Below are 115,343 nucleotides of genomic sequence, written 5' to 3'. Positions count from 1 at the left end.
ATTGAACCTCACCAGTTTCAATGCCGATCCGTACCATCAATGTACGGAGGATGCCTGAGTTGGTTCGTTCATCATAGATCGGCATATCGTATTTGGTTAATAAGTTCGTGACAGTGTTGATTACTTTTTGAGTCGTTGGTTCTTGGACTAAGCACTCTTTAATAGGAACAAGCTGATGCGATTCTGCTTGATAAAGGCCAGCCTCAACTTGATTTGTTTTTCTGTTTTTACGCAATTGGAATTGTGCCTTGTTGCGGTAATGCCAAGGATCATCCATACCGATCGTTTCTCTCAAGTCAAAGTGCTGATAGCCCTCAGGCTTGTATTTTTCTAGTGATTGCCGCAATAAATCTTTTTTAAAGTCTAATTGTTTACTATAGACGAGGTGTTGCAGCTGGCAGCCGCCGCATTCTTCGTACACTGGGCAAGGAGGGGTCGTACGGTCAGGACTTTTTTTCGTAATTTTTACTAATCGTGCCTCAGCAAAACGAGGAGTAGCCTTCGTGATTTGCGCGACAACAGTTTCGCCAGGTAGCGCACCTGTAACGAAAATAATCAAGCGTTTATAATAAGCAATTCCTTCGCCATTAATGCCAAGGCGCTTAATTTTTAACGTTAAAGTTTGTTTGGGTGTAAGTTGAACAGCCATAATGAGCCTCTTTCTTAAATTAGTATTTTCGGCGCAATTCATTTTAGCATATTTTTATCGGTAGGTTGATTATCTATGATAGAATTAATTTTTGTGAAGGCAGTTTGAGCGTTGAGAATACTATACATACATGAATCGTAGCGAGATAAGGGGGAGTTCGTATGCTGACGGTAGTGAAGATCAGTCAGGGCCGCGGCCCATTTTATAAAGTAGAGTTTTCAAACGGGGAAAAATTACGCTTATCTGAAGATACAGTCGTTCGTCACCGGCTGCTGAAGGGGCAGGAGCTAGAAGAGAAAACGTTAAACGAGATCAAACAAGAAGGCAAAGAAGATCTTGGGTTTCAGATGGCGTTAAATTATTTGAGTTATCAATTGCGCACGGAAAAGGAAATCCGTACTTATTTAAAGGACAATGAGATTGAAAGCGAGGACCGGCATAAAATCGTCGCGCGACTGAAGGAACTGAATTTGGTGGATGATCTTGTTTACAGTGAAAGTTACATTCGCACACAGATGCGTCTAGGAGACAAAGGCCCGCGTATTTTACAGCAAAAGTTGAAGCAAAAAGGTGTGAAAGAGCCCGAGATTGAACAAGCATTGTATCTCTATGAATCCAATGATCAGTTTCAGGTAGCCCTGCATACAGCTCAAAAGGCTTTAAGAAAATACCATCACAGCAGTCAGCGGGAAGTTCGGCAGAAAATCCAGCAATTACTAATGACTAAAGGCTTCAACAGTGACATTAGCAAAGGGGTATTGGCTGAACTGGATTTTTCGGACATCCAAGAGCAAGAAACAGATGCGTTAACGATGCAAGGAAATAAATTATGGCGAAAGAATCAGCGGTTTGAACCAGCAAAGCGTCGGCAAAAGGTCAAACAAAGCCTCTATCAGAAAGGGTTTCAATTAGATCAGATAGATGCCTTTATCCAAGGGAAAGAGGATGAACATGAGTAAGCGTTGGGAACAATGGTCCGATTCAGAGGTCAATCAATTCCAAGAAGATTTTCTTACTTGGTATCAACAGGAAAAACGAAATCTTCCTTGGCGGTATAATCAAGATCCTTACCGTATTTGGATTTCGGAAATCATGCTGCAGCAAACGCGAGTGGATACAGTGATTGATTATTTTTATCGGTTTATGGATCAGTTTCCGACGATCCAAGATTTAGCGAATGCACCAGAGGATAAGCTTCTGAAAGTATGGGAAGGGTTAGGCTACTATTCCCGTGCGCGGAATCTGCAAGCTGCCGCAAAACAAATCATGGAAGAATTTAACGGAAACTTTCCGACAACGGTGGAAGACATCCGTACATTGAAGGGCGTGGGACCTTATACCGCTGGGGCCATCAGCAGTATCGCTTTTGAGATTCCTGAACCAGCGATTGATGGGAATGTGATGCGGGTAGTCAGTCGTTTGTTTTGTATTGAAGCGGATATCGCCAAAGCCAGCAGTCGCAATACGTTTGATGAGGCAATGCGAAAAATCATCAGTCACGATCATCCTGGAGATTTCAATCAAGCAATGATGGATCTTGGCTCCAGTATCTGTACGCCAACCAGTCCACAATGTGAAATTTGCCCGATTCAACAATACTGTCAGGCATATAGTGAGAATCGACAGACAGATTTTCCAGTGAAATCAAAGAAGCAAAAACCTAAAGATGTGTATTACGTGGCAGGGATCATTGAAAATAACCAGCAAGAGATCTTTCTTCAGCAACGCCTAAAAACAGGCTTGTTAGCTAGTATGTGGTTATTTCCATTAGAAGAAATCAGTGCTGCGAGATTCAAAGAGCTTCAGGAGCAATACGATGCGAGCCATTGGGATCTATTTTCAAGTTCACTGGTCGCTGAAGACAGTCCTGATTTTTTCTCGGGACAAGAGGTTGTGTGGCAGAAAAAAGTAGTTGGGCAAGTGAAACATGTATTCAGCCATTTGCGTTGGCATATTCTAGTCTTTTATGGAAGAAACACGTCTCAGCTGACATTAGAGGGACAGTGGGTAAATCCGAAAGAATTTCCAAACTATGTTTTTCCAAAACCACAGCAAAAAATGTTGGAAGTTTTTGAAAATAATGTATCTGACGACAAAGATTAGTAGGCAATCTTTCATTTTATTGCTATAATAATTCTGATGTCGGTGTGATAACACCCAAACAAATGCGAAATTAGTTTCGCTGAGGGAAGGGTAGCTATGGGAGTTCCAAAAGAAGGAGAGTTTGTGACGATCAAAAGTTACAAACACGACGGCAGTTTGCATCGAACGTGGCGCGATACCATGGTATTAAAAACAAGCGAGTGTTCACTGATCGGCTTGAATGACCACACATTGGTCACAGAATCAGATGGCAGAAGATGGGTCACTCGTGAACCAGCGATCGTTTATTTCCATCAGAAATACTGGTTCAACATAATAGCAATGATTCGAGAGAAGGGAGTTTCTTATTATTGTAATCTAGCATCACCTTATGTATTAGATGACGAGGCACTAAAGTACATTGATTATGATTTAGATGTCAAAGTTTTTCCGGACGGCGAGAAACGTCTATTGGACGTGGATGAATATGAAGCCCATAGTCAGCAAATGCATTACTCAAAAGAAATTGATTATATTCTTAAGGAAAATGTCAAAATCTTAGTGGACTGGATCAACAATGAAAAGGGGCCTTTTTCTCAAGGCTATATTGATATTTGGTATGATCGTTACAAGCAATTGTCGCGGAAGTAGAAAGAAAAGGCTATACCAAACGCTTGGTATAGCCTTTTTTGCATGAATAGCAGTCGTCAGCTTTGATGCACAGGTATGTCTCAAAGAACCTTTTTCATATGTACATGATCGATGCCTGCGTCTTGGAAAATTTCTCCGTAGGCCTGATAGCCTAACTTTTGATAAAAAGCCTCAGCGGTTAATTGCGCACCTAGCTCGATTGTTGTAAATCCTTGCTGTTTCGCAAATACTTCAGCTTCAGCAACGATTGCAGCTCCAAGATTCTTCCCTCGATAGTCTTTCAAAACAGCCATGCGTTGTAATTTAAAAGTGTGACGATCTAATGGCAGCAAACGTACCGTGGCGGCAGCTTTTTCTTCTTCCGTATAAAGGACAAAGTGAACGGCGTAGGCTTCGTTTTCATCTATTTCTAGATTTGCGGGAACGCCTTGCTCTTGGACAAATACTTTTTGGCGGATGCGGACCGCATCGAGATAAATGTCGCTCATAGTATCCTTAGTAATTAAAATTTTCATAATGGCACCTTCCTCAAGGGGATTTTTCTCCACATGATGTATACTATAAACTAAATCTAGAAAAAGGAGTAGATGAATGTTTGAGAAAATTAAAAATTCAAAATTAATGTTCTGGTCAGTGGAACTGTTGGTCATAGCGACCTTGATCCTGGTGTCCTCACAGATTGATTTTGTTTTTCAACCGATCGGTACGTTTTTTACAACACTTTTTGCACCGATTCTCATTGCCGGCTTTTTGTATTATTTATTAAATCCATTAGTAAACTTGCTAGTGAAGATGGGTGTAAAACGATTGATCGCGATCGCGTTGATCTTTCTATTATTGATCGGCATTATCGTGTTGATCTTCATGAGCGTCATTCCGAATTTGGTGGAACAGTTGATCTCGCTGGCAAAAAATATCCCCAGCTTTGTCGACAACATGCAGCACTGGCTGCAAGATGCAGCGAATAATGCGACACGATTCCCGCTGTTCAGAGAATTAGATGTAGATAAATACATCAGCAATCTGGATGTTTCAGCCGGGACCATTATTCAGCAAACCTTGACGGGTGTGACGAACAGCTTAGCATCAATCATTGGAAAAATTACCACGGTCGTTTTATTACTGATCACCGTACCATTTATTTTGTTTTACATGTTGAAGGATGGAGAAAAACTTGTTCCGAATATCGAACGGGTCTTCCCAGAAAAACAGCGGGATAATATCAAGGGGTTGCTTGAACAACTAAATAAGACCTTGTCTGATTACATCAGTGGACAAGCAATCGAATGTTTGTTTGTCGGCACATTCACTTTCTTAGGGTATTTGCTGATTGGCGTGGATTATGCGTTCTTGTTTGGCGTGATTGCCGGCTTGACGAATTTGATTCCTTATTTAGGTCCCTATCTAGGGCTTGCGCCTGCATTGATTTACACCTTCTTTAATTCACCAACCCAAGCGTTGCTTTGTATCGTTGTTGTACTGATCGTTCAACAAGTCGACGGAAATGTCATTTACCCAAATGTTATCGGGAAATCTTTGAACATCCATCCATTGACGATCATCTTGATTTTATTAGTAGCAGGGAATTTGGCCGGTATTTTAGGTGTATTCCTGGGCGTGCCTGTCTATGCGATTTTACGAACACTGGTTGTGTTTGTAGTGAAAATAGTAAAACAAGGCAAGCAAGAAGAACGAGAAAAAGAGTTTCTAAATTAACTTACCGTGTTGTTTGTTTGATAAATATTGCATTAAAACAAGCGATGTGATACGATTTTAACGTGGCCTTTGTGCCACTTTTTTTACACTTTAAATTAAGGAGCGAATGCAATTATGAATGCTGACCCCGATAGTCAGTCGTTAATTTTACAGTTAGGTTTATTAGTAATTTTAACGTTAATCAACGGATTTTTAGCTGCGGCTGAAATTGCGGTGGTGTCGGTCAATAAAAACCGAGTAGAACAAAAGGCAGAAGAAGGAAACCTAAAATCAAAAAAATTATTAGAGGTCATCCATAGCCCAAATAATTTTTTATCAACGATTCAGGTGGGAATTACATTAGTAAACATCTTGTCAGGGGCCTCTTTAGCTGATAGTTTATCTGCTCGATTAGCACCTTTTATAGGCGGCGGTGCGGCTGCACGTACAATTGCTGCGGTAATCGTTATGCTGTTATTGACCTATGTTTCAATTGTATTTGGTGAATTATATCCGAAACGAATTGCTATGACGAAGACGGAAGAGGTTGCACAATTCACCTCTGGCGTTGTTCGAAAATTAGGCGTCATTACAAAACCCTTCGTTTGGTTATTAACGGCTTCGACCAATTTATTGGCCAAAATAACGCCGATGACATTTGATGACGAAGATACGAAAATGACCCGCGATGAAATGCGCTATATGTTGGAAAACGAAGGCGTACTGGACAATGATGAAATCGAGATGCTTCAAGGTGTCTTCTCACTGGATACAAAAGTTGCTCGTGAAGTAATGGTTCCCAGAACGGATTCCTTTATGATCGATATCAATGATCCGGTACTTGAGAACATTGATGAGATTTTAAATGAGAGCTATTCTAGAATTCCGGTTTATGATGAAGACAAAGACAAAGTAGTCGGAATCCTGCATACCAAAACATTATTAAAAGCGGCACGTCAATTTGGCTTTGAAAATGTCAATCTTCAAAAAATCCTCCAAGAACCATTATTCGTTCCTGAGACGATTTTTATTGATGACCTTCTTTATGAATTGAAGAAAACGCAAAATCAAATGTCTATCCTTCTTGACGAATATGGCGGAATGGTCGGCTTAGTGACTTTAGAAGACCTATTAGAGGAAATCGTCGGAGAAATCGATGATGAGTCTGACGAGGTTGAAAAACTCTATGAAAAAGTCGGCGACAATGAATATTTGATCAATGGGAAGATGTTGATCGATGAGTTCAATGAAGAGTTTGATTTGAACTTGCATATGAGTGATGTCGATACAATGGCGGGCTATTTGATCACAGCATTAGGAACGATTCCTGACGAAGGAGAGAAGCTTTCTTTCGATGTAGACGATCTGACGCTGATTTCTGAAGAAATGGAAGGATCAAGAGTCTTGACACTGCGTGCGATTTTCCATCCTGATGAACATGAAAATGTCGAACCAGAAGAGGAACGTCGTCTGTTTACTAAAGACTTCGAAGACGATGAGCCTCGACGTTAATAAGCAAAGCTTTTAGAAAACATTCTGCCGCGCAGAGTGTTTTCTTTTTGCAGTTTAAGTGAAGCTGCTAGTCAAAAATGGACAGCATAGGTTTGCCTCTTTAAAAGCAGTCAGTCCGCCAGCTAGAAAAGTAAATCAACTTTCCATCAGAGTAAATTCCATGCTATACTGATTGGGTTGAAATTTGAATGATAATTCGAAAAATGAATGGAGCAATAGAATGAATAACCCTAATTTAAAACAACAAGTAGATAGTCGTCGAACCTTTGCGATCATTTCCCATCCGGATGCTGGGAAAACGACGATCACTGAACAACTACTTTTATTTGGCGGTGCGATTCGTCAAGCAGGAACGGTAAAAGGAAAGAAAACCGGGAACTTCGCAAAATCAGACTGGATGGACATTGAAAAGCAGCGTGGAATCTCTGTAACTAGTTCAGTTATGCAATTTGATTTTGATGGAAAACGCGTAAATATATTGGACACACCCGGTCACGAAGACTTTTCAGAAGACACGTATCGTACACTGATGGCGGTAGACAGTGCCGTAATGGTCATTGATAGTGCCAAAGGGATCGAGGCTCAGACAAAGAAACTCTTCCAAGTTGTCAAACGTCGGGGAATTCCGATTTTTACCTTTATTAACAAATTGGATCGTGACGGACGCGAGCCGCTAGAATTGTTAGAGGAATTGGAAGAATTGTTGGAGATCGAATCGTATCCAATGAATTGGCCGATTGGTATGGGAAAAGGCTTGGAAGGAATCTACGACATACACAATGAGCGCATCGAGTTCTACCGTCCAGAACAATACGAAGGGGAACGCTACGTTAAATTAACCAATGGTGAGATTGCGGGAGATCATCCGTTAAAAGAAAAATCTATTTATGAAGATGTATTAGGCGAAGTCGAGCTTGTTCGCGAAGCCGGGGACCAATTTAATCTTGAGAAAATTCAGCAAGGGAATCAAACACCTGTCTTCTTTGGTTCAGCTTTGACGAACTTCGGAGTCGAAACATTCCTTGAAACCTTTGTTGATCTGGCACCAAAACCTCACGCCCACAAAACTGAAGAAGGCGAACCTATCTCTCCGTATGAAGAAGAGTTCTCTGGTTTTGTCTTTAAGATCCAAGCAAATATGAATCCGAATCATCGAGATCGAATCGCGTTTGTACGGGTATGTTCAGGAACTTTTGAGCGCGGAATGGATGTCACTCTTGGACGTACAAGCAAGAAAATGAAACTAAGCAACGTGACACAATTTATGGCTGACGCTCGCGAAAATGTGGAAGAAGCTGTCGCTGGGGACATCATCGGGGTCTATGATACTGGAAACTACCAAATCGGAGACACGATCTATGAAGGAAAATTGAAAGTAGCCTATGAAGAACTGCCTTCCTTCACGCCGGAACTATTCATGAAGGTGACTGCAAAAAATGTCATGAAGCAAAAATCCTTCCATAAAGGGATCTACCAACTGGTACAAGAAGGTGCGATTCAATTATATAAAACGTATTTGACAGACGAATACATCATCGGTGCGGTTGGACAACTGCAATTTGAAGTCTTCCAACACCGTATGCTGAATGAATATAATGCGGAAGTTGTTATGACGCCAATGGGAAATAAAATTGCTCGTTGGATCGATCCAGAACAATTAGACGAACGCATGAGCTCAAGCCGTAATATTTTGGCGAAAGACCGTTTTGACCAACCGCTTTTCTTGTTTGAAAATCAATTTGCGATGCGCTGGTTCGCGGATAAATACCCAGAAGTAGAATTGAAGAGCTTGATGTAAAATGCGAGAAGAAAGGGACCTTGATGCAGAAGTTTAAAAGCGACACAGCGATTTATTTAAAGCGGCTCAAACAACCAAGCACTATGATCTTGCTGGTCGTCTTGATCGGGATGACCGTGTTTCGTTTCGTTTTGAGTGCCAAGGCCCCTTACTTTATTAATCTGTATGCCGGCTATGACGATCAGTTATTTATTCGGTACGGTCAAGAGCTGCTAAAGGGAAATTGGCTAGGAGGGTATTCGACGAAGACGTTATCCAAAGGGATTTCCTACTCTCTTTTTATCGTCTTGGGCAACAAGTTACATGTATCTTACGGTGCTTTCCTTGGTCTTTTCAATGTACTGGCAAGTAGTGTAGCTGCTTTAGCCTTACGCCCTTTGATACGCAATCGCTGGATTTTGACAGGTATTTATACCTTCTTTTTATATTCTCCAGTTTCACTTACGAGTGAATACAGTACGCGGATCTATCGGAATACACTTGTTGTTCCGGCAGTTTTGTTAGTCATTGGCTGTTTGGTGGGATTGTATTTTAGAAGAAATGGACAAGTGCGTTCCTTCGCCAGTTGGGGAGTAGGATTGGCCCTGATTTTTCCTTTTTACTGGTATATTCGTGAAGACTCCTTATGGTTGTTGCCAATCGTAACTGTAGGGATGATCGTTATTGCAGGTTCTGTTATTTTTGAAAATGATCCGAATTTCAAGCTAAAAACTCTTCGCAGCTCCATTAAGAAGTTTTATTTTACGAAAAAGCAATTAGTAAAATTAATCCTTTGTTTACTGCCTTTTGTCACTCTTTTTTCAGTGACAAGCGGGCTAAAATATATGAATAAAGAAAATTACGGGATTGCTGCGGTCAATGATCGGACAGGGGGTGCTTTCGGTCTTGTATCAAAGCAGCTCATTCGAATGGATGACGGAACTGACCTGAATCAAACGAATAGCAAAGTTTGGGTGTCGAGAAAGGCGCTTGAGAAGGCAGAATCCGTTTCACCTGCACTTCAGTCCATTAAGAAAAATATTGATTGGATTTATAACGGGAGCCCGTGGAGTGGTGGAGAAGATATCTCAGGAGACATTATCTTTTGGGCGCTGCGTGACGCGGCGAATCAAGCCGGCTACTATAAAGATGGAAAGAAAACAGAAGCGTTTTGGGAAAAAGTAGCTTCTGAATTATCGACTGCCTATGAAAAGGGCACGCTAAAAGAAAAAAGGGAGATCTATCTAACCGGTACGGGAGATGGAAAACTACTAAAGGATTTGCCGCTTGTCGGTGAATTTATGAAGAGTGGATTTGAGTACAATGTCTTTTATAAGGATTATGGACAGGGATCAGATGGAACGCTCGGACCTAAAGAAGATGTCTCAGAGGCAGAAAAGCTATTGAGACTTTCATTCTCAGAGAACTGGCAGGACATAAATGTGCCGCGAACTGAACCAATAACGCTTACCGCAACTGCCAAATTCTCAAACCGAATCATTCAAGTTTATAGAGACCTTACACCGTTGTGGTTATTGTTCTGCTTCGCGGGATTTTTAATTATTTGTGTGGGCAGTCTTTTTTCTAAAGCACAGTTAAAAACATTCAGAGGAATGCTGCTGATTCTTTTGGGACTGGCACTTTCTTATTTGATTTTTCTGATCGGTGTATCCTGGTTTTGTTCATGGGCGCCAGAGCGGAAAGAGATGTTTATGATGATCTATACAGGGGCAGGGGGTCCAGTCATCCAATGGATCGAGGTTTTGGCTTTTGTAGGGATTTTTCAATTGCCAATCATCGCTAATAAAGTAAATAAAAAATAGTTGAAGCATTTTCGCTTCAACTATTTTTTTGTTATTGACATTTCGATTAGGCCGGGAGATTCAAGATAGGAAATATTTGCAAAATCATAGGTTCCTTCATCCAATTTTCGCTTAAAATAATTATGTACGAAGTCTACTTCCGATGGCAAGATATTGCGATTGTCGTTTTTTAAAACAATCTCAGCATGCTTATAAGCATCGGTATAAATGACGGTAGTATTTCCTATAGTATAAATTTTTATCATATTCGCATCAGTGTTCTCCAGCTGATTATACACGAGTTGTGAATGACTATTCGTCACATTGATAAGTTTCATCCCGAAACACCTTCTTCCTAAAACCTTACTTCATAGTGTAATTATATAAGAAAGATTAAGAAAAAAGAAGGATGTTGCTCATTTTAATTAGAAGATTTAGAAAATTTGCATAAAAGAATAGGACCCTCGTATCTGACGAGGGTCCTAAAGTGTTATTTTTTATCTTCTTTTGCTAAACGTTCAGGTTTAGAAGTGATGACGATATGATCTTCCTTATCAAGTTTCGCTTTTAGCTCTGTAATGGTTGGATGATCTAAATAGAATTCGGCGATCCCATCTTCGATATTTTCTTGGATCGTACGACGAAGTGGGCGAGCACCCATTGCAGGATCGTAGCCAAGATCAACCAATTTCTCTTTCACATTATTTGGTACTTCAATGTGCAATTTTTGTGAAGCTAAAAGTTCATTTACATCATCTAACATCAATGAAACGATCTTCATAAGATTTTCTTTTGACAGCGAACTGAATTCGATGATCCCATCAAAACGGTTCAAGAATTCTGGCGCAAAGAAATCTTTCAATTGTCCCAATACAGAACGAGTAACACCGTCTCGAGCGGCACCAAAACCGACATTTGCTTCGATTTTACCAGTACCAGCATTACTTGTCATAATAATGATCGTATCCTTGAAGCTGACAGTCCGACCTTGTGAGTCCGTTAAACGGCCGTCATCAAGAATTTGTAAGAACATATGAAGAACATCTGGATGTGCCTTTTCAACTTCATCCAATAAAATCAAACTGTATGGATGACGTCGAACTTGTTCCGTTAATTGACCAGCTTCTTCATACCCAACATAGCCTGGAGGTGAACCAATCAATTTAGACACACTGTGTTTTTCCATATACTCACTCATATCAAAACGAATCATAGAGTCGAATGATCCAAAAAGCTCTTCTGCTAACTGACGAGCCAATTCTGTTTTACCGACACCTGTTGGTCCAACGAATAAGAAGGAACCAATCGGACGATTTTTTTTGTTTAAACCTACACGATTACGGCGAATGGCTTTCGCAACTTTTTCTACCGCTTCATCTTGTCCAATGACGTGTTGTTTCAAATCACTTGCAAGATTTTTCAATTGTGTTTGTTCTTTTTCTTTTAATTCACCGACAGGGATGCCTGTACGTTTCTCAACGATTTTCTCCATGTCCTTTTCAGTGATAACCGGTGTTTCTTCATCTGTTATCTGACGGTCTTTCATTTTTTGCAATTTGTTGATTTGGTCGCGGTAGTAAGCAGCTTTTTCAAAGTCTTCTTCTTGAGAAGCTTGTGATTTTTGTTGCTCGGCTTCGGCCAATTTTTTATCGATCATTTTTGGATCAACAATTTGAATCGTTAAGTTTTTCTTCGACCCTGTTTCATCCAGCAAATCAATTGCTTTGTCAGGTAAAAAGCGGTCTTGGATGTAACGATTTGATAACTCAGCCGCAGCTTTGATGGCATCATCCGTATATTTTACATGATGATAATCTTCGTAACGTGGTTGCAGACCTTTGAGGATCTCAATGGTTTCTTGAACAGAAGGCTCTTCCACGCGAACGGGTTGCATCCGACGTTCCAATGCAGCATCTTTTTCAATGATGCGGTATTCATTTAATGTGGTTGCACCGACCATTTGTAATTCTCCGCGAGCTAAAGCAGGCTTCAAAATATTCCCAGCATCCATATTGCCGTCTCCAGCAGCGCCGGCACCGACGATCTCATGAACTTCATCAATAAATAGGATGATGTTTTCAGCTTGACGAATCTCTTCGATCAATTTTTGCATCCGTTCTTCGAATTGTCCCCGAATACCTGTACCTTGCACAAGAGAAGCGACATCTAAACGAATGACTTCTTTGTCCATTAATTTTTGCGGAACATCGCCATCGACGATTTTTTGTGCCAATCCTTCAACGACCGCTGTTTTACCAACACCGGGTTCGCCAATTAATACGGGATTGTTTTTTGTCCGACGATTCAAGATTTCAATGACTCGTTGGATCTCGTCATCACGACCGACTACGGGATCAATGTTTCCTTCACGTGCTTGTCCAGTAATATTGATACCATATTCATCCAATAGACCGCCGCCGCCATTTCCGCGAGGGGGTTGATTATTCATTCCATTTCCACCGCCAAATTGGGTTGGTGGTGTTTGATCTGCAGCTCCTTGTCGTTGTTGCATTTGTTGGGACATGGAACGGAACAAATCGTCTAAACTTCCAAAACCAAAAGGATCATTTCCTGCCATCTGTGGCGCACCTCCAGCTTGATTCTTTAATTTTTGATAACAACTCTGGCAATAATCTAGTTGCTTTCGTTGACCATTGACATTTGCATATAAATGAATCGTTGCTTCATTTTCATGACAATTTTGGCAAAGCATCTTTTTCACCCTTTCAATAGTTGATGTTTCTTCCATTGTACATCGAGTAAGCGAATCTCGTAAAAAGATACGCTGGTCAATTGTTTGACTATCACTGACCTTAGACACAATTATAACGAGATTTTTGATAAAAGCAAACAGTTTGTTTTCATTTTTAGCATTCGAACGCATCGAGTGCTAAAAAAATCGTTGCTGGTCTTTTTTAGGACGCTCCTTTGTTATGTAAAAAAAATGAAAACGGAAGAAATGGGGAAGTTGGACGGGTATAGCACATATTTTAAGAAAGGGCATACATTTTGCTTGAATAAATCGACTAAAATTGTTGTATCCACTGCAAAAAAATGGTAATCTAAGAAAATGAAGGGCCCAAAATGATGGACGTTATCATTAAAGCCCTAACATAAAAAAACATTTTTTTTTATAAAGGAGAACGGTCAATATGGAAAAAAAAGATTTTCACGTAGTAGCAGAAACAGGGATTCATGCACGTCCCGCAACTTTATTAGTGCAAGCTGCAAGCAAATTTAACTCTGATATTAACTTAGAGTATAAAGGAAAATCAGTTAACCTTAAATCAATCATGGGCGTTATGTCTCTAGGTGTTGGCCAAGGTTCTGACGTGACTATCTCTGCTGAAGGTGCTGACGAAAAAGAAGCAATGGAAGCAATCGTAGAAACAATGAAGAAAGAAGGATTATCTGAATAATGGTTGAATTACTAAAAGGTATTGCCGCTAGTGACGGAGTAGCCGTTGCAAAAGCTTATCTGCTAGTACAACCGGATTTATCTTTCAAACAAAATAATGTAGAAGACACTGCTGCCGAAGAAAAGCGTTTAGACGACGCTTTGGCGGCTTCTTCTGCTGAATTAGAAAAAATTCGGGATAAAGCAGCAAAAAGCTTAGGTGAAGAAGAAGCACAAGTTTTTGATGCTCATTTGATGGTTCTTTCAGACCCAGAAATGATTGGTCAAATCAAACAACATATACAAGATAATAAAGTGAACGCTGAAAGTTCACTTAAAGAAGTAACCGATATGTATATCGGCATGTTCGAGGCGATGGATGATAACGCTTATATGCAAGAACGTGCGGCAGATATCCGTGACGTTACGAAACGTGTAATGGCACATCTTTTGGGTGTGACTTTACCAGATCCATCAATGATCGATGAAGAAGTTGTCGTTGTTGCGCATGACTTGACTCCAAGTGATACTGCACAATTGGATAAAAACTTTGTAAAAGCCTTTGTTACTGATATCGGTGGACGTACGTCTCACTCAGCAATCATGGCTCGTTCATTAGAAATTCCAGCAATTGTTGGAACAAAAGAAATCACTGCCAAAGCAAAAGAGGGTGTTTTACTTGCGGTCAATGGGATCACAGGTGAAACAATCGTTAATCCAACTGAAGAAGAAGCGGCTGAATACAAAAAAGCTGGCGAAGCTTATGCAACGCAAAAAGCTGAATGGGAAAAATTAAAAGACGCTGAAACAGTGACTGCTGATGGTAAGCATTTTGAATTAGCTGCGAATATCGGAACACCTAAAGACCTAGAAGGTGTTCACAATAATGGCGCTGAAGCGATTGGGCTGTACCGTACAGAATTCTTATACATGGACTCATCTGATTTCCCAACAGAAGACGATCAATTTGAAGCTTATAAAGCCGTTTTAGAAGGCATGGGCGACAAACCAGTCGTTGTTCGTACAATGGATATCGGTGGGGACAAAGAACTTCCTTACTTGACGTTGCCTCATGAAATGAACCCATTCTTGGGCTACCGTGCATTGCGCATCAGTTTATCTGAATTGGGCGATGACATGTTCCGTACACAGTTACGTGCATTGTTGCGTGCGTCTGTTCATGGCAACTTGCGTATTATGTTCCCAATGGTTGCAACATTGAAAGAGTTCCGTGCAGCGAAGAAAATGTTCAACGAAGAAAAAGAAAAACTTGTTAATGAAGGCGTGAAGGTTTCTGACACGATCCAAGTCGGAATCATGATCGAAATCCCTGCAGCGGCTGTTTTAGCTGACAAGTTTGCCAAAGAAGTTGATTTCTTCAGTATTGGTACGAACGACTTGATTCAATACACAATGGCGGCTGACCGTATGAACGAACGCGTTTCTTACTTATATCAACCATATAACCCATCAATCTTACGTTTGATCAAAAACGTGATCGATGCAGCGCATGCTGAAGGTAAATGGGCTGGTATGTGTGGCGAAATGGCTGGCGATCAAACAGCAGTTCCGTTATTAATGGGTATGGGATTAGATGAGTTCTCTATGAGTGCGACATCTATTCTTAGAACACGCAGCTTAATGAAACGTTTAACAACGGATAAAATGGCTGAACTATCTGAAAAAGCATTAAAAGAATGCGATACAATGGAAGAAGTTCAAGCATTAGTTGAAGAATACGTAAAATAAAGCAAAATTCAAAACCGTCGTCCACTTGGACGGCGGTTTTTTTATGCGTAACAGCTAAAAATAATTCATACTTTCTGTGTGGACTTTCTGCATATTCCTTAAAATCAGACCATAGGTTGAGAAAAAGGTCAGACGCTTATGATATAATTGATTTGTTTTTGAGGAGGCGGGTTATGAAAGTATTACTTTATTTTGAAGGACAAAATGTTATTGGAAAATCCGGAATCGGCAGAGCCTTAAGTCATCAAAGAAGAGCACTGGATGCGGTGGGGATCGAGTACACATTAGATCCAAATTCGACCGATTATGATTTATTACATGTAAATACATATGGACCTAAAAGTCTCTATTTAGTTAAAAAAGCGAAAAAAATGGGCAAGAAAGTGATTTATCATGCGCATTCTACGGAAGAGGATTTCCGAAATTCGTTTATCGGCTCAAATCAGTTGGCACCTTTCGTAAAAAAATGGTTAGTGGCTTTGTATGAGCAGTCCGATCACCTGATTACACCGACACCTTATTCAAAAAAGCTGTTGCAACAATATGGTTTGACCCAGCCGATCGCTGCCATTTCAAATGGAATCGATCTAAAACGGTATTATCCAGATGAATACAAAGAAGCGGCTTTTCGCCGACATTTTCATTTATCGGAAACACAAAAAGTAGTGATTTGTGTGGGATTGTTTTTCGAGCGTAAGGGAATCATTGATTTTGTGGAGATTGCTAAAAAAATGCCCGAATACACATTTATCTGGTTTGGCAGTGTTCCGATGCTTTCTATACCAAGAGAAATTCGCAAAATCGTCAAAAAAGATCATCCTGAAAATGTTCTTTTTCCTGGTTATATCAATGGCGATCTGATTGAGGGAGCTTACTCAGGGGCGGATTTGTTTTTCTTTCCTTCTTACGAAGAAACAGAAGGGATCGTTGTTTTAGAGGCGTTAGCCAGTCAACAGCAGATCTTATTAAGGGATATCCCTGTCTATGAAGGCTGGATGGAGAATCGTGTAAACTGTTATATGGGAACTACGAATCAGGAATTTGAGGGATTGATCCGACAATTGGTCAATCATCAATTGCCAAATCTTGCACTGACAGGATTTAAAACTGCGCAGGAAAAAAGTATTACGCAGATCGGGAAAGAACTAAAAGCGGTGTATCAAAAAGTTTTAGGTGTTCCCTATGATCATCAAGTCTATGGAAGAATCGCAAAGTAGTTTGGAGGAATTGACGTGCGAATTGGTTTTTTTACAGACACCTATTTTCCCCAAGTAAGCGGGGTTGCAACATCTATTAGAACGTTGAAAGATCAGCTTGAGGAACAGGGCCATGAAGTATTTATATTTACGACAACTGATCCTGACGCCGATGAGTTTGAAAAAGATATCGTCCGAATGCCGAGTGTGCCCTTTGTATCCTTTACGGATCGACGGATCGTTGTACGGGGCATTTGGTTTGCGTATCAAATCGCGAAAGAATTGAACTTGGATATCATCCATACCCATACAGAATTTGGTGCGGGCTTCTTAGGCAAATTGGTGGCGAACCGGTTGCGAATCCCAGTGGTTCATACGTACCACACGATGTATGAGGACTATCTTCATTATATTGCCAATGGAAAAGTGGTTCGGCCGACACATGTGAAGCACTTTATAAAAATGTTTGTTAATCATTCTACAGGAGTCGTTTGCCCAAGTAAGCGGGTGGTGGATACTCTGCAGCGTTATGAGGTGGAGATCCCTATGCGGATTATTCCGACGGGGATCGACGTGAAGCATTTTGTTCGGCCGGATATTACCAAAGAGCAAACGGATCAATTGCGGCAGAACTTAGGAATTCAAGAGAACGAGCTGATGATTTTATCTCTCAGCCGTATTTCCTATGAAAAAAATATCCATGTCATCGTGCAGCAATTTACTGAGATTCTTATGAGTTTTCCGAAGGCGCGTCTTGTTATTGTTGGTAAGGGCCCTTATCGTGAAGATCTAGAAGAATTGGCGAGTGAACTCGGTATTGAGGAGTATGTTCAGTTTACCGGAGAAGTTCCTCATGAGGAAGTAGCGTATTATTACCACGCAGCGGATTACTTTGTCAGCGCGTCAACCTCAGAAACACAAGGGCTGACCTACGCTGAGGCGATTGCTTCCGGTACGCAATGTATCGTGGAAGGAAACGATTATTTAGAGCAATTATTGGACCATGAATCTTTAGGGATCACGTTTGAACGAGACAACGACTTTAGTGATTGCTTTGTTCGTTACGCGCAGCAACAGATCCCGGTAGATCCGGAAGTACAAAAAAATAAACTGATTGAGATCTCTGCCGAACGCTTTGGAAGTGAGATTCTTAAATTCTATCAAGAAATGATTCTTTATTATGAACAAAATCATGTGGAAGTAAGGTCTCCCGCGCATACAGTTCAAAAAATGCGTGTCCGGATCAACTCCCTCAGAAATAGCGAAGATAAATAAAGCTGAAATCCATCTCTTCATGTATACTGGAGATGGATTATTTTTTATTTTGGAGGTAAAGCAGATGAAAATAGGATTTATCGGTACTGGCGTGATGGGAAAATCGATTGTAAAGCATTTTTTAGCAGCAGGACACGAGGTCGCTGTATACAATCGTACAAAAAGCAAAACGGATGAATTAGTTGCACACGGTGCAATTTGGCAAGATACGCCAGCAGAGGTGACGAATGCCAGCGAGATTATTTTTTCTATGGTAGGCTATCCTAGCGATGTTGAAGAAATCTATTATGGAGCGAAGGGTATTTTTTCAGCAGAGGTCGCTGAAAAGATCTTAATTGATTTGACGACGTCGACACCGACCTTGGCAGAAAAAATTTATCAAACAGCTAAAGAAAAAGACGCAGCTTCATTAGATGCTCCTGTTTCGGGCGGTGATTTAGGTGCCCAGAACGGAACGTTGACAATCATGGTCGGCGGCGATCGCGGGGTGTATGACCGGGTGATACCGTTATTTGAAATAATGGGAAAAAGTTATTCCCTTCAAGGTGAAGCTGGTGCGGGACAACATACGAAAATGGCGAACCAAATCATGATTGCCGGAACAATGACCGGCATGACAGAAATGCTTGTCTATGCGAAAGCAGCCAATTTAGACGTTTCGAAAGTGTTAGAAACCTTAGGCGGCGGTGCTGCTCAAAACTGGTCCATGTCGAATTACGCGCCGCGTATTTTGAAGTCGGACTATTCGCCAGGCTTCTTTGTAAAACACTTTATCAAAGACTTGAAAATCGCCTTAGACGAAGCTGAAAAAATGGACCTTGATTTACCAGCAACTAAATTAGCCACAGAGCTATATGAACGCTTGGCAGACCAAGGATTCGAAAATGATGGGACGCAAGCGTTGATTAAATTGTGGTGGTCTGAATCTTAAGTTAGATTTAGTAAAAAAATCATAAATTTATTGATGAAAATCAATGCAAGATACGGTTGGATTTGATACAATAAGACAGAATTGAGAAGAAGGGGGGCATCTAGATGAAACATTCACAATTAGTTGCCATTATTAAACGCTTGGAAGCAATGACTGAATCAACGGATAATGAAGTACAATTGCGTCGTTTTGAAAAAGAAGGCGTAGAAAAATGTACTGTAACTTATGATAATACAACAGAAACATTTGAGCTGACTGAAAGCGACAGCAAACAATCTTATCAATTTGATAACATCGACATTGTTGCGATGGAAATTTATGATTTGATTCAATAAAACGGGGAATCCCGTTTTTTTTTGCGCTTTTTTTAGGAGCTGCACCGAACATTCAATGACAATTTTATGAGAAAATCCTATTTTTTGTCCAAACTCAGATCATATCTTTTGAACTAATGAACGTTTAGGAAGAATATATTGTGAGGGAGGCATGATTATGTTAGACAAAGAAGTATACAATCAATTATTTAAACCATCTTTTTCTAAAAAAACAGAAGTTACTTTTTGGGATGGTTCAGTGAAGGAATATGGAAATCCCGAAGAGGATACCGTCTTCAAGATTCTTTTTAACGAAAAAATTCCAGTGAAGGAATTAATGAACAATGCATCTCTCGCGTTAGGCGAAGCATACATGGAAAAGAAAATCGAAATTGAAGGCGATCTTCAGGCCTTGATCTACGATGTTTACAATCAATCAAATGGCTTTTTCCATAACACTAATTTCAAAAAGTGGATGCCAAAGGAAAAGCATACAAAAAAACAATCGGCACATGATATTCATAGCCATTATGATTTAGGAAATGATTTTTATGAATTGTGGTTGGATCGCACCTTGACCTATTCGTGCGCTTTTTTTGAAACGCCGGAAGATTCTTTGGAGCAAGCACAAATCAATAAAGTGCATCATATTTTAGATAAATTATTTATTCAGCCGGGTGAAACATTGTTAGATATTGGTTGCGGTTGGGGAACGTTGATCTTAACCGCGGCTAAAGAGTACAAAGTGAAGGCTAAGGGGATCACGCTTAGTGAAGAACAGTATCAACACATTCAAGAAATCATTAAAGAGGAACATTTGGAAGAGAGCGTTTCTGTTGAATTGATGGACTATCGTGACTTGAAAGGGACCTTTGATCACATCACGAGTGTAGGAATGTTCGAGCACGTGGGTGCGGAAAATCTGCAAGAGTATTTTAAAGTCGTTGAAGGTCACCTAGCACCGAATGGGACAGCATTGATTCATGGAATCAGCCGTCAACAAGGCGGGGCAAAAAATGCGTGGATCAATCAATACATCTTCCCAGGCGGATATATTCCAGGCGTTACTGAATTGGTAGGACACATTACTGAAAATGACTTGCAGCTAATTGACCTTGAAAGCTTGCGTCGGGATTATCAATTAACATTAGAGCACTGGACTAAAAACTTCCATGAAGTAGCAGATAAAGTGATCGAGCAAAAAGATGAAGCTTTTTATCGAATGTGGGATCTTTATTTGCAAGCCTGTGCAGCGTCATTTCAAGCGAGCAATATTGATGTCATTCAATATTTGCTGGTTCATCCAAATAATAATGCAATTCCTATGCATAGAAATGTTTAATAAGCGGGCTTCCCGCTTATTTTTTTTATTTCGACCAACAAAAGCATTTTACGAGTGGATGAAGTCTGTAAATTTCGAAGAAGGGGACAATCGACAAGCGTCGTGTCATTATTTTCGAGCAAAAGAAAATTTTTGAGCAGCCACAGTTAAATGATTGGGCTGATAGCAGCGCTTCTTGGAAAAGAGAAATTGATTAAGGACCTCTTTTTTTTGAAAATATGATTTGATTATCAAAGTATTTCTGTTATTATTCAAGAATCGAAGCCCCCTAGTGATAATCATTAATTTTTGATTAACTGAAAAAATGTAGTTGCATTCAGAAAAAAAATAAGATATAGTTTGAACATCAAATGATTTGATAATCAAACTAATTAGGTGAGGACATGGAAAAAAACTGGGAAGAATTAAATACCTATTTAGTTTCTATTTTCAACGACGTTTTGTCGATTGAAGAAAACGAACTAAAAAAATCAAAATTCAGCGATTTGACGATTACAGAGATGCACACCATCGATGCGATCGGGATGTACAAAAAAAAGACGACGACGGAAGTTGCTAGAGAACTGTTAGTTACCGTTGGAACATTGACGACATCCATCAATCGTTTAGTGAAAAAGGGCTATGTAGAACGGATTCGGAGCGAGGATGATCGTCGAGTCGTTAAACTGGGTTTGACGAAAACGGGACGCTTAGTCTTTCGAGTTCATCAACACTTTCACTTGGAGATGGTGAAAAGTGCCATCAAAGACTTGAATACAGAAGAGCAAGAAGTTTTTCGAAAAGCTCTAGCGAATCTATATAGTTATTTAGAGGAGATCAAATGAGTATGAGCTTCGGAAAGATCATTGCAACAGCACGCTACTTACCTGAAAGAGTCGTTACCAATGATGACTTAGCTGAATGGATGGAAACGTCTGATGAATGGATTCAATCGAGAACGGGAATCAAACAGCGGCATATAGCGGAAGTAGAAAATACTTCTGATATGTGCGCGCAGGTTGCGAAGAAACTGATTAGCAAGGCAACGATCGATCCAATGAGTTTGGATTTCATTATTGTTGCGACGATGTCTCCTGACTATACTTCGCCCTCGGTCGCTTGTCAGGTTCAAGGACAGATCGGGGCAAAGCAGGCGATGGCGTTTGATGTAACTGCTGCCTGTGCAGGTTTTGTGTACGCGGTAGCAACTGCCGAAAATTTTATTCGCGGTGGGATGAAGCGGGGAATCGTGATTGGCGGAGAAAAGATTTCTAAGCTGTTAGATTGGCAAGATCGTTCATCCGCTGTTCTTTTCGGTGATGGCGCTGCCGGTATTTTACTTGAGGCAAATGAAGAACCTTCTATTATAAAGCAGATGCTGCGGTCAGATGGTGAACGTGCCAGTTCTTTGACTTCAGGTTTCCGTAAAAACAGTAACATTTTCCATGAAGAACCAGAAACGAATACGGCCTTGGCAATGGACGGCCGCGGTATCTGGAATTTCGCACTAAACGACGTCACCAAAAGTTTGAAAGAATTTATCGGTGACGAGTCAGTTGATTATTATTTGCTGCATCAAGCAAACAAACGAATCATTGAGAAAATCGCTCGTAAAATGAACGAGCCGATTGAAAAGTTCCCTATGAATTTAATGAATTATGGGAATACTTCAGCGGCGAGCATCCCAATTTTATTGGATGAACTCGTTGAAGCAAATGTTTTATCTTTAAACAGCAATCAAAAAGTGGTATTGACAGGCTACGGCGGCGGATTATCGTGGGGCAACCTGCTTATCCAGCTATAAGCTTGTTAAAAATATAAAAATCAAAACATAAAATTATCGGAGGAAACAACTTATGACATTCGAAAAAATTCAAGACATCATCGTAGAAGAGCTAGGAGTAGAAAAAGAAGCAGTTAAAATGGAAACAAACATCCAAGAAGATCTTGAAGCGGACAGCTTGGACCTATTCCAAATTATCAATGAAATCGAAGACGAATTTGATGTGAAGATCGAAACAGAAGATGGCATCACAACTGTTAAAGATTTAGTTGAATACGTTGAAAAACAACAAAACGCTTAATAAATAAAATTCTGGGAAAAGGCTAGGCGTGAGGCCTGGCCTTTCCTGTTATTAGGAGACGATCATGAAAACAGCATTCTTGTTCAGCGGGCAGGGCGCTCAATATGTCGGAATGGGCAAAGAGTTGTACCAGCAAGAAAAAGTCGTAAAAGAAACATTTGAAGAAGCCAGTGATTTACTTGGTTTTTCGATGGAGGAGCTATGCTTCGAAGAAAACGACCAGATCAATGAAACAAAATTTACTCAGCCAGCTATACTGACTGTCAGTACAGCTTTTTTACGAGTGTTGACTGAGAAAGGGTTTCAAGCAGATGCAGTCGCAGGGTTGAGTTTAGGTGAATATACAGCGTTGGTCGCCTCGGGTGCTTTGACATTTGAAGATGCGGTACAACTGGTTCACAAACGCGGACAATTCATGAGTGAGGCTGCGCCAACAGGCAGCGGGAAAATGGTAGCAGTAATGAATACTGCGTCAGAAGTAATTGAAGAGTGCTGTAGAGAAGCTTCTTCCATCGGAATTGTTTCACCAGCAAACTATAATACTCCGCAACAAATCGTAATTGGCGGTGAAGTCGCCGCAGTTGAAAAAGCGGAAGAATTATTGCAAGCGGCTGGAACAAAACGCATGATCCCACTAAACGTTAGCGGCCCGTTTCACACAGCCTTGTTAGAGCCAGCGAGTAAACGACTAAACGAGGTATTGCAAACGATCGTCTTCGGGGAAATGCACCTGCCAGTGATCTCGAATACCACTGCAAAAATAATGCCGCAAGAAGACATTGTCTCTTTGTTGACGAGACAAGTGATGTCTCCTGTCCGTTTTAGCGACAGCGTTGTAACGATGAAGGAGCTAGGTATCTCACGAGCGGTCGAGATTGGGCCAGGAAAAACATTGTCTGGATTCATTAAAAAAATCGATCGTTCATTGGCGACTAGTCGGGTAGAAGATGAGAAAACCTTACAGGCTACGATCGACTTCTTAGGACAATAGCGTCACTTCATTCTTTGGCGAAGGCAATAGAAGCGACAGAAATTTAAACATCCAGATACGAATAAATTTCTAACTACGACATGGGAGGTTCGAATGGAACTTACGAATAAAACAGTGTTTATCACCGGCAGCAGCCGGGGGATCGGCTGGGGAATTGCGAAAGCATTTGCTCAAGCAGGTGCAAATATCGTATTGAATGGACGAAAAGAGATCCCTGCGGAAAAAGTCGCGGAGATCGAAGCGTTCAACGTGAAATGCATCAGCATTTGCGGAGATATCAGCTCCTTTGAGGATGCTGGGCACATGATCAAGGAATGCGAAGACACGCTAGGTACGATCGATATTTTGATCAATAATGCGGGCATCACAAAGGACCAATTGCTTTTACGTATGAAGCCGGAGGATTTTGATGCCGTTATGGATATTAATCTGAAGGGGACCTTCAACATGACGCAGCAAGTATTGAAAAAAATGATGAAGAAACGTGCAGGCGCGATCATCAATCTTTCAAGTGTCGTTGGCTTGATCGGGAATGTTGGACAATGCAATTACGCGGCGAGTAAAGCAGGTGTTCTCGGCTTCACGAAAGCTGTAGCCAGAGAAGTCGCGCCTCGCGGCATTACCTGTAATGCTATTGCTCCTGGATTTATCAAAACAGATATGACAAATGAATTGAACGATAAAGTAAAAGAACAAATGGAAGGACAAATTCCGCTAAAAAGCTTCGGGACGGTAGAAGATGTTGCTAATGCAGCCCTATTTCTAGCTCAAAGCGAATACATCACGGGACAGGTATTGAACGTTGATGGCGGAATGGTCATGTAAAGAAAGGACGGATGAAAATGAATCGTGTCGTAATTACAGGCTTTGGTGTTGCTTCACCAATCGGGAACGATGAAGAAACATTTTTAACTAATCTAAAAGAAGGAAATCATGGGTTTGGCCCAATCACCCGTTTTGATGCAAGTGAAACAGGGATTACAGTCGCCGCAGAAGTAAAAGAGTTTCCTTTAGAAAAATATTTTGTCAAAAAAGATACAAAGAGAATGGAAACTTATTCCTTATATGCTATTTATTCTGCGCTGGAAGCATTGAAGATGAGCGGTATCAACACGGATGAAGAGGATATGGAGCGCTTTGGCGTAATGATCGGATCAGGTGTTGGCGGTCTCGGATCAATCCAGGATCAAGTACTCAAAATGGATGCTAAAGGTCCCGGACGTGTATCGCCAATGTTCGTACCGTTAGCGATTGTAAATATGGCAGCCGGAAATGTTGCTTTACGGATCGGGGCAAAAGGTATTTGTACCAGTACTGTGACAGCCTGCGCAAGCGGCACGCATTCGATCGGGGAAGCCTTCCGAAATATCAAACACGGATATTCTGATGTGATCATTGCTGGTGGTGCAGAATCTTGTATCAATAAAATTGGTATTTCTGGGTTTGCTTCATTAACTGCCTTGAGTACCTCTGAAGATCCAGCACGAGCATCGATCCCATTTGATAAAGACCGCAATGGGTTTGTTATGGGTGAGGGAGCCGGTGTCCTAGTTTTAGAATCCTTGGAGCACGCTCAAAATCGCGGTGCTGAAATTCTTGGAGAAGTCGTTGGATACGGCGCAACCTGTGACGCGTACCATATGACTGCACCTTCTCCAGATGGCGAAGGCGCGGCACGAGCAATCAAAGAGGCAATCAAAGAAGCAGGAATTACTCCTGATGAAGTCAACTATGTAAATGCACATGGCACTAGTACACAAGCAAATGACAAAGCGGAAAGCAAAGCAATCGAATCGGCATTGACTGAGAATGCATTTGTCAGCAGTACGAAGTCATTGACCGGGCACTTGCTTGGCGGAGCCGGCGGTGTAGAAGCTGTCGCGTCATTAATGGCTATTCAGCACCAATTTATTCCGCCAACCGCGAATATCCAAGAAGTAGATCCAGAAATCAAAGCAAATGTTGTTGTGAATGAAGCAAAAGAGACAGCAGTCAATTACGCTGTAAGTAACTCTCTCGGTTTCGGCGGTCACAATGCTGTGATTTGCTTGAAGCGCTGGGAGGATTAAGAATGGAAATCAAAGAAGTCAAAGAACTAATGAGTCAATTCAACGATTCGAGCCTCACTGAATTCGATTTACGTGAAGGCAGTTTTGAATTGTATATGAATAAAAATCAAACAAGTCGCCAAGTTTCAGCGCCTGTACAAAAAGAAGAGCAGCCAGCAGAGACCGTCGCTGCCCCTTCTAACCAGACAACTGCTGAACCTACAGCATCAGAAAGTGGCGCAACTGCTGAAAGCAAAAGCGGCGGACAAGTTATCACTTCCCCCATTGTAGGGATCGTTTACTTGCAGCCTTCGCCAGAACAAGAAGCATTTAAATCTGTTGGAGAAGCGGTAAGTCAAGGGGACACTGTCTGCATCATTGAAGCGATGAAGCTGTTGAATGAGATCACCAGTGAATTCGATGGGACGATCACCGAGATCTTGGTGGAAAATGAAGACGTTGTTGAATATGGACAGCCTTTGTTCCGCATCGGATAAAAAAGGTAAAACGACAAGTATGAAGAAACGAGGAGGAACGACATGTTAACAGTTGAAGAAATCAAAGAGATTATTCCGCATCGTTACCCGATGCTATTGATCGATCGTGTAGAGGAATTAGAAGCAGGGAAAAGCATCAAAGCGAAGAAAAACGTTTCTGTGAACGAACCCTTTTTCCAAGGACACTTTCCTCATGAACCTGTGATGCCCGGTGTTCTAATCGTGGAAGCGATGGCTCAAGCAGGTGCAGTTGCTTTATTGTCAATGGATGAATTTAAAGGGAAAACGGCTTATTTTGGCGGAATTGATAAAGCAAAATTCCGTAAGAAAGTGGTTCCAGGAGATACCTTAGTTTTAGAAGTAGAATTAACAAAAGTACGTTCGGCAGCAGGCTGCGGAAAAGGCATCGCATATGTCGATGGCAAAAAAGTAGCCGAGGCAGAGCTAACGTTTATGATTGGATAGAGGCCTATGTTTTCAAAAATTTTAATCGCTAATCGAGGCGAAATCGCTGTACGGATCATTCGTGCCTGTCGTGAATTAGGAATCCAGACAGTCGCTGTATACTCCGAGGCGGATAAAGAAGCGTTACACACAGAAATGGCCGATGAAGCGATTTGTATCGGACCTGCTCGTTCAAGTGAATCCTACTTAAATATGCAAGGCATCCTAAGTGCTGCGATCGTGACAAATGCAGAGGCGATCCATCCGGGTTTCGGCTTTTTATCTGAAAATAGTTTGTTTGCGACAATGTGTGAAGAATGCAACATCAAATTTATTGGTCCTAGTGAAAAAACAATTGATGCGATGGGAAACAAGATCCACGCACGTCAATTGATGCAAAAAGCAGGTGTTCCTGTTATTCCAGGCAGCGACGGCTCGATCGATAGTTTGGAAGAAGCCGAAAAACTAGCTGAAGAAATTGGCTACCCGGTGATGCTGAAGGCAGCGGCTGGCGGCGGCGGAAAAGGGATTCGTAAAGTTCCGACAAAGAGTGAATTAGAAAAGCACTTTTTATCAGCCAAGTCAGAAGCAAAAGCGGCTTTTGGTGATGATTCGATGTACATGGAAAAAATCATTTATCCAGCACGTCATATTGAAGTACAGATTTTAGGGGATCAGCAAGGCAATGTGATTCATTTAGGAGAACGAGACTGTTCCTTGCAGCGGAACAATCAAAAGGTTTTGGAAGAGGCTCCTTCAGTCGTTATCGGTGAGGAAAATCGGAAGATGCTGGGAGATATCGCTGTCAAAGCCGGAAAAGCGGTTAACTATGAAAGTGCAGGGACGATTGAATTTCTTCGAGACGAAGAGGGTCATTTCTACTTTATGGAGATGAACACACGGATTCAAGTTGAGCATCCGATCACTGAAATGGTGACGGGCATTGATATTGTAAAAAAACAAATCAAAATTGCAGCAGGGGAACCGTTAGGACTAGAACAATCGGATGTTACCTTCCATGGACATTCAATCGAATGCCGAATCAACGCGGAAAATCCGGCGTTCAATTTTGCTCCTTCGCCCGGTAAAATCAAAACGCTGCTATTGCCTAGTGGTGGTTTAGGGTTGAGAGTAGATAGCGCGATGTATAGCGGTGTATCCATTCCGCCATACTATGATTCCATGATCGCGAAAATCATCGTGCACGGTGACGATCGCTTTGATGCCTTGATGAAGATGCAACGTGCATTAGGAGAATTCGTGTCAGATGGCGTTATCACGAATGTGGAGTTCCAAATGGATCTGATCAGCCATCCAAGTGTACTTTTTGGCGATTATGATACCAGCTTTTTACAAAAAACATTTTTACCTGAGTGGCAACAAAGCGAGTAGGAGGAATTTAAGTGGGACTTTTTAATAAGAAAAAAAACTACATTCGGATCAATCCTAACCGCGACACTATGCCAGCAACGAAACCTGCTGTACCAGACGATATGTGGGCGAAATGTCCAAATTGTAAACGTACATTGTATAAAAAAGAAATCGGTGCTGAAAAAGTTTGTCCTCATTGCGGTTACAGCTTTCGCATAAGCGCTTGGGAACGATTAGCATTGACGATCGATGAAAAGAGCTTTGTTGATTGGGACAATCAATTGGAACAAAAAAATCCGATTGATTTTCCTGATTATTTGACCAAAATCGACAATATGAAAGAAAAGACCGGCCTTGATGAAGCGGTCTTAACTGGAAAAGCGACGATCAATGGTCAAGAAGTGGCGATCGGTGTCATGGATGCAAATTTCATCATGGGCAGTATGGGAACAGTGGTTGGCGAAAAAATCACTCGCCTTTTTGAAAAGGCGGTTGCTGAAAAATTGCCCGTCGTCCTTTTTACTGCTTCGGGAGGCGCTCGAATGCAAGAGGGGATCTTCTCACTGATGCAAATGGCAAAAATCTCGGCGGCAGTGAAGCGTCACAGTAATGCCGGATTACTCTACATTACGGTATTGACAGATCCGACGACTGGCGGTGTTACTGCCAGCTTTGCGATGGAAGGCGACATTATTTTAGCTGAACCGCAAACTTTGGTAGGATTCGCTGGTAGACGAGTAATCGAACAGACGATTCGTCAACAATTGCCTGAGGATTTTCAAAAAGCAGAATTTCTTTTGCAACATGGATTTATAGATCAAATCATCCCAAGAATGATGCTGAAAGATCGTTTGTCGGAATTCGTCGCATTTCATCAAGAGAAAGGCTGGTGTGACTAATGGGTCTTACTGCTGGAGAGATTGTTAAACTGGCGAGGCACCAAGATCGGTTGACCAGTCTGGATTATTTTGAGAAAATTTTTACCGACTTTCAAGAACTGCACGGCGATCGTCTCTTTGGTGATGATCCTGCCATCATTGGAGGAATTGCCAAACTTGCAGGGAAGCCGGTAACCGTCATTGGTATTCAAAAGGGAAATGATTTGAAAGAAAATATGGCGCGTAATTTTGGTCAACCCAATCCTGAGGGCTATCGCAAGGCACTGCGGTTAATGAAGCAAGCGGAGAAATTCAAACGTCCCGTGATTTGTTTCGTAAATACACCGGGGGCATTCTGCGGCGTGGAAGCTGAAGAACGTGGAGAAGGCGAGGCCATCGCCCGAAACCTGATGGAAATGTCCGATTTAAAGGTTCCGATCATTTCGATCGTCACTGGAGAAGGTGGCAGCGGCGGCGCATTAGCGTTGGCGTTAGCGGATGAGGTTTGGATGATGGAATATAGTATCTACGCGATTCTTTCGCCAGAGGGCTTTGCTTCGATTCTTTGGAAAGACGGCAAGCGCGCAGATGAAGCGGCTGAACTAATGAAGATAACCGCCGCTGAATTATTGGATCTGGCTGTCATTGACCGCGTGATTCCTGAAACGTTGAAAGGAAACAAACTCAGCGAAGAAAAAATCATCCGTATGATGAAGAAGTCATTGATTGAAAAAATCACAGAGCTTTCGAGCTATACGACAGAAGAATTAATTGAAAAACGATACCAGCGTTTCCGTAAATTTTAAGGTGTGCGCAGAAATAAAAAGTCAGAAGTTTGATCCCCGTGATCAGATTTTCTGGCTTTTTATTGTTTAAAGTCAGTGATAGAGAAGTGTCTGCTAGAAATATTTATTCATAATATCTTTAATATTTATACAATAAAATGCTTGTTTTATGAAAATTTCATGCTATAATAAATTCATTGAAAAAACCATTCAAAAAATAGGAGGAATTAGGATGAAAAAGATTACCGGCTTAGTAATGGCATTATCAGCACTATTTATTTTTGCAGCATGCGGCGGAGGTGGCAATAACACTTCAGACTCGTCTAATGCGAAATCAGAGGATCAGTTAGCAGCAATCAAAAAAGCAGGCGTGCTAAAAGTTGCGACGTCAGCAGATTACGCGCCTTTTGAATTCCATACAATGGTAGATGGAAAAGATAAGATCGTCGGTGCAGATATCGATTTGGTCAATGAAGTAGCTAAAGAATTAGGCGTTAAAGCGGAAGTTTCAGATATGAGCTTTAATACAGTTTTAGCATCCTTGAAAGAAGGCAAATCAGACATCGCGATTTCCGCTATTTCTGCGACAGAAGAACGGAAAAAACAATTCGACTTCACAGATAACTATTACAATCCACCACAAGTTGTGATTATCAATAAAAAGAATCAAGATAAATTGACAAGCTTGGATGCATTGAAAGGCAAAAATGTCGGTGCACAAAAAGGGTCGATTCAAGAAGACGTTGTAAAAACACAAATCAAAGACGCAAAATTGGTCTCAATCGAAAAAGTTCCAAACATGGTTATTGAAGTAAACAGCGGATCATTGGATGCGATGGTCGTTGAAAAAACGATTGCTGAATCGTATGTACAGCAAAATCCTGATTTAATGATTGCGAATATTGATTTGAAGGCCAATGAAGATGAAGCCTTCGCGATCGCTTTGCCAAAAGGCAGTGACGAATTGCAAACCGAAATCAATAAGATCATTAAAAAATTAAATGATGAAGGCAAAATTGATGAGTATGTGAAACAAAATCATGAATTAGCCGAAAAATCAGCAGAAGAATAGAGGAAACATGTTTTGGACTTTTCTTTCTTGAGTAAATATTTATCGTACTTTGTTTCAGGAGCGAGCATCACGGTCATTATCTCATTGGCGACTGTCTGTCTGGGTACACTGATCGGACTAGCAATGGCTTTGCTGAAGCTTTCTAAACACAAACCATTGAATTGGTTTGCGAACATTTACATTGAAGTGCTTCGCGGCACACCTATGTTGTTGCAGATTACGATCGGATTTTTGATTTTACAAGGCTTTTTCCCATCGAATGATTTAAATGTTGGGGTCTTGTCTGTCAGCATCAATCGTTTGTTCCCGGGTATGATCGTACTTTCCTTGAACTCTGGGGCTTACGTTGCAGAGATTATCCGTGGGGGGATCACAGCAGTGAATTTTGGGCAAACAGAAGCTGCTCATTCACTAGGGTTACGCCCTGCGCAAACCATGCGGTACGTGATTTTACCGCAAGCCTTGAGAAACATTTTGCCGCCTTTAGGTAACGAATTCATCACGTTGATCAAGGATTCTTCTTTGCTTGCCACGATCGGGATCAACGAATTGATGGGTTCTGCGCAAATCGTGGTATCAAATTCCTATATTCCTTTAGAACCGCTGATCGTCGCAGCCGCATTGTATTTCGTGATGACCTTCATCACGTCTCGACTGCTTAATCTGTGGGAAAGAAAACTTGGAAAAGGTTACCAACGATAAGGAGCAGAGGTGAAAATAATGGCAGAAGCATTGATTCAAATTGAACATTTAAATAAGAAATTTGGCGATAACGAGGTATTGAAAGACATTTCCGCAGAGATTACGCCTGGAGAAGTCGTTGTCATCATTGGACCATCTGGTTCAGGGAAAAGTACGTTTTTACGTTGCGTCAATTTATTAGAAGTTCCTACATCGGGTACGATTCGGTTTGAAGGAACGGATATTACAGATAAGAAAAATGATATTTTCAAAACACGTGAAAAAATGGGAATGGTGTTCCAGCAATTTAACCTCTTTCCCAATATGACGGTCCTGGACAATATCACATTGTCGCCGATCAAGGTAAAGGGCTTGGCAAAAGCGGAAGCGGAAAAAATCGCAAAGGAATTGCTTGAAAAGGTCGGTTTGTCTGAAAAGGCGGATGCATACCCTCATTCTTTATCAGGGGGGCAGCAGCAGCGGATCGCTATCGCAAGAGCTTTGGCGATGCAACCGGACGTGATGCTGTTTGATGAACCAACATCTGCACTTGATCCTGAAATGGTCGGGGATGTTTTAGAAGTGATGCAGCAATTGGCAAAAGAAGGCATGACCATGATGATCGTGACACACGAGATGGGGTTCGCTAAAGAAGTTGGCGACCGCGTGATCTTTATGGATGGCGGAGTGATCGTTGAGGAAGGCACGCCAGAAGAAGTGTTTGACCATACTCAAAATTCTCGCACCATCGACTTTTTATCAAAAGTATTATAAAATTCTTGAGACTAGGCGGATAAAGCCTAGTCTTTTTTTAAACCTTTGTACCCAAATGTAGAGTTTTCAACGTATTTGCGTTATAATCAGGTTTTGTAGATGTATAAAACAAAGATATGCAAAATAAGGATATAGGAGTTGCCATGTTAGACAAATACAAACCTACGTGGATGGTCGAAGCCATTTATCAAATAACCCCAGAACAATTAAAGGCACATGGATTCAAAGCCGTACTGACAGATCTAGATAACACGTTGATCGCTTGGAACAACCCTAATGGAACGAAAGAGTTGATTGATTGGTTAAAGATGATGGACGAGGCGGGCATCCCTGTCGTTGTTGTTTCAAATAACAAGGCTAGTCGTGTAGCAAAAGCTCTTGAAAGCTTTAAATTGGACTTTGTCTCTCGAGCAATGAAGCCTTTTTCGTTAGGAATTATCAATGCGCAGAAACAATTAGGCGTTTCAAAAGAGGAGATCGTCATGATCGGTGATCAAGTGATGACCGATATTCGCGGAGCAAGTGCAGCGGGTATTCGGAGTATTCTTGTGCGTCCGATCCTCGATACGGATGGTTGGAATACCCGGATCAATCGCTTTTTTGAACGTCGTGTGATGCACATTTTATTACGCAAAGATCCTGAGATGAAATGGAAGAGTGAACTATAAATGGAAGAAGAATTATTTTGTATCGGCTGCGGCGCGAAGATCCAGACAGAACACCCAAATGAATTGGGCTATACACCGCAATCGGCTTTAGAAAAAGGATTGGAAAACGGCGAAGTATACTGCCAACGTTGTTTCCGTCTTCGTCATTACAATGAGATCCAAGATGTTTCGTTAACAGACGATGATTTCTTGCGCTTGCTGAATGAACTTGGCAAAGCAGATGCTTTGATTGTTAATGTAGTGGATATTTTTGATTTCAATGGTTCATTGATACCTGGTCTACATCGATTTGTCGGAGACAATCCTGTCTTATTAGTAGGAAACAAGGTCGATTTGCTGCCTAAATCATTGAAACGCGGAAAATTAACCCAATGGATGCGTGAACGTGCACATGAAGAAGGACTACGCCCTGTCGATATCTTATTGACCAGTGCACGGAAACCAAATGAAATGACGGAACTGCTAGAGAAAATCGAAGAATACCGCGACGGACGCGATGTGTATGTTGTTGGTGTCACCAATGTTGGAAAGTCTACATTGATCAACCAAATCATCAAGCAAACGGCGGGTGTTCAAGACTTGATCACCACCTCGCAATTTCCGGGTACAACGTTGGATAAGATCGAGATTCCATTGGATGATGGTCAATTTATGTTTGATACACCAGGGATCATCCACCGCCATCAAATGGCCCATTATCTTGGAAAGAAAGACTTGAAGATCATTGCACCCCACAAAGAAATCAAGCCAAAGGTCTATCAGTTGAATGCTGGTCAGACACTGTTTTTAGGCGGTTTGGCTCGTTTTGATTTCATTCAGGGTGATCGTGCGTCTTTCATTACGTATGTTTCCAATGACATTGAACCGCATCGGACAAAGCTGGAGAAGGCGGATGCTTTTTATGAGAAGCATGTAGGCGGCTTGCTGCAACCACCACGTCCTGATGAAGTAGAGGATTTCCCAGCGCTTGTTCGTTTTGAGTTCTCGATCAAAGAAAAAACAGACATTGTTTTTGCTGGGCTAGGCTGGGTCACTGTATCAAAACCAGCAGTAGTTGCCGGCTGGGCGCCAAAAGGGGTTGATGTGCTGACCCGAAAAGCGCTGATTTAAAAAAATTATTATCCAATTAAGGGGAGTATCAATGGAATTAAGAGGAAAACAAAAACGGTTTTTACGTAGTCAGGCCCATCACCTACAACCGATTTTCCAAATCGGTAAAAATGGGATCAATGAGGCAGTGATCGTTCAAATCAATGAAGCTTTGGAAAAAAGAGAATTGATCAAAATCAATTTATTGCAAAATACCGATGAGATCGCAGAAGATGTGGCACATGTATTGGAAGAAAAAATCCATTGTGACATCGTTCAGATTATTGGTCGTGTATTGGTTTTATACAAAGCGTCAAGCAAAGAAAAATATCAAAAAATATCAAAAGAGGTTAAAAGTATTTAAGCTTCTTTTTCAGAAAACAAGGGGGAATAACGGGTGTACCAAGATGTCTTAACAATTCCAAAAGTTGAACCAATGACGGATACTACTATGCCGAAAAAGCAGGTAGGACTGTTGGGTGGGAATTTTAATCCGATTCATCACGCGCACTTAATGATCGCGGAGCAGGTCGGGCAAAAGTTGGGATTCGATGAAGTGCATCTGCTACCAAGTTACCTGCCTCCACACGTGGATGAAAAGAAAACGATCGATAGCAAACATCGGTTGGCCATGGTCCAACGTGCGATCGAAGACAATGCTTTTTTGTCGGTTGATACAAGGGAATTGGCACGAAAGGGTAAAAGCTATACGATCGATACAATGCTGGAATTGACAACAGAAAATCCTGACACAGAGTATTATTTTATTATCGGCGGCGATGAGGTAGCGTATTTACCAAAATGGCATCGAATCGAGGAATTGGTGCGGCTTGTGAACTTTGTTGGCGTGAAGCGTGCAGGGTTTGCGTTAGAAAGTCCCTATCCGATTATTTGGGTGGACGTTCCTGAGATTCAGTTGTCGTCGTCGTATATCCGAAAACAAGTAAAACAGGGATGTTCGATTCGTTATCTTGTGCCTGACCGGGTTCGGGAATATATATCGGAAGAAGGATTGTATCTGGATGAAATATAGTAGAACCTATACAGCCATGGAACGGGAAGCATTGATGCAGGCCGTTCAGATGCGAATGAGTGAGCGTCGTTTCCAACATGTATTAGGTGTGGAGGAGACCGCGATTGCTTTAGCAGAGCGTTTCGGAGCTTCACTAGAAAAAGCGAGCATTGCTGCGTTGACCCATGACTATGCAAAAGAACGCTCGGATGAAGAATTTGAATTGGCAATTGATCAAGGAGACTATGAAGAGAAGGCGGAGCTGTTAAAGTACGGCAACGCGATCTGGCATGGGCTTGTTGGAGCGGATTTTGTTCGTCAGGAGTTAAAGATCTCCGATGACGAAATTCTGACTGCGATTCGTCTTCATACGACGGGAGCGGCAGAAATGTCTTTGCTGGATAAGATCATCTATGTGGCAGATTATATTGAACCGGGCAGAAATTTTCCCGGGGTCGAAGATGCACGCGTGATCGCATTTAGTGACTTGGATCAAGCTGTTGCATTTGAGACAAAGCACACGTTGGCTCATCTAATTGAGTCAGAAACACCAGTTTATCCCAAAACGATTGAAACCTACAATCGCTGGGTCGCTGGTATACACTAAGTAATTAATGGTTTCGTTTGAATTATAAGGAGGAGAATTATCATAGATAGTAAGAATATGTTAGAAATCGCCGTGAAGGCAGCCGATGCAAAACGTGCGGTTGATATCGTGGCATTGGATGTTTCTCAAGTTTCATTGTTGGCGGATTATTTCTTGATTTGTTCCGCAAATTCTGATCGTCAAATCAATGCGATCGTTGATGAAGTTGTAGACAAGGAAGAAGAAGCACACGTTGAAGTGAAGCGTGTAGAAGGAAAAGATGGCGGAAAATGGGTCTTGATCGACTTAGGCGATGTGATCGTCCATGTGTTTAGTACATCAGAGCGTGAATTTTATAATTTAGAAAAATTATGGTCGGATGCACCACTTGAAAACATCGAGGCGTGGTTGGATTAATGGCGTATGAAACCTTTGCTTTTGTTTATGATGAGGTAATGGATGATTCTTTGTATCAGCAATGGTTGGATTTTTCATTGCGCCATTTCCCCGTCGCGACGAATCAAATTTTGGAGCTGGCGTGCGGAACAGGTGCGTTAGCTGTGGAATTTGCTCAAAAGGGTTTTGATGTGACTGGGTTAGACCTATCAGAGGAAATGCTGACATTGGCTAGTGACCGTGGGCTTCAAGCGGGTGTCTCAGTTAATTGGATTGCTGGAGACATGCTGGATCTAACGGATATTGGCGAATATCAAGCAGTCACTTGTTTTTCTGATTCGCTGTGCTACATGCCAGATGCCGTACAGGTCAAGCAGGTATTTGAAGGGGTCTATCAGTTATTGAAAGATTCAGGAACATTTATTTTTGATGTTCATTCTACCCATCAAGTGGATGACGTATTTCCTGAGTATAGCTTTCATGATCAGACAGAGGAATTTGCTTTTCTTTGGGATAGCTATCCGGGGGATTCGAGCCACAGTATTGAGCACTTTTTGACATTCTTTGTAAAAAGAGACGGTGAACTTTTTGAGCGTTTCGATGAATTGCACAAGGAGCGGACGTATCCGCTAGAAACGTACAAAAAAATGTTGACTGAAGTTGGGTTTAAAACAGAAGTCTTTGCAGATTTTACAGATGAAGAACCAAACGAAACAAGCAAACGCTGGTTTTTTGTATGTCAGAAATAACCGAGAGAGATCTCGGTTTTTTTTGACAATTCATTTGGTGAAAGGCTGGATCAAAATACGACTATAGTAAATGAAGGGGGGATGGAGATGCGAAGTTGTGGAATCGTGGTAGAATACAATCCATTTCATAATGGGCATCGGTATCATGCGGAAAAGGCGCGTGAATTGAGCGGAGCAGATGTCGTTGTCGCGGTGATGAGCGGCAATTTTTTGCAGCGGGGCGAACCGGCGATCATGGACAAATGGGCGCGGGCCCAAGCAGCATTGGAAAACGGGGTTGATCTGGTGGTTGAATTGCCGTTTTCTTGGGCGGTTCAGTCTGCGGATTATTTCGCAAAAGGAAGCATCAAGTTATTGCATGCTTTGAAGTGTGATGCATTATGCTTCGGCACAGACAGCGAGTCTGATTTTGATTATGCGGATTATGGCCGGTTCTTTATTGAGGAGAAAGCAAGCATCGATCGATTGTTCCATGAATTGCCGATTGGCTGGAGCTATCCGGAAAAAATGGCGGAAGTCGTTTCGCAGCTGTATCCGAAGGCCAAGAATTTTCCACCTAATCATATCCTCGGATTAAGTTACGCGAAGGAAAATGCGCAATACAAGCAGCCGATGGCGATTTTCCCGTTAGCAAGAAAAGATCAAGGCTACCACGAGGAGGCGTTGGTCGAAAATACCTTCGCTAGTGCTACGGGCATTCGACAGGCGGTTTTGGCGGATGAAGACGTCTCTTCTTTTGTCCCCGCGGCCACTTTAGAAGAATTGAACAAAACACGCGTTTCCTGGGCCGATTTTTGGCCGTACTTAGAGTATCAATTGCGGGCCGATTCTTTAGACAGCCTTCGTGGGATCTATCAGATGCGTGAAGGGCTGGAGCATCGTTTAGTTGAGCAAAAAGTAAAAGATTTTTCGGAATATTTGCAGGCCATCAGCACGAAGCGATACACGCAACCGCGTCTGCAACGCCTATTGACCTACGTTCTGCTGCAAGTCAAAGAAGAAGAAATCCGAGCGGAGCAGGAACGATCCATGCTGCATATCTTGGGCTTTACTGAAAAAGGGCAGGCGTATTTGAATAAAAGAAAAAAAGAATTTTCCTTGCCAGTAGCGGCCAAGATCGGACAGAAAGAGAAAGAGCAGCATTTTTTGACGTATCGAGCGGATCAAGTGTATCAACTGATTCACCCAATGGAACAGACGATCGGGCGATTTCCGATTCGCCTCTAAAAAAAACTTTTCAAAGTGCAGGTGAGTCGTTATAATGAGAAAGTATGAAATTAACGAAAGAGAAGTGAAAACATGGGACGTAAATGGGCGAATATCGTAGCAAAGAAAACTGCGAAGGATGCAAACAACAGTAAAATTTACGCTAAATTTGGAATCGAGATCTACGCGGCAGCAAAATCAGGTGAGCCTGATCCTCACGCCAATCAAAAATTGCGTTTCGTTATTGAACGGGCGAAAACGTACAATGTACCAAAACATATTATTGATCGAGCTATTGAAAAAGCGAAAGGTTCTGGCGATGAAACATTCCAAGAACTCCGTTATGAAGGCTTTGGTCCAAATGGATCAATGGTTATCGTAGATGCGTTGACGAACAACGTGAATCGGACAGCTTCAGATGTACGTGCCGCTTTTGGTAAAAATGGCGGAAACATGGGTGTGTCTGGTGCGGTTGCGTATATGTTCGACAACACGGCTTTGTTTGGTTTTGCCGGCGAAGATGCAGATGAAGTGTTGGAATACTTGATGGACAAAGAAATCGACGTTCGCGATGTTGTAGATGAAGAAGGACAAATCATCGTTTACGGCGAACCTGAAGACTTCAATGCGATTCAAGAAGCCTTGAAGGAAAAAGGCATTTCAGAATTCTCTGTTGCGGAAATGCAAATGATCCCGCAAAGTGAAGTCACCTTGACGGGAGAAGACCTAGAGAAATTTGAAAAAATGATCGATGTGTTGGATGAATTGGAAGATGTTCAACAAATTTATCATAACGTTGAATTAGAAGACTAAGAAATAGCCGCTTAAATCTTTTTAGATTTAAGCGGCTGTTTTTTTGTTTAGTCTAAAGCTTCTTGTCGATAGAGTGTTTCGGGAATCATTTCTAGTAATGGGCTTCTTTGACTGATAACGAGCAGGTTCAATTCGTGCATGGCCCGCGTGCAGACTGTATATAGGATCAATTTGTCCTGCTCTGTATGGTAATTTTCAGGAGAAATATTCCAAGCAAATACACGGTCAAATTCTAACCCCTTTGCCAAATAGGTCGGAATGATGATCAAACTCTTCTTCATGAAGTCTTCCTCATCCGTTAGCAGTTGAACCTGTGATTGCTGTTCAGGAGACAATTGATTGTACAGATCCTGACATTCCTCCACCGTTTTTGCGATGATGGCGGTTCGCCAATATTTTGCCATCTCTGCGGTTTCCTCGATTTGACGGATCAAGCCATCGACCATTTGTCGGGTTTCATTCGCATAATAAACTTTTGGCAGATCACCGACACGAGCAGTCAATTCCACCCGATTTTCCTGCGTTAAGAACTGATTGGCAAAATGAGTGATTTCTTCAGTGGATCGATAGCTGGTCGTCAATTCAAAATGGGTCAACGCTTGATCTGGGAAAATCTGTCCTAGCGAATGGACCATACTTTCATTTCCGAAAACCTTCTGATTCAAATCCCCACATAAGGTATAGGTTGCTTTTGGATACAGGTGACGCAGCAAAGCGACTTGAGCAGGTGAAAAATCCTGCATCTCATCAATAAAAATAAATCGCGCTTTTTGTTTCACCTCTAAAGGATGGATCGACTTCATCAACAGGAACATTAAGGTGCCGTCTTCCAGGCTAATATCTTTTTTCTTGAAATCTCCCAGTAGTTCCTCGAGCATGGCTGTCCAATTCTCGTGAGTCAACTCGTATTTTTCCAGCAAGTGTTTAGGCACACTTTGTAAAAAATGCAGGTATTGCTTGGCGTAATTCACGAAACCATAACGCGTGATCTGTCTGCGGATAGGACGCATTTTTTTGCGCACGACTTTTTGTGCCATCTGACGACGCAGGCGGCGCTCGGCTTTTTCAGAATCTTCCATATCAGGATTATTGACGAACAACGCATCGACTAATTCATCGGCCTCTTTTTTGACCCAGTCTTTTTTCATTTCGTCTTTTTCTAAGCCGCCGATTTTTTTCAAAAGTTTGGTTTGCAAAAGCTGCATCCGTTGATACATCGGTAACTCTGGATTGGCTTCTTGGTACCAGTTGCGAATTTGTTTTTTAGAGATCAAAACCTCTTGTTTTAGTTTGAGATCACGAAATAGCGGACCGAATTCTGTGATTCGTTCGACGTAACGATAAAGTTCCTGAACAACGGCAAAACTGCTTTTTGCGCGGAGGACCCGATCATCCTGACCAGAAAGAAAGACTTCTTCATGACTTTCCTCTGTGTGGATTTGATAGGTAGGAAGCAACGCGCTTAAAAAGGTTTTGAAGGTTTCGGTTGGAATCCCGCTTTCACCAAGAGAAGGTAAGACGGTCGAAATATAGTCAGAAAAAATATGGTTTGGAGAAAACAAAAGGACTTGTTCGTTGTCCAACCATTTTCGGTTATGATAAAGCAGGTAAGCGACACGTTGAAGCAGCGCAGATGTTTTTCCGCTGCCGGCGATCCCTTCAACAACTAATACTTTGCTTCTGGTGTCACGAATGATCTCGTTTTGCGAGCGTTGGATCGTCGCTACGATGTTCTTCATATGATTCGAAGAAGCCTCATCTAAAATTTCTAACAGAAAGTCATCATTGATGGCTTCGGAGGTATCGACCATGGAAAGGATTTGCCCTTCCCGAATTTTAAATTGTCGTTTCAATAGTAATTCGATAGGGATAATGGCATCGTGGGCTTCATATTCAGTCTGTCCCAGAGTTCCTTCATAATAAAGGTTGGCAATAGGTGCCCGCCAGTCGATGACCACTGTTTCCTCCTTCGTGTCTCGTAAAGAAGCAATTCCTAAATAAAGTGTTTCCTGTTCCTGATCTTCTTTGAAATCGATTCGCGCGAAGTAGGGATTGTTTCCCATTAATTTTAAAACTTTTTGGCGCTTTTCTTGTGAAGCAAATGTTTGATAGCGAACAAGTAATTCCGCTTCATGCTGTCTTGTTTCGGCCATTGTATCGGCTAATGCTTCGAAAGAGCCGCCTTGAATTCTTTGACCCGCATTTTCTAACATGTCAGAATCAAATTTTGATTTCGTCTCTTTCTTTTGGTTGTCCAAAAAAGCAATTTCTTGTTGGATCAAAGCGCTTGTTTGATGGACGTGCTCTTGTTCATATTCTCTTGCAGTCATTGAGCATCCCCCTTTGTTTTTCCCTCAACTGTTTATAACAGCATAATAGTATAGCACATAAGGGCAAAGAGACGCAAAAGGCTGATTTCACTAGAAATGAAATCAGCCTTTAATTTGAAGCACGCTCAACGCTTCTTTGGAAAATCGAAGAGGATATTTAATGGATCAAAGCGTTCCGTCGTGTGCACGCTTGATTTGAGCAAGATCAATCTTTTTCATTTTATACATTTCTTGTGTCGCTCGTCGCGCCTTTTCTGGATCGGGATCATTGGTCCAGTCAAGCAAGTCTTGATTGACCGTTTGCCAATAAATCCCATAGCGGTCTTCCATCCAGCCGCATGCCCACTCGTTTCCTTCTGGAGTGATCGCCTCCCAGGCGTGGTCGATGTCGGATTGGTCTTTAAAATAGAAGTAAAAGGAATTGCCCATCGTAAAATCAAAGTCTTGTTCATCGGGGCTATCCATTATGATCAAGTCTTGCCCGCGAAGTTGAAAGCCAGAGGCCCGCAACCGTTCTTCTTTTCCCTTGATGACAAACGTTTGTTTTCCTCCGAAGGCCGCGATCCATTCATCAATCGCCGCCTGTGCCAAGCCATAATTGTCGTTGCCGAACAAGATACAGGGAACGATCGTCTGTAAATTTTCCCCTAAACGAACTTGCCAAGAGAAGCCATACCGATCCGTCGTCCAGCCAAACATGCCTAGCTCGGGATAGTCGGTCAGCGGCATCAATGTTTTTCCATCACGGTTCAACTGCTGCCATACCGTCGTGAGCTGTTCTTCATTTTCACAGTTGACGACATAAGAGATTGCTGGTGTCGGCTTGAATGTATCGCCGCCGTTCAATAATAGAAATTCGCAACCGGCCAATTCTACTGTCGCGGTCAATAAATCCCCGATCGTCCCATGTTCATCAGTGATGAAGTGCGTTTCGTTGAGGATGGTGCTATCCTCAAAAATGCCTGTATAAAACAGTGCCGCTTCATGGATATGTCCATCAAACCATAAACAACACCCAAATTGCTGTTCCATGTGTAAGCTCTCCTTTCTTTAACTATAAAGATTTATATGCCAATTGACACCGTAGGAATCTTTGACCATCCCGTAAAGCTCTGCCCAAAATGTTTTTTCAAGAGGCAATAAAATAGCGCCGTTTTCAGAGAGCTTCATAAAAATCTCCGAGGCTTCTTCCGCGGTCTCTGCATCATAAACTAAGGCTACGTTATTTCCGATAGCGATCGGAGGCGCCATCCCTTTAGGACTGTCAGAGATCATGACGTTCGTACCGTTAATTTTCAAGTTCGCGTTGAGGACCAACTCTTTGATGGCTTCATCAACAGGATGTTCTTCATCATGGGGCATTTGACCAAATGTCATAATATTTGCAGGTTCCGTGTGAAAGACTTCTTCATAAAAGGCAATGGCATCAGCTGCTTGATCGTCAAAATGTAAGTAGATATCCATGTTCGTTCCTCCATTCTTATGCTCTCACTTTACCACGAAGAAAGGGCTATCAATAACATTTTGTCTTGTAAAAAGGGAACACTTTATCGTTTTTATAAAAATGAGTTATACTCGGCTTGTTTTAAAATTGGAGCAGGGAAATCATCTAGTGAGATTTGGGAAAGATTTGAAAATTAAAGATTACTTTAAACGTCCATTCATTGGGAGTTGTGATAAAATAAGTCGGAAGAAATAAAAAATAAAGGAGCGGTTTGCAATGCCATTCGTACACATCGAGCTAAAAGAAGGACGATCTGAAGAGCAATTGACTAAAATGGTGGAGGAAGTTACTGAAGCAGTTTCAAGAACTGCCGGCGCACCAAAAGAGAATATCCATGTGATCATCAATGAAATGCAAAAAGACAGATATGCCCAAGGCGGCAAATGGAAATAATAACAAAGATAATGCTTGCAATTCAAATCAATACGTGTTTATAATTACCTTGTAATTGATTGATGAAGAAAGACTTCTGAACTTGAAAGCTGTTTATCAGAGAGGAAAAGCATGGCTGAGACTTTTCCATACAAGCGCAAGGAATGACCACTTTCTGAGACTTCTGCACAAATGCAGAGGCGGACAGCGCCGTTATCGCTTGTGAGGAGCAGAAAACTCTGCTCAAAGATTAGGTGGAACCACGTTTATTCGTCCTAGTACCGTTACGGTACTAGGACTTTTTTTTATCAATCAAAACAAATAAGGGGGACCTATAGGATGGTAAAAATTTCATTTCCAGATGGATCAGCGAAAGAGTTTGACAAAGGCATTACCGGTTTAGAAATTGCAAAAAGTATTTCTAGTTCATTAGCTAAAAAAGCGTTGGCTGTTGTAGTAAACGGCGAACTTGAAGATTTAAATCGACCAATTGAAGAGGATGCAACGTTAAAAATCGTGACAGAAAGTGACGAAGAAGCATTAGCGTTGGTTCGTCATTCAAGTGCGCATCTAATGGCGCAAGCGATCCGTCGTTTATTCCCGAATATGCATTTCGGCGTAGGTCCAGCGATCGAGTCTGGATTCTATTACGACACAGACAATGGAGATGGCGATCAACTCAGCGAAGAAGATTTCCCAGCGATTGAAAAAGAAATGAAGAAGATCATCAAAGAAAACTTACCGATCGAACGCAAAGTCATGAGTCGTCAAGAGGCCTTAGATTTCTTCAGCTACGACCCTTATAAGGTAGAATTAATTTCTGATCTTCCAGAAGACGAAGTGATTACGGCTTATACACAAGGCGAATTTACAGACTTATGCCGCGGACCGCACGTACCATCAACAGGAAAAATCAAAATCGTGAAACTACTTTCAGTGGCAGGTGCTTACTGGCGCGGAAATTCTGATAACAAAATGATGCAACGTATTTACGGGACTGCTTTCTTCAAACAAGACGAATTGGATCATTTCTTGAAAATGCGTGAAGAAGCAAAAGAACGTGACCACCGTAAACTAGGAAAAGAATTAGACCTGTTTATGATCTCGCAAGAAGTAGGTTCAGGACTGCCTTTCTGGTTGCCAAAAGGTGCAACGATTCGCCGTATCATCGAACGTTACATCGTGGACAAAGAAATCTCAATGGGGTATGAGCACGTCTATACACCTGTTTTGGCAGATACTGGTTTGTACAAGACATCTGGTCACTGGGATCATTATAAAGATGACATGTTCCCGATCATGGACATGGGTGAGGGTGAAGAATCCTTAGTATTACGTCCAATGAACTGCCCACACCACATGATGATCTACAAAAACCATATTCATTCTTACCGTGAATTGCCTATTCGTTTAGCAGAACTTGGCATGGACCATCGTTATGAAAAATCAGGTGCATTGTCAGGCTTGCAGCGTGTTCGTGAAATGACGATGAACGACGCACATATCTTTGTTCGTCCAGATCAAATCAAAGAAGAATTCCGTCGTACATTAGACTTGATTTTAGAAGTTTACAAAGACTTCGGGTTCGAAGATTACCGTTTCCGTTTAAGCTACCGTGACCCTGAAAACACAGAAAAATACTTTGATGACGATGAAATGTGGGAAACTTCTCAAGGCTTGTTAAAAGAAGTAATGGATGAATCAGGCTTTGATTATTTTGAAGCGGATGGCGAAGCAGCGTTCTACGGTCCTAAACTAGATGTTCAAGTATTGACAGCTATTGGAACAGAAGAAACACTTTCAACGATCCAATTCGACTTCTTATTACCTGAACGTTTTGACTTAACTTACATTGGCGAAGATGGCAAAGAACACCGCCCAGTCGTTGTTCACCGCAGTGTCGTTTCAACAATGGAACGCTTCACAGCTTACTTGATCGAACAATATAAAGGAGCATTCCCAACATGGTTGGCTCCAGAGCAAGTCGCGATCTTACCAGTTTCTCCTGAACACCATGGCGACTACGCGTATGAAGTAAAAGATCGCTTGATTCGCGAAGGGGTTCGTGTGGAAGTAGATGACCGCAATGAAAAACTTGGCTACAAGATCCGTCAGGCGCAAACACAAAAAATTCCTTACCTATTAGTAATTGGCGACAAGGAAGTCAATGATGCAACGGTCAACGTTCGTCGCTACGGAAGCGAAGAACAAGAAGTGCAAGACTTGAATGTCTTTGTCGATGCTATTAAGGACGATATCGATAATTTGAGCCGCAGCTAAAAAACAGAAAAAGTTCAAAAGATGCAACCTGTCTTTTGAACTTTTTTTTGTGGAATAAATGCTGGAGACAGTTATTTATTTAAAGGACGGCGCAGTAAATATTTTAATCGCTTAAAAAAACAAAAAAAGAAGGGTAGATATTTTTAAAAAACCATAGATTTTTGCTTTCTTGAGAGGTATTTTGGAAGAGAGGAAACAAAAAGCATAACAAAATGAAAGCGCATTTTTATAATGGATAGAATGGAGTGGGTGAACAAATGGAATCAAAGCGATTAGGAACGCGGCAATTGCTAAATATGAAACGAGGGACTTTAGAAAAACGAGTAGTCAAAAACTATGAGGAAACGAAGGATCAGGCTTCTTTAGTCGAATATGCAGTGGCGATCATGATTCGAAACGCGTTGATCCTAGAGGACTTCTCTTGTTTGTTTCACGAGCTGCTGCGAGAGGTATTCTTGACCTCTGTTCCCTGCGAGACAATGCGTCGATTTTTACCACTTTTTGAAGCACTGTTTAGCCAAAGTGACTGGCAGCAGGTGATTCAACGATTGTTTGCTACAGAAAAGGATTACTATGAGACCACCAAAGAGGCTCGTTTATATAAAGATTGCTTGAAAGACAAAGACCCCACTCGAAGGGACGCATTGGCGAGTCATTCATTTGTGCTCCATATGTTTTTTAAAGATGAACGTGGGAAGAAGTATGCCTTGATTTTGAAAAATGCGCATCCAACGAGGGATATGGAGGACATCCGAGGGGCGCTCCAATTGCTGACCATGTTGACGATCTTTGAGACCAACGGCATCCGAAAATTCACAGAGGTCTTGGATTTTGATCGGTATGGTCAAGTGGTCGACTTACAGTATCGAGCTTCTGAAGAGGACACTTCAGAGGACACTTCTCCAGAGGAGCCTGAGAAGAAAAAAATAGAGGAGGCAAAGGATACTGCGAAAAGTCGCACAGTTCCTACTTTGGGGCAAGTAGGGAAAAACAGCCTCCCTGTCGATAAACAGGTCGAGCTAAAGCAAAAGTGTGAGAAAAGCAATCCGGTGAATAACCAAAGCAAGACGTCTGATCAGTTTTTGATTATTCAACGAACGCATCATCCCGATACCTACATTCCTATTCCGAATGGGAAGAAACGAAATCAGTTGACCTATGACGAGATCCAACGTATCAGGGATGAGTATTTTGCAAACGTGGAAGAGAAGAAGCGTGAGAAGGTCGCGATAGGAACGGCTAGTGCTGAAGAACTTGAGAAATGGACGAAAGGTGCAGAGAAGAAAACAAGACGATCGTTGTTCGAACGTTTTTTTAACTGAAGCGCTGCGTAACTAACCGCTTTTTTTAGTCAATTTTTAGGTTTCTTGAGAGGGACTCGATTCATTTGTGGAAAACTTTTTAAAGAAAATGCGTAATACTCACTGTTTAATTCGCCATAGTTTTCCACAGGCAGGCAGGTAAAAGAATGTTTCACAGAAAATGAGGGTTATATTATTTTAAAAACCATTTCCTAAGCTGATAATTTTGCTTGCTTAAAATTTCTTCATGCGTCCGTGAAACACTGTGTCACATTTGGGAAGGAAAGTTTAAAGTTTTTAAACTATCGTAAAGGTCATAGGAATAATCCTTTTGAAAAAGTCCTTTTTCGGCTACAATAAGACAAGTAACTGTCAAAGTGGAAGGAAAAGATGAATGAAATTTACGAATCCATTTAAAAAACTATTTGAAAAATTAAAGCTTGCGGATGAAAAAGGACGCAATCAAAACAAAAGTCATATTCCTTTTCGTTTGAATTTCCTATTTTTTGTCATTTTCGGATTGTTTGTTATTTTAGTGACAAGATTAGGCTACCTTCAGATCGTTGAAGGCGACAAAATGAAGGCTGAAATGAAAGCCTCAACGACCATTACTGTAAAAGAGAATGCTCCTCGTGGCGTAATATACGATGCCAAGGGAACGGCATTAGTCAATAATGTTCCGAATCCAGCGATCACGTTTACCCGAGGGAATAGTATGAAGGCGTCAGATATTCTGAAGCTGGCGACCGAACTCAATAAATTGATTGATGTAACAGCGGATGAAAATCTGACTGAGCGAGATAAAAAAGATTATTGGTTAGCAGATGAGGATCATTTGAAAGAAGCCGAAGAACGGTTATCCTTTAAAGAGAAAAACCTTGATACTACCAATGAGTATCAAAAATTGGTTGATAAAGTTACGGACAGCGAGATTCAATTAAATGAAGAGCAGCTAAAAGTTGCGACGATTTTTAAACGAATGAATAGCGCCTCTGAACTCAGCACGGTTTTTGTCAAGAATGAAGGAGTATCCGATGAAGAATTGGCTGTCGTTGCCGAACACGCCTCAGATTTACCTGGGGTGTCTACAGGGACAGACTGGGATCGCTCGTATAACGATGCGTTGGACGGTTCTTTGAGAAGTATTTTAGGAAATATTACTACTGAAAAAGAAGGCTTGCCTGCGGAAGTGGCGGATGAATATTTGAAAAAGGGCTACGCGCGAAACGATCGTGTCGGAAAGAGCTATTTAGAAAAAGAATATGAATCTGATCTGCAAGGGAAAAAGGGCGAGTACAAAGTTACCTTAAATCAACAAGGAAACATTGAGAAGCAACAGGAAATCAAAAAAGGCGAAAAGGGATCAAACATCGTCTTGACGATCAATTCCGATTTCCAGAAAAAAGTCGATGATATTTTACGGAAGCATTACCAAGGATTAGTAGATAGCGGAGTCGCCAAGTATTCACCGGGTGCTTATGCTGTCGCTATGAATCCAAATACCGGCGAAATTTATGCAATGTCAGGATTGTCTCATGACACCAACAGCAAAACGCTGCAAGAAAACACGCTAGGGACGATCACCAATGCCTTTGTTCCCGGGTCTGTCGTGAAGGGCGGAACGGTTACGGCGGGCTATGAAACCGGCGTGATCAGCGGAAACGATACCTTGATCGACCAGCCGATCAAATTGTCCGGTACGTCATTAAAAGGCTCTATTTACAATAAAGCAATAGGGAATCAGATACCTTTAAACACAGTCAAGGCACTGGAATGGTCATCAAATGCGTACATGATGCAGCTTGTCCTGCGAATGTTAGGTGTGCAGTACCAGCAAAACATGACCCTGCCAGAAATTGCTTCGACAAAAGAATCGTATAACAAACTGAGAAATGCATTTGCTGAATATGGGATGGGTGTAAAAACACAAATCGATTTACCAAATGAGGCGACGGGGGTCGTGAATACTGAGTTTGGGAAAGAGAATGGCCCTGGAGGCGGGAACCTATTGGACCTTTCCTTTGGACAATACGATACGTATACGCCGATCCAGTTGGCGCAGTATGCTGCGACTGTCGCAAATGGCGGGACGCGTATCTCTCCTCACGTTGTCAAAGGCATCTATGGGAATACCGATAGCGGCGGTTTAGGGGAACTTCAAAAAGAAATCACTGGTAAAAAATTGAACCAAGTGAATATTTCCACTGATCAAATGGGGATCATCCGCGAAGGATTTTACCAAGCTGTTCATGGCAATGACCCTTACACAACGGCACGTGATCTAGCTTCTGCTAAGATCGACCCTGCTGCAAAAACGGGGACCGCAGAAACGGTACCTGAAGGGAATCCAAATGTAAGTACGATCAACAGCAATATCGTGGCATATGCACCTTACGACAAACCGCAGATCGCCATCAGTGTGATGTTGCCGAATTTAGATGAAGAACATGACGATACGAATAAGGCCATCGCAAAAGACATAATAAATGCATTTGCGGACACATATGGCGTACAATAAAGCGAGGGGACATTTATCCCTTGGCTTTTTTTGTTCGGCTGCTTTATGGAGGCTATTTTTTTACTATGGCCATTTTAGTTTAACGAGCAAATGAATGGTTTCGCAAAAACTCGAGTAGTAAGTAAAAAATAAATAGATATTTTTATATTTAGGAGTGAAAATTATGACAGTTTATAATTTCGAAGTAAAACAGACAGACGGAACAGAGAAATCTTTAGCAGATTACAAAGGCGATGTTTTATTGATCGTCAATACGGCAACGGGCTGCGGCTTTACCCCACAATACGAAGGTCTGCAAAACTTATACGACCGCTACAAGGACAAAGGATTTGAAATCTTAGATTTTCCCTGCAACCAATTTGGCAATCAAGCGCCAGGGACAGATGTGGAAGTAGCTGAATTTTGTCAGTTAAATTATCAGACCACGTTCCAAACATTCGGCAAGATCGATGTCAACGGTGAGAAGGAAGATCCTTTGTACAGCTATTTGAAGAGTGCGCAAGGTGGTTTACTTAACAAAGCCATTAAATGGAATTTCACAAAATTTCTTGTTGATCGTGAAGGAAACGTGATTAAACGCTACGCGTCCCAAACAAAGCCGGAAGATATTGCGAAGGACATTGAAGCCCAATTATAAAATCGTCAAGTAGAACTACTTAACAAAATTCGCAAAAAGACTAGTCAAAAAAATAAAAAGATGGTATGATATCAAAGTCTGAGAAATATCTTGGAAAACTGACTGCAACGAGGGAGGGAAAATCATGCGCGTAAATATCACTTTAGAATGTACTTCTTGTAAAGAACGTAACTACCTAACAAACAAAAACAAACGTAACAACCCTGATCGTTTGGAAAAAATGAAATATTGCCCACGCGAACGTAAAGTTACTTTGCATAAAGAAGTAAAATAATTACACTGATGAGTCAGCAATCTACAATGATTGCTGACTTTTTTTATATAATCCTCGCCTCTTTTTACAAATCTACATAAAATCTTCATAGATTCCTAAACAAAAGCTAACCTTCCAGTGATAAAACTAGTTATTAAGTAAAGCAATGAGAAAGGAAGGATCAGATGCGCAACGTGCCACCGATTTTAAAGCCAATTGCCCTTTTGACGTTGTCAATTTTGATTGCAACGACTACAGGAATCTTAAATAATTCTAGTTATCGTCAAGTGAAGTCACCGACACCGACCACTGAAACGACTTCACAGACCAGTGATTCTTCTCGAGAATCCAACAGTGTTCCGAATGAATCCAGCACGGTCACTACCGAAGGCTCATCAAGTCAGGTAGTCCCTGAGACCAACAGCTCGGGTCAAGAAAGCTCTGCTGCGACGAATCAAAGGGAGTTCAACGGGGATTCAAAAGAGGAGACCCCTGTCGCTCCGCAGCCTTCTTCAACGGAAGAGTCGCAAACGACACCAACACAACAGCAGCCAGCGGCGAATCAACAACCGGCGGGTTCAGAAGCAGGTGAAAATCAATGACCATTTTGTTAGATATTATTAACGGGTTGAATAAATTTCTTGGGTTTTTAGATATTAGCCCCAAATATTCAAACCGTGCCTATACCTTATTAAGCATCATACCCACGGTCTATATTTTAAGAATCGTGTATGGGCTTTGGTTGAATCAGAATTATTTACAATTAGTGATCTATGGATTGGTTTTCCTTGGATTGGTCTATTTCTTTGTTTTAAATTTCTTTTACTACTTTTTAGATAAAAACGTAAAAGGAGATATCACGCAGCTATTTGTTAAATACTTGCCTGATGATGCCTTTAATATTCAAAACGAACAGCCGAAGAAAACGAAAAAGGCATTTGAACACGCGAAGGAATTGCCTGTGGATTTTGAGGAAGACTACCAATTAAAGCTAGTCGAAAACATTCAATCGTTAATTGATGAAAAAGAGATCAAGACAAGAGACCTGACTAAAGAAGAGGGATTCTTGATCGATGAAAATACGCTTTATCCCTACTATTATGTCAAGCAAATCAATGGGGATACCTATCAATTGCAGATCGGCAGAAATTACCGCGAGCTGGAAGCGATCGGAACGATCCGCCAAGCGGAACCATTGAATCCCATAGGGCTGTTTATCGTAGGCGGGGATTTTGTCAAAGGCGGGGTCCGTTACCATGAACCGTATCGCTTGAAATTTCTAATTAAAACACAAGCGCCGACAACTTCAAATACACGAACACGTCGAAGCAAAAAATAAATGCCGTCTGGTCTAAGAGTCTTCTAACAGGAAAGCTCTTAGCCAGATCGGCATTTTTTATTTTAAGGTATCACGAATGTTTTCAACCATTTTGGTATAGGCGATAGGCCCATTGTATAACCAGCTAGAATTGCCATCAAATTCAAATAGCTGCTTGTTTTTGACAGCCGGAATGTTTTCCCACAGAGGGTCTTTGAACATAGCTGCACCGGAATCGCTGTTGACTAAGAAGAGATAGTCGGCATCTAGTTGCGAGAGGCTTTCTGAGGAAACTTGCGAAAAGTCAGCAGTGGCTTTTTCACTCACGTCTTTTGTCAGCTTGGGCACTTCAAAGCCTAATTCCTTGTAAAGCAGCTGCCCGCTTGAACGTGTATCAGCCACCATGAATGCGGAGTTGTTGGTCACCCATAAAACTGCCGCCGATTTGCCTTCGATCTTATCCTTCAGCTCGTCTTTTGTCTTAGTGACAAGGGCATCGTAGTTTTTCTCTACTTCTTTCGCTTGGTCCTTTTTATCTAAAACGTTCCCGATGTCTTCCAATTGATCACGCCAAGTCACGTTGTCGCCATTTTTTACGACATAGGTTGGGGCGATTTTGGCGTACTCTTTGTATTTTCCGCCTTCAAGAGACCCATTGGAACCAATCAACAATAGATCAGGTTCAAATTTTAAAACATCTTCATAGGGCAGGTCATAGTTGATAGTGGGAATGCCTTTCAGGTCATCCTGTAGATAGTGCTGAATCCGACCTTCACCAACGGTCCATTGAGCCACCGGCTTTTCATCCAGCGCCACAAGATAATCCTCGAGGTACGAAGCGATGATTTTTTTTGGTTTCTTGGGAATTTCTACCTTATGATCTTGCGCATCGGTCAGGGTCCGAACGTCAGTTGTGCTATCTTTACTGTCGCTGCTTTGCCCGCAAGCAGCGAAACTGAATAGTGCGAGAAGCGAAACAGTTCCTAAAACGATTTTTTTATACATTTGAAAACTCCTTCAAATTTAATTGAGAAATATTCTCAATTAACATTATTACCGAAAGCACAAAGGGTGTCAACACTCATTTTTCTTTAATAGACAGTTGACGATGGTGGAAAATAGCGTCATAATTGAGAACGATTATCAGAGAAATGAGGAAGATCTATGACAAACTTACAGACAACTGATCTTTCAATCGGCTACGACAAAAAAATTGTTGTGAACGATATCACAGTAGAAATACCGAAAGGGCAGATCACCAGTCTTATTGGCCCGAATGGAAGTGGAAAATCAACTTTCTTGAAAGCGTTGGCGCGAATTCTCGAGCCTGCGAAGGGAGAGGTGTTTATCGATGGGGAGAACGTTCAACGGTTGGATACCAAAACGGTTGCTCAAAAAATAGCATCCTTGTCACAAAGTACCAATCAAATCAGCGGATTGACTGTCGAGGAAATCGTCGCTTATGGCAGGTTTCCTTATCAAAAGGGCTTCTCAGGCTTAAAGGAACAGGACCATCAATTGATTGCTTGGGCGTTGCAGGCGACTAATTTAATGGATCTAAAAGACCGGACGCTGACCACCTTGTCCGGCGGGCAGCAGCAGCGCGTCTGGATCGCGATGGCGCTGGCTCAAGACACAGATATCTTGATTTTGGATGAGCCGATCACCTTCTTAGATCCGGCGCATCAATTAGAGATTTTAGAATTGCTGCAGGAAATCAATCGTCAAGGAAAAACGATCTTGATGACGATCCATGATTTAAATCATGCTTCGCGTTTTTCTGATTATTTATTAGGAATGAAGAAGGGGGAGCTGGTCTTTCAAGGAACCCCAAAAGAGATGTTCACGGCGGACACATTGCTCAATCTTTTTGATATCCAAGCGACCTTCGCGACGCTGCCCAACAGTGATAAACCGTTAGTGATCGCCTATGATTTAGTAAAGGAGCATTGAGGGATGACTAAACGACAGTATTTTTTTCCAATTGTAGTGATCGTGCTTCTCGCCGCGATGTTTTTGTCTTTGCGGTATGGCGCAGTCACCAGCAAATGGTCAGATGTCACACAGGCGTTATTTCAATTTGATCCGAGTAACCAAGGAGAACAGCTGGTTCGTTATCTGCGTTTGCCGAGAATGATCGGAGCGGTGCTGGTTGGAGCGGCCTTTGCGATCTCAGGCGCGTTGATCCAGGGGATCACTTCCAACCCGATTGCGGATTCAGGCTTGTTGGGGATCAATTCAGGTGCAGGCTTGGGGCTGGCATTGGTCTTTGCGATCACTGGCAATCCTTCTCCTGCTGCTGGCGTGATCGGTTCCTTTATTGGTGCCTCTGTTTCGATCGTGCTGATCTATCTTGTTTCTTCTAGAGTATCCTTCGGGTTGTCGCCGATCAAGATCGTGTTGCTGGGAGCCGCACTGAGTTCTTTCTTTGCGGCGATCAGTCAAAGCATCAGCTTGTTGTTTGATTTGAATCAGGATATGACGTTTTGGTTCATCGGAGGGACCGCCAATCTTACATGGCCGCAGCTGCAGACGATTTTTCCATTGATTTTGATCGGGATTCTCGGAGCTTTTGCCATCAGTCCTCAAGTTACCTTATTGAGTATGGGGGATGAAACGGCGATCTCCTTGGGGAAAAAACCAAGTCGTATCCGTCAGTTGAGCATGCTGCTGGTTCTATTGTTGGCAGGAAGCTCGGTGGCGTTAGTCGGAACGATCAGTTTTATCGGGTTGATCGTTCCCCATGTTGTCCGTTATTTTGTCGGACACGATTATCGGTACGTCATTCCAGCTTCGGGGTTGTTCGGCGCACTCTTTTTTGTAGTCGCGGACAGCTTTTCTCGATTGATCGCTCCTCCTTTGGAAACGCCAACGGGTGTGATCATTACAATCATCGGCGTGCCGTTTTTACTTTTACAAATTAGAAGGGGAAGCTTATGAGGAAAAGAATAGGATGGCTAAGCTTGTTTCTTCTGCTTGTTACGGGAATCGTTTTAAGTCTTGTGGTGGGAACGATTCCTCTGACGGTGACGGATCTCTTGCAGGCGTTTCAAGGGACGGCTTCGGCAAGTCGGCAGCTGATTATTTTTGATTTTCGTTTTCCTCGACTGCTGGTTTCGATCTTAGCGGGTATGGGGCTGGCTGTGTCGGGATACATCTTTCAGACCATCACCCACAACGAGTTGGCAGACCCGGGGATTTTAGGGATCAATGCCGGAGCGGGGTTGACGGTTTTGATTTATCTAGGCTTTTTTGCGACTGGAGAAAGTCGCTGGTACCTGCCAGTGATTGCCTGTGGAGGAAGCTTTCTTGCCACTGCGCTGGTGTATTATTTCGGCAGACAGTCGGGAAGAGTCACGCCGAATCGGCTGCTGCTGTCAGGGGTGGCTGTCAATGCTGGGATCTCGGCATTGACGGTGATCGGAACGATCCGTGTCTCGAAGGACAATTATCAATTTGTAACGGCCTGGCTTGCGGGGACGATCTGGGGAACCACCTGGCATCATGTGTTTTTATTGCTCCCGTGGCTAATCATTTTGATTCCTTTGATTCTGTTAAAAGGGCGTTCGTTGGAGGTTTTGGAGCTGGGGGATGACATCGCTGTCGGATTAGGCGTCAAATTAAAACGGACCCAATTGTTCTTTTTAGTCTGTGGGGTTTGTTTGGCGGCGGTAAGTGTCTCTGTTGCTGGAAGTATCAGCTTTATCGGATTAATCGCGCCTCACATCGCCCGTCAGTTGACGGGAAGGAAAAACAATCAAACCTTGATGATGGCCGCTTTGATCGGCGGGATTTTATTGCTGTTCAGTGATGTCTTAGCGCGTGTCCTGCTACCCAATGGCGAGATGGCCGCAGGGATCATCGTTTCATTGATCGGTGCGCCGTATTTTATTATACAATTGCTGAAAAAGAGCAAGTAAGGAGAATCCAGATGAATTGGACGACGATATGGAGTCATGCACATCGCGGGATTGCCGGACACAGCCCATCAGAAAGGGCGGTTCATTTAACATTGCGGCAAATTGCTCCAGTAAAGAGCCTTCGTTTTGTGTTTGCGAATACCTATGGCAGTCATACCCAGCAGATTCAAGAGCTGACGGTGATCACCAATGAGCAGCAGCAGCGTATTCCTGATTTTTCTCTTTCCCCTGGTGAGGTAGTGACGACAGCGCCCGTGACGATCGACTCTTCAGCAAGAAAATGGCAGCTTCATTATCGAACGAATAGGAGTGAGAGCGGCTTTCCGGCAATCGACGCGGACTTTTTAGCAAGCCCTGAGTCAGCCGATTTTTGTTCAGGACTCGCGGCAATCGAAGCAGTGGTCGAAGGCACCTGTGTCCTTGCCTTGGGGGATTCCTTGACCGAGGGGGCAACTTGGACGACTCCCTTGCAGCGCACGTTGCGAAAGCAGAATATTTTTCTCGTCAATCAAGGAATCAATGGCAGTCGCTTGCTAGAGGCGGCCAGCGATCAGCCTACAACGGAAACGCAGCGGCTGTTTTACGGGTTCGCCGCGATGCAGCGGTTGCGTGCTAGTTTGGCGAGTCATCGGAATGTAAGTAAAGTGATTTTGTCCATAGGGATAAACGACTTGATCAACGGCGCGCTCACGTTGGCTTCCTTCCAAAAAGGGATCGATGATTTGATTCAGCTTTGTCAGGAGCAAAATTGCGCGTATCAGCTATGCACCTTGATGCCCTGCTTAGGGTATCCTGGAATGGATCAAAGAAAAGAAGCGGTGCGCCAAGAGATCAATCGCTGGCTGTTGGCAAATTATACCGATGTGTGGGATTTTTCAAGCATGGTTGAAAACGGTCAAGGCCAGCTAAATCCAATGTATGACAGCGGGGATCATTTGCATGTGAATGCAATCGCCGGCTTGACGATCGCACGGCAAATTTCTAGTGATTTTGTTAAAGGGGTGTAATCCCCTTTTTATTTTGTGCTGAGTTTGTTAGTATTTCTAGATAAGAAGGTGAATGAATGGAAAAAGAAAAACTACGGCAGCGTGCCATCACACGTTTGCAGGTCCTTGCGACGAAGGAAGAAAGACAGGCGCAAATCGAGCGGATCTACGAGCAGTTTTTCCGCAGCGACAGTTGGAAAACGGCCAACAGTATCGGGGTCACGATGGCGACATCCTTTGAGTTTCCTACCGCGTTAGTGATCCAACGGGCGCTTGAAGCGGGGAAACGAGTCGCTGTTCCCAAGTCTTTGCCTAAAGGTGAAATGGTCTTTCACTGGATTACGTCAGATTCGTCCTTTTACACGACCAATTTTGGTGTTGATGAACCCGCTCACGACGCAGTCGCTGAATCTCATGAGCTAGATCTATTGATCGTTCCCGGGCTAGTATTCAATCGGGCGGGGTATCGAATTGGCTTCGGCGGCGGGTACTATGATCGGTATTTGGCGGAGTATACAGGAAAGACGTGCAGCTTCGTCTTTGCGGAGCAATTGATGGAAGAGTGGCAGACCGAGTCCTTCGATCAGTCCATTCAGCAATTATTTCTTGCCTAGTTCGTTCCATTGAGAATCACAAAATGAGAGAGGTTGGTATATGAAAAGAGAGAAACCTTATGTAATGTATACCCTTTTTGCAATCAATACGGTTGTTTTTTTAATGCAATACCTGCTGCCTGGATTAGCGATCGAAAATCAATTGGGGATGTTTTCTCCGTCCATCGTTTTCCAGCATCAATATTGGCGGTTTGTGACCCCGATGTTCATCCATTTCGGCTTGACGCATTTTGCCTTGAATGGGGTCGTCCTCTATTATATGGGTCAGCAATGTGAAGCGATTTTTGGTCATGTCCGTTTCGCGATCGTTTACTTGTTGAGCGGCGTGATGGGGAACTTCGCAAGCTTCGCCTTCAATCAGCCGACCACCTTGTCAGGCGGCGCGAGCACGGCGATCTTTGGCTTGTTTGGTGCTTTTTTGGTCATCGGAATGCACTATCGCGACAACGGAGCCGTCCAAGCACTAACACGGCAATTTGCTTTGTTTATTTTGATGAACCTCGTCTTCGGGTTATTTGATTCAACGATCGATATTTGGGGACATCTAGGAGGAATCATCGGAGGGGCGCTGACAGGCTGGACTGTTGCTGTGCCACACGCCCAAGACCGTTTTTCTACTCGAGCACGGGTGACGTCCGGGATGTTCTTCATTTTTGCGATCGTCCTGTTTGTCTTTTTCGGGCTAAGAAAATTTAATCTATTTCTATGAGGACTGGCGGGCAGAAATGTCCGCTTTTTTTATGAAAGAAGGCGTAGTGTATGAGATATCTAGCATTGTTTCGCGGGATTAATGTAGGTGGAAAAAATAGTGTCAAGATGCAGGAATTGAGAGAACTGTTCTTAGAGCTGGGCTTCAAAGACGTTCGCAGCTATATCCAAAGCGGGAATATCGTCTTTTCCAGTGACAGTGAATTGGAAAAAATTTCAGAGGACGTGAGCGCAGGCTTTTTAGAACGGTTCGGTTTTTCTGTACCTGTCATTTATCGCAGAGCGGAAGAAATGTCTTCGCTGGTACAAAAGCTTCCCTTTACAAAAGAAGAGATCGCGGCAGCGGAAAGTACAGACCCAAAGGTAGCCCATCTCTATGTTTATTTTTCCGGTTCAGACATGGGAAAGCAAACGCTGACAGACGTGGGGGAAACTGTGGTGATTGCAGCGAAGGATGGCTATTATTTAACAGAAAAGAGTATTCGTTTTTCAAAATTGGTATCAAGATTGCAGCGTCTATCGGACGATCTGACCGCACGAAATTGGAGGACGATCGTCAAATTGGCAGCGATGCTGGAGGAATGAGCAGGCTTCGATTTGCGAGGGAGGACACAATGCTATAAAATGGAACAGGAATTGTCCTTTAAGAAGAAAGAAACAAGGAAAATAAAAATCGGACTATAAAAAAGGAAGATTTTTCTGTATAATATTAGGGATGTGGTTTGGTGGAAAGTTTATACGATGTGCAGCAGCTGCTAAAACAATTCGGGATCTATGTTTACGTAGGCAAGCGGATCTACGATATTGAATTGATGCAGATCGAATTAAAAAATTTATATGAAAGTCGCGTGATTGATCGTGACACGTATTTACGAGGTTGGGCCATTTTAAAACGAGAACATCACATTGAAGAAAGTCGAGAAGGTGACTAGAGTGGATAAAAAATTATTAGGTATTGACCTAGGCGGGACAACCGTAAAATTCGCTATCTTAACAGAAGCTGGCGAAATTCAGCAAAAATGGAGTATTGAGACAAACATTTTAGATGACGGTTCGCATATCGTGCCGAACATCATTGATTCAATCAACCATCATTTGTCTTTATATGGAATGACACCAGAGCAATTTGAAGGAATCGGCATGGGAACACCCGGCAGCGTCGATATCGAGGCGGGAACAGTCATCGGTGCCTATAATTTGAACTGGACCACCTTGCAGCAAGTAAAACGTGAAATCGAAAAAGGAACAAAGATCAAATTCAGTATCGACAATGACGCCAATGTGGCAGCATTGGGCGAACGCTGGAAAGGTGCTGGCGACAACGAACCTGACGTGATCTTCATCACATTAGGAACAGGTGTTGGCGGCGGGATCGTTATGAACGGTCAATTGCTTCACGGAATCGCTGGCTGTGCCGGTGAGATCGGACACGTCACAGTGGACCCTAACGGTTTTGAGTGTACGTGTGGCAAGCGCGGCTGTCTGGAAACTGTAGCAAGCGCAACCGGCGTGGTACGTGTAGCACGTCAATTGGCGGAGGAATACGCAGGCGGCTCACAATTAAAAGCGCGTCTAGACAATGGGGAAGACATTACAAGTAAAGATGTTTTCGAGTTGGCTGAAAAAGAGGGCGATGACCTTGCATTAATGGTCGTTGATAAAGTGACATTTTATCTAGGTCTGGCTTGTGGGAATCTTGGAAATACACTGAACCCATCAACGATCGTTATCGGCGGCGGCGTTTCTGCGGCAGGCGAATTCTTGCGCAGCCGCGTAGAGAACTATTTCAAAGAGTTCACGTTCCCGCAGGTTCGTGAAAGCACGAAAATCAAGTTAGCAGAATTGGGCAATGAAGCCGGAGTCATCGGCGCTGCTTCATTAGCTAAATAGATAAAAAGGGTAGAGGGGAATCAAGTTATGTCAATTTGGTGGAAAATCAATATCGTATTAATCGCGGTACTTGTTTTATTTGGTCTGTATGAGCTGGTCGTTCGAATCATGATGCGACGTTCCGCAAAAATCATCACGCAAGAAGAATTTCAAGCAGGAATGCGTAAAGCGCAAATCATTGATGTCCGTGAACGAGATGAATTCAACGCAAAGCATATTTTAGGCGCGCGCAGCTTCCCATTCAGTATGTTTAAAGAAACGTATGCCTCTTTGCGAAAGGATCAACCGATTTATATTTATGATCAAAACAAAGCAGTCAGTGCCCGTGCGGCAAATCTGCTTCGCAAAAAAGGATACACAGATCTGTACATTCTTAAAGGCGGTATTCAAGAGTGGACTGGGAAAGTGAAACAGAAAAAAGTGGATTAACAACAAACGGCTGACCAAGTGTCCAGCCGTTTTTTCACGTTTATCAGTGGTAGAGGATACGGCTGATTCAATTGACGAGGCATTGTTTTATGCTTATTATGGAAGTTGAGAAACTTCTCATGTAAGTATCTTGAAAAGTTTGCTGTATAGAAACATCAAATAAATGTCTGTAAAAAGCACTGCGGACAATTTATCAACAGGTTAGGAGAGAATTATGAGTATAAAATTGGTTGCGATAGATTTAGACGGAACATTGCTGAATGACCACCACGAGATCAATCAGCCTGTAGTGGCGAGCATCAAGGCAGCTCGAGAAGCAGGGATTTATGTCGTTCTTTCAACCGGCCGCCCGTTATCCGGTACAAGAGCACAACTCGAGGTTCTAGGACTAAATCAGCTGGATGATTACATCATTACCTACAATGGTGCGTTAGTATTGAACACCAATACTTGGGATGTGGTAGCTGAACACAATTTAACGCGAGAAGATTATTTGGAAATTGACTGCCTGGCCCGGTCACTCGATGTGCATTTGCATCTTGCAGATAAAGAGTCGATGTACACAGCCAACCGCGACATCAGTCCTTACACGATTTTAGAGTCGTATTTAGTAAATATGCCGCTTCATTATCGGACACCTGAAGAAATCGCGAAGAACGTGCTGGCCGTAAAAATGATGATGATCGATGATCCAGAGATTTTAGGCGAGGCCTTCAAAAAAATTCCAAAAGAATTATTTGAAAAATATACGATTGTTCGAAGCACACCGTACTTCATTGAAGTATTGAATGCAAATGCCAGCAAAGGCATGGCATTGAAAGAGTTGAGTGAACATTTAGGCCTTGAGCCTTCAGAAGTGATGGCCATCGGGGATGCAGAGAATGATCTGTCTATGATCGAATTCGCCGGCACGGGCGTGGCGATGGGAAATGCCAGTGAGACGGTGAAGGCCGCTGCGGATTACACAGTAGCAACGAATTTGGAAGACGGCGTAAAGGAAGCATTTGAGCGCTGGGTATTAAAATAAGTCATACAGCTTCTGATGATTCCGTCATCAGAAGCTTTTTTAATTTGCTTATTTCCCCATTTTTCACTACTCTAAAAGAAAGGAATCTATCGAAAAATGAGGAATGTGTATGAAAAGAATCGCAATTATCGGGGCAGGCCCTTACGGCTTGATCGTTTTGGACCGTCTGATCAAGCAAGCACCCAAAGAAGAAAAAGTAGAACTGCTGCTATTTGATCCTGATGGCCCCGGAGGAAATATCTGGCGCAAAAATCAAAGTGATCAAGTAATCATGAATACCGTCATGCAGCATGTCACCTTGTTTTCTGAAGACGAAGGCCCAAATTTAGCAGAGTGGAACAAGACAGAAGCGCCGGAGTATCTCTCTTCTTTTGATCAAGTGGACTCTTTTTCAGCAGAGAGGGCACTTGGAAAGAATGATTATTGCCAACGGCGGTACTATGGTGTCTACCAAAGCTGGTTTTTCGACCAGCAACAGAAGCATTTACCAGAAAATGTTACGGTTACTTTAATCAAAGAGCGGGTGGTTGATCTGACTGAGGAGGAGACGGGGATTTCGTTGACAGCAGATCGTGTCTATCACGTCTCTGATGTGGTCCTGGCAACGGGACATTCCGCAAATTCCCTCAATGAGGAGGAAGCGGAAAATAAAGCTTACGCGCAAGCACACGGACTCTTTTACCAAGAACCGGGGAATCCCTCCGACACCCCGCTTGAGGAGCTTCCTACAAGTGATTGTGTGATCCTTCGAGGGTTAGGATTAAGCTTTTTTGATTATATTGCTTTGTTTGTCGCTAAATGGGGCGGCCGCTTCATGGAAGAACAAACGGGATTGAACTATGAACCTACGGGAAAAGAGCAGCAGCTGATCGTTGGTTCAGGCAGAGGGTTGCCTTACCATGCGCGTCCCGATAATCAAAAGGAGCCTGGCGAAGATGCGCAGCCGCAGCTATTGACTCAACCGTTCATGGAAGCCTTTGACGGCGGCGTGGAGGCTCTGGTTGATTTATTACGAAAAGAAGCCGAATTGGCGTATTATGAAATAAAATTAGCCGACACGGCAATCGATGAAACGACCTTTTTACGGGAATACCGCAAAGGCGATCGGAAAGCTGTTTTAACGAAGTATCGAATTCCTGATGCGCTTCGATTGGACTGGTCCTCGCTTTTTGATCCGGCAAAAGAAGTCTCAGCGACAGAATTTCCAGCGTTTATCCAAACCTATTTAAAAAAAGACATTGAAGAAGCGGAGTTGGGCAATGAAACAGGCGCCATCGCCAAGGCGATAGATACGTACAAAGAAGTGCAGGAGCCCTTCAACGATATGCTGGATCAAGAAAGATTTTCACCAAAGGACTACTATGAAAAATTTTTCGGCCGCTTCAATCGGAACTACAGTTTCTTGACGATCGGTGCGCCCGTGATTCGCCAAAAGCAGTTATTGGCATTGGTGGAAGCCGGCGTGGTGACATTTTTAGCGCCTGAGATGGTGGTGGAAAGAAAGAACAAAAAATTTATTACCTACAGTAAGAAGGACCCTGAGCGGACATTTGTCGGAAGCAGCTTGATCGAGGCGCGGTTGCCTGCAACGAGCTTCACACGCACGAAAAATCCGCTGCTGATCCAAATGCGTGAAAAAGGCTATTCGGCGCCACATCAAATAAGCTTTGACGGGAAAGACCATCCGACCGGAGCGATCAAGGTTCAACGCCAGACACATCAACTCATCACTCAAAGCGGGCGGGTCATGTCTTGTATTTATTGCTACGGCATCCCGTTGGAAGGCTTGGACTGGCTGAATGCGACCTCGCCACGTCCTAAAAGCGACGACCGCATTTTCAAATTAGCGAATCGCATCACACGATCAATCTATAAATAGAAAAAAGAAAGCCGATTTGGCTTTCTTTTTTTTAACGAGCGATCCGTTTTCTACGTGCTTTTTTACGATTTTCATCGATTTTTGTTTCTTTTTCTTCGATCGGGTCGATCACTTTCTTTTTCACACCCATCACCACGCCTGCAACTACTACCGCCGCAGCAAAAGTACCAGTAACGAATCCTGAAGCAAATTTACGCATCGTTTCATCACTCCTTTCTCAGTTATAAGGAATGTACTTCCCACAGAGAAATACATTAGCTTTTCACATTAGACGTCCATAAACTGTCGCTTTCGATCAGGTTCTTTTACCGAGAAAAATCTCTAAAGGAGCCTCTAAAGAATCAAAAAAGCCAGCGCTCTTTTAACAAAAGAGAACGTCTTCTTCCATACCTCCATTATGAAGCAAAATCAAAAAAATAGAAAGTTTAATGAATGGGAGATTCGCTTGCATTTATTTAGTAAACAAACTATAATTTGTTTACTAAATAAAAATGACAGGAGACAATCAAATGGCAATTTTAGTTTTAGGCGGTGCAGGATATATCGGTTCTCATACAGTGGATAAGCTGGTTTCTCAAAATTATGAGGTTGTCGTAGTAGATAATTTATTAACGGGGCATCGCAAGGCAGTCCATCCAAAAGCTACATTCTATGAAGGCGATTGCCGCGACAAGACGTTTATGCGAGACGTTTTTACGAAAGAATCGATCGAAGGGGTCGTTCATTTTGCCGCAAGCTCGTTAGTTGGCGAGTCAGTGGAAAAGCCATTGAAATATTTTAACAACAATGTGGTGGGCATGGAAAGCTTATTGGAAGTGATGGAAGAATCCAAAGTGAAAAACATCGTCTTTTCTTCTACAGCAGCGACCTATGGTGAACCCGGTGTCTCGCCGATCACAGAAGAAGTAGCCACAAATCCAACCAACCCTTATGGCGAAAGCAAGCTGATGATGGAAAAAATGATGAAATGGTGCGACAACGCCTATGGGATGCGGTATGTGGCATTACGCTATTTCAACGTCGCTGGCGCAAAAGCCGATGCAAGCATTGGTGAAGACCATGATCCGGAAACGCATTTGGTACCGATCATTTTACAGGTGGCATTGGGCCAGAGAGACCATTTGACGATCTTTGGCGAGGATTATGATACGCCGGACGGTACATGTATCCGTGACTATGTGCAAGTAGAAGATTTAGCGGCTGCTCATATTTTAGCGCTAGAATATTTAAACGCTGGAAATCCAAGTAATTTCTTCAACCTCGGTTCAAACAATGGCTATTCCGTCAAAGAAATGCTGGATGCCGCTCGCGAAGTGACCGGAAAAGAAATTGCCGCGGAGGTTGGTCCACGTCGAGCAGGAGATCCAAGTCGTTTGGTGGCTTCAAGCGAGAAAGTCAAAGAAACATTGGGCTGGAATCCAGAATATACAGATATCAAAGCGATCATTGAGACCGCGTGGAACTGGCATGTCAGTCATCCACATGGCTATGAAGACTAGGAGGAAGTCACGTGTCGATCAGTCAAACAATTAGAGATTTTACCACATTAGCTATTCAGTCAGGCGGATGGATGGAGATGGATCGTTTCTATTTAGAAAACCGTGTCATCGCCATGATCGGTGAGGAGTCCCTTGCCAAAGCGGAACTTCGCAGTGTTTCAACAAGCGCTGTTACGCTAGTCGATCGCCTGTTGATCCAAGCAGAGAACAATCAACTAATCACAGACCACCAGGCGGAGCGAGATATGCTAGAGGCACAATTGATGGACCTGATGACACCGCCGCCGTCTGTCGTGAATGCGTATTTTGCTCAGTATTATTCGAAAGATCCTGTCCAAGCGACAGATTATTTCTTTAAACTCAGCAAAGACAACGACTACATCAAAACGCGGGAGATCGCGCGGAACATCATTTTTCCTGCGAAAACGGAATATGGCGAGCTAGAGATCACGATCAATTTGTCAAAACCAGAAAAAGACCCAAAATGGATCGCCGCGGAACGGAAGCTGAAGAAAGTCGGGTATCCGGAATGCATGCTGTGTATGGAAAATGAAGGCTACAAGGGCCGATTGAACTACCCGGCACGAACCAATCACCGGATCATTCGAATGAATCTCGATGGCGAAAGCTGGGGATTCCAATATTCGCCGTACGCTTATTATGACGAACACTGCATTATTTTGTCAGAGGAGCATCGCCCGATGAAAATCACAAAGGCGACCTTCCAGCGATTGTTAAAAATTACAGAAGTCCTGCCTCATTATTTTGTGGGATCAAATGCCGACCTGCCAATCGTTGGCGGATCGATTCTCTCTCATGACCATTACCAAGGCGGACGTCACACATTCCCTATGGCGGTGGCTGATATGGAACGAATGATTGAATTGTCAGCTTTTCCAACTGTTACGGCAGGAATCGTCAAGTGGCCAATGTCTGTGATCCGTTTGCAAGGGAAGAGCCAGCGTGACTTAGTTGAAGCCGCTCAAATGATTTTTGAGAAGTGGCAAGTGTATTCGGATGATGCCTTGCAGATTACAGCAGCATCAGAAGATGGCACGCCGCATCATACGATTACTCCGATCGCGCGCCGAAAAGAGGGGCTTTTTGAAATCGATTTGGTTTTGCGGGACAACAATGTTTCTGAGGAATTTCCAGAGGGTATTTTCCACCCGCATCCTGATGTACAGCACATCAAGAAGGAAAACGTCGGATTGATTGAAGTGATGGGTCTTGCTGTGTTGCCGCCACGTTTGGAACCAGAGCTTAAAGAAGTAGAAAAGTATTTATTGAATGAGGCGAATGAAATCGCCGAGTATCATATGGCGTGGGCGGATGAATTAAAACGCGTCAATACGATCACCCAAGAAAATGTTACAGAAGTCGTTCAAAAAGCAGTTGGCGCTGCGTTTGCCCGTGTATTAGAAGATGCGGGTGTCTTTAAACGAGACGTTGAAGGACAAGAAGGCTTTACCCGCTTTATCAATACGTTGTAGAAGGGAGCCGCGATGGCAACTATTCGAGATATTGCAAAGCTGGCTGGTGTGTCACCGGCCACCGTTTCCCGTGTATTAAATTACGATCAAGAATTATCCGTCGCTCACGAAACGAAGCAGCGTATCTTTGAGGTGGCGGAGGAATTGAACTACACCAAGCACAAACGCGCCAACAAAATAAGCAAATCGGTGATTCGGCTGGTCCAGTGGTACGATGAGGCCGAAGAGCTTGCGGATCTTTATTATTTATCCATTCGATTAGGCATCGAAAAAAAAGCCGAAGAATTAAACATTCAGATTCGGCGAGAGGCGCTGACAGAATTATCAGATGCTCAGGTTACGGGAACGATCGCTCTGGGAAAGTTTGATGCAGAGCAGATACGACAGTTGAAGAATTTAGATGAGAATTTATTGTTTGTGGATTTCGATGGAATGAGTCAAGGAATCAATTCGCTCGTCGTCGATTTTGATCAAAGCGTGGATCTGGTGATTGATTCATTTGTCCAACGCGGGCATCAAAAAATAGGTATTCTTTCTGGCGAAGAGCAGACCAAGCATCATTTTCAGCCGATCGAGGACCCGCGGCTGCGTGCATTTAAAACAAAGATGCAGCAAATCAATTTGTACAAGCCGGAATTTACGATGACGGCCGCCTTTTCAATGGAAGCTGGGAAAGCCGCGATGACGACTTTTTTAGCTGACAACCAAGAGTTTCCAAATGCCTTGTTTGCTTCAAGTGACGCTCTGGCTGTAGGAGCGATGCAAGCGATCCAAGAATTTGGACTGCGGGTCCCAGAGGACATCTCGGTGATCGGGTTCAACGATGTCAGTGTTGCAAAGTATGTTTCTCCCGCATTGTCGACGGTGAAGGTAGAGACAGAGTGGATGGGGGAATTGGCGGTAATGACCGTCTTGGAGTTAGCTAGAGAGGGTGCGCCTGTCCCAAGAAAGATCATGCTGGGGACAAAGCTGATTCAACGAGATTCGACCAACTAGGGTTTCATCAAATTTGCTTCAACGAAATGGCTATTACAAATGGAAAGTCAAACGCCTTTTTACTATCTTTTTAGAAAGTAAAATAGCTGTTTGGCTTTTCATTTGTAAAGTTTTTTGTTAAAAGACTTTTCAAATGTTTTTTGCTGTTTAAAAATCTAAGGAAAGCAAATCGGGTTTGTGTTAAAATATGGCTATCTTAAATGCGAGGAAATGAACTTTTATGAAATTACTAGTGATGGATACATCGAATCAAACATTAGCCGTAGCGGTCTTAGAAGACGAGAAAGTACTGGCACACTTTCAATTGAACCGAAAAATGAATCACAGCTTGACTTTGATGCCAGCGATCGAATCGGTCATGCAGGCAAGTGGACTGACGCCCGCTGATTTGGATCGAATCGTTGTAGCAAAGGGACCAGGTTCTTACACAGGTATCCGAATCGCGGTAACGACTGCGAAAACACTGGCAGAAACATTGAAAATCCAGTTGACGACTGTGTCGAGTCTGGCAGTTATCGCAGGAAATGTTCAAACTGAAAAAGTTATTATTCCTCTGATCGACGCCCGCCGGAACAACGTGTACGCAGGCGCCTATCGCTGGGAACAAGGAAAATTAGTCTCTGTTATGGCGGATCAGCATATGTCATTGACAGACTTATTGCAGAAGATTCAGGAACCGGCATTTTTTGTCGGTGAGACAGCTAAGTTTAAACAAGAAATTAACGCCGCATGGCCGACTGCGGAGGTTTCTGAAGCAGACGAGCAAAATCTTCCAAGCGGGATCGTACTTGGAAAATTAGGCTTTCTCGCAAAACCCGTTGACGATATTCATGGATTGGTACCAGAATATCTGAAGCGCGTGGAGGCGGAAGAAAAATGGCTAGAGACACATCAACCTGAGGATGAGGACTATGTTGAAAAAATTTAGCGGGTTCGTTAAGACGATTTTGTACGGGAAACAATATCCTTTTACTTCAAAGTACGTGAAGTTGAAGGAGGAGGAATACCTGCTGCGAAAAATTAACGACCAGGACATCAAAGAGCTGATTGCCTTGGAGCGAGATGTTTATTTTGGCGAGACGCCATGGACGAAAAGTGCATTTTTGTCAGAGATCCACTCACCGATCCCGCATCTATATATTTGTATTGTAACGAAGAAAGAGGAGCTTGCCGGCTTTATCGGCAGCCGCTTGATCGGAAATGATACGCATATTACGAACATCGCAGTTGGAACATCTTTTCAAAATCGCGGGATCGGAATGCTGTTGATTGACGAAGTAGAAAAATTCGCTATAATGAACGATTGTGAAACACTCTCGCTGGAGGTGCGTTTAAGCAATACAGATGCGCAGCGATTGTATCGTCGGTTGGGTTTTTCTGCCCGGAACATTCGCAGAAACTATTACACCGAGAATAATGAAGATGCGCTGGATATGATCAAGCGGTTGGAAGTGGGATAAAGATGAACGAGTTAGCAAACGTATATTGGGAAATCAGCCAGGCGGCCTATACATTTGATTCGCCGTGGTCAGCAGACCAATTTGCCAGTGATATGATGCAACCTCATAGCCATTATTTCACTGAAGGAACGGAAGTCCTCGCATTCTTGGGCTTTCATCAGGTATGTGATGAAATCGAGATTACCAATATTGCTGCGAAAGTAAAAGGTCAAGGTCTCGGACGTCGCTTGATGACACGTCTGATCACCCACGCAGCAGCAGAAAATATAGCGAGTATTTTTTTAGAGGTGCGTGCTTCGAACCAAGAGGCGCGTCTTTTTTATGAAACATTTGGCTTTCAAGAAATAGGAAAGCGGAAAAATTATTATCAGCACCCCCAAGAGGATGCAGTGCTGATGGCTTTGAAAGTAGGAAATGCAGATGAATGAAACGGAATTGATTCTAGCGATCGAGAGCAGCTGCGACGAAACCAGTGTCGCAGTGATTGAAAATGGCGAAACCATTCTATCAAATATTGTGGCTTCGCAAATAAAAAGTCACAAACGTTTTGGCGGTGTCGTGCCTGAAGTTGCCAGCCGGCATCACGTGGAGCAGATTACGATTTGTATCGAAGAAGCGCTGAGTGAAGCAGGCGTTGAAGCGAGCGACCTTCGAGCCGTAGCGGTTACTTATGGACCAGGGCTAGTCGGCGCGCTGTTGATCGGATTAAGTGCAGCGAAAGCTTTTGCTTGGGCGAATGGTTTGCCTTTGCTCCCGATCAATCACATGGCGGGACACATTTATGCTGCCCGTTTGGTCGAACCACTGGTGTTTCCTTTGATGGCTTTGCTTGTTAGCGGAGGACATACCGAGCTTGTCTATATGAAGGAAGACGGGTCTTTTGAGATCATTGGTGAAACACGCGATGATGCTGCTGGGGAAGCCTACGATAAAGTAGGGCGTGTACTAGGATTAAGTTACCCGAGCGGAAAAGAGATAGATGAATTGGCGCATCAAGGAGAAGACACCTATGACTTCCCCCGTGCAATGCTGAAGGAAGATAATTTTGATTTCAGCTTTAGCGGCTTGAAAAGTGCATTTATCAATTTGACTCACAATGCAGAACAACGCGGCGAAGTGCTGGATCATCAAAATCTAGCAGCAAGCTTTCAAGCAAGTGTGGTGGAGGTGCTTGTTTCAAAAACGATCAGAGCCTGCAAAACGTACCCAGTCAAGCAATTGATTGTAGCTGGTGGCGTGGCGGCGAATAAAGGCCTTCGCGAGCAGATGGCTGCGGCGATCGAGAAAGAGCTGCCTGATGTGAAATTGATCGTGCCGCCGCTGCGCTTATGTGGTGACAACGCCGCGATGATTGGTGCTGCTGCACATGTGGAATTACAAAAACACCACTTTGCTGGGATGAGCTTGAATGCCAATCCAAGTTTGGCTTTTCAGCATATCTAGATTTTCTAAGTCAAGCTTTTCCATAGAAAAGGATTTGGATCAAGGAGCAGGCAGTCCATCTAGTCTTTCAATAGAGAAAAAATCAGTCAGTGAAGTTCAAATGAAAAGTCTTTTTAAAAAATACTTTACAAATGTAAAGCCAAACCGTTTTTTACTTTCGATTTGAAAAGTAAAAACAGGTTTGGCTTTTTTTATAGATAGAGGAATAATCAAGGTGTTTTAGCGATCGTTAATGATTATAGCGAAGTTGATAATTTTTTTAAAGCGTCGTTGCAAGTGCAGTGACCTGTAAATTAAATCGAATCAAACTGTCCCAAGTGAAATAGAAGTAAGGCTCCCTCAAAAATGCTTGAGGAGGCTTTTTTTATGGAAGATGCTCAGAATGTGGTTGTAATTTCATATTTATTCAGTTATCATGAATAAAAATAATGTTTATCAGATGATATCGAATGAATATTCAAAAATGGAGGAGTTAAGATGGAAAATATTTTTCAAGGGAAAAGCTTTTTGAAAGAGATTGATTTTACTAAAGATGAATTGCTCTACTTGATTGATTTCGCCGCACATTTAAAAGAATTGAAGCAAAAGAATTTGCCGCATACTTATTTAGCGGGAAAGAACATTGCCTTATTGTTTGAAAAAACATCCACACGAACACGGGCCGCCTTCACAACAGCTGCTATCGACTTAGGCGCGCATCCTGAATATTTAGGGAAAAATGATATCCAATTAGGGAAGAAAGAGTCCGTCGAAGATACGGCGAAGGTTTTAGGAAGTATGTTTGATGGGATCGAGTACCGCGGCTTCTCTCAGGAGGCGGTGGAAGCATTAGCCGAACATTCAGGCGTCCCGGTATGGAATGGATTGACAGATGAATGGCACCCGACGCAAATGCTGGCTGACTTCTTAACGATAAAAGAACATTTTGGCACATTAGAAGGATTGACGTTAGCTTATGTAGGCGATGGGCGCAACAATGTCGCAAATTCGCTGCTGATCACCAGTGCGATCTTAGGGGTGAATATCTCGATCGTCACACCAGAGAAGCTATTTCCTGAACAACAATTGATTCGTCTTGCTGAGCAGTATGCCGAAGCATCGGGAGCGAAAGTTCTTGTCACGGCTGATTCAGATCAAGGCGTGGCACAAGCAGATATTATTTACACGGATGTTTGGGTATCCATGGGTGAGGAAGAGGCTTTTGAGGAGCGTATTGAGTTATTGCTGCCGTATCAAGTCAATCAAGAATTGATGGAAAAAACACAAAAAGCAGAAACGATTTTTCTGCATTGTTTGCCAGCGTTTCATGATATAGAAACCGAAGTAGCAAAAAAAATCAAAGAAAACTACGGGTTGGCTGAAATGGAAGTGACGGACGAAGTCTTTCGCGGAAAGAACGCCTACCAATTTCAACAAGCTGAAAATCGGATGCATACCATCAAAGCGGTGATGGCTGCCACTTTAGGAAATCTATTTATTCCTAAAGCATAAAATCTCCCTCTCGACTAGTCAGATGACGATTTTTCTGTTAATATGAATGCCAGATAAATCATTCATCAATGAAAAAAGAGAAGTCTATGGTCTGTTTTTCAGCGAGTTCGGGTAGGTGGGAGCCGAATAGACAAAAATAGAGGGCGCACTTTTGAGATGAAACGGCAGCTACCGTTATAGCCTAAGCTGGTCGCATGCGACAATAAGAGTGGTACCGCGGGAATTCTCGTCTCTGATGTATTTTATACATCAGGGACTTTTTTTGTGAGCATCACTTTGAATGGTTAACGAATACGATGTCTTAATGATCGATCCAGACTTATTTTTGTGAATAGATCCAAGCATACAGAATATATTAGGGGGAATTTTGGATGAATAATAAAGAAATCGTCGCACAAGCTGTTTTTGAAGTAGTGAAAGAAAATCTCACGTTGCCGGAAGTAGAACGTTTATTGGAAAATCCTAAATCAGTTGACCACGGAGATGTGGCATTTCCAACATTCGCCTTGGCGAAAGTGTTTCGTAAAGCGCCGCAGCAAATTGCGGCAGAGCTAGCTGAACAAATCAATCCTGATGCTTTTGAAAAGATTGAGGTCGTAGGTCCGTATCTAAACTTCTTTATGAAAAAGGAAGTTATTTCAAGCATGGTCTTGAAACAAATCGCTAAAGAAGCACATCATTTTGGGGACAGCAATATTGGAAATGAAGGCAACGTAACGATCGATATGTCTTCTCCAAATATCGCTAAACCTATTTCAATGGGACACTTGCGCTCCACTGTGATCGGAAATTCCATCAGTTTGATCTTGGGCAAGATCGGGTATAACCCAATCAAAATCAATCATCTTGGTGACTGGGGCACACAATTCGGTAAATTGATCGTAGCCTATAAAAAATGGGGTTCAGAGGAGAAAGTGAAAGCTGAACCGATCAATGAATTGCTGCGTCTATATGTAGAATTCCACGAAAAAGCAGAAGAAGAGCCTGAACTAAACGATGAAGCACGCGCTTGGTTCAAAAAATTAGAAGAAAACGACGAAGAAGCATTAGATTTATGGACATGGTTCCGCAGCGAGTCGCTAAAAGAATTTAATAAGATCTACGGAATGCTGGAAGTTGATTTTGATTCTTACAATGGAGAAGCTTTCTACAACGATAAGATGGATGAAGTTGTAACGATGCTGGAAGAAAAGCACCTGCTGCAAACTAATGAAGGGGCAGAGATCGTAGACCTTGAAAAATATGACTTGAATCCAGCCTTGATCAAAAAATCAGATGGCGCGACATTGTATATTACGCGTGACTTGGCAGCCGCTCTTTACCGTAAACGTGAATACAATTTTGTTAAGTCCCTCTATGTGGTGGGAAATGAACAAAGTGGTCATTTTAAACAATTAAAGGCTGTTTTAAAAGAAATGGATTTTGATTGGTCAGATGAAATGATCCATGTACCATTTGGTTTGATCACTAAGGATGGCAAAAAATTATCTACCCGTAAAGGCAAGATCGTTCTATTAGAAGAAGTGCTGAATGAAGCAAATAGTCTTGCTTTGAACCAAATTCAAGAAAAAAATCCGGATCTTCCAAATAAAGAGGAAGTGGCACACCAAGTGGGCGTTGGCGCTGTGATTTTCCACGACTTAAAGAATGACCGCTTAAACAACTTCGACTTCAGTTTGGAAGAAGTGGTTCGTTTTGAAGGGGAAACAGGCCCATACGTACAATACACACATGCGCGTGCAATGACTGTTTTGGAAAAAGGAAACTTCACCATTGATACGGAGGCTGTTTATGCCTTGAATGATAAAGATAGCTGGGAAATCATCAAGCTGCTGCAAAGCTATCCAGAAATAGTCATGCAAGCGGCGGACCAATACGAACCATCCGTGATCGCAAAGCACTCGATTCGATTGGCTCAAGCATTTAATAAATACTACGCTCACACAAAAATTCTAGTAGAAGACGATCAAAAAGAGGCACGACTTGCATTGGTCCACGCGGTGACTGTCATTTTGAAAGAAGATCTTCGTCTATTAGGTGTTCATGCCCCAAATAAAATGTAATTTTTCATCTCTCCAGATGAGACAGTACCGTTAAAATGAATGATGAACGAATAAAAAAGCCAAACACTCTTTTTCTTTCTAACTTGAAAGTAAAAAGTCGTTTGGCTTTTTTTGTCACGTAGTTATCTAAAATAAGGGTCCATTTGATCTAGCTAAAAATGGAGGTGTTCGTCGGATCTTGTAAAAAAGCAGTGACTTGTTGAGCGTCTTCAGCAGTTCTAGAAATAATAATGATCGTGTCGAAGCTGGCCATCGTTGCGACGATCAACTCACTAGAAAGATCGTCTAATACGGAAGCTAACAAGTGCGCATTGTCTGGCAATGTGCTGACGATCGTCATGAATTGAACCGTATCGACTTTGACGATGACTTCTGTGGTCATCCGAATCAACCGTTTGATGTCGTCATCATCCGTAGAAACCTGTTGTTCTTGAAACAATTCAAAACGCGGCTTTCCAGATTCATCAATGGTCTTTACGATTTTTAGATCGCGGATATCACGCGAAATAGTCGCTTGAGTCGCTGAAACCTGGTGGTGCTGCAGGTGATCCATCAATTCATTTTGATTGCGAATAGGATTTTCTGTAATGATTTTTTTAATTAATTCATGTCGGTCTTTTTTGCGCATAAAAAAACTCCTTAGTTATATGTAATGAAGGAACGTTTCTAAAGCTTTCCAGCTCCAGCAGCCTATAAGCCGCAAGAAGAGGGATGTTCAGAAAAAAACTTTAGAAAAGAGCATCGATAAAATGATAATTATGCACTCAGTATAGCAGAAAAAGCTTTTTTAATCAGTATTCCTTTATAAATATTAATTCATGAAGTACTAAATAAAAAAGATTGATTTATCAAAAAGAGTCTTGTATAATTACTAATTGTGTGTGGGCGACTATGCACATAAAATCCACATTCTGACTTGATTTGTAAGGCGGTGCTGCTTGTCAGTTCCTTATAAAGAAGAGAGCAGGAGAGGAAAACAAAAAACCAATTGGAGGAAACACAAATGTCAGTATTGTCTATGAAACAATTACTAGAAGCCGGCGTACACTTTGGTCACCAAACACGTCGCTGGAACCCAAAAATGAAGAAATATATCTTCACAGAAAGAAACGGAATCTACATCATTGACTTGCAAAAAACAGTCAAATTAGTAGATGCAGCTTACGACTACATGAAAGATGTTGCTGAAGACGGCGGCGTTGCATTGTTCGTAGGTACAAAAAAACAAGCTCAAGAAGCAATCAAAGAAGAAGCTGTCCGCGCTGGTCAATACTATGTAAACCACCGTTGGTTAGGCGGAACTTTAACTAACTGGGACACTATCCAAAAACGTATTGCTCGTTTGAAACAAATCAATGCAATGGAACAAGACGGTACTTTTGAAGTATTGCCTAAAAAAGAAGTTGTTGGTTTGAATAAAGAACGTGAACGTTTAGAAAAATTCTTAGGCGGTATCGCTGATATGCCTCGCATCCCTGATGTTATGTATATCGTTGATCCTCGTAAAGAACGTATCGCTGTTCAAGAAGCACACAAATTAAACATTCCAATCGTTGCTATGGTTGATACAAACTGCGACCCAGATGAAATCGACGTAGTAATCCCTTCAAACGATGATGCGATTCGTGCCGTGAAATTAATCACTGCTAAAATGGCTGATGCGTTCATCGAAGGTAATCAAGGTGAAGATCAAGTAGCTGAAGAAGACTTCGTAGCTGAAGATGGCGGACAAGCCACTTCAATCGAAGAAATCGTTGATGTAGTGGAAGGCGACAACGCTTCTACTGAATCAGCTGAATAATTTCGTAGCATATGCTGCTTCAAAGTAAATATATTCCTTTGAAGCAGCTTTTTTAGAAAAACTAAGGAGGCCCTTAAAATGGCAGACGTAACAGCTAAAATGGTAAAAGAACTACGCGACATGACCGGCGTAGGTATGATGGATGCAAAACGTGCATTAGTAGAAGTAGAAGGCGACATTGAAAAAGCTGTTGATCTTTTACGTGAAAAAGGTATGGCTAAAGCAGCGAAGAAAAATGACCGTATTGCCGCTGAAGGTTTGGCTTCAGTTGCGATCCACGGAAATACTGCTGCAATCGTAGAAGTGAACTCTGAAACAGACTTTGTTTCTAAAAATGAAATGTTCCAAGACCTAGTAAAAGAAATCGCAGCATTAGTTGCTGAACACAAACCAGCTGACATGGATGCAGCAATGAAATTAACAAACGCTAAAGGCGAAACGTTAGAAGCTGCTCTAATCGAAGCAACACAAGTAATCGGTGAAAGAATCAACTTCCGTCGTTTTGAAGTTGTTGAAAAAGACGATAACGCAGCATTTGGCGGCTATTTACACATGGGCGGACGTATTGCTGTTTTAGCTCTATTAAACGGTACAACTGACGAATCTGTTGCAAAAGACGTTGCGATGCACGTTGCTGCAATCAACCCTCGTTACGTAAACGAAAGCCAAATCCCTGATTCAGAATTAGAACACGAAAAAGCTGTTCTAACTGAACAAGCATTGAATGAAGGCAAACCAGCAAACATCGTTGAAAAAATGGTGATTGGCCGTTTGAACAAATTCAAAGCAGAAATCGCTTTGGTTGACCAACCATTCGTTAAAGATCCTGACATGACTGTTGAAAAATATGTATCTTCTAAAGGTGCGACAGTTGAAAGCTTCGTTCGTTTCGAAGTTGGCGAAGGTATCGAAAAACGTGAAGATAACTTTGTTGAAGAAGTTATGAACCAAATCAAAAAATAATTCTGTTTTTAAAACAGTCGGGAACGCACGAACGATGTGCGCTCCCTTTTTTTAAGCAAATTCAAATTTGGCTCGCTTCAAAGACAGAGTATGCTAAAATATCATTAGAGTGACAGTGGAGGTATTGAGATGAATGAACCAAAGTATAAACGTGTAGTATTGAAACTAAGTGGAGAAGCCTTAGCAGGGGATGAAAAATTTGGGATCAATCCACCCGTGATCAAGGAAATCGTTGAAGAAATCAAAGAAGTTCATGATCTAGGAATCGAGATGGCCATCATCGTCGGCGGCGGAAACATTTGGCGTGGACAGATTGGTGCCCAAATGGGAATGGAACGTGCACAAGCAGATTATATGGGAATGTTAGCGACTGTAATGAATGCATTAGCGTTGCAGGATGCATTGGAAAATATTGATGTACCGACTCGTGTTCAAACATCGATTGAAATGCGTCAGATCGCAGAACCATATATTCGTCGTAAAGCAGAACGCCACCTTGAAAAAGGCCGGATCGTGATCTTTGCAGGTGGAACGGGGAATCCTTACTTCTCAACGGATACAACTGCGGCATTGAGAGCAGCAGAAGTCAATGCTGACGTCATCTTGATGGCAAAAAATAATGTCGATGGTGTTTATTCAGCTGATCCAAAACTTGATGAAAATGCGGTGAAATTTGAAGAATTGACGCATTTGGATGTCATTTCTAAAGGCTTGCAAGTGATGGATTCAACTGCTAGCTCGTTAAGCATGGACAATGATATTCCGCTTGTTGTCTTTAATTTGAATGAACAAGGAAATATTAAACGTGTTGTACTCGGTGAAAACATCGGTACGACTGTGAGGGGGAAATAGCATGGCAGATGAAGTAATGAACGCAGCAAAAGACAAAATGAAAAAGGCACAAGAAGCCTTGCAACGTCAATTAGGTCAAATTCGTGCAGGACGCGCGAACGCAAGCCTGCTTGATCGCATCACTGTTGATTATTATGGTGTGCCGACACCTGTGAACCAAATGGCTTCCATCACGATTCCAGAAGCCCGCGTCTTAATGGTGACACCATTTGACAAAAATATGATCACTGACGTGGAAAAAGCGATCATGGCGAGCGATATTGGCTTAAATCCAGCGAATGACGGAAATGTCATTCGTCTAGTGATTCCACAATTAACGGAAGAACGTCGTAAAGAATTAGCGAAAGAAGTAAAGAAAGAGTCTGAAGGTGCGAAAGTCGCTGTTCGTAACATTCGTCGTGATGCGATGGATGAGTACAAAAAGCAACAAAAAAATGGCGATTTGACAGAAGACGATTTGCGCAGTGTTGAAAAAGACATCCAAGCGTTGACGGATGACAACATCAAAGCGATCGATTCGATCGTGGCTGAAAAAGAAAAAGAATTGTTAGAAGTTTAATTTTCAAAAACCTGAAGAGTCTTTCTTCAGGTTTTTTGTTGTGTACATAGACAGAGTACTAGCTGGAAATTCATTGAAAAACCCTAAAGGTATTTAATTTTCATAGGAATACCCGCATTTTATTGTTATAATGGCAGATGACTTTTCAAAAGTATTTTTAATTTGTTAACTCAATAAAGGAGGAAAAAAACATGGTGTTACGATTTTTTCCACAAAAGCAAAAATACACACCAGAGGAATCGTCCTTCGTTTTCGATCCAGAAGGAGCTGTCCCAAAACACATTGCGGTTATCATGGACGGCAATGGCCGATGGGCGCAAAACCGCCGTTTGCCGCGGATCGCTGGTCATAAAGAGGGTATGGAAACAGTAAAAAAAATTACAAAGCATGCCAATCGGTTGGGTGTAAAGGTTTTGACACTCTATGCTTTTTCAACGGAAAATTGGAAACGTCCTGAAGAAGAAGTGAGCTTTTTGATGCAGCTGCCGGTAGATTTTTTTGATACATTTGTGCCAGAATTAATCGAAGAAAATGTCCAAGTCCACGTAATGGGCTACGAAGAATACTTGCCTTCACATACGCAAGACGCAGTGAAGCGTGCCATCGAACAAACTGCGCAAAACGACGGGCTTGTTTTAAATTTTGCCTTGAATTATGGGAGCCGCGCGGAGATCATTACGGCAATTAAACAGATGGCAAATGAGGTCAAAGAGGATGAATTGGACATCGAAACCATTGATGATGATGTCGTAGGCGAACATCTAATGACCGGTTTTCTGCCAAAAGAATTAAGAGATCCCGAGCTGGTTGTTCGAACAAGCGGTGAAGAGCGGATCAGCAACTTTTTATTGTGGCAGTTGGCGTACAGCGAATTGTACTTCACAAAAGCACTATGGCCAGATTTTGATGGCGACCATTTAGAGGCAGCGATCGCTTCCTTTCAGCAAAGAAATCGTCGTTTTGGCGGATTGAATAAGGATATTCGTACCACGTGATCATTCAGCTCTTTAGCTGAAGAAGGTACCGTGGTAAACAAATTATTATTTTAATAGAAACAAGGGGGATGAACAATGAGGCAGCGAGTCATTACAGCGGTCGTCGCATTAGCGATCTTTATACCGATCTTGTACGTTGGCGGGATCGCCGTAGAATTAGCGGCAGCAGTACTAGCTGGGGTAGGTGTCTATGAGCTATTTCGAATGAAGGGTCTTGCGATCCTAAGTTTTGAAGGAGTACTTTCTATTTTAGGCGCAGTCTTTTTAGTTTTACCAGCGGAACGCTGGATGCCATTTTTAAGTGGTTCTAACAGCAACTTTTTATTATTTTATTTAACAGTGATGATTATCCTAGGATTTTCTGTTGTGTCTAAAAATACCTACACGATCGATGAAGCGGGTTTTCCGGTCGTCGCTAGTTTATATGTAGGTGTTGGGTTTCAGAATCTAGTCACGGCTCGTGCGGATGGTCTGCCTATTCTGCTTTTCGCATTCTTTGTTGTTTGGGCAACAGATATTGGGGCATATATGGTAGGACGCCAAATAGGAAAGCATAAACTTTGGCCGGATATTTCACCAAACAAGACGATTGAAGGCGCGCTTGGAGGGATTGCCAGCGCAGTGGTCGTCGCTGTTGTTTTCTTTTTAGTCCAACCAAATATATTCCAGCACAATTTAGTGACGATGATCCTCTTTACAATTGTATTCTCAGTTGTGGGTCAATTTGGCGATCTTGTTGAATCAGCAATCAAACGTCATTACGGAGTAAAAGACTCAGGAAACATCTTGCCAGGACACGGTGGGATTTTAGACCGGTTCGACAGCATGTTGTTTGTTTTTCCGATGATGCACTTATTAGGGGTATTTTAAAAAGAGCGGAGACGCTCTTTTTTTTCGTGCTTGAATATATGAAACGATTCAAAGAAGCTCAGTTGTTAATAATCCCGCAAGGCAAAAAATAAAAAGCTGTAAATGATTTGATAAGCAAGTCTTGAGTTATTCACGGACTTTTTTTAAATTTTCTATGAAATGATTGGGAAAGGAATATCTTTTTGACAGACTATGATAAACTATTTCTAAGAAACTAGTGAAGGTAGGAAAATTATGCGTACGATTATTACATTTTTAATCGTTTTTGGTGTCCTGGTGATCGTTCACGAATTTGGACATTTTTTCTTTGCGAAACGTTCAGGTATTTTAGTTCGAGAATTTTCAATCGGTATGGGACCAAAACTGATTGCTCATATGGGAAAAGACGGGACCACTTATACATTGCGTTTATTGCCAATTGGCGGATACGTACGAATGGCTGGACTGGAAGACGAAGAGACCGAATTAAGTCCGGGTATGCCGTTATCAGTTGAGCTGACACCGAAAAATGAAGTAAAACGAATCAACGTCAGCAAAAAGATCCAATTGCCTAACAGCATCCCGATGGAGCTTATTTCAGCCGACTTGGTGGATGATTTGACGATCAAAGGCTACATCAATGGTGATGAAAGCCGAGAGACTACGTATCAGGTGCAACATGATGCGACAGTCATTGAAGAAAATGGGACAGAAGTTCGGATCGCTCCGAGAGATGTTCAATTTCAATCAGCGAAATTAGGCTCGCGTATTTTGACCAATTTTGCAGGACCAATGAATAATTTCATTTTGACGATCCTGCTGTTTATTGTACTGGCCTTTTTACAAGGCGGGGTGGCTGACTATAGCACTAACCAAATCGGGACGGTTCAGGCAGACAGCCCCGCAGCTGTTGCCGGGGTTAAAGATCACGATGCGATCGTATCTGTGGACGGCAAAAAGATTTCTTCTTGGGATGATCTGACGGACACTGTCACGAAAAAACCAGGAAAAGAGTTAGCTGTTGTCATTGAACAAGACGGCAAAGAAAAAACCGTGCAAATGACACCGAAAAGTGTAGAGAGTAATGGACAAAAGGTCGGTCAGATCGGTGTGAGCCCCTTCATGAAGACTGGGGTTGGCGATAAGATCGTTGGAGGATTCACTCAATCTTGGGATTTAATGAAACGTATTTTTGGCGCTCTAGGCTCACTTTTTACTGGCTTTAGTCTGGATAAGCTTGGCGGACCTGTGATGATGTATCAAATGTCAGCAGAAGCGTCACGTGCCGGAGTTAAAACAGTCATTTACTTAATGGCGCTGCTTTCAGTCAATTTGGGTATCGTCAACTTGCTGCCGATCCCAGCTTTCGATGGCGGGAAGATCCTACTGAATATCATTGAGGGACTTCGAGGGAAACCACTCGATCCAGACAAAGAAGGACTGATCACCATGATCGGCTTTGGTTTTATCATGCTTTTGATGATTTTGGTCACATGGAATGACATTCAACGTTTCTTTTTTTAAATGAAAGGATCGAAATTTTTTCGATCCTTTTTCTAATGCAATCATAAAAAAAAACAGGTATACTGAAACATACTTGAAAAAGTGAAGGAGATGTCCTTTTGTCTAAAAATCGTGAATTATTTGAAAATTTACTACGACAAATTGAATTGGCAGAGTCGGATCAGCAACACCCAATGATCCAAGCGTCAGAGATCAAGGAAGTGATCGTTCACGAAAAGTCTCGTGTGTGGGAGTTTTTCATCCAGACACCGCAAATTCTACCAGCAAAGCTATTTTATACGTTCTATCAAAAGCTGCAACTTGCCTTTCAATCTATAGCGAAAGTGAAAGTACATATTGTTCCGGAAGAGAATCAGTTTGAAGAGGAACTGTTGCAGAATTATTGGCAATTGGCCTTAGGAGAACAGGATTGCGATACCCCGCTAGTGAAGCAGGTATTAAGCAAGCCCTTGCCGTTGATCCAAGGAAAACGGATCGTTTTATTGATAGATAACGAAACCGTTATTCCATTTTTGAGACAGCAATATCTGCCATTAATTGAAGAAAATCTAGTCTCTTATGGATTCCCACATCTGCGGGTAGATCCAGAAGTAGATAAAGAACAGGCAGATAAGAAGTTACAGGAATTTGAAGTACGAAAACAAGAGCAGGCCCAAGCCATGCAAGAACAAGCGGCAGCCAGCTTAGCGCAATATGAATCAAAGAAAAAAGAACAGAAGGAACAAGCCGCTCATTTTGACGGTCCGATCCAAATGGGGCGCAACATTCCCTCAGACGAAGCAATTACACCAATGGGCAACATTATTGAAGAAGAACGACGCATTACTATTGAAGGGTTTATTTTCGATAAAGAAGTTCGTGAATTACGCTCAAAACGTAAAATCTTGATTTTGAAAATGACAGACTACACCTCTTCTTTTGTGGTGAAAAAATTCTCTAATGGTGAGAAAGACGAGGCGATCTTTGAGGCAATCGCTAATAAGAGCTGGATTCGTGTTCGAGGAAGTGTGCAAGAGGACACGTTTATGCGAGACCTTGTTATGAATGCGCAGGATATCCAGGAAGTGAAGCATCCTGAACGTCAAGATACAGCGACTGAAAAACGATCAGAATTGCATTTGCATACCAATATGAGCACCATGGATGCCATCAACAGCGCCAGCGATTTAGTCGCTCAAGCAGGAAAATGGGGACATCGAGCAATCGCCATCACCGATCATGGCGGCGCACAGTCGTTCCCGGATGCCCATGCGGCAGGAAAAAAAGCAGGCGTAAAGATTCTTTACGGCGTGGAAGCAAATGTCGTATCTGACGGTGTTCCGATTGCTTATAATGATGCACATGAATCGTTAACGGATGCCACCTATGTCGTATTCGACGTAGAAACCACCGGGTTGTCTGCCGTCTACGATACGATCATCGAGTTAGCCGCAGTTAAAATGCACAAAGGAAATGTCGTTGAGACCTTTGAGGAATTCATTGATCCAGGACATCCGTTGTCAGAAACGACCATCAACTTGACGGGGATCACGGACGAAATGGTTCGAGGATCTAAGCCAGAAAAAGAAGTCATGGAATTGTTTGAAAAATTCTGTGAGGGCGCGATTTTAGTCGCCCATAACGCAACCTTCGATATCGGCTTTATCAACACGACGTATGTTCGCCATGATATGCCGGAAACACCAAATCCAGTTATTGACACGTTAGAGCTGGCACGTTTCTTATATCCTGAATTTAAGCGTTTCGGTTTAGGGGTTCTAACAAAGAAATTTGGTGTGAATCTGGAGCAACATCACCGAGCAGTGTATGATGCGGAGGCGACAGGCCATTTAGCATGGATCTTTGTCAAAGAAGCGATTGAAAAGCATGAGATGACTTATCATGATCAATTGAATGACCATGTTGGTGAAGGCGATTCTTACAAACGCGCCCGCCCTTTCCATGCGACGATCTTGGCAAAAAATCAAGCAGGATTGAAAGACCTATTCAAATTGATCTCTATGTCCAACATTGAATATTTTGAACGGGTACCGCGAATTCCACGCTCTCAATTAAATAAATTACGAGAAAATTTATTGATAGGGTCTGCTTGTTCGCAAGGTGAGATCTTTGAAGCAATGATGCAAAAGGGAGTCGAAGAGGCGAAGAATCGCGCGGCGTTCTACGATTATATTGAAGTTATGCCCAAAGCAGTTTATGCACCGTTGATTGAACAAGAACTGGTGAAAAATGAAGCGGACTTAGAAGATATCTTGCGGAATTTGATCCAAATCGGAAAAGATCTTAATAAGACGGTCGTGGCAACAGGGGATGTCCATTACTTGAATAAAGAAGATGCGATCTATCGGAAAATCTTGATTAGTTCGATGGGGGGCGCAAACCCGCTGAATCGTCATAGCTTACCGGATGTCCATTTCCGAACGACGGATGAAATGCTGCAGGCGTTTAGTTTCTTAGGTCCTCAATTAGCTAAAGAAATCGTCGTTGATGGACCCAACGCGATCGTAGACACCTGCGAAGAGATTGTTCCAGTTAAGGACGATCTATATACACCGAAGATCCCTGGTTCGGAAGAAGAAATCAAAAAATTAAGTTATGACCGTGCGCGGGAATTGTACGGTGATCCGTTGCCAGAGATCATTGAAAAGCGGTTGGAAAAAGAATTGACTTCAATCATTGGGAACGGGTTCTCGGTTATCTATTTGATCGCTCAAAAATTGGTTCATAAGAGTAATGCGGATGGGTACTTAGTTGGTTCTCGTGGTTCCGTGGGCTCTAGTTTTGTGGCTACCATGACAGGGATCACTGAGGTGAATCCTTTGCCGCCTCATTATTATTGCCCTGAATGCCAATACTCTGAATTCTTTGAGGATGGTTCTTACGGGTCTGGCTTCGATATGCCTGAAAAGGCGTGTCCGAAGTGTGGCGCGCGCTTGAATAAGGATGGCCATGATATTCCTTTTGAAACATTCTTAGGTTTCCATGGAGATAAAGTTCCCGATATTGATTTGAACTTCTCTGGTGATTATCAACCTGAGGCCCATAACTACACGAAAGTTCTGTTTGGGGAAGAGTATGTGTATCGTGCAGGTACGATCGGTACGGTCGCTGATAAAACAGCCTTTGGATTTGTTAAAGGGTATGAACGAGATCACAATTTGCATTTTCGGAATGCGGAGGTTGATCGGTTGGCAAAGGGCGCTACAGGCGTCAAACGTACGACAGGTCAGCATCCGGGCGGCATCATCGTAATTCCGGATTATATGGATGTGTATGATTTTACACCGATCCAATACCCGGCGGATGATCGGAATTCAGAATGGAAGACGACACACTTTGACTTCCACTCGATCCATGACAATGTATTGAAGCTTGATATCCTGGGCCACGATGACCCAACGGTTATTCGGATGCTGCAAGAATTATCAGGTATTGATCCGAAAACGATCCCGACAGACGATCCTGAAGTAATGAAGATTTTTGCCGGCCCGCAAGTCTTGGGTGTTGAATCTGATCAGATTTACTCTAAAACTGGGACACTAGGTATTCCTGAGTTTGGAACACGTTTCGTTCGGGGAATGTTAGAAGAAACGGGACCAACGACGTTTGCTGAGTTATTGCAGATTTCTGGATTGTCTCATGGTACGGACGTATGGTTAGGAAACGCTGAAGAATTGATCAGCCGCGGCGAAGCCAACTTGGCAGAAGTTATCGGCTGTCGTGACGATATCATGGTTTATTTAATCCATGCAGGACTTGATAGCGGAATGGCCTTCAAGATCATGGAAACAGTGCGTAAAGGGCAATGGAATAAAATTGACGACGAACTTCGTGAGACCTATCTGACAGCGATGAAAGAGAACAATGTGCCGGACTGGTACATTGATTCCTGTTCGAAGATCAAGTATATGTTCCCGAAAGCCCATGCGGCCGCCTACGTACTGATGGCGCTGCGGGTGGCTTATTTCAAAGTCTATTATCCGATCCTTTATTATTGTGCATATTTTTCTGTTCGTGCGGACGATTTCGATCTCGTTGCGATGGCAAAAGGGAAAGATGCAGTCAAAGCGGCGATGAAAGCTATCACTGACAAAGGAATGGATGCGTCAACGAAAGAAAAGAACCAATTGACTGTCTTGGAATTATGCAACGAGATGCTGGAGCGGGACTTCCACTTTGGCATGATCGACCTGTATAAATCAGACGCTCAAGATTTTGTCATTGACGGGGATACCTTGATCGCACCGTTCCGTGCTGTGCCTGGTCTTGGTCTGAACGTGGCAAAACAAATCGTTGAAGCTCGTAAGGATGGCATTTTCCTCTCTAAAGAAGATTTAGCCTCGCGCGGGAAGGTATCCAAAACATTGATCGAATACATGGATACTCATGGTGTATTGAAAGATTTGCCTGATGAGAATCAGCTTTCATTGTTCGATATGTAAAGAAAAAGATAAATTCAACCTTTGAATGAAAGAAAATTCCAGCGTGAAAATGATGCGGTTGAATTTTCAGTAGATTTATGCTACTATAACAATGTAATCATAGACTGATGGTGAGTGAGCGGATTTTTCGCTCACTCTTTTTAATGGATTAAAGGAGGCTGACAGTTTGAGCAGTGTAGTCGAAACAGTGACTGACTTAGTAACACCAATTTTGGATGAACAAAACTTCGAACTAGTCGAAGTAGAGTTTATTAAAGAAGGAAAAAGCTGGTTTTTAAGAGTATTTATTGATAAAGAGGGCGGTATTGACATTGAAGAATGTGCCTTCGTCAGTGAAAAACTCAGCGATAAATTAGATTCGATCGATCCTGATCCAATCCCTCAAGCTTATTTTTTAGAGGTTTCTTCGCCAGGGGCCGAACGTCCATTGAAAAAAGAAGAAGATTACCAAAACGCGATGGGGCAATACATCAATGTTTCCCTTTATCAAAACATTGATGGAGAAAAGCAGTATCAAGGCTTTTTGAAGGAATTGACTGAAGATGAATTGACATTGACAGTGAAAATTAAAACGCGCACCAAAGACATGGTCTTTGAGCGGAAAAATATCGCGAAAGCCCGTTTTGCGATCGAATTTTAATTAATAAAATGGTATGCGTACGAGATTCTCTGGAATTTTTACGTTAGAAAAATCCATACGTTATTAACGAGCTAGCCTTTATATTTAGTAAGCGAACTAAATAATATGTATAGCGAATTTTAAGAATAGATATATTAGTAGGAGGAAAGTTAAAATGAGTAAAGAAATGCTGAATGCGTTGGATACTCTAGAAGCAGAAAAAGGTGTTTCGAAGGAAATCGTGATCGACGCGTTGGAAGCAGCATTAGTATCTGCTTACAAACGTCATTATGGTCAATCTCAAAACGTTGAAGTGGAATTCAACGAAAAAAAGGGAGACATTCATGTTTACGCCGTGAAAGAAGTTACGGAAGAAGTAATGGATTCACAATTGGAAGTTTCACTGAAAGATGCGATGGAAATCAACCCAGCGTATGAAATCGGTGATACGATCCGTTTTGAAGTAACACCCAAAGACTTCGGTCGAATTGCTGCTCAAACAGCCAAGCAAGTAATCTTGCAACGTGTTCGTGAAGCAGAACGCAGCATTATCTATAACGAGTACAGCGCCTATGAAAAAGATATCATGCAAGGTGTAGTAGAACGTCAAGACAATCGTTACATCTATGTGAATTTAGGGAAGATCGAAGCTGTTCTTTCAAAGCAAGATCAAATGCCGAATGAACATTACAAACCACATGACCGTATCAAAGTGTATGTTTCTCGTGTAGAAAATACATCAAAAGGACCACAAGTTTTTGTAAGCCGTAGTCATCCAGATTTACTGCGTCGTTTATTTGAACAAGAGATTCCTGAAGTTTATGATGGAATCGTGGAGATCGTCAGCATCGCACGCGAAGCTGGAGATCGTGCAAAAGTGGCTGTTCGTTCTACAGACCCTAACATTGATCCAGTCGGAACCTGTGTTGGGCCAAAAGGACAACGTGTTCAAGCTATTGTAAATGAATTAAAAGGCGAGAATATGGATATTGTTGAATGGAACGAAGACCCAGCGGTATTTATCGCAAACTCTTTAAATCCAGCACAAGTTGAAGATGTCATCTTTGATATCGACAATCCAAAAGTTTGTACCGTCGTAGTTCCGGATTACCAATTGTCATTGGCTATCGGTAAGCGCGGTCAGAATGCGCGTCTTGCTGCTAAGTTGACCGCTCATAAGATTGATATCAAATCTGAATCGGACATGGAAGAATTTTATGCAAACTATGACGAAACAGAAGTAGAAGAAATCGTAACTGAGGTAGAAGAAATCACTTCTGAAGTGGAAGCAATCGAAACGGAAGTAGAAGACATCGAATCAGAAGCGGAAGTTACAGTCGATGAGATGATCGAAGACGAAGAAAATATCTCTTCCGATCAAACGGACCAATAATTCATTAGGAGGACAGCAAATGAAAAAAAGAAAAGTTCCTTTGCGAAAATCGGTTGTATCCGGTGAAATGTTCCCCAAAAAAGAATTGATTCGTATCGCCAAGTCCAAAGAAGGAGAAGTTTCGATTGATCCTTCCGGCAAAAAACCGGGACGAGGTGCCTACGTTGCGTTAGAACCGACGGAAGTCGAGGAAGCGTGGAAAAAGCACATCTTAGATCGGACATTGGGAACCGAATTGAGTGATGATTTTTATCAAGAATTGCTTGATTATGTGAAACACCAAAAAGCCAGAAAAGAGCTCTTCGGCAATGAATAAACAGAAGGCCTTGAACATGTTAGGCCTTGCAATGCGTGCAGGCAAACTGATCACAGGAGAAGAAATGACAATCAATGAGATCCGGAAACACAAAGTGGCTCTCGTGATTGTTACCACTGATGCGAGTGAAAATACTCAAAAGAAAGTATCAGATAAAAGTAAGTACTATCAAGCGGCATATGTTGTCGAATTTACGCAAGGAGAGATTTTAGGTGCGATTGGCAAACCTCGCAAAGTTATCGGGGTTTTAGACCAAGGGTTCGCCAACAAAATTATGACGTTAATAACAGGTTAGGAAGGTGATTGCATGGGAAAAAAAAGAGTATACGAATTTGCCAAAGAAGTGAATCAATCGAGTAAGGATGTTGTAGAAAAGGCACAAACTTTAGGGATTGATGTGAATAATCATATGGGTTCATTATCCGGGGATGATGAATCAAAATTGAAACAAGCTTTTTCTAGCAAGCCGAAACCAACTACTCAAGCAAAACCATCAGCTAACCAGCACGAAAAACCAAAATTCCATGGAAAGAGCTCGAAGAACAACCCAAATTTCCAGAATAGAAAAGGGAATAAAGACTTGACACAAAATAATAGACAGAACAACTCAGCGAACGTAAACCGTTCAAACCAAGGACAACAACGTCCAACTCAAAGCAATACAAACAATGCGCAGCGTCAAAACCAAGGCCAACGTCCGGCACAAGGTAGTGCGAACAATGCACAACGCCAAAACCAAGGCCAACGTCCGGCACAAGGTAGTGCAAACAATGCACAACGCCAAAACCAAGGCCAACGTCCGGCACAAGGTAATGCGAACAATGCACAACGCCAAAACCAAGGCCAACGTCCGGCGCAAGGCAGTGCAAATAATGCACAACGCCAAAATCAAGGTCAACGTCCGGCACAAGGCAGCGCAAACAACGCACAACGCCAAAATCAAGGCCAACGTCCAGCACAAGGTAGTGCAAACAATGCACAACGCCAACGTCCGGCACAAGGCAGTGCAAATAATGCGCAACGTCAAAATCAAGGCCAACGTCCGGCACAAGGCAGCAATCAAGGCCAAGGACAAGCGCAACGTTCAAACCAAGGCGGATCAGGATCAACTCAAAGCAACAACCAAAACCGCAATAAAAATAACTATGGTAACCAAAACCGCAACAACAGTTTTGGCGGCAATCAAAACCGTAATAAAAACAGATTCAACAAAAAAGGAAAAAAAGGCAAACAGCAACAAAGCAACAAACCTGCTGTACCGCCACGTAAATTCCGTGAATTGCCAGAAGTATTGGAATATACAGAAGGCATGAACGTAGCGGATATCGCTAAAAAAATCTATCGCGAACCAGCTGAGATCATCAAGAAATTATTCATGATGGGTGTGATGGTCAACCAAAACCAACCATTGGATAAAGATACGATCGAACTGTTAGCTACTGATTACGGGATTGAACCCCAAGAAAAAATCACGATTGATATTGCGGATATTGACCGTTTCTTTGATGCGGAAGACGCAAACGAAGAAAATCTAGTTTCTCGTCCACCAGTAGTTACGATCATGGGGCACGTTGACCATGGTAAAACGACGTTGCTTGATACATTACGTCATTCACGCGTAACAAGCGGCGAAGCAGGCGGTATCACGCAGCATATCGGAGCGTACCAAATCGATATTAACGGAAAACCGATCACATTCTTGGATACACCAGGGCATGCGGCGTTTACAAGTATGCGTGCTCGTGGAGCGAGTATCACCGATATCACGATCTTAGTCGTTGCGGCTGATGATGGTGTGATGCCGCAAACGATCGAAGCGATCAACCACGCGAAAGCGGCGAAAGTGCCGATCATCGTAGCGGTAAACAAGATCGATAAACCAGGTGCGAACCCACAACACGTGATGCAAGAATTAAGCGAATATGAATTGATTCCTGAAGCATGGGGCGGCGATACGATCTTTGTTGAGATCTCAGCGAAGTTCAACCAAAACATCGATGAACTATTAGAAATGATTCTGTTAGTTGCTGAAGTGGAAGATTTGAAAGCTGATCCGACACAACACGGAATCGGAACAGTTATCGAAGCTCGTCTAGATAAAGGTAAAGGACCCGTTGCAACGCTATTGGTTCAACAAGGGACGATGAACGTCGGAGACCCAATCGTTGTCGGGAACACGTATGGTCGTGTTCGTGTGATGACAAATGATATTGGTCGTCGTGAAAAATCTGCAGGACCTGCGACACCAGTGGAAATCACTGGGTTGAACGATGTTCCGCAGGCAGGCGATCGTTTTGCGATCTTCGATGACGAAAAAACAGCTCGTGCTGCAGGGGAAGAGCGTGCGAAACGTGCATTGCTTGAACATCGCAGTGCCAGTGCCCGCGTCACCTTAGACAACTTGTTTGAATCCCTTAAAGAAGGCGAATTGAAAGAAGTTAATGTCATCATCAAAGCAGACGTTCAAGGTTCGGCTGAAGCATTAGCGGCATCATTGAACAAAATCGATGTTGAAGGCGTACGTGTGAAGATCGTCCATTCTGCTGTTGGTGCCATCAACGAAAGTGATGTTACCTTAGCTGCAGCAAGTAACGCGATCATCATTGGATTTAACGTTCGTCCGACACCGCAAGCAAAACAACAAGCAACTGCTGAAGAAGTAGATATTCGATTACACCGGATCATTTATAAAGCAATCGAAGAAATCGAAACAGCGATGAAAGGGATGCTTGATCCTGAATACGAAGAAAAAATCACTGGTCAAATGACCGTTCGTGAAACGTACAAAGTTTCTAAAGTCGGAACCATTGCTGGTTGTTACGTTACTGAAGGCTCGATCCAACGGGACAGCGGCGTCCGTATCATCCGTGACGGTATCGTTATCCTTGAAGGCAAACTTGCAAGTCTGAAACGTTTCAAAGATGACGTGAAGGAAGTCAAGATGGGCTTTGAATGTGGTGCGATGATCGAAAACTTCAACGACGTCAAAGTGGACGATGTTATTGAAGGCTTTGTAATGGAAGAAATCAAACCAAAATAATCTCTGTTTTCTGCTAGCTTGCGTTACCTAGCAGAGCGGAAAAACTAACAAAACGAACAAAGGAGCAATCGATATGCCAAATTATCGCGATCGTCGTCTCGCTCAAGAAATTCTGAAAGAAGTCAACGACGTCTTACGGAAGAAAGTTCGTGATCCGCGGGTCCAAGACGTGAACATCACCGATGTTCACGTCACTGGAGACTTGCAGCAAGCGACGATTTATTACAGTTTATTGTCTGATAAAGCATCAGATAAAGAAAAAGCGCAAGAAGGATTGACGAAAGCAAGCGGCTTGTTCCGTCGTGAATTGGGCCATGCTTTGTCTATCTATAAGACACCGGAATTGTTTTTTGAATTGGACGAATCCGTTGAATACGGTTCTAAAATTGATCAAATGATCCGCAACTTAAATAAAGAATAAATTTGTTAGAACCTGGAAAATTTTTTCGGGTTCTTTTTTGCAATATTGAGTAAATCCTGTTACAGTGTATGATGTTTGTTAGTAATCCTTTTGCTGGATATTGTCAAGGAGGCAAAGTCTAAAATGACTACAGAGTTTGAAGAACGGATGAAGGCTCTTCATAAGGAGTTTGAAAATTTAAGTCCGGAAGAGCGTAAAGCCGTGAAACAAAAAATTAAACGAATCAGTGTTTTGACTTCACGCAAGTTGGAACGAATGAAGCATGAATTGTTACGTATGGAAACGAAACGGGCCCAGCTTTCATTAGATGGTGAATCGAAAGAATTAACGGAGCTTGAGGACCGTATTATCAATAAAAAAAGAGAGTTTTTAAAATTATTATTCAAGGCAAAAGAGAATTGTTCCAAGAGGTGAGTGAATGGGCTTAATTGAGATCATCATCATTTTAGCCATTGCCATAACCTTATCGAATGTTTTAGCAAAAGTTTTTCCGTCTTTTCCGATGTTTATGATTCAGATCATTGTTGGGATCATTCTTGGCTTCACCGAAGTCGGCAATTCCATCAACTTTGAACCAGAAGTATTTTTAGTAATGATCATCGCGCCGCTGTTGTTTCGTGAAGGCGAGACGGCAGATATCCCATCGATCTTGAAGCATTTCAAATTGATCTTGGTTCTTGCGTTTGGCGGCGTGATTTTCACGTTGTTTGGTCTAGGCTATGTGTTGCACGGGATTATTCCTACGATCCCTCTCGCCGCCTGTTTAGCGTTTGGGGCGTCGTTAGGACCAACAGATGCTGTTGCAGTCAATTCTCTGGCTAAGCGTCTAAACATCCCTGAATCGGTCATGCACGTCTTGGAGGGCGAGGGTCTGATCAATGATGCGACGGGTGTAACGGCCTTTCAGTTTGCCGTGGCGGCGTTGCTGACAGGCCAGTTTTCTGCCGCGGATGCGTCGATTTCCTTATTGGAATCGAGTATTGTCGGCGTGCTGGTTGGATTAATGATTATTTGGATCAAAAATGAAATCATCAAGATCATTGAACGAATTTCGGCCCAGGATGTCTCAGCGTATTTATTGATTGAATTGATTTTGCCCTTTGCGGCGTATTTCATTGCAGAGCTGTTTCACGCTTCAGGGATCATCGCAGCGGTCGTGACAGGCGTACTTCAGGCCACGGGATTCCGTCGGGTCAATTTATTCGAAGCGCAGTTGTCCAATGTAACAGAAATTTCATGGAACACCATCAGCTTCATGCTGAATGCATTAGTATTTATCTTTTTAGGAATTGAGCTGTCACAAGTATTTTCACCTGTGTGGAATAGCAGAAATTATTCGAATTTCCATCTTTTGGAAATCGTATTGATGCTGACAGTACTTCTCTTTGTTCTTCGTTTCTTATTTGTCAGCAGTTTTTATTTCTTTACACAAGGCTGGAAGAAAAGTCATGAGCAGTTAAGAGATCGATTATTACTGACTTTTGGCGGAGTAAAAGGGACCGTCAGCATTGCGACGATTTTTATTTTACCAACGTCTATCAACGGCATGGATTTTCCTGAACGTTCATTGCTGCTATTCATTACGGCAAGTGTGACGTTTTTGACCTTGATCATCGGCATGATCTTGTTGCCGATCCTCTCTGAAGGGGAGGTCGTTCCTCCTACCGATCCAAAATTAATGTTGATTCTTCGAGAAGTCACCAGTGAGCTATATGGCGACTTAGATACGAAAAAGCTTAGTGAGAAAGAACGCTTTGCTTTGTTGGCCGTTATTGCGAATTATCAAGGACGGATTCAGCAAGTCTTCAATAATTCAATGCCCGAAAGTGCGCAGCAAGAATTTCAGGAGATTCAAGCGTTGATCATTTCCGTCGAACGGGATGGGTTGGATGAAAGCTTTAGAAGGCATCAAATCGATTCGGGTGCCTATCGTCTGTATTCTCGTTTTATCTCGAATGTTTCGGAATCTGTGACCACTCAAATGCTGTCTCTGCTTAGTTTTTGGTTGATTTTTGTGCGGCGGATCATCCGCGTGATCATGCATCCGAAAATGTTTTGGGAACGGCGTCAAAAGCGGAAAGAAACTGTGGACAACCAGGATATTTCCTCATTGAGAAAAATATTTATTCGCAATAGTGAAGCAATATTAGACAGTTTGGAAAACTTGAGAGATGTGTACGACGAAGAATTGATTGATTTCTTCGTTGATGAGCGAAAAAATTTGATGCATCAGGTGAGCGGACATGGGTTGTTCGGAACGTATTTGATCCAACAGGACCCGTTGTACGCGAAGGAACTGATCCGCGGGTTTTACTTGGAAAGAAAGATCATTGATGAATTCGAGGCGGAGGATGAGATCACCAATATCGCGGCGAATAATTACCGCCATCAAGTGAATCAGTTGGAGTCTTATGCGATGCAGCAGCCCTCAGAACCAAGTATTACTTTTGCGATCAATCGTCGACGACAAAAGAAAAAAGCAAAAGAGAAGCATTATTAAGCTCAACCGTCATTTAGCGATGACGGTTTTTTTGCGTTTCAAATGAAAAGCAAATCCTGTTTTTCCTTTTCAAATGTAAAGTTATCGGGTCGAATACCTTTCATTTGGAAAGGAGTTAGAGAAAATCCTTTTCATTTGTAAAAGCAGATAAGCTGTTCAAATGTCTTTGTGAAGTGTTTTTCTCGCAGCAGGTCTTTATGGGTAGAAAACCTGTTTGCTGCGGTCACGACTTGCCAATTCTGAGATCAGCTATGCTATAATGGGAACGTTGATTATAGAAGGAAATGAGGAAACAGCGATGGACGGTATTTTACCGTTATGGAAAGAGCGCGGTATGACGAGTCATGACTGTGTCTTTAAATTAAGAAAAATCTTACAAACAAAAAAAGTCGGTCACGGAGGAACATTAGATCCTGACGTGGATGGTGTCCTGCCGATCTGTATTGGAAAAGGAACGAAGGTAATTGAATACCTGCAAGACAGCGGAAAGATTTATGAGGGAGAAATTACTCTAGGCTTTTCCACTACTACGGAGGATCGCAGTGGCGAAATCGTAGAGAAAAAAGCGGTAGAGGCTCCGTTGACCGCTGAGGAAATCGATCAAATGATGGCGACTTTTATCGGTACCATCACACAAATACCGCCAATGTATTCTGCCGTCAAAGTTAATGGGAAACGCTTGTACGAGTATGCTCGCGCAGGCGAAGCTGTAGAGCGTCCAACACGTGAAGCAGTCATCGACCAGTTTCAGCGAACGACCACGCCAGTATACGATGCCGAGAACCACACGCAAAGCTGGCGCTTCCAAGTGACCTGTGGAAAAGGGACCTACGTGCGGACTCTGGCTGTCGATCTTGGTTCAAATCTTGGATACCCGGCACATATGTCTGACCTGACTCGGCTAGCGAGCGGCGGATTTTCAGCAGGACAGGCAGTCACATTGGCAAAAGTCAGTGAACTGATGGAAGAGGGACGCATCGATCAGGCCTTGCAGCCGATCGAAGAGGCGATGAAAGACTTTCCAAGAATTGACTTGAGCGACGAGGCGTGGCAAAAAGTGAAAAACGGGCAGGTCTTGCCTTTAAAAGCATTCGGCTTAAAAAGCATGCCCGATGAGCTGATCGCTTTTTTCTATCGAAATCAATTAGTTAGTTTATATAAACAGCATCCAGAAAAAGCAGGGCTTTTAAAGCCAAGTAAAGTGATTCGAAATGAGGTATAGCACATGGAAATCGTAAAGCTGCGTCATCCGTATAAACCAGAAGAAATTCCCGCGGGAGACTGCGTATTGGTACTGGGTTTTTTTGATGGCGTGCATAAAGGACATCAAGAAGTCATCAATAGAGGAAAACAAATCGCGCAGGAGAGACAATTGAAGCTTGCTGTAATGACCTTCAACCAGCATCCTGCGGTCGTATTTCAGCAGGTTCAAAGCAAGCCGATCCAATATCTTTCTACATTGAAGCAAAAGGAAAAGCGGATGGCGAAATTAGGCGTGGACGTATTGTATGAGGTAGCCTTCACCTCGTCATTTGCAGCTTTGAAGCCGCAAGCATTTGTGGATCAATACATTGTAGGGCTCCACGCGAAAGTAGCTGTTTCAGGATTTGATTATAATTTTGGGAAAGATCAAACAGCGGATGCTAAAAACTTGCCTAAATATGCGAAGGATCGGTTTGATTCTATTATTGTGGCTAAAAAAACCGAAGAAAATGAATCAGAAAAAATCAGCTCTTCGCGGATTCGACGCTTGCTTTCTGAAGGGCGTCTAGATGAAGCGAATCATTTATTGGGCTACGTGTATGAAACGACAGGAACGGTGATACACGGAGAAGCACGCGGCAGAACGTTAGGCTATCCTACAGCGAATATCCAGGTTCCAGAGGATGTGAAGCTGCCAAAGGAAGGCGTCTACGTGAACCAGATCAAAGTCGGCGACCAGTGGTATCCGGCAATGGGGTCTATCGGACACAACGATACCTTCGGGACCAACCGGATGCTGACAGTTGAGATCAATATTTTGGATTTTAACGAAGATATTTACGGGGAAAAGGTCGTTGTTCGCTGGTACCATATGCTGCGGGGACAAGTGGCCTTTGAATCAGCAGAAGGTCTGATTCGTCAGTTGGAGCAAGATGAACAAGCGACCAGAGACTATTTTGAACATTGAGCAGGGAGTCAACTGTAAAGTATTTTTGACTAGCACTTACTATATGTAAAGCCAAACACCTTTTTACTTTTCAAATGGAAAGTAAAAGGGCGTTTGGCTTTTTATTTGGAAAATCAGACTCTTTTGACCTCTGGGTATCCTGAAGACGAGAGAATTTGATATCATAAAGTAAAAAGGAGTGTTTCGATGGAAAATCGGTGGTATATCCGCGCGTATCAGAAAGCGGATGAGGAGGCGCTGTTCTCAATGATGAAAAGAGAGACCGATTGGGAGGCGTATTGCTTTGGCGAGGGAAGAAAAAAGTATACACGGGCGTTGCAGACTTCTTTGACCTATCTTCTTTTTGAGGAAGAAAAACTTTGCGGCTATGCACGGTGTCGGGAGGATGATGGGTTCGGCGTGTATGTTTATGATCTGCTGGTTGATGCCTCCTGCCGAGGGAAACACTTTGGGCGCTATTTAATGGAGCAAGTGTGCAAAGAGTATCCAGAGCAGACGGTCTATGTCATGAGCGATGTCGATCCGTATTATGAAAAGCAAGGCTATCAAAAAGAAGGAACGATCTTTATAGTTACCCCCCGTGGATAATTTTTTTACGCCTCTATCCCTAAAGCCTATGCCGCAACAATAAAATTCATTGAAGCAAACGGGTATGAGATCGCAGGTCCTGTTCGAGAAAATTATATTGATGGCATTTGGAACAAAGACAGTGAGTCTGAATGGCTGACAGAAGTTCAGATTCCTGTAAAGAAAATCGACTAGATAAATCACTTTTTTCATTATATTTACAAATGCGATGGCGATGAACAATTGTTTGTCGCCATTTTTCATGGTAATATGGCCTTGCTTATAACGTTTTATAACACAAAAGGAGGAGAGTAAAAAATGGCAAAGGATCGTTTTGTAAAGGTTTATTCTCAAGGAAAATTGGATGCACTCACAATTTTTGTTGATCGGGAGACAGGTGTGAATTACCTATTCAATAAGGTGGGGTACGCTGGTGGTTTAACGCCCTTGCTAGATCAAGAGGGCAAGCCAGTAATCACTGCAATCAATGAAGTAGAAAAGCAATAGAGAGCACTGGGGAACAAGCCCGGGCGTCATTCTTATGCTAGACTTTTAATAGAAAGATAAAACGGTCGGTCATGACAAGGAACCTGAATAAGAATGTCTCTTCAAGGTTTCCTAATTTGTATGGAAACAAGATCACTTAAATCTTGAGTCATTTTTTGATAGGAAGAGAGCCATTGGATATGTGCCGGTACTTGAAATCTTTTTATGACAAGGAGGAATGAAGATGCACGCTTGGGAAGCTATTCAAAAATCAGTGGATCATATTGAAGACCATATCAAAGAAGACGTAACGATCGAAGAATTGGCAAAAGTGTCTTATTTATCGATGTATTATTTTCAAAAATTGTTTAACCGCTTAGTCGGAAAAACGGTACATGAATACATCAAGGCACGAAGAGTCGCAAAGGCAAAACCGCTCTTAAAGGAAACGAATAGGCGAATTGCTGATATTGCTCTTGAGTATGGGTTCAATAGTCACGAGACATTTACGCGAGCCTTCAAAGAGCTGTACGGGGTAACACCTGAAGCCTATCGTAAGAATAAACTGTTACTAACGGACTTTTTGAAGCCGGATCTCTCGATTCATTATACAGTGGTCGATGAACATGTTCCGCTGATGGTGGATGACATGGTATTGGAAATCACGCAACGGCAGATCGATGAACAGGAATACTACACAGGGGTATCGAAGCAAGTCGATTCGAAAGAGATGACTCAGGTGGGTGTCAATACGCTGATCGAATTATGGGATGCCTTTCACGAGAAAAAGGCATCAATCCCCAACTTAGTTTCAGAGGGCGTAGAGATTGATTATTTTACCTCCGATACTACACCCGGGAAGGTTCGGTATTTTGTGGGCGGCAGATCGGATAGTAGCAGGATCGATGCCTTCCATTTACTTAGTATAGAGCCGGGCACTTATTATGTATGTGCTTTCGAAGCCGAAAACTTTAAATATTTAGTAGAAGATGCGCTGTATAAGGCAAACCGATATTTCTTTGATACATGGCTCAAAAAACAGGGGATCGAGATGGAGGACATGGAGCCTTTCTTGATTCAAAAATATATAAATGTGACGGATGAACCAAAAATCGAAATCTGGATCAAACCGACAAAAACATCAGTAAAGGACTAACAAAAACCTTCGGATCTTTTTAATGATCCGAAGGTTTTATTGTCTTTTTTCTTTGCTTAATGAGACGGATTGTTCCTTTTGAAGGATATAACCCCAGAAGATCCCCGTTAATTGCGTGATCAAAAAAAGAGCGATCAGCGGGATTGCGGTCGTGAAGGGCGATGAGGAATGGTAAAGGCTGATCAGGGGGCTCTTAAAAAGAATCAAGCCACAGCTCAATAGAATATTGATGATATTGCCGAAAATCAATAGCATAAGCTGCTGTGTTAGTTTTGCATAAAAGCCGACCGCTACTGTGAGCAATAAGAACAAAAAGATTCCTACGATTGAATCAAATAAATAATCTATAGCCAATGACAAATGGGTGTAAGGAATCAGGTAAAACAAAAAGGGTAGGCGCATAACGAGTTTCTTTTGCATCACATCCAGCCTCCATAAAACTCTTAGTATGGTTATTTTATGACTGATAAATGGTCAATTCAATGAAGAATCGGAAATTAGCATAAATTATGAAAGTTATTTTATGTGGCTATCAATAAACCGTTACCTGTTTAGAAGAGAACTCTCGCCTTTATTAAATGAATCCTTTTCTTCGCAGACGGAATGAAGAATCCCTCCCGTATCCAGACCGCAAATAGAACAAACGATTAGAGTTGAAAAGAGCTTCCCCTTTGGCAGTACGGGAAAAGAGTGAAGAAATATTTTTTCTTTACTATCTGAGTGATTGTGATAATATGATTAGAAATGGAGGGGTTATATGAATAAATTGCAAGATCGATTTAACAAAAATGTGTATGAAATTGCCGTCTCTTTGATTCGTCAATTTGATGAGAAAGTGTCGGGAATTCCGAATATGCTGAAGCTCACACTGGGAGAACCGGATTTCAACACCCCTGAGCATGTAAAAGAAGCAGGGCAGCAAGCGATTAAAGACAATTTCAGTCATTATACCGGGATGTCCGGGTTGATCGATGTTCGGGAAGCAGCGAGCCGCTTCATGTCTGAAAAATATGCGGTTCATTACGAACCAACAACAGAAGTTCTAGTAACGGTGGGAGCGACAGAAGCATTATCTGCTAGTCTGCTGTCGATTTTAGAAGCCGGCGACAAAGTATTGCTGCCTGCACCCACTTACCCTGGCTACGAGCCGCTGATTCTATTAGCAGGGGCAGAACCTGTCTATATTGACACGCGGGAAACCGGATTTGTTCTCACACCGGAGCAGATCGATCGGGCGATGGAGGAGCACGGCGACAAAGTCAAGGCCATCATCATTACGTCACCATCCAATCCTACGGGGGTTGCGTACAATGAAGCAGAAGTATCTGCACTGAGCGAAACATTGAAAAAATATCCGATTTTTGTCATCAGTGATGAAATCTATAGTGAATTGAATTACGAAGCAGCACACGTTTCATTTGGGAAATACTTGCGGGACCAAACGATTTTGATCAATGGTCTTTCAAAATCACACGCCATGACTGGCTGGAGAATTGGCTTTATCTTCGCTCCGGCAGAGCTGGTTGAGCAGATCATCAAAGTTCATCAATATTTAGTTACGGCCGCTTCGACGATCTCGCAAAAAGCAGCCGTCCGAGCCCTAGTTCAAGGGATCTCAGATGCTGAAGTGATGAGAGAAGAGTACCGTGAACGCCGTGATTTTGTTTATCAAGCTATGACGAAATTAGGCTTTGAGGTCGCTCGTCCTTCGGGTGCCTTCTATATCTTTGCCAAGATTCCTGCGGGACAGCAACAGGATTCCATGGCGTTTTGCGTAGAACTAGCAGAAAAAAATCAACTTGCGATCATTCCAGGGATTGCTTTTGGACCAGAGGGCGAGGGCTATGTCCGAATCAGTTATGCCGCTTCAATGGAAACCTTGGTGGAGGCCATGAATCGCTTAGCTGCCTATATCGAAAAATAAAAAGAACGATCAAATCTGAAAAAGATTTGATCGTTCTTTTTATTTGTTCAAGTAATTGAATAATCCGCTGATCGTTTTGTCTTCCAAGCTGATTTCTTTTCCATCGACTGTTGCTTCCACAACATGATAATAGTCAGGAAGATCAGGCACTTCTTTTAATTGAGCAGCCACAAAATCATTGGCACTGGCATAGGTTTTTTCTTTTTTTGCATCGTTCATTTCATAAGTAATCACTAACATTGTTTTTGCTTCTCTCATGTGTAATTTTCATTGCAAAGTTATTGTACACCAAAGCTAATATAAAGTAAGTTATTTTGTCTTTACCTAATATTTACAGTTCTTTACGGATCATTTACATCTCTTCAACAAGATATTTACGTTCCATTGGTAAAGTAATCATGTACTAAAGATAAGGAATACGACGCAGTCAAACCGGTCGGTTTCTTAAAAAGGAATGCAGTATCTATTATAAGGAGTGTACAGGATGAAAAAAATTATTTTGGCATTGGCTTTTTCAGGAATTCTATTAGCTGGGTGTGGAACCAGCAATGCAACGAAGGATTCTGGTTCAACAAAAGAGGAGACAGCGAAAATTACCGCGGTGGGCTCGACGGCATTACAACCGTTAGTTGACGCGGCTCAAGAAAGCTATACTCAAAATCACCCCAATGTTCAAATTTCTGTTCAAGGCGGCGGCAGCGGGACTGGATTGAGCCAAGTTGAAAGCGGCTCAGTAGAAATCGGAAATTCAGACGTGTTCGCTGAAGAAAAAGACGGTGTCGATGCAAGCAAACTTGTCGACCACAAAGTAGCGGTCGTTGGTTTTGTGCCAGTCGTTAACAAAGATGTAGGCGTGAAAAACGTGACGAAGCAACAATTGATCGATATCTTCACAGGAAAAATAAAAAATTGGAACGAACTTGGCGGAAAAGATGAAACCATCCAAGTAGTGAACCGTGCATCAGGCAGTGGTACTCGTGCCACTTTTGAAAAATGGGGCTTAGACGGAAAAGAACCGATTCAATCACAAGAACAGGATTCATCGGGAACGGTGAAAAAAATCGTGGCGCAAACACCCGGTTCAATCAGTTATCTTGCCTTATCATATGTAGATGACAGCTTACAAGCGTTAGAATTAGACGGTGTCACAGCGAATGAGAAAAACATCACCACGAACAAATGGCCAATCTGGTCTTACGAACACATGTATACAAAAGGAAAACCTGAAAAAGCATTAGCAGATTTCTTGAAATACATGACTAGCGATGAGGTTCAATCAGGTCCAGTCAAAGAATTAGGCTACCTGCCAATTACTTCAATGAAGGTAGAACGTACTTCAGACGGCACAGTCAAATAATTCTCTTTCTAAGAGTGAGAGAGCAAGCAGTACCCCTTCCCCTAAATAGTTGCTATAAAAAGAAAAACGCCCATTTACTTTCTTTATTGAAAGTAAATGGGCGTTTCGCTTTTCATTTGTAAAGTGAGCAGCAATAATTCTTTTCACGTGTTACTTATTAGGAAGCGTAATCGTGAAGGTCGAGCCAAGTTTCGGGTGGCTTTCTACGGCGACTGTGCCACCAAGGATCTCGCTGTACTCTTTGACGATGGCTAATCCTAATCCAGTGCCGCCAGAGTTTCTAGCGCGCGCCTTATCTACCCTATAAAAGCGTTCGAAAATACGTTTTTGATCGTCTTTTGACATGCCGATGCCGTGGTCAGTGACCGTTAGGACCAACTCATCTGCTAGACGATAGCTTAGCGTGATGTCACTATTTTCTGGTGAATACTGCACCGCATTTTCTAACAGATTTTTGATGATCGGTTGGAAGAAGGTCAAACGTGTCTGGTAGAAGCAATTCTCCGCGCCGTCAATCGTTACGGTGATCTGTTTGTTCTTCAAAAGATGCTGATACAACCCAATTTGCTGTTGTAAGAAATAATGAAGCTCGATCGTTTGGCGATCCTCTGACAAGTCTTCGCTGTCCTTAGATAATTCAATAATGTCTTGGATCAATCGCTGCAAACGTTTCGCATCATTTTGCATGATCGTTAAAAATTCTTCGGTTAATTCAGGGTCGTCCTTCGCCCCATCCAATAATGTTTCCGTAAAACCTAATAAAGAAGTTACAGGTGTTTTCAACTCATGAGAAACATTTCCGACAAAATCGCGTTGAATTTTTTCCAAACGTCGAACATGAGTCAAATCGTAGACGGTTCCCATGATTTGATCGCCTTTGATCTCATTTTCAATGTAGCGCAAGCGGATATCCAAGTTCATCGAGGTAGGCAGCTTTGCGGAAATTTCTTGATGTACCTGGTTTTTATCCACCAACACCTGTTGGATCAATTGGATAAAGCGATTGTCTTCAATGACTTGCCAATAATAATGGTGGGCAGCACCGCCAATCTGCAATAATTCTTCCATCGCCGGATTCACCATGACAAAACGGCCGTCCATATCAATAATAAAGACACCGATCGTCAATTCATGGAAGAGGGTAGAAAATTGCTCCTCTGTAGAAGTGTAAGCGGCATAGGTTTCATTCAATTGTTCACTGATCTGATTGACCGTCACATAAAGTTCTTGCCATTGTGTCGAATTCTGCATCACGTAGTTGCTCTTTTCAGGCTCCTTCAGCATACGCTGCAAAACAGGCAGCACCGTTTCGATCGGACGGTTGCGTTGATAGATCAGGTAGCAAATGATCAAATAAATAAAAACATAAAATAAAAGCAAGATAATAAAAATCGTACGCTGAAAATTACGTGTTTTCGGTTGAAAAGCGGAGGTTCGTTTTGCGACCCGTAGGATTCCGACGGTTTGATCTTCTGAACGAATGGGCTGTGCAGTATAAAGCAATTCTGTTTTTAACGTCGTACTGTAACGAACGGAAGAACCGACAGCGTTGCTGTTTAAAACAATTTTTACCTCTGGACGATTCTCACGGCTCCCTGAAAGTGTAGGCTCCGTACTGTCAAAAAGGATTTTTCCTTGCGCGTCCAGTAAAGTAATTCGATCGTGGGCTTCCTTAGAGAACGTTTCAATGGCTGCCCGATTTGTCTCAGAATCCAGCTGATTCAAATCCAACCGATGGATGATCAATTCACCATTGCTCGTCAGAAATTCTTCCTGCTGCTCTAGCAATTCCTTGGTGTAAAAATGATTGGCTAATTTCCAACTGCCGAAAAAGAGCAGGCACAGAAGGACTAGCGGGACAAAATAGTCAAGGTATTTCCGCTTCATTGGACTGGCACCTGGAACTTGTACCCGAACCCACGAACCGTTTGCAAGTATTGAGGATGCTTCGGATCGACCTCGATTTTTTCTCGCAGATGCGACACATGGACATCGACGATTCGGCTTTGACCAGAAAAATCATATTGCCAAATTCTGTCCAACAGTGTATCACGGTCAATGACCCGCTCCTTGCGCTTCATGAAATAGACCAGCAGTTCGAATTCCTTAGGCGTCAATTCGATTTTCGTACCTCGTACAGTGACTTGATAATTTGAAAGATCGGCCTTGATTTCACCAGCGGTCAAAAATTCGTGTTCCTCCTTTTCTTGACGCGGTTCGACGCGGCGAAAGATCGCCTTCATGCGAGCCAATACTTCACGTGGAGAAAAGGGTTTGGTCAAATAATCATCTGCGCCGATCTCTAATCCAAGAATTCGATCAATGGCGTCATCTTTGGCAGTCAGCATCAAAATGGGGGTATCGATCTTTTCCTGCCGTAATTTTTTGGCGATTTCCAACCCATCCATTGAGGGGAGCATCACGTCCAAAATAATAAAATCAAATTTTTCATTCAAGGCCAGCTCATAACCGTCTTTTCCATCCTCAGCGGTGGTTACCCCATAGCCTTCTTTTTCCAGATTGAAGTTCAATAACTTTACGATTGAAGGTTCATCGTCTACGACTAGTACACGTTTCATAAGTGTCTCCTTTTTTTAAAAACTTTTCATTTGTGAAAGACTATTTCCACACCTGAATAAATGGTATAATGGGAAGGCAGTTTTGTCACCTATTATCTATTAATTTGATGGGAGAATCAATGATGTTAGGTATAAGCGCTTGTTTAGGCGGCGTAGCTTGTCGTTATGACGGCGGATCGAATGAGATCACGGCGTTAAAAAACTTTGTTGAAAAAGGGCAAGCAGTCCTGATTTGTCCAGAAGTTCTAGGTGGTTTGCCCACACCCCGTTGTCCGGCTGAGATACAAGGCGGCGATGGCTTTGCTGTGTGGAAAGGGCAGGCGGAAGTTTACGATACTGAGGGGACCGATCTGACGGAAGCCTTTAAGCAAGGAGCCATCACCGCTTTTGAAGAACTAAAGAAGTTGCAAATCACGGCATTGGTGCTAAAAGAAAGAAGTCCTTCTTGCGGCAGTCGTTTGATCTACGATGGCAGTTTTTCCGGCAATCGGATCGAGGGTGTCGGTGTGGCAACAGCGTATTTTATCCAACAAGGATTACCCGTTTATTCTGAAGAAAATTGGCAAGAAATGAGGATGACGTAATGGAGATCGAAAAAACGAATCGCATGAACGCGTTATTTGAATTCTACGCGACGCTTTTGACTGAAAAGCAGATGAATTATATGGAATTGTATTACGCCGACGATTTTTCACTAGGTGAGATCGCCGAGGAATATCAGGTGAGTCGACAGGCGGTTTATGATAATATCAAAAGAACAGAAAAAATCTTGGAAGATTACGAGCGTAAATTGCATTTGTTTTCTGATTATATCGTCAGAGAAGAGCAGTTAGACAAATTGGAAGTGTATGTGACGGAGCATTATCCAAAGGATGAGTTTTTAGCCGAAGCAATCACAGGCTTGCAAGATTTAGATGAATAGAAGTGCCTCTCGTTTTTAGGTTGGAGCACTGATCGAATGAGTTATCCGAATAAAAAGATGAGCAGAAGACGCAGACAAGAAATTTCTTGAGGGAAATGTGTATTTTAAGAGGAGAAAGGAAAATCATTAATGGCATTTGAAAGTTTAACGCAGCGCTTGCAAGCTGCGATGGGAAAACTACGTAAAAAAGGAAAAATCACAGAAGCTGACGTAACCGAAATGATGCGTGAGATTCGTTTGGCGTTATTAGAAGCCGACGTTAACTTGCAAGTAGTGAAGCAGTTTACGAAAGAAGTGCGGACGCGTGCGTTAGGAGCGGAAGTATTAGACAGCTTATCGCCCGCGCAGCAAATCGTCAAAATCGTAGACGAAGAATTAACGAAGACTTTAGGATCAGAAGCCGTTGGTATTGAAAAATCACCGAAGATCCCAACTGTGATCATGATGGCGGGTCTGCAAGGGGCAGGGAAAACGACCTTTGCCGGAAAACTAGCCAATCAACTGATCAAAAATGAAAAAGCGCGTCCGTTGATGATCGCAGGAGATATTTATCGTCCAGCCGCGATCGACCAATTAAAAGTATTGGGTCAACAATTAAATGTTCCAGTCTTTGATATGGGGACGGATGTGAGCCCTGTCGAGATCGTACGCCAAGGGATGGAACAAGCCCGTGAAAACAAAAACGATTATGTGTTGATCGATACGGCCGGTCGTCTGCATATTGATGAAGCACTGATGGACGAATTAAAACAAATCAAAGAAATCGCGCAGCCGAATGAAATTCTTTTAGTTGTCGATGCCATGACCGGACAAGATGCGGTCAATGTGGCTCAAAGCTTCAACGAACAATTAGGAATCACCGGGGTCGTTATTACGAAGTTGGACGGCGATACTCGTGGTGGTGCGGCGCTATCGATTCGTGCAGTCACAGGCGCACCGATCAAATTTATCGGGTCTGGTGAAAAGCTGACGGATCTAGAAGTCTTCCATCCAGATCGGATGTCTAGTCGAATCTTGGGTATGGGGGACATGCTGACTCTGATCGAGAAGGCCCAACAAGATTACGATGAGAAAAAAGCCGAAGAATTGGCTCGGAAGATGAAGGAAAATACCTTCGACTTCAATGATTTTATTGAACAATTGGATCAAGTAATGGGTATGGGACCTATTGAAGACTTGTTGAAGATGATCCCCGGCATGAGTCAAATGCCCGGTATCGAAAACATCAAAGTAGACCCGAAGGATGTAGAGCGTAAAAAGGCAATGGTGTATTCAATGACCCTTGCTGAACGAGAAAATCCTGATTTGTTGAACCCAAGCCGCCGCCGCAGAATCGCTGCCGGTTCAGGAAACTCCGTTGTGGAAGTCAACCGGATGATCAAGCAATTTAAAGAATCGCGGAAAATGATGCAGCAAATGAGTAAAGGCAGTATGCCAGCCGGAATGGATCAAATGTTCGGCTCCGGGATCAAAGGCAAAATGGGTAAAATGGCGATGAATCGCATGGTCAAGAAAAACAAAAAGAAAAAGAAAAAACGTAAATAATAAAAATAGCGTCTGTCTCAAAAAATGAGGCAGACGCTATTTTTATAAGAAGAAACGCCAATGATAAAGGAAGAATACGCCAGCAAGACTAAGAAGTACATAGATCAATGGTTCTTGTCGTGGGAACGAATGGATTTCCTTCGGCATTTTTTTGACCAGAAGCTGGTAAATTTTCCAGAGTAGGAAGCCCAGCAAAGCTCCTAGCGTATTCATTAATAAATCATCAATATCAGTTGCTCGTCGATTAAACAATTGAAGAAACTCGATCAACAACGAAAACTCAAAACCTAAAAGAACAGTGCCCGATAGCTTACGAGACTGTTTCCAAATTAGAGGCACTAAAAACCCAAAAGGCATGAACATGATAATATTCAAGATGTTCTGTATGCCGAATCCAGATGAGAAAAGAAGGACGTTTATTTCTTCTGGTCGGATCACTTCCGGGTAGCTAAGGAGATCTTCGAGTGTACCGATGCCTGTAACGGATACGACTAAATAGAGATAGAAGATAAATGTCCAACGCCAAATCATAGATGTTAGTAGAATACTTTCCTGTTTCCGCCTCAAAACAAAATATTGATAGATCAGACAGGGAAGGAAGACACAGGCAATTTGATACATAGGAAATAGAATAGCCAAGTCACTCACCCCTTTCGATGAGCGACTTTTTCAAGAGTCTTCACTGAACGACTCGTCACTTCTTGGAAAAAGACGACCAATGCACAAATACAGCCGACGATAAGAAAGACTAGGATGTTTGACGTGATTGGAAGCATGATTGAATTTTCAATATGATTGATTCGATTGTTCAAATAGATGATCCAGGGATTAAAGACATTGAGACTAAGAATGAAAGAGGTAAATAGTGTCATTATTGCCCAAATCGGCCAGCGAGATTCCTTGTGAAGCAAGTAAGCATTGTCGTTTTCCAAAGATAAGGTCTGATATTTTCGATAAGCCCAAAGCAGCAAAAGAAATCCAAGAGCGATCATCATCAGATTTACCAACAGATCACCGCCAGTTTTTCCAACAGAATCGACAAAAAGAGTTCTTGGAAGCGGATCGTCAAAGGTGCCCCGCCAAAGTGTTAGGATGTCACCAAAAGAGTAAATGGCATTTGGCAACCAGCTTCTTAAAAATAGAAAGACAACAAATGTCAATGGCCCGAAAAACGCATTCCCCACCATTGAGCCGATAAAGGCACTCGCACAAAACAAAAAGAATAGTAAAGAAAAATTGCTAAGGACGGATGTAAATAATTGTCCCAGCGTGGCATTCATATAAGGCGCTGGAATCAATGTATGGATCAGTAGCGCGTATAGAAACTGACCAACCAGTGTGGCTAGCAGAAAAGGCGCGGCAACAAACTGTATTTTTTTTCGGAATAAGTCCTTGCGGGACGTTCCTAATGAAAAAAGAAATTGGTTGAAGCCGGTTTTTTGATCGACAAAGAAAAGCAAGAAGCCCATCAATGGAACGATCAGCAACAGAGCGCTATTGAAATAGGTGGCAAAGTTTGATTGATAAGGAACGGCCTTAGAATAGTCGGAAGCGGTGACTATTTTCGGGTACGATTCATACGACCGATAAAAAATCAGTTGCGCATTTTGATATTCCTTATAAGAAGAAAAAGGAACGTTGTCCTCCTTCTCATCGTCCCAATAGGTGATCTCATGACGATGCTTCTCAAAATTTTCTTTTCCGTGGGGATCATTGTAGACACTTTTCCACTGATTGTTTTCAATCACTACGTTAAAAACGCCAACACCGATCACTAGCAAACACGCAGCAAGCAATACTTTTTTATAGCGCTCCGCAAAAATAGAACGAATCATTTCAATAGCCCCTTTCTACGTGGTTTTAAATTTGCTTCGAAAAGATCTTCCAAGGTCAAAGGCAGCTCCTCGTATACAAGAGGGTCCTGTTCCTTGATTGCCTCTTCAAGTTCTATTGAAAAGTCCTCAAAGACGACAGTGACGACGCGTCCTTGAAAATCGATCAGCTTAGAATGCTCCTTTACTATAGAAGGAACTTTTTTTGTTCTGAACACTAGCTGAAGCTTCTTGGCTTTTTGCCGCATATCTTCTAAACGATAATCTTTAATGATCGAATGCTCTTTTAAAAGGAGGACACGATCGATCAAGCTTTCCAACTCTAATAAATTATGAGAAGAAATCAACGCGGTGCGGGAATGCTCACTTAAATGTTCCATCAGCAAACCGATGATTTCTTTTTTTACAATAATATCCAATCCATCAAAGGGTTCATCTAGTAATAAATAGTGTGCGTTTGAACTTACGGCTAAAATGATCTGATACAAGGCTTGCTGCCCTTTAGAAAGCTGCCGATAGTTTTTGGATAAGACAAAGGTGTGCTTGTTCACCAGCTCTGTAAATAATGCTGTATCAAAGTTCGGATATGCTAATTGATAAAAGGCTGAAATTTTTCTAAGAGAATACGTACGTAGGAAATTTTCTTTTTCATCAATGAAAAAAAGTTCTTGCTTCATTTCTGGATATTCAAAAATGGAGCGCTGGTCAATGGTAATATCGCCGGCATCTGGAAGATAGTGCCCAGCCATCACACGTAAAAGGGTCGTCTTTCCAGAGCCGTTGCGACCAACAAGTCCTACGATTTCATGTTTAGCTAATTCAAGCGTAATATTTTTTAAAACCACACGCTGATCCATGTCTTTATTTATATTCTCGATTATCAAGATGACGAACCTCCTAAGCTTTCTTCTGATTCTTTGACCCAGTGTATTAACTCTTCTTGCGAGATCTGTAAATGATGGGCTTCGATGATGAGTTCATTCAGTGTCTGCTTCAGCTCTTGGACACGAAGCTCATCACGGGGACTTTCTTCGATGGCACGAACAAATGTCCCTTTGCCTTTGACCGTGACAAGGACGCGTTCATTTTCTAAGACTTTATAGGCTTTACTAATGGTATTTGGATTCATCAATAGCTGCTTCGCCATTTCTCGAACAGAAGGAATTTTGTCTCCGGGCTGTAAGATTCCGTGTAAAATATCTTCCTTGATCCCTAAAACCAGCTGCTCATAGTAAGCGCGGCTGCTATTTTTATCAATACGCACCATTTTATCACCACTTTCATGTAGGGTGTCTTCGTGTGTACTAGTATACATAGTACACTAATAATAAGCAATGACTTTTTTTGAGTTTCTGCTATACTGAAGGGGAGCGTATGTTCGTGTTGAAATAAAAAGTAGGAGTGAGGACGATGTATCGATGTCAATGGTCTGGAAATAATGAAAATATGCAGGTGTATCATGACACAGTGTGGGGTGTACCAGAATATGAGGATCAGCGCCTTTTTCGCAAGTTGATTTTAGACATGAATCAAGCAGGGTTGAGTTGGCAAACGATTTTGAACAAAATGGAAAATTTTGATCAAGCCTATGACCAGTTCGATATTGAAAAAGTAGCACGTTATGATGAAGAGAAAGTGGCATCACTGATGCAAGATGCAGGAATCATCCGCAATCGTCGGAAAATAGAAGCGGCGATCATCAATGCACAGAAAGTGTTGGAGATGCAGGCAGAAGGTCTCAGCTTTTCTGATTATTTATGGGGCTTCGTCGATCACCAAGTCGTTGATAATAAAATCAGCGCGGTGTCAGAAATACCTGCTAAAACCGAATTGTCCGATACGATCGCAAAGGACTTGAAAAAAAGAGGGTTCAAATTCGTCGGAAGTACGACGATCTATGCCTTTTTGCAAGCAGTGGGAATCGTTAATGACCATGAAACGGCTTGTTTCCGCTATCAGGAGCTAAGCAAGAAAGTGTAACTACGCGACGCTGATTGGTACAATGAGGAGACAAAAGAGAAGAGGTGCAGTCGTGGCAAGAGCAGTATTTTACGGAGCGATCAGTTTAGATGGCTACCTAGCAGATAAGGAAGATAGACTCGAATGGTTGTATCACCAAGAAGGCGGGGAACACATTCCCTATGATTCCTTCTATCAAACGGTGGACTATACGATGATGGGCCGCCGAACCTATGACGTGGTAAAGCGCGATGCTGAAATGGAAACCATTTACCCGGAGAAAGAGAATTATATTTTTAGTCATTCAAAAATCAGCGTGGACGATAACATGCAGGTAGTTGATGAAGATCCAGTAGCCTTTATCCAAAATCTCCCAGCAGATAAAACCGTTTGGGTCGTTGGCGGCGGTGCGTTGTTACAGCCGGTGATCGAAGCAGGTCTTATTGATGAATGGTGGATTCAAATCGTACCGATTCTACTTGGTGAAGGTATTCCGTTGTTTTTACCACAAACGAATCAGCAAAAACTGCGTCTGATTGAAACAGAGCAGTTTGGTCAATTTGCGCAATTGCACTTAAAGAAATAAGAAATGGTCGGTAGACAATTACCGCCAAGAAAAAAGCCGAACGATTCTCTACTATCCTTTTGCATAGTAAGAGGTCGCTTTGGCTTTTTTTAACGGAAAATTTCTCAATAGATTTTTTCGTCACGCTCATTTACAGCAGCTTCAAATGCTGCTTGGTGAGGGAGGACTCGCTTTTCTTTTTCAGGGAATGTTTGATCGTAGGCTGCTAGGCCATCCGGATCAGGATACATTCCTTCTGAGAAAATTATGGTGCCATGCACGTGATCAAGTGCGCCTTCTTTTAAAGGAAGAGCCATGATCCCGGTGTAAAACTGTCCATCGGGCATAGAAATGTTGTATTTCTTTGATCCAACAAAACCATAGGGGTGGTAGTGGTAAGGAAAGCCGGCAATAACGATTGCCTCATACCCAAGATTTTTTGCCTCAGCGATGGCGTGCTCAATCAGCATACGACCATAGCCTTGCCGGTGATACTCAGGTGCGATACTGACTGGACCAAAGGAAATCACCGGATAGTTTGTACCAGTCTCATCGACGACTTTTGCCTTGCTGAAAAAAATGCTGCCAATGATTTTTTCATCTATCTCAATGACAAAGGTCAGTTCTGGAATAAAATCCGGGTGCTTGCGGAGCATGTGAGCAATGTAGTGTTCCTCAGCGCCGGGGACATATAGGTTCCAAAAAGCCTCCCGTGTGATTTCTTCTACGATTCGATAATCCTTTTCTTCCTCTAATCGGATAGTAACAGTCAAAACATTTCCTCCAATCTCTTTTCTCACTTTAGTATAGCATGGCAGACGTCCTATAAAGAGTAAAAAACGACTGCAACATTCATTCAATAATGAAAGCTGTAGTCGTTGTTGTTACGAATTCTATTTAACCAACTTGTTGAAGAATTCGATGTATTTATCTGTAATTGTCTTGAAGAATTCTACCGTTCCATCAGCGATATGACCATCGTTATCTACTAAGTTCATAATGCCGCCAATGTAGGCTTCAGGTTGCTGCAACGTTGGAACATCCAAGAAAACTAATGATTGACGTAAGGCATGGTTTGCACCGAATCCACCAGGGCCGCCAGGAGATACTGTTACTACTAGACCAGGCTTGCCGCCCCAAACACTGCTGCCCATTGGACGAGAGCCAACATCTAGCGCATTTTTCAATGCTGCTGGAACTGAACGGTTGTATTCAGGTGTGACAAAGAATAATCCATCGACTTCGCCAACCTCTTTACGGAAACGATCCCAGGCTTCAGGAACAGCCCCTTCAACTTCAAGATCTTCATTGTAGAAAGGCAGGTCATCGATCTTAATGAAGGTTGATTCAAACCCTTCAGGTAATAATTCTGCAAATTTTTTCGCAACCATTTTGTTGTAAGAATCTTTACGCAGGCTGCCGACTAAAATACCAATTTTTTTTGTCATGATAATTCCTCCTCATTCGATATAGCATTACGTTTGTTATCGTATGAATCTATCTTACAAAAAATAAGTAAAAGGTGCAAAAGATATGCTTTGAAAGAAAAATTAGACTGTAAAGAAAAAACTCTTTACAGCTACTCAAAAGCGTGTTAGACTACATCTTGTGATTAATTATATGGAGGTGTAGTTATACAATGGCAGTTAAAATTCGCTTGAAACGTATGGGTTCTAAAAAGAAACCTTTCTACCGTATCGTTGTTGCTGATTCTCGTTCTCCTCGTGATGGACGTTTTATCGAAACTGTGGGTACTTACAATCCTTTGAAAAACCCAGCAGAAGTCGTATTAAAAGAAGAAGATGTTTTAAACTGGTTACAAAAAGGTGCACAACCTTCTGATACAGTTCGTAACATTCTTTCTAAAGAAGGCATCATGCAAAAACACCACGACGCTAAATTCGCTAAGAAGTAAGGAGGGTCAATCATGCAAGATTTAACGAACCTTGTGTTGACCATTGTTCACCCTTTGGTGACAAAACCTGATGAAGTGAAGTTAGAGATCGAGGAGTCTAAAGATTTCTTGGAGTACAACTTAACAGTTGCACCTGAGGACATTGGCAGAATCATCGGAAAACAAGGCCGAGTAGCCAAAGCGATCCGCACGATCGTGTACAGCGTTCGGACGAATGGCCCGAAAAAAGTTCGTCTCAACATCGTGGATGGTAAATAAAGTTAGAACACTCGAGTCGGTTTGATTCGAGTGTTTTTTTGTTAAAAGTACGGTAAAATTAGGGTGGAGGTGTTTCATGATGAAAAAATTTTTGTTCTTGTTTAGCGCGCTATTTGTTTTAGCAGCCTGTAATTCAGGAAATAATGATTCAAACGATAGCACCACGAAATCGACTGCCACAGCAACTACAAAAAGCAGCACATCACATTCGACGGCAAGCAGCTCAAGTACGAGTAATCAGTCGTCGGCCAATTCAACGACAAAGACACAAGCTAGTTCAACAAAAACGGATTCGTCTCACAGCGATCATGCCATGTCTGCACTAGATGAATTGAAGGCCAATTATCCTAACGATCGTTTTCCTGATCCTGCTTCTTTTAGTGGAGGAAAGCCCGTCGGTATTATGGCTTCTGAGGAGCAAGGGACTTTGAAGGTGACGTATTATGCCGTTGCTGAGGAGACGCCTTTTAATGATCCCGCTTTAAGTGGACAAACGCCCATCGCACAATTCCAACGCCATACGTTTGATTCAAAAGAAACGGCACAAAATGAAGTTGGTCAGACCTATGACCCGAACGGACAGCAAGTCGATCTCGGTCATAACATCACAGGATACCAAAGTGCCGGTGCTGGTTCTGTCTATTTAGGCTGGAAGGAAGGCAACTGGAGCCTGACTGTACGCGGAAATAATTTGGAACAAGAAGATCCTGTTCCATTGGCAAAACAAACAGTGGACTATTTAGAAGGAGCATTCTTACCGGTTCCTCATGACGCAGGGCAAATCACCTTAAGAGTATCACCCGGAGAGTTTCAAACAAATACAGTCGTTTGGCAGAATAACCAGACTGTCTATACGATCATGAACGGTGATGCAATGACTAGTTTGAAAATGGCTGTATCAATGGCAAAATAGATAAAACAGAAAGAGGAAACTACGTGACTAATTATTATAAAGTTGGAAAAATCGTCAATACACATGGCATCCGCGGAGAAGTCCGGGTCATTTCTACGACAGACTTTACGGAAGAACGGTATCAAGTCGGAGAAACGCTTTACTTGTTCCGCGACGACCAAGATGTTCTGACCCTGACGATCGCCAGCTATCGCAGACACAAGAATTTTGATTTATTGAGCTTTGAAGGGTACCCAAATATCAATGATGTCGAAGCTTTTCGTGACGGTATTCTAAAAATCTCTGAGAAACAGCTAGGGGCACTCAACGAACACGAATATTATTATCATGAGATCATCGGATTGACGGTCGTAGATGATGAAGAGAATGAAATTGGTAAAATCACCGAGATTTTATCTCCTGGCGCAAACGACGTCTGGGTAGTCAAACGCAAAGGCCAAAAAGATGCGTTGATTCCCTACATTGAATCCGTGGTAAAAGACATTGATCTCACTGAAGGTGTCGTGCATGTCGAGATCCCAGAAGGGTTGTTGGACGATGCGAATTGATGTCTTAACACTTTTTCCAAAAATGATCGAAGAACCTTTAGGTGAATCAATCATTGGGAAAGCTGTTGAAAAAGAGTTATTAGAGATCAATGTTCATGATTTTCGCCAATACTCAGATAATAAACACAAACAAGTGGATGATTATCCTTATGGCGGCGGAGCAGGAATGCTTTTGAAAGTCCAACCGATTTACGAGAATCTAAAAGCGATCGAGGAAGAGTCAGGAAATAAAAAGAAACGCGTGATTTTACTTGATCCAGCGGGAAAACCCTTCAATCAAAAAATGGCAGAGGAATTTTCTCAGGAAGAGCAGCTCGTGTTTATTTGTGGACACTATGAAGGCTATGATGAACGGATTCGGTCACTGGTGACAGATGAAGTTTCACTAGGAGATTATGTTCTGACTGGCGGTGAACTTGGGGCAATGGTCATGATCGATGCCACGGTACGCCTCTTGCCGGATGTTTTAGGGAATCAAACATCTGCAAAAACAGATTCGCATTCGACTGGACTATTGGAGCATCCGCAATACACACGTCCCGCGGAATTTGAGGGGATGGGCGTGCCAGAGGTTCTGATGAATGGCAACCATCGTTTGATCGAGGAATGGCAATTGAAGGAGTCTTTACGACGGACGTATTTGCGCCGACCAGATATGCTGGAAAAAGTAACTCTGACACCAGAAATGGAAACATTTTTAGCAGAAATTAAACAAGAAGAATAATTTCTGGGGAAGCCTTTTAGAAATAAGAGGCTTCCTTTTTTGACCTAAAGCACTAAGAATGAGAAGCGCGGGAAGTTCCTTGTTTCTATGCCGTCGAATCATTTAGCCATGTATACTGCTCAAAATTAAAGTTCCTCTGACAAGAATTTTGTCTTTACAGATAGAACTTCCTCTGTTAGAATATTCAGGTGAGTGTAAAACTCATCTATTATACGATGTTCCGCTGGGGCTTCTGTCCTAAGAATGTTTGGAATAAGGAGAATGATAAATATGAATCCATTGATTCAAGAACTAACTCAAGAACAATTACGTACGGATATCCCAGCATTCCGTCCTGGGGACACTGTTCGTGTTCACGCGAAAGTTGTCGAAGGAACTCGCGAACGTATCCAGTTATTCGAAGGCGTTGTAATCAAACGTCGTGGAGCTGGCATCAGCGAAACTTACACTGTACGTAAAATCTCTAACGGTGTTGGTGTGGAACGTACGTACCCACTACACACACCACGTGTTGCGAAAATCGAAGTTGTTCGTTACGGTAAAGTGCGTCGTGCAAAACTTTACTACCTACGTGCATTACACGGAAAAGCAGCTCGTATCAAAGAAATCCGTCGTTAATTCGAAAGATGTCTTTCGAACCCTTGAGAAATCAAGGGTTTTTTTTATACCAAAAGAGCGGCCTAATTCTATAGGACCGCTCTCTTTTTAGCTATTTATCTGGCTGTTGCCCCTCATGAGCAGGC

122 protein-coding genes (2 of these 122 running past the window's edge) are annotated in these 115,343 nt (G+C 42.4%); 101 read left to right on the top strand and 21 right to left on the bottom strand.

The features are described from left to right. Positions 1–649, bottom strand: the 5' portion of a protein-coding gene (rlmD, locus tag A5868_RS10465; RefSeq protein WP_086303533.1) for a 23S rRNA (uracil(1939)-C(5))-methyltransferase RlmD. It extends 725 nt beyond the left edge of the window; 649 of the gene's 1,374 nt are visible here — the first part of the coding sequence; it begins with the start codon at positions 647–649; its stop codon lies off the left edge, out of view. A gap of 161 nt (positions 650–810) precedes the next feature. Between rlmD and recX the strand changes: the two genes are divergently transcribed. The 3 genes from recX (at position 811) to ntdP (ending at position 3,382) form a co-directional block, all read left to right on the top strand. Beyond that, complete coding sequence (gene recX / locus A5868_RS10460; protein WP_086303534.1) at positions 811–1,608, top strand: recombination regulator RecX; 798 nt, start codon at positions 811–813, stop codon at positions 1,606–1,608. Continuing rightward, positions 1,595–2,752 carry an A/G-specific adenine glycosylase gene (gene mutY / locus A5868_RS10455; protein WP_176281288.1) on the top strand — a complete coding sequence of 386 codons (1,158 nt, stop codon included), beginning with the start codon at positions 1,595–1,597 and terminating at the stop codon, positions 2,750–2,752. The genes recX and mutY overlap by 14 nt, the downstream gene beginning before the upstream one ends. A gap of 96 nt (positions 2,753–2,848) precedes the next feature. Beyond that, positions 2,849–3,382 (top strand): nucleoside tri-diphosphate phosphatase, encoded by a 534-nt coding sequence (gene ntdP / locus A5868_RS10450; protein ID WP_010740416.1) that lies wholly within the window; start codon positions 2,849–2,851, stop codon positions 3,380–3,382. An 80-nt stretch (positions 3,383–3,462) separates the two neighbouring features. On the opposite strand, the gene A5868_RS10445 is transcribed toward ntdP, so the two are convergent. Next, positions 3,463–3,897 (bottom strand): GNAT family N-acetyltransferase, encoded by a 435-nt coding sequence (locus A5868_RS10445; protein ID WP_086303536.1) that lies wholly within the window; start codon positions 3,895–3,897, stop codon positions 3,463–3,465. Positions 3,898–3,973: 76 nt separating this feature from the next. On the opposite strand from A5868_RS10445, the gene A5868_RS10440 reads away from it, so the two are divergent. The 4 genes from A5868_RS10440 (at position 3,974) to A5868_RS10425 (ending at position 10,189) form a co-directional block, all read left to right on the top strand. Continuing rightward, positions 3,974–5,098 carry an AI-2E family transporter gene (locus tag A5868_RS10440; protein ID WP_010780290.1) on the top strand — a complete coding sequence of 375 codons (1,125 nt, stop codon included), beginning with the start codon at positions 3,974–3,976 and terminating at the stop codon, positions 5,096–5,098. A gap of 114 nt (positions 5,099–5,212) precedes the next feature. Continuing rightward, positions 5,213–6,589, top strand: a complete 1,377-nt coding sequence (locus A5868_RS10435; protein WP_086303537.1) for a hemolysin family protein — start codon at positions 5,213–5,215, stop codon at positions 6,587–6,589. A 220-nt stretch (positions 6,590–6,809) separates the two neighbouring features. Then, positions 6,810–8,387 (top strand): peptide chain release factor 3, encoded by a 1,578-nt coding sequence (locus tag A5868_RS10430; protein WP_086303538.1) that lies wholly within the window; start codon positions 6,810–6,812, stop codon positions 8,385–8,387. Between the two features lie 23 nt (positions 8,388–8,410). Then, a complete protein-coding gene (locus A5868_RS10425) occupies positions 8,411–10,189 on the top strand; it encodes a hypothetical protein (RefSeq protein WP_086303539.1) in 1,779 nt (592 codons plus the stop codon). A gap of 20 nt (positions 10,190–10,209) precedes the next feature. Here A5868_RS10425 and A5868_RS10420 read toward each other — a convergent pair whose 3' ends face one another. After that, a complete protein-coding gene (locus tag A5868_RS10420) occupies positions 10,210–10,506 on the bottom strand; it encodes a DUF1827 family protein (protein WP_010780294.1) in 297 nt (98 codons plus the stop codon). 152 nt (positions 10,507–10,658) lie between these two features. After that, on the bottom strand, positions 10,659–12,881 hold the full coding sequence (locus tag A5868_RS10415; RefSeq protein WP_086304409.1) for an ATP-dependent Clp protease ATP-binding subunit: 2,223 nt from the start codon (positions 12,879–12,881) through the stop codon (positions 10,659–10,661). A gap of 439 nt (positions 12,882–13,320) precedes the next feature. On the opposite strand from A5868_RS10415, the gene A5868_RS10410 reads away from it, so the two are divergent. The 30 genes from A5868_RS10410 (at position 13,321) to A5868_RS10265 (ending at position 38,495) form a co-directional block, all read left to right on the top strand. After that, entirely contained in the window at positions 13,321–13,587 is a 267-nt protein-coding gene (locus A5868_RS10410) for a phosphocarrier protein HPr (RefSeq protein ID WP_010740408.1), read from the top strand. Continuing rightward, positions 13,587–15,314 carry a phosphoenolpyruvate--protein phosphotransferase gene (gene ptsP / locus A5868_RS10405; RefSeq protein ID WP_086303540.1) on the top strand — a complete coding sequence of 576 codons (1,728 nt, stop codon included), beginning with the start codon at positions 13,587–13,589 and terminating at the stop codon, positions 15,312–15,314. The genes A5868_RS10410 and ptsP overlap by 1 nt, the downstream gene beginning before the upstream one ends. Positions 15,315–15,487: 173 nt before the next feature. Then, positions 15,488–16,531: a glycosyltransferase gene (locus A5868_RS10400; RefSeq protein ID WP_010780297.1), complete on the top strand. Its 1,044-nt coding sequence runs from the start codon at positions 15,488–15,490 to the stop codon at positions 16,529–16,531. Between the two features lie 15 nt (positions 16,532–16,546). After that, positions 16,547–17,785, top strand: a complete 1,239-nt coding sequence (locus A5868_RS10395; protein ID WP_010780298.1) for a glycosyltransferase family 4 protein — start codon at positions 16,547–16,549, stop codon at positions 17,783–17,785. 19 nt (positions 17,786–17,804) lie between these two features. After that, a complete protein-coding gene (locus tag A5868_RS10390) occupies positions 17,805–18,716 on the top strand; it encodes an NAD(P)-dependent oxidoreductase (RefSeq protein ID WP_086303541.1) in 912 nt (303 codons plus the stop codon). 104 nt (positions 18,717–18,820) lie between these two features. After that, positions 18,821–19,051 (top strand): YkuJ family protein, encoded by a 231-nt coding sequence (locus tag A5868_RS10385; protein ID WP_010740403.1) that lies wholly within the window; start codon positions 18,821–18,823, stop codon positions 19,049–19,051. A gap of 157 nt (positions 19,052–19,208) precedes the next feature. Beyond that, positions 19,209–20,372 (top strand): SAM-dependent methyltransferase, encoded by a 1,164-nt coding sequence (locus tag A5868_RS10380; RefSeq protein ID WP_087654154.1) that lies wholly within the window; start codon positions 19,209–19,211, stop codon positions 20,370–20,372. Positions 20,373–20,755: 383 nt separating this feature from the next. Then, positions 20,756–21,196 carry a fatty acid biosynthesis transcriptional regulator FabT gene (fabT, locus tag A5868_RS10375; RefSeq protein ID WP_010780301.1) on the top strand — a complete coding sequence of 147 codons (441 nt, stop codon included), beginning with the start codon at positions 20,756–20,758 and terminating at the stop codon, positions 21,194–21,196. Beyond that, a complete protein-coding gene (locus tag A5868_RS10370; RefSeq protein WP_010780302.1) occupies positions 21,193–22,155 on the top strand; it encodes a beta-ketoacyl-ACP synthase III in 963 nt (320 codons plus the stop codon). The genes fabT and A5868_RS10370 overlap by 4 nt, the downstream gene beginning before the upstream one ends. A gap of 52 nt (positions 22,156–22,207) precedes the next feature. Continuing rightward, positions 22,208–22,435, top strand: a complete 228-nt coding sequence (locus tag A5868_RS10365) for an acyl carrier protein (protein WP_010740399.1) — start codon at positions 22,208–22,210, stop codon at positions 22,433–22,435. Positions 22,436–22,499: 64 nt separating this feature from the next. After that, a complete protein-coding gene (gene fabD, locus A5868_RS10360) occupies positions 22,500–23,426 on the top strand; it encodes an ACP S-malonyltransferase (RefSeq protein WP_086303543.1) in 927 nt (308 codons plus the stop codon). 93 nt (positions 23,427–23,519) lie between these two features. Continuing rightward, positions 23,520–24,251, top strand: a complete 732-nt coding sequence (gene fabG, locus A5868_RS10355; protein ID WP_086303544.1) for a 3-oxoacyl-[acyl-carrier-protein] reductase — start codon at positions 23,520–23,522, stop codon at positions 24,249–24,251. Between the two features lie 17 nt (positions 24,252–24,268). Next, positions 24,269–25,495 (top strand): beta-ketoacyl-ACP synthase II, encoded by a 1,227-nt coding sequence (gene fabF, locus A5868_RS10350; RefSeq protein ID WP_086303545.1) that lies wholly within the window; start codon positions 24,269–24,271, stop codon positions 25,493–25,495. A gap of 2 nt (positions 25,496–25,497) precedes the next feature. Next, on the top strand, positions 25,498–25,971 hold the full coding sequence (gene accB / locus A5868_RS10345) for an acetyl-CoA carboxylase biotin carboxyl carrier protein (RefSeq protein ID WP_086303546.1): 474 nt from the start codon (positions 25,498–25,500) through the stop codon (positions 25,969–25,971). A 42-nt stretch (positions 25,972–26,013) separates the two neighbouring features. Beyond that, positions 26,014–26,436, top strand: a complete 423-nt coding sequence (gene fabZ, locus A5868_RS10340; protein WP_086303547.1) for a 3-hydroxyacyl-ACP dehydratase FabZ — start codon at positions 26,014–26,016, stop codon at positions 26,434–26,436. A 6-nt stretch (positions 26,437–26,442) separates the two neighbouring features. Next, positions 26,443–27,807 carry an acetyl-CoA carboxylase biotin carboxylase subunit gene (locus A5868_RS10335; RefSeq protein ID WP_010780308.1) on the top strand — a complete coding sequence of 455 codons (1,365 nt, stop codon included), beginning with the start codon at positions 26,443–26,445 and terminating at the stop codon, positions 27,805–27,807. An 11-nt stretch (positions 27,808–27,818) separates the two neighbouring features. Further along, positions 27,819–28,685 carry an acetyl-CoA carboxylase, carboxyltransferase subunit beta gene (gene accD, locus A5868_RS10330; protein WP_086303548.1) on the top strand — a complete coding sequence of 289 codons (867 nt, stop codon included), beginning with the start codon at positions 27,819–27,821 and terminating at the stop codon, positions 28,683–28,685. Beyond that, positions 28,685–29,470, top strand: coding sequence for an acetyl-CoA carboxylase carboxyl transferase subunit alpha (locus A5868_RS10325; protein ID WP_010780310.1), 786 nt, complete (start codon positions 28,685–28,687; stop codon positions 29,468–29,470). The genes accD and A5868_RS10325 overlap by 1 nt, the downstream gene beginning before the upstream one ends. A gap of 211 nt (positions 29,471–29,681) precedes the next feature. Beyond that, positions 29,682–30,521, top strand: a complete 840-nt coding sequence (locus A5868_RS10320) for a transporter substrate-binding domain-containing protein (RefSeq protein WP_086303549.1) — start codon at positions 29,682–29,684, stop codon at positions 30,519–30,521. A gap of 12 nt (positions 30,522–30,533) precedes the next feature. Then, positions 30,534–31,223, top strand: a complete 690-nt coding sequence (locus A5868_RS10315; RefSeq protein ID WP_010780313.1) for an amino acid ABC transporter permease — start codon at positions 30,534–30,536, stop codon at positions 31,221–31,223. Positions 31,224–31,241: 18 nt separating this feature from the next. Next, positions 31,242–31,976 (top strand): amino acid ABC transporter ATP-binding protein, encoded by a 735-nt coding sequence (locus A5868_RS10310; protein ID WP_086303550.1) that lies wholly within the window; start codon positions 31,242–31,244, stop codon positions 31,974–31,976. Between the two features lie 143 nt (positions 31,977–32,119). Further along, a complete protein-coding gene (locus tag A5868_RS10305) occupies positions 32,120–32,644 on the top strand; it encodes a YqeG family HAD IIIA-type phosphatase (protein WP_010780315.1) in 525 nt (174 codons plus the stop codon). Further along, complete coding sequence (gene yqeH / locus A5868_RS10300) at positions 32,645–33,754, top strand: ribosome biogenesis GTPase YqeH (protein WP_086303551.1); 1,110 nt, start codon at positions 32,645–32,647, stop codon at positions 33,752–33,754. A gap of 31 nt (positions 33,755–33,785) precedes the next feature. Beyond that, on the top strand, positions 33,786–34,097 hold the full coding sequence (gene yhbY, locus A5868_RS10295) for a ribosome assembly RNA-binding protein YhbY (RefSeq protein WP_010780317.1): 312 nt from the start codon (positions 33,786–33,788) through the stop codon (positions 34,095–34,097). Between the two features lie 72 nt (positions 34,098–34,169). Next, the gene (locus A5868_RS10290; RefSeq protein WP_044926531.1) at positions 34,170–34,766 is read left to right on the top strand and encodes a nicotinate-nucleotide adenylyltransferase; all 597 of its coding nucleotides are present in this window, start codon (positions 34,170–34,172) and stop codon (positions 34,764–34,766) included. Next, positions 34,756–35,352, top strand: coding sequence for a bis(5'-nucleosyl)-tetraphosphatase (symmetrical) YqeK (yqeK, locus tag A5868_RS10285; protein ID WP_010780319.1), 597 nt, complete (start codon positions 34,756–34,758; stop codon positions 35,350–35,352). The genes A5868_RS10290 and yqeK overlap by 11 nt, the downstream gene beginning before the upstream one ends. A gap of 39 nt (positions 35,353–35,391) precedes the next feature. Then, the gene (gene rsfS, locus A5868_RS10280) at positions 35,392–35,748 is read left to right on the top strand and encodes a ribosome silencing factor (protein ID WP_288226247.1); all 357 of its coding nucleotides are present in this window, start codon (positions 35,392–35,394) and stop codon (positions 35,746–35,748) included. Then, entirely contained in the window at positions 35,748–36,476 is a 729-nt protein-coding gene (locus tag A5868_RS10275) for a class I SAM-dependent DNA methyltransferase (RefSeq protein ID WP_086303553.1), read from the top strand. Before rsfS ends, A5868_RS10275 begins: the two co-directional genes overlap by 1 nt. 87 nt (positions 36,477–36,563) lie before the next feature. Beyond that, a complete protein-coding gene (locus A5868_RS10270) occupies positions 36,564–37,703 on the top strand; it encodes a nucleotidyltransferase (RefSeq protein ID WP_086303554.1) in 1,140 nt (379 codons plus the stop codon). Positions 37,704–37,775: 72 nt separating this feature from the next. Continuing rightward, positions 37,776–38,495 (top strand): YebC/PmpR family DNA-binding transcriptional regulator, encoded by a 720-nt coding sequence (locus A5868_RS10265; protein ID WP_010780323.1) that lies wholly within the window; start codon positions 37,776–37,778, stop codon positions 38,493–38,495. 47 nt (positions 38,496–38,542) lie between these two features. Here the strand turns inward: A5868_RS10265 and helD are convergent, their stop codons facing one another. The 3 genes from helD to A5868_RS10250 form a co-directional block, all read right to left on the bottom strand. Further along, positions 38,543–40,825: an RNA polymerase recycling motor HelD gene (gene helD, locus A5868_RS10260; RefSeq protein WP_086303555.1), complete on the bottom strand. Its 2,283-nt coding sequence runs from the start codon at positions 40,823–40,825 to the stop codon at positions 38,543–38,545. 165 nt (positions 40,826–40,990) lie between these two features. Further along, on the bottom strand, positions 40,991–41,857 hold the full coding sequence (locus A5868_RS10255; RefSeq protein WP_086303556.1) for a VOC family protein: 867 nt from the start codon (positions 41,855–41,857) through the stop codon (positions 40,991–40,993). 18 nt (positions 41,858–41,875) lie between these two features. After that, positions 41,876–42,289 carry a VOC family protein gene (locus A5868_RS10250; RefSeq protein WP_010780326.1) on the bottom strand — a complete coding sequence of 138 codons (414 nt, stop codon included), beginning with the start codon at positions 42,287–42,289 and terminating at the stop codon, positions 41,876–41,878. A 256-nt stretch (positions 42,290–42,545) separates the two neighbouring features. Between A5868_RS10250 and A5868_RS10245 the strand changes: the two genes are divergently transcribed. From A5868_RS10245 to A5868_RS10210, 8 genes are all read left to right on the top strand, one after another. After that, on the top strand, positions 42,546–42,722 hold the full coding sequence (locus A5868_RS10245) for a 2-hydroxymuconate tautomerase (RefSeq protein WP_010780327.1): 177 nt from the start codon (positions 42,546–42,548) through the stop codon (positions 42,720–42,722). Between the two features lie 318 nt (positions 42,723–43,040). Next, the gene (gene thrS / locus A5868_RS10240; protein WP_086303557.1) at positions 43,041–44,981 is read left to right on the top strand and encodes a threonine--tRNA ligase; all 1,941 of its coding nucleotides are present in this window, start codon (positions 43,041–43,043) and stop codon (positions 44,979–44,981) included. Positions 44,982–45,238: 257 nt separating this feature from the next. Continuing rightward, entirely contained in the window at positions 45,239–46,303 is a 1,065-nt protein-coding gene (locus A5868_RS10235; RefSeq protein WP_086303558.1) for a hypothetical protein, read from the top strand. Between the two features lie 373 nt (positions 46,304–46,676). Next, entirely contained in the window at positions 46,677–48,800 is a 2,124-nt protein-coding gene (locus A5868_RS10230) for a peptidoglycan D,D-transpeptidase FtsI family protein (RefSeq protein WP_086303559.1), read from the top strand. Between the two features lie 163 nt (positions 48,801–48,963). Further along, a complete protein-coding gene (locus A5868_RS10225) occupies positions 48,964–49,437 on the top strand; it encodes a glutathione peroxidase (RefSeq protein ID WP_086303560.1) in 474 nt (157 codons plus the stop codon). Positions 49,438–49,561: 124 nt separating this feature from the next. Beyond that, the gene (gene rpmG / locus A5868_RS10220; RefSeq protein WP_010740369.1) at positions 49,562–49,711 is read left to right on the top strand and encodes a 50S ribosomal protein L33; all 150 of its coding nucleotides are present in this window, start codon (positions 49,562–49,564) and stop codon (positions 49,709–49,711) included. Positions 49,712–49,875: 164 nt separating this feature from the next. Continuing rightward, positions 49,876–50,292, top strand: coding sequence for a hypothetical protein (locus A5868_RS10215; RefSeq protein WP_010780332.1), 417 nt, complete (start codon positions 49,876–49,878; stop codon positions 50,290–50,292). After that, complete coding sequence (locus tag A5868_RS10210; RefSeq protein ID WP_086303561.1) at positions 50,289–51,029, top strand: DUF6681 family protein; 741 nt, start codon at positions 50,289–50,291, stop codon at positions 51,027–51,029. Before A5868_RS10215 ends, A5868_RS10210 begins: the two co-directional genes overlap by 4 nt. A 57-nt stretch (positions 51,030–51,086) precedes the next feature. Here the strand turns inward: A5868_RS10210 and A5868_RS10205 are convergent, their stop codons facing one another. Next, positions 51,087–52,013 carry an ABC transporter substrate-binding protein gene (locus tag A5868_RS10205; protein WP_086303562.1) on the bottom strand — a complete coding sequence of 309 codons (927 nt, stop codon included), beginning with the start codon at positions 52,011–52,013 and terminating at the stop codon, positions 51,087–51,089. 159 nt (positions 52,014–52,172) lie between these two features. On the opposite strand from A5868_RS10205, the gene A5868_RS10200 reads away from it, so the two are divergent. The 12 genes from A5868_RS10200 to A5868_RS10145 all read left to right on the top strand — a co-directional run bounded on the left by A5868_RS10200 (position 52,173) and on the right by A5868_RS10145 (position 62,461). After that, positions 52,173–52,961: an ABC transporter ATP-binding protein gene (locus A5868_RS10200; protein ID WP_010780335.1), complete on the top strand. Its 789-nt coding sequence runs from the start codon at positions 52,173–52,175 to the stop codon at positions 52,959–52,961. 3 nt (positions 52,962–52,964) lie between these two features. Next, positions 52,965–53,948, top strand: coding sequence for a FecCD family ABC transporter permease (locus tag A5868_RS10195; protein WP_010780336.1), 984 nt, complete (start codon positions 52,965–52,967; stop codon positions 53,946–53,948). Continuing rightward, complete coding sequence (locus tag A5868_RS10190) at positions 53,945–54,928, top strand: FecCD family ABC transporter permease (protein ID WP_086303563.1); 984 nt, start codon at positions 53,945–53,947, stop codon at positions 54,926–54,928. Before A5868_RS10195 ends, A5868_RS10190 begins: the two co-directional genes overlap by 4 nt. Before the next feature lie 11 nt (positions 54,929–54,939). Beyond that, on the top strand, positions 54,940–55,935 hold the full coding sequence (locus A5868_RS10185; RefSeq protein ID WP_086303564.1) for a GDSL-type esterase/lipase family protein: 996 nt from the start codon (positions 54,940–54,942) through the stop codon (positions 55,933–55,935). 56 nt (positions 55,936–55,991) lie between these two features. Then, a complete protein-coding gene (locus A5868_RS10180; protein WP_086303565.1) occupies positions 55,992–56,528 on the top strand; it encodes a 5-formyltetrahydrofolate cyclo-ligase in 537 nt (178 codons plus the stop codon). Positions 56,529–56,568: 40 nt separating this feature from the next. Further along, positions 56,569–57,237, top strand: a complete 669-nt coding sequence (locus A5868_RS10175; protein ID WP_086303566.1) for a rhomboid family intramembrane serine protease — start codon at positions 56,569–56,571, stop codon at positions 57,235–57,237. Between the two features lie 50 nt (positions 57,238–57,287). After that, entirely contained in the window at positions 57,288–57,821 is a 534-nt protein-coding gene (locus A5868_RS10170; protein WP_086303567.1) for a DUF1697 domain-containing protein, read from the top strand. Positions 57,822–57,961: 140 nt separating this feature from the next. Continuing rightward, complete coding sequence (locus tag A5868_RS10165) at positions 57,962–58,168, top strand: YqgQ family protein (RefSeq protein ID WP_010780343.1); 207 nt, start codon at positions 57,962–57,964, stop codon at positions 58,166–58,168. Between the two features lies 1 nt (position 58,169). Then, positions 58,170–59,126: an ROK family glucokinase gene (locus A5868_RS10160; protein ID WP_086303568.1), complete on the top strand. Its 957-nt coding sequence runs from the start codon at positions 58,170–58,172 to the stop codon at positions 59,124–59,126. A gap of 27 nt (positions 59,127–59,153) precedes the next feature. Further along, a complete protein-coding gene (locus A5868_RS10155) occupies positions 59,154–59,555 on the top strand; it encodes a rhodanese-like domain-containing protein (RefSeq protein ID WP_010780345.1) in 402 nt (133 codons plus the stop codon). 214 nt (positions 59,556–59,769) lie between these two features. After that, the gene (gene yidA, locus A5868_RS10150) at positions 59,770–60,582 is read left to right on the top strand and encodes a sugar-phosphatase (protein WP_086303569.1); all 813 of its coding nucleotides are present in this window, start codon (positions 59,770–59,772) and stop codon (positions 60,580–60,582) included. A 109-nt stretch (positions 60,583–60,691) separates the two neighbouring features. After that, complete coding sequence (locus A5868_RS10145) at positions 60,692–62,461, top strand: FAD/NAD(P)-binding protein (protein WP_086303570.1); 1,770 nt, start codon at positions 60,692–60,694, stop codon at positions 62,459–62,461. A gap of 31 nt (positions 62,462–62,492) precedes the next feature. Here A5868_RS10145 and A5868_RS10140 read toward each other — a convergent pair whose 3' ends face one another. Beyond that, positions 62,493–62,660 carry a DUF3042 family protein gene (locus A5868_RS10140; RefSeq protein WP_086303571.1) on the bottom strand — a complete coding sequence of 56 codons (168 nt, stop codon included), beginning with the start codon at positions 62,658–62,660 and terminating at the stop codon, positions 62,493–62,495. Between the two features lie 310 nt (positions 62,661–62,970). On the opposite strand from A5868_RS10140, the gene galE reads away from it, so the two are divergent. From galE to argS, 9 genes are all read left to right on the top strand, one after another. After that, positions 62,971–63,960, top strand: coding sequence for a UDP-glucose 4-epimerase GalE (gene galE, locus A5868_RS10135; RefSeq protein ID WP_086303572.1), 990 nt, complete (start codon positions 62,971–62,973; stop codon positions 63,958–63,960). 11 nt (positions 63,961–63,971) lie between these two features. Continuing rightward, positions 63,972–65,453 carry a UDP-glucose--hexose-1-phosphate uridylyltransferase gene (gene galT / locus A5868_RS10130; protein ID WP_086303573.1) on the top strand — a complete coding sequence of 494 codons (1,482 nt, stop codon included), beginning with the start codon at positions 63,972–63,974 and terminating at the stop codon, positions 65,451–65,453. Positions 65,454–65,465: 12 nt separating this feature from the next. Next, positions 65,466–66,449, top strand: a complete 984-nt coding sequence (locus tag A5868_RS10125) for a LacI family DNA-binding transcriptional regulator (protein ID WP_086303574.1) — start codon at positions 65,466–65,468, stop codon at positions 66,447–66,449. Positions 66,450–66,669: 220 nt separating this feature from the next. Beyond that, positions 66,670–67,377 (top strand): tRNA (adenosine(37)-N6)-threonylcarbamoyltransferase complex dimerization subunit type 1 TsaB, encoded by a 708-nt coding sequence (gene tsaB, locus A5868_RS10120; protein ID WP_086303575.1) that lies wholly within the window; start codon positions 66,670–66,672, stop codon positions 67,375–67,377. Further along, positions 67,361–67,909: a ribosomal protein S18-alanine N-acetyltransferase gene (rimI, locus tag A5868_RS10115; protein WP_010780353.1), complete on the top strand. Its 549-nt coding sequence runs from the start codon at positions 67,361–67,363 to the stop codon at positions 67,907–67,909. The genes tsaB and rimI (A5868_RS10115) overlap by 17 nt, the downstream gene beginning before the upstream one ends. 2 nt (positions 67,910–67,911) lie before the next feature. Beyond that, a complete protein-coding gene (gene rimI / locus A5868_RS10110; protein ID WP_086303576.1) occupies positions 67,912–68,337 on the top strand; it encodes a ribosomal protein S18-alanine N-acetyltransferase in 426 nt (141 codons plus the stop codon). Further along, positions 68,330–69,352, top strand: coding sequence for a tRNA (adenosine(37)-N6)-threonylcarbamoyltransferase complex transferase subunit TsaD (gene tsaD / locus A5868_RS10105; protein WP_010780355.1), 1,023 nt, complete (start codon positions 68,330–68,332; stop codon positions 69,350–69,352). The genes rimI (A5868_RS10110) and tsaD overlap by 8 nt, the downstream gene beginning before the upstream one ends. Positions 69,353–69,829: 477 nt before the next feature. Next, a complete protein-coding gene (gene argF, locus A5868_RS10100; protein ID WP_086303577.1) occupies positions 69,830–70,843 on the top strand; it encodes an ornithine carbamoyltransferase in 1,014 nt (337 codons plus the stop codon). Between the two features lie 371 nt (positions 70,844–71,214). Next, the gene (gene argS / locus A5868_RS10095; RefSeq protein WP_086303578.1) at positions 71,215–72,906 is read left to right on the top strand and encodes an arginine--tRNA ligase; all 1,692 of its coding nucleotides are present in this window, start codon (positions 71,215–71,217) and stop codon (positions 72,904–72,906) included. 148 nt (positions 72,907–73,054) lie between these two features. Here the strand turns inward: argS and A5868_RS10090 are convergent, their stop codons facing one another. Then, on the bottom strand, positions 73,055–73,534 hold the full coding sequence (locus A5868_RS10090) for an arginine repressor (protein ID WP_010780358.1): 480 nt from the start codon (positions 73,532–73,534) through the stop codon (positions 73,055–73,057). 375 nt (positions 73,535–73,909) lie between these two features. Between A5868_RS10090 and rpsB the strand changes: the two genes are divergently transcribed. The 22 genes from rpsB (at position 73,910) to A5868_RS09985 (ending at position 97,559) form a co-directional block, all read left to right on the top strand. Next, positions 73,910–74,707, top strand: coding sequence for a 30S ribosomal protein S2 (rpsB, locus tag A5868_RS10085; RefSeq protein WP_010780359.1), 798 nt, complete (start codon positions 73,910–73,912; stop codon positions 74,705–74,707). Positions 74,708–74,785: 78 nt separating this feature from the next. Further along, positions 74,786–75,670 carry a translation elongation factor Ts gene (gene tsf / locus A5868_RS10080; protein WP_010780360.1) on the top strand — a complete coding sequence of 295 codons (885 nt, stop codon included), beginning with the start codon at positions 74,786–74,788 and terminating at the stop codon, positions 75,668–75,670. A 129-nt stretch (positions 75,671–75,799) separates the two neighbouring features. After that, the gene (pyrH, locus tag A5868_RS10075; RefSeq protein WP_086303579.1) at positions 75,800–76,522 is read left to right on the top strand and encodes a UMP kinase; all 723 of its coding nucleotides are present in this window, start codon (positions 75,800–75,802) and stop codon (positions 76,520–76,522) included. A gap of 1 nt (position 76,523) precedes the next feature. After that, on the top strand, positions 76,524–77,081 hold the full coding sequence (gene frr, locus A5868_RS10070; protein WP_086303580.1) for a ribosome recycling factor: 558 nt from the start codon (positions 76,524–76,526) through the stop codon (positions 77,079–77,081). A 194-nt stretch (positions 77,082–77,275) separates the two neighbouring features. Then, the gene (locus A5868_RS10065) at positions 77,276–78,076 is read left to right on the top strand and encodes an isoprenyl transferase (RefSeq protein ID WP_044926529.1); all 801 of its coding nucleotides are present in this window, start codon (positions 77,276–77,278) and stop codon (positions 78,074–78,076) included. 75 nt (positions 78,077–78,151) lie between these two features. Then, positions 78,152–78,946, top strand: a complete 795-nt coding sequence (locus A5868_RS10060) for a phosphatidate cytidylyltransferase (protein ID WP_010780364.1) — start codon at positions 78,152–78,154, stop codon at positions 78,944–78,946. 234 nt (positions 78,947–79,180) lie between these two features. Beyond that, positions 79,181–80,449: an RIP metalloprotease RseP gene (rseP, locus tag A5868_RS10055; RefSeq protein ID WP_086303581.1), complete on the top strand. Its 1,269-nt coding sequence runs from the start codon at positions 79,181–79,183 to the stop codon at positions 80,447–80,449. Between the two features lie 98 nt (positions 80,450–80,547). Next, positions 80,548–84,891, top strand: a complete 4,344-nt coding sequence (locus A5868_RS10050) for a PolC-type DNA polymerase III (protein ID WP_010780366.1) — start codon at positions 80,548–80,550, stop codon at positions 84,889–84,891. A gap of 166 nt (positions 84,892–85,057) precedes the next feature. Then, a complete protein-coding gene (gene rimP / locus A5868_RS10045; RefSeq protein WP_010780367.1) occupies positions 85,058–85,531 on the top strand; it encodes a ribosome maturation factor RimP in 474 nt (157 codons plus the stop codon). A gap of 154 nt (positions 85,532–85,685) precedes the next feature. After that, positions 85,686–86,903, top strand: coding sequence for a transcription termination factor NusA (gene nusA, locus A5868_RS10040; protein WP_086303582.1), 1,218 nt, complete (start codon positions 85,686–85,688; stop codon positions 86,901–86,903). 19 nt (positions 86,904–86,922) lie between these two features. Beyond that, positions 86,923–87,219 (top strand): RNase P modulator RnpM, encoded by a 297-nt coding sequence (gene rnpM, locus A5868_RS10035; protein ID WP_086303583.1) that lies wholly within the window; start codon positions 86,923–86,925, stop codon positions 87,217–87,219. Then, on the top strand, positions 87,212–87,514 hold the full coding sequence (locus A5868_RS10030) for a L7Ae/L30e/S12e/Gadd45 family ribosomal protein (protein WP_044926207.1): 303 nt from the start codon (positions 87,212–87,214) through the stop codon (positions 87,512–87,514). The genes rnpM and A5868_RS10030 overlap by 8 nt, the downstream gene beginning before the upstream one ends. Before the next feature lie 12 nt (positions 87,515–87,526). Then, positions 87,527–90,259 carry a translation initiation factor IF-2 gene (infB, locus tag A5868_RS10025; RefSeq protein WP_086303584.1) on the top strand — a complete coding sequence of 911 codons (2,733 nt, stop codon included), beginning with the start codon at positions 87,527–87,529 and terminating at the stop codon, positions 90,257–90,259. A 73-nt stretch (positions 90,260–90,332) separates the two neighbouring features. Beyond that, positions 90,333–90,680, top strand: coding sequence for a 30S ribosome-binding factor RbfA (gene rbfA / locus A5868_RS10020; RefSeq protein WP_010780372.1), 348 nt, complete (start codon positions 90,333–90,335; stop codon positions 90,678–90,680). Between the two features lie 123 nt (positions 90,681–90,803). Continuing rightward, complete coding sequence (locus A5868_RS10015; RefSeq protein ID WP_010780373.1) at positions 90,804–91,094, top strand: hypothetical protein; 291 nt, start codon at positions 90,804–90,806, stop codon at positions 91,092–91,094. A gap of 4 nt (positions 91,095–91,098) precedes the next feature. Beyond that, complete coding sequence (locus A5868_RS10010) at positions 91,099–93,180, top strand: cation:proton antiporter (protein ID WP_086303585.1); 2,082 nt, start codon at positions 91,099–91,101, stop codon at positions 93,178–93,180. Positions 93,181–93,478: 298 nt separating this feature from the next. After that, positions 93,479–94,402: a tRNA pseudouridine(55) synthase TruB gene (gene truB / locus A5868_RS10005; protein WP_086303586.1), complete on the top strand. Its 924-nt coding sequence runs from the start codon at positions 93,479–93,481 to the stop codon at positions 94,400–94,402. Positions 94,403–94,405: 3 nt separating this feature from the next. Then, the gene (ribF, locus tag A5868_RS10000; protein ID WP_086303587.1) at positions 94,406–95,350 is read left to right on the top strand and encodes a riboflavin biosynthesis protein RibF; all 945 of its coding nucleotides are present in this window, start codon (positions 94,406–94,408) and stop codon (positions 95,348–95,350) included. Between the two features lie 186 nt (positions 95,351–95,536). Further along, the gene (locus tag A5868_RS09995) at positions 95,537–95,938 is read left to right on the top strand and encodes a GNAT family N-acetyltransferase (RefSeq protein WP_086303588.1); all 402 of its coding nucleotides are present in this window, start codon (positions 95,537–95,539) and stop codon (positions 95,936–95,938) included. A gap of 15 nt (positions 95,939–95,953) precedes the next feature. After that, on the top strand, positions 95,954–96,112 hold the full coding sequence (locus tag A5868_RS19535; RefSeq protein ID WP_371191118.1) for a GyrI-like domain-containing protein: 159 nt from the start codon (positions 95,954–95,956) through the stop codon (positions 96,110–96,112). A gap of 123 nt (positions 96,113–96,235) precedes the next feature. Next, positions 96,236–96,424 (top strand): DUF6440 family protein, encoded by a 189-nt coding sequence (locus A5868_RS09990; RefSeq protein ID WP_010780378.1) that lies wholly within the window; start codon positions 96,236–96,238, stop codon positions 96,422–96,424. A gap of 223 nt (positions 96,425–96,647) precedes the next feature. Continuing rightward, positions 96,648–97,559, top strand: coding sequence for a helix-turn-helix domain-containing protein (locus A5868_RS09985; RefSeq protein WP_086303589.1), 912 nt, complete (start codon positions 96,648–96,650; stop codon positions 97,557–97,559). A gap of 36 nt (positions 97,560–97,595) precedes the next feature. Here the strand turns inward: A5868_RS09985 and A5868_RS09980 are convergent, their stop codons facing one another. Beyond that, entirely contained in the window at positions 97,596–97,979 is a 384-nt protein-coding gene (locus A5868_RS09980; RefSeq protein WP_086303590.1) for a hypothetical protein, read from the bottom strand. Between the two features lie 337 nt (positions 97,980–98,316). Between A5868_RS09980 and A5868_RS09975 the strand changes: the two genes are divergently transcribed. After that, on the top strand, positions 98,317–99,483 hold the full coding sequence (locus tag A5868_RS09975) for a pyridoxal phosphate-dependent aminotransferase (RefSeq protein WP_086303591.1): 1,167 nt from the start codon (positions 98,317–98,319) through the stop codon (positions 99,481–99,483). 39 nt (positions 99,484–99,522) lie between these two features. Here the strand turns inward: A5868_RS09975 and A5868_RS09970 are convergent, their stop codons facing one another. Continuing rightward, complete coding sequence (locus A5868_RS09970; RefSeq protein ID WP_010780382.1) at positions 99,523–99,723, bottom strand: hypothetical protein; 201 nt, start codon at positions 99,721–99,723, stop codon at positions 99,523–99,525. Positions 99,724–99,967: 244 nt separating this feature from the next. Between A5868_RS09970 and A5868_RS09965 the strand changes: the two genes are divergently transcribed. Then, entirely contained in the window at positions 99,968–100,840 is an 873-nt protein-coding gene (locus A5868_RS09965) for a phosphate ABC transporter substrate-binding protein PstS family protein (RefSeq protein ID WP_086303592.1), read from the top strand. 150 nt (positions 100,841–100,990) lie between these two features. Here the strand turns inward: A5868_RS09965 and A5868_RS09960 are convergent, their stop codons facing one another. Together A5868_RS09960 and A5868_RS09955 are read right to left on the bottom strand one after the other, a co-directional pair. Beyond that, positions 100,991–102,727 (bottom strand): sensor histidine kinase, encoded by a 1,737-nt coding sequence (locus A5868_RS09960; protein WP_010780384.1) that lies wholly within the window; start codon positions 102,725–102,727, stop codon positions 100,991–100,993. Continuing rightward, on the bottom strand, positions 102,724–103,419 hold the full coding sequence (locus A5868_RS09955) for a response regulator transcription factor (protein WP_086303593.1): 696 nt from the start codon (positions 103,417–103,419) through the stop codon (positions 102,724–102,726). The genes A5868_RS09960 and A5868_RS09955 overlap by 4 nt, the downstream gene beginning before the upstream one ends. A 122-nt stretch (positions 103,420–103,541) precedes the next feature. On the opposite strand from A5868_RS09955, the gene A5868_RS09950 reads away from it, so the two are divergent. The 3 genes from A5868_RS09950 (at position 103,542) to ffh (ending at position 105,886) form a co-directional block, all read left to right on the top strand. Beyond that, positions 103,542–104,003 carry a DUF523 domain-containing protein gene (locus A5868_RS09950; RefSeq protein ID WP_086303594.1) on the top strand — a complete coding sequence of 154 codons (462 nt, stop codon included), beginning with the start codon at positions 103,542–103,544 and terminating at the stop codon, positions 104,001–104,003. Further along, complete coding sequence (locus A5868_RS09945) at positions 104,003–104,341, top strand: putative DNA-binding protein (protein ID WP_010780387.1); 339 nt, start codon at positions 104,003–104,005, stop codon at positions 104,339–104,341. Before A5868_RS09950 ends, A5868_RS09945 begins: the two co-directional genes overlap by 1 nt. Positions 104,342–104,470: 129 nt before the next feature. Beyond that, positions 104,471–105,886: a signal recognition particle protein gene (ffh, locus tag A5868_RS09940; RefSeq protein ID WP_010780388.1), complete on the top strand. Its 1,416-nt coding sequence runs from the start codon at positions 104,471–104,473 to the stop codon at positions 105,884–105,886. A 42-nt stretch (positions 105,887–105,928) separates the two neighbouring features. Here ffh and A5868_RS09935 read toward each other — a convergent pair whose 3' ends face one another. The 4 genes from A5868_RS09935 to A5868_RS09920 are packed head-to-tail and all read right to left on the bottom strand — an operon-like array spanning position 105,929 to position 108,985. Then, complete coding sequence (locus A5868_RS09935) at positions 105,929–106,534, bottom strand: VanZ family protein (protein WP_176281289.1); 606 nt, start codon at positions 106,532–106,534, stop codon at positions 105,929–105,931. Beyond that, positions 106,531–107,721 carry an ABC transporter permease gene (locus tag A5868_RS09930; RefSeq protein ID WP_086303595.1) on the bottom strand — a complete coding sequence of 397 codons (1,191 nt, stop codon included), beginning with the start codon at positions 107,719–107,721 and terminating at the stop codon, positions 106,531–106,533. The genes A5868_RS09935 and A5868_RS09930 overlap by 4 nt, the downstream gene beginning before the upstream one ends. Continuing rightward, positions 107,718–108,602 (bottom strand): ATP-binding cassette domain-containing protein, encoded by an 885-nt coding sequence (locus A5868_RS09925; RefSeq protein ID WP_086303596.1) that lies wholly within the window; start codon positions 108,600–108,602, stop codon positions 107,718–107,720. The genes A5868_RS09930 and A5868_RS09925 overlap by 4 nt, the downstream gene beginning before the upstream one ends. Next, positions 108,599–108,985, bottom strand: coding sequence for a GntR family transcriptional regulator (locus A5868_RS09920; RefSeq protein ID WP_086303597.1), 387 nt, complete (start codon positions 108,983–108,985; stop codon positions 108,599–108,601). The genes A5868_RS09925 and A5868_RS09920 overlap by 4 nt, the downstream gene beginning before the upstream one ends. 143 nt (positions 108,986–109,128) lie before the next feature. Between A5868_RS09920 and A5868_RS09915 the strand changes: the two genes are divergently transcribed. After that, the gene (locus A5868_RS09915; protein WP_010780393.1) at positions 109,129–109,698 is read left to right on the top strand and encodes a DNA-3-methyladenine glycosylase I; all 570 of its coding nucleotides are present in this window, start codon (positions 109,129–109,131) and stop codon (positions 109,696–109,698) included. Positions 109,699–109,750: 52 nt separating this feature from the next. Further along, positions 109,751–110,263, top strand: coding sequence for a dihydrofolate reductase family protein (locus A5868_RS09910; RefSeq protein WP_086303598.1), 513 nt, complete (start codon positions 109,751–109,753; stop codon positions 110,261–110,263). A gap of 104 nt (positions 110,264–110,367) precedes the next feature. Here the strand turns inward: A5868_RS09910 and A5868_RS09905 are convergent, their stop codons facing one another. Further along, complete coding sequence (locus A5868_RS09905) at positions 110,368–111,015, bottom strand: GNAT family N-acetyltransferase (RefSeq protein WP_086303599.1); 648 nt, start codon at positions 111,013–111,015, stop codon at positions 110,368–110,370. 120 nt (positions 111,016–111,135) lie between these two features. Further along, on the bottom strand, positions 111,136–111,690 hold the full coding sequence (locus tag A5868_RS09900) for an NADPH-dependent FMN reductase (RefSeq protein WP_010780396.1): 555 nt from the start codon (positions 111,688–111,690) through the stop codon (positions 111,136–111,138). A 191-nt stretch (positions 111,691–111,881) separates the two neighbouring features. Between A5868_RS09900 and rpsP the strand changes: the two genes are divergently transcribed. The 6 genes from rpsP to rplS all read left to right on the top strand — a co-directional run bounded on the left by rpsP (position 111,882) and on the right by rplS (position 115,218). After that, the gene (gene rpsP, locus A5868_RS09895; protein ID WP_010740297.1) at positions 111,882–112,157 is read left to right on the top strand and encodes a 30S ribosomal protein S16; all 276 of its coding nucleotides are present in this window, start codon (positions 111,882–111,884) and stop codon (positions 112,155–112,157) included. Between the two features lie 12 nt (positions 112,158–112,169). Continuing rightward, on the top strand, positions 112,170–112,415 hold the full coding sequence (locus A5868_RS09890) for a KH domain-containing protein (protein ID WP_086303600.1): 246 nt from the start codon (positions 112,170–112,172) through the stop codon (positions 112,413–112,415). 76 nt (positions 112,416–112,491) lie between these two features. Further along, positions 112,492–113,328: a membrane lipoprotein lipid attachment site-containing protein gene (locus A5868_RS09885; RefSeq protein ID WP_254908289.1), complete on the top strand. Its 837-nt coding sequence runs from the start codon at positions 112,492–112,494 to the stop codon at positions 113,326–113,328. 23 nt (positions 113,329–113,351) lie between these two features. After that, positions 113,352–113,876, top strand: a complete 525-nt coding sequence (gene rimM / locus A5868_RS09880; RefSeq protein ID WP_086303601.1) for a ribosome maturation factor RimM — start codon at positions 113,352–113,354, stop codon at positions 113,874–113,876. Next, on the top strand, positions 113,866–114,600 hold the full coding sequence (gene trmD / locus A5868_RS09875) for a tRNA (guanosine(37)-N1)-methyltransferase TrmD (protein ID WP_086303602.1): 735 nt from the start codon (positions 113,866–113,868) through the stop codon (positions 114,598–114,600). Before rimM ends, trmD begins: the two co-directional genes overlap by 11 nt. A 270-nt stretch (positions 114,601–114,870) precedes the next feature. Next, a complete protein-coding gene (gene rplS, locus A5868_RS09870; protein ID WP_010740291.1) occupies positions 114,871–115,218 on the top strand; it encodes a 50S ribosomal protein L19 in 348 nt (115 codons plus the stop codon). Between the two features lie 91 nt (positions 115,219–115,309). Here rplS and A5868_RS09865 read toward each other — a convergent pair whose 3' ends face one another. After that, positions 115,310–115,343: the final stretch of a DUF1349 domain-containing protein gene (locus tag A5868_RS09865; protein ID WP_010780447.1), read on the bottom strand. It continues 569 nt past the right edge of the window; the window shows 34 of its 603 coding nt (coding positions 570–603); its start codon lies beyond the right edge, outside the window — the gene reads right to left on this strand; it ends in the stop codon at positions 115,310–115,312.

This window comes from Enterococcus sp. 12F9_DIV0723 (assembly GCF_002174375.1).
Lineage (GTDB): Bacteria > Bacillota > Bacilli > Lactobacillales > Enterococcaceae > Enterococcus_A > Enterococcus_A gilvus.
This window is presented reverse-complemented; position numbering and strand designations above follow the sequence as displayed.

Bases quoted from the DNA above. Each gene is read 5' to 3' on its own strand.
- A5868_RS09975 (WP_086303591.1), top strand. From the start codon at position 98,317: ATGAATAAATTGCAAGATCGATTTAACAAAAATGTGTATGAAATTGCC.
- A5868_RS09915 (WP_010780393.1), top strand. From the start codon at position 109,129: ATGTATCGATGTCAATGGTCTGGAAATAATGAAAATATGCAGGTGTAT.
- A5868_RS10175 (WP_086303566.1), top strand. From the start codon at position 56,569: ATGAAAAGAGAGAAACCTTATGTAATGTATACCCTTTTTGCAATCAAT.
- ntdP (WP_010740416.1), top strand. From the start codon at position 2,849: ATGGGAGTTCCAAAAGAAGGAGAGTTTGTGACGATCAAAAGTTACAAA.
- A5868_RS10235 (WP_086303558.1), top strand. From the start codon at position 45,239: ATGGAATCAAAGCGATTAGGAACGCGGCAATTGCTAAATATGAAACGA.
- A5868_RS10205 (WP_086303562.1), bottom strand. From the start codon at position 52,013: ATGTATAAAAAAATCGTTTTAGGAACTGTTTCGCTTCTCGCACTATTC.
- argS (WP_086303578.1), top strand. From the start codon at position 71,215: ATGAATAATAAAGAAATCGTCGCACAAGCTGTTTTTGAAGTAGTGAAA.
- A5868_RS09890 (WP_086303600.1), top strand. From the start codon at position 112,170: ATGCAAGATTTAACGAACCTTGTGTTGACCATTGTTCACCCTTTGGTG.
- A5868_RS09965 (WP_086303592.1), top strand. From the start codon at position 99,968: ATGAAAAAAATTATTTTGGCATTGGCTTTTTCAGGAATTCTATTAGCT.
- A5868_RS10270 (WP_086303554.1), top strand. From the start codon at position 36,564: ATGCGAAGTTGTGGAATCGTGGTAGAATACAATCCATTTCATAATGGG.
- yqeK (WP_010780319.1), top strand. From the start codon at position 34,756: ATGAAATATAGTAGAACCTATACAGCCATGGAACGGGAAGCATTGATG.
- galE (WP_086303572.1), top strand. From the start codon at position 62,971: ATGGCAATTTTAGTTTTAGGCGGTGCAGGATATATCGGTTCTCATACA.
- A5868_RS10180 (WP_086303565.1), top strand. From the start codon at position 55,992: ATGGAAAAAGAAAAACTACGGCAGCGTGCCATCACACGTTTGCAGGTC.
- A5868_RS10420 (WP_010780294.1), bottom strand. From the start codon at position 10,506: ATGAAACTTATCAATGTGACGAATAGTCATTCACAACTCGTGTATAAT.
- yhbY (WP_010780317.1), top strand. From the start codon at position 33,786: ATGGAATTAAGAGGAAAACAAAAACGGTTTTTACGTAGTCAGGCCCAT.
- A5868_RS09985 (WP_086303589.1), top strand. From the start codon at position 96,648: ATGCACGCTTGGGAAGCTATTCAAAAATCAGTGGATCATATTGAAGAC.
- A5868_RS10325 (WP_010780310.1), top strand. From the start codon at position 28,685: ATGGGTCTTACTGCTGGAGAGATTGTTAAACTGGCGAGGCACCAAGAT.
- truB (WP_086303586.1), top strand. From the start codon at position 93,479: ATGGACGGTATTTTACCGTTATGGAAAGAGCGCGGTATGACGAGTCAT.
- A5868_RS09950 (WP_086303594.1), top strand. From the start codon at position 103,542: ATGTTAGGTATAAGCGCTTGTTTAGGCGGCGTAGCTTGTCGTTATGAC.
- A5868_RS10185 (WP_086303564.1), top strand. From the start codon at position 54,940: ATGAATTGGACGACGATATGGAGTCATGCACATCGCGGGATTGCCGGA.
- rpsB (WP_010780359.1), top strand. From the start codon at position 73,910: ATGTCAGTATTGTCTATGAAACAATTACTAGAAGCCGGCGTACACTTT.
- A5868_RS10200 (WP_010780335.1), top strand. From the start codon at position 52,173: ATGACAAACTTACAGACAACTGATCTTTCAATCGGCTACGACAAAAAA.
- A5868_RS09885 (WP_254908289.1), top strand. From the start codon at position 112,492: ATGATGAAAAAATTTTTGTTCTTGTTTAGCGCGCTATTTGTTTTAGCA.
- A5868_RS10410 (WP_010740408.1), top strand. From the start codon at position 13,321: ATGGAAAAAAAAGATTTTCACGTAGTAGCAGAAACAGGGATTCATGCA.
- A5868_RS10445 (WP_086303536.1), bottom strand. From the start codon at position 3,897: ATGAAAATTTTAATTACTAAGGATACTATGAGCGACATTTATCTCGAT.
- A5868_RS10430 (WP_086303538.1), top strand. From the start codon at position 6,810: ATGAATAACCCTAATTTAAAACAACAAGTAGATAGTCGTCGAACCTTT.
- pyrH (WP_086303579.1), top strand. From the start codon at position 75,800: ATGAATGAACCAAAGTATAAACGTGTAGTATTGAAACTAAGTGGAGAA.
- A5868_RS10335 (WP_010780308.1), top strand. From the start codon at position 26,443: ATGTTTTCAAAAATTTTAATCGCTAATCGAGGCGAAATCGCTGTACGG.
- rnpM (WP_086303583.1), top strand. From the start codon at position 86,923: ATGAAAAAAAGAAAAGTTCCTTTGCGAAAATCGGTTGTATCCGGTGAA.
- thrS (WP_086303557.1), top strand. From the start codon at position 43,041: ATGGTAAAAATTTCATTTCCAGATGGATCAGCGAAAGAGTTTGACAAA.
- A5868_RS10010 (WP_086303585.1), top strand. From the start codon at position 91,099: ATGGGCTTAATTGAGATCATCATCATTTTAGCCATTGCCATAACCTTA.
- A5868_RS09920 (WP_086303597.1), bottom strand. From the start codon at position 108,985: ATGGTGCGTATTGATAAAAATAGCAGCCGCGCTTACTATGAGCAGCTG.
- A5868_RS10250 (WP_010780326.1), bottom strand. From the start codon at position 42,289: ATGGATATCTACTTACATTTTGACGATCAAGCAGCTGATGCCATTGCC.
- fabZ (WP_086303547.1), top strand. From the start codon at position 26,014: ATGTTAACAGTTGAAGAAATCAAAGAGATTATTCCGCATCGTTACCCG.
- fabD (WP_086303543.1), top strand. From the start codon at position 22,500: ATGAAAACAGCATTCTTGTTCAGCGGGCAGGGCGCTCAATATGTCGGA.
- A5868_RS10380 (WP_087654154.1), top strand. From the start codon at position 19,209: ATGTTAGACAAAGAAGTATACAATCAATTATTTAAACCATCTTTTTCT.
- A5868_RS10305 (WP_010780315.1), top strand. From the start codon at position 32,120: ATGTTAGACAAATACAAACCTACGTGGATGGTCGAAGCCATTTATCAA.
- A5868_RS10060 (WP_010780364.1), top strand. From the start codon at position 78,152: ATGAGGCAGCGAGTCATTACAGCGGTCGTCGCATTAGCGATCTTTATA.
- A5868_RS09900 (WP_010780396.1), bottom strand. From the start codon at position 111,690: ATGACAAAAAAAATTGGTATTTTAGTCGGCAGCCTGCGTAAAGATTCT.
- rimI (WP_086303576.1), top strand. From the start codon at position 67,912: ATGAACGAGTTAGCAAACGTATATTGGGAAATCAGCCAGGCGGCCTAT.
- A5868_RS09990 (WP_010780378.1), top strand. From the start codon at position 96,236: ATGGCAAAGGATCGTTTTGTAAAGGTTTATTCTCAAGGAAAATTGGAT.
- frr (WP_086303580.1), top strand. From the start codon at position 76,524: ATGGCAGATGAAGTAATGAACGCAGCAAAAGACAAAATGAAAAAGGCA.
- tsf (WP_010780360.1), top strand. From the start codon at position 74,786: ATGGCAGACGTAACAGCTAAAATGGTAAAAGAACTACGCGACATGACC.
- A5868_RS10290 (WP_044926531.1), top strand. From the start codon at position 34,170: ATGACGGATACTACTATGCCGAAAAAGCAGGTAGGACTGTTGGGTGGG.
- trmD (WP_086303602.1), top strand. From the start codon at position 113,866: ATGCGAATTGATGTCTTAACACTTTTTCCAAAAATGATCGAAGAACCT.
- A5868_RS10140 (WP_086303571.1), bottom strand. From the start codon at position 62,660: ATGCGTAAATTTGCTTCAGGATTCGTTACTGGTACTTTTGCTGCGGCG.
- ribF (WP_086303587.1), top strand. From the start codon at position 94,406: ATGGAAATCGTAAAGCTGCGTCATCCGTATAAACCAGAAGAAATTCCC.
- A5868_RS10255 (WP_086303556.1), bottom strand. From the start codon at position 41,857: ATGGAACAGCAATTTGGGTGTTGTTTATGGTTTGATGGACATATCCAT.
- A5868_RS10210 (WP_086303561.1), top strand. From the start codon at position 50,289: ATGACCATTTTGTTAGATATTATTAACGGGTTGAATAAATTTCTTGGG.
- A5868_RS10265 (WP_010780323.1), top strand. From the start codon at position 37,776: ATGGGACGTAAATGGGCGAATATCGTAGCAAAGAAAACTGCGAAGGAT.
- A5868_RS09980 (WP_086303590.1), bottom strand. From the start codon at position 97,979: ATGCAAAAGAAACTCGTTATGCGCCTACCCTTTTTGTTTTACCTGATT.
- A5868_RS10390 (WP_086303541.1), top strand. From the start codon at position 17,805: ATGTATACTGGAGATGGATTATTTTTTATTTTGGAGGTAAAGCAGATG.
- A5868_RS09955 (WP_086303593.1), bottom strand. From the start codon at position 103,419: ATGAAACGTGTACTAGTCGTAGACGATGAACCTTCAATCGTAAAGTTA.
- rimI (WP_010780353.1), top strand. From the start codon at position 67,361: ATGTTGAAAAAATTTAGCGGGTTCGTTAAGACGATTTTGTACGGGAAA.
- A5868_RS09960 (WP_010780384.1), bottom strand. From the start codon at position 102,727: ATGAAGCGGAAATACCTTGACTATTTTGTCCCGCTAGTCCTTCTGTGC.
- A5868_RS09995 (WP_086303588.1), top strand. From the start codon at position 95,537: ATGGAAAATCGGTGGTATATCCGCGCGTATCAGAAAGCGGATGAGGAG.
- A5868_RS10435 (WP_086303537.1), top strand. From the start codon at position 5,213: ATGAATGCTGACCCCGATAGTCAGTCGTTAATTTTACAGTTAGGTTTA.
- A5868_RS10015 (WP_010780373.1), top strand. From the start codon at position 90,804: ATGACTACAGAGTTTGAAGAACGGATGAAGGCTCTTCATAAGGAGTTT.
- yqeH (WP_086303551.1), top strand. From the start codon at position 32,645: ATGGAAGAAGAATTATTTTGTATCGGCTGCGGCGCGAAGATCCAGACA.
- A5868_RS10440 (WP_010780290.1), top strand. From the start codon at position 3,974: ATGTTTGAGAAAATTAAAAATTCAAAATTAATGTTCTGGTCAGTGGAA.
- A5868_RS10365 (WP_010740399.1), top strand. From the start codon at position 22,208: ATGACATTCGAAAAAATTCAAGACATCATCGTAGAAGAGCTAGGAGTA.
- A5868_RS10125 (WP_086303574.1), top strand. From the start codon at position 65,466: ATGGCAACTATTCGAGATATTGCAAAGCTGGCTGGTGTGTCACCGGCC.
- A5868_RS10370 (WP_010780302.1), top strand. From the start codon at position 21,193: ATGAGTATGAGCTTCGGAAAGATCATTGCAACAGCACGCTACTTACCT.
- A5868_RS10155 (WP_010780345.1), top strand. From the start codon at position 59,154: ATGTCAATTTGGTGGAAAATCAATATCGTATTAATCGCGGTACTTGTT.
- A5868_RS10215 (WP_010780332.1), top strand. From the start codon at position 49,876: ATGCGCAACGTGCCACCGATTTTAAAGCCAATTGCCCTTTTGACGTTG.
- A5868_RS09970 (WP_010780382.1), bottom strand. From the start codon at position 99,723: ATGTTAGTGATTACTTATGAAATGAACGATGCAAAAAAAGAAAAAACC.
- rpmG (WP_010740369.1), top strand. From the start codon at position 49,562: ATGCGCGTAAATATCACTTTAGAATGTACTTCTTGTAAAGAACGTAAC.
- nusA (WP_086303582.1), top strand. From the start codon at position 85,686: ATGAGTAAAGAAATGCTGAATGCGTTGGATACTCTAGAAGCAGAAAAA.
- A5868_RS10230 (WP_086303559.1), top strand. From the start codon at position 46,677: ATGAAATTTACGAATCCATTTAAAAAACTATTTGAAAAATTAAAGCTT.
- A5868_RS10030 (WP_044926207.1), top strand. From the start codon at position 87,212: ATGAATAAACAGAAGGCCTTGAACATGTTAGGCCTTGCAATGCGTGCA.
- A5868_RS10145 (WP_086303570.1), top strand. From the start codon at position 60,692: ATGAAAAGAATCGCAATTATCGGGGCAGGCCCTTACGGCTTGATCGTT.
- rpsP (WP_010740297.1), top strand. From the start codon at position 111,882: ATGGCAGTTAAAATTCGCTTGAAACGTATGGGTTCTAAAAAGAAACCT.
- mutY (WP_176281288.1), top strand. From the start codon at position 1,595: ATGAACATGAGTAAGCGTTGGGAACAATGGTCCGATTCAGAGGTCAAT.
- argF (WP_086303577.1), top strand. From the start codon at position 69,830: ATGGAAAATATTTTTCAAGGGAAAAGCTTTTTGAAAGAGATTGATTTT.
- A5868_RS10400 (WP_010780297.1), top strand. From the start codon at position 15,488: ATGAAAGTATTACTTTATTTTGAAGGACAAAATGTTATTGGAAAATCC.
- A5868_RS10195 (WP_010780336.1), top strand. From the start codon at position 52,965: ATGACTAAACGACAGTATTTTTTTCCAATTGTAGTGATCGTGCTTCTC.
- A5868_RS10385 (WP_010740403.1), top strand. From the start codon at position 18,821: ATGAAACATTCACAATTAGTTGCCATTATTAAACGCTTGGAAGCAATG.
- A5868_RS10425 (WP_086303539.1), top strand. From the start codon at position 8,411: ATGCAGAAGTTTAAAAGCGACACAGCGATTTATTTAAAGCGGCTCAAA.
- fabF (WP_086303545.1), top strand. From the start codon at position 24,269: ATGAATCGTGTCGTAATTACAGGCTTTGGTGTTGCTTCACCAATCGGG.
- yidA (WP_086303569.1), top strand. From the start codon at position 59,770: ATGAGTATAAAATTGGTTGCGATAGATTTAGACGGAACATTGCTGAAT.
- A5868_RS10170 (WP_086303567.1), top strand. From the start codon at position 57,288: ATGAGATATCTAGCATTGTTTCGCGGGATTAATGTAGGTGGAAAAAAT.
- helD (WP_086303555.1), bottom strand. From the start codon at position 40,825: ATGACTGCAAGAGAATATGAACAAGAGCACGTCCATCAAACAAGCGCT.
- fabT (WP_010780301.1), top strand. From the start codon at position 20,756: ATGGAAAAAAACTGGGAAGAATTAAATACCTATTTAGTTTCTATTTTC.
- A5868_RS10225 (WP_086303560.1), top strand. From the start codon at position 48,964: ATGACAGTTTATAATTTCGAAGTAAAACAGACAGACGGAACAGAGAAA.
- ffh (WP_010780388.1), top strand. From the start codon at position 104,471: ATGGCATTTGAAAGTTTAACGCAGCGCTTGCAAGCTGCGATGGGAAAA.
- rseP (WP_086303581.1), top strand. From the start codon at position 79,181: ATGCGTACGATTATTACATTTTTAATCGTTTTTGGTGTCCTGGTGATC.
- rplS (WP_010740291.1), top strand. From the start codon at position 114,871: ATGAATCCATTGATTCAAGAACTAACTCAAGAACAATTACGTACGGAT.
- A5868_RS10320 (WP_086303549.1), top strand. From the start codon at position 29,682: ATGAAAAAGATTACCGGCTTAGTAATGGCATTATCAGCACTATTTATT.
- A5868_RS09930 (WP_086303595.1), bottom strand. From the start codon at position 107,721: ATGATTCGTTCTATTTTTGCGGAGCGCTATAAAAAAGTATTGCTTGCT.
- A5868_RS10310 (WP_086303550.1), top strand. From the start codon at position 31,242: ATGGCAGAAGCATTGATTCAAATTGAACATTTAAATAAGAAATTTGGC.
- tsaB (WP_086303575.1), top strand. From the start codon at position 66,670: ATGAAATTACTAGTGATGGATACATCGAATCAAACATTAGCCGTAGCG.
- A5868_RS09945 (WP_010780387.1), top strand. From the start codon at position 104,003: ATGGAGATCGAAAAAACGAATCGCATGAACGCGTTATTTGAATTCTAC.
- A5868_RS10245 (WP_010780327.1), top strand. From the start codon at position 42,546: ATGCCATTCGTACACATCGAGCTAAAAGAAGGACGATCTGAAGAGCAA.
- recX (WP_086303534.1), top strand. From the start codon at position 811: ATGCTGACGGTAGTGAAGATCAGTCAGGGCCGCGGCCCATTTTATAAA.
- rbfA (WP_010780372.1), top strand. From the start codon at position 90,333: ATGCCAAATTATCGCGATCGTCGTCTCGCTCAAGAAATTCTGAAAGAA.
- A5868_RS10415 (WP_086304409.1), bottom strand. From the start codon at position 12,881: ATGCTTTGCCAAAATTGTCATGAAAATGAAGCAACGATTCATTTATAT.
- infB (WP_086303584.1), top strand. From the start codon at position 87,527: ATGGGAAAAAAAAGAGTATACGAATTTGCCAAAGAAGTGAATCAATCG.
- fabG (WP_086303544.1), top strand. From the start codon at position 23,520: ATGGAACTTACGAATAAAACAGTGTTTATCACCGGCAGCAGCCGGGGG.
- A5868_RS10275 (WP_086303553.1), top strand. From the start codon at position 35,748: ATGGCGTATGAAACCTTTGCTTTTGTTTATGATGAGGTAATGGATGAT.
- A5868_RS10090 (WP_010780358.1), bottom strand. From the start codon at position 73,534: ATGCGCAAAAAAGACCGACATGAATTAATTAAAAAAATCATTACAGAA.
- accB (WP_086303546.1), top strand. From the start codon at position 25,498: ATGGAAATCAAAGAAGTCAAAGAACTAATGAGTCAATTCAACGATTCG.
- ptsP (WP_086303540.1), top strand. From the start codon at position 13,587: ATGGTTGAATTACTAAAAGGTATTGCCGCTAGTGACGGAGTAGCCGTT.
- tsaD (WP_010780355.1), top strand. From the start codon at position 68,330: ATGAATGAAACGGAATTGATTCTAGCGATCGAGAGCAGCTGCGACGAA.
- A5868_RS10190 (WP_086303563.1), top strand. From the start codon at position 53,945: ATGAGGAAAAGAATAGGATGGCTAAGCTTGTTTCTTCTGCTTGTTACG.